Source organism: Bradyrhizobium sediminis (assembly GCF_018736105.1).
Classification (GTDB): Bacteria; Pseudomonadota; Alphaproteobacteria; order Rhizobiales; family Xanthobacteraceae; genus Bradyrhizobium.
Genome location: NZ_CP076135.1, coordinates 3,475,181 through 3,587,136, shown reverse-complemented (window position 1 = coordinate 3,587,136; position 111,956 = coordinate 3,475,181). Strand labels below are relative to the sequence as shown.

General features: G+C 63.9%; 108 protein-coding genes and 5 tRNA genes (1 of these 113 cut by a window edge). 63 read left to right on the top strand and 50 right to left on the bottom strand.

What is annotated here, in order from left to right:
* Positions 1-49: 49 nt before the first annotated feature.
* The 7 genes from KMZ68_RS17280 to KMZ68_RS17250 all read right to left on the bottom strand — a co-directional run bounded on the left by KMZ68_RS17280 (position 50) and on the right by KMZ68_RS17250 (position 9,264).
* The gene (locus KMZ68_RS17280; RefSeq protein WP_215612415.1) at positions 50-1,471 is read right to left on the bottom strand and encodes an amidase; all 1,422 of its coding nucleotides are present in this window, start codon (positions 1,469-1,471) and stop codon (positions 50-52) included.
* A complete protein-coding gene (locus KMZ68_RS17275) occupies positions 1,464-2,636 on the bottom strand; it encodes a M20 aminoacylase family protein (RefSeq protein ID WP_215612414.1) in 1,173 nt (390 codons plus the stop codon). Before KMZ68_RS17275 ends, KMZ68_RS17280 begins: the two co-directional genes overlap by 8 nt.
* Before the next feature lie 6 nt (positions 2,637-2,642).
* Positions 2,643-4,178, bottom strand: coding sequence for a M81 family metallopeptidase (locus KMZ68_RS17270; RefSeq protein WP_215612413.1), 1,536 nt, complete (start codon positions 4,176-4,178; stop codon positions 2,643-2,645).
* Positions 4,179-4,385: 207 nt separating this feature from the next.
* Entirely contained in the window at positions 4,386-6,038 is a 1,653-nt protein-coding gene (locus KMZ68_RS17265; protein WP_215612412.1) for an ABC transporter ATP-binding protein, read from the bottom strand.
* 14 nt (positions 6,039-6,052) lie between these two features.
* A complete protein-coding gene (locus tag KMZ68_RS17260; RefSeq protein WP_215612411.1) occupies positions 6,053-6,943 on the bottom strand; it encodes an ABC transporter permease in 891 nt (296 codons plus the stop codon).
* Positions 6,943-7,884, bottom strand: a complete 942-nt coding sequence (locus tag KMZ68_RS17255) for an ABC transporter permease (protein ID WP_215612410.1) — start codon at positions 7,882-7,884, stop codon at positions 6,943-6,945. Before KMZ68_RS17255 ends, KMZ68_RS17260 begins: the two co-directional genes overlap by 1 nt.
* A 249-nt stretch (positions 7,885-8,133) precedes the next feature.
* Positions 8,134-9,264, bottom strand: a complete 1,131-nt coding sequence (locus KMZ68_RS17250; RefSeq protein WP_215612409.1) for a M20/M25/M40 family metallo-hydrolase — start codon at positions 9,262-9,264, stop codon at positions 8,134-8,136.
* Positions 9,265-9,554: 290 nt separating this feature from the next.
* Between KMZ68_RS17250 and KMZ68_RS17245 the strand changes: the two genes are divergently transcribed.
* On the top strand, positions 9,555-11,162 hold the full coding sequence (locus tag KMZ68_RS17245; RefSeq protein WP_215612408.1) for an ABC transporter substrate-binding protein: 1,608 nt from the start codon (positions 9,555-9,557) through the stop codon (positions 11,160-11,162).
* A 198-nt stretch (positions 11,163-11,360) separates the two neighbouring features.
* Here the strand turns inward: KMZ68_RS17245 and KMZ68_RS17240 are convergent, their stop codons facing one another.
* The 3 genes from KMZ68_RS17240 to KMZ68_RS17230 form a co-directional block, all read right to left on the bottom strand.
* Entirely contained in the window at positions 11,361-11,654 is a 294-nt protein-coding gene (locus KMZ68_RS17240; protein ID WP_215612407.1) for a hypothetical protein, read from the bottom strand.
* 38 nt (positions 11,655-11,692) lie between these two features.
* Positions 11,693-11,917, bottom strand: a complete 225-nt coding sequence (locus KMZ68_RS17235; RefSeq protein ID WP_215612406.1) for a hypothetical protein — start codon at positions 11,915-11,917, stop codon at positions 11,693-11,695.
* 166 nt (positions 11,918-12,083) lie between these two features.
* Entirely contained in the window at positions 12,084-12,602 is a 519-nt protein-coding gene (locus KMZ68_RS17230; RefSeq protein ID WP_215612405.1) for an Hsp20/alpha crystallin family protein, read from the bottom strand.
* Between the two features lie 399 nt (positions 12,603-13,001).
* Here KMZ68_RS17230 and KMZ68_RS17225 point away from each other — a divergent pair, with 399 nt between their 5' ends.
* Positions 13,002-13,280 (top strand): DUF1488 domain-containing protein, encoded by a 279-nt coding sequence (locus KMZ68_RS17225; RefSeq protein WP_249779386.1) that lies wholly within the window; start codon positions 13,002-13,004, stop codon positions 13,278-13,280.
* Positions 13,281-13,502: 222 nt separating this feature from the next.
* Here KMZ68_RS17225 and KMZ68_RS17220 read toward each other — a convergent pair.
* Positions 13,503-13,589 (bottom strand) — tRNA-Leu (locus tag KMZ68_RS17220).
* Between the two features lie 172 nt (positions 13,590-13,761).
* On the opposite strand from KMZ68_RS17220, the gene KMZ68_RS17215 reads away from it, so the two are divergent.
* Entirely contained in the window at positions 13,762-14,181 is a 420-nt protein-coding gene (locus KMZ68_RS17215; RefSeq protein WP_215612404.1) for a twin-arginine translocation pathway signal, read from the top strand.
* Positions 14,182-14,249: 68 nt separating this feature from the next.
* On the opposite strand, the gene KMZ68_RS17210 is transcribed toward KMZ68_RS17215, so the two are convergent.
* A complete protein-coding gene (locus tag KMZ68_RS17210; RefSeq protein ID WP_215612403.1) occupies positions 14,250-15,446 on the bottom strand; it encodes an FAD-dependent monooxygenase in 1,197 nt (398 codons plus the stop codon).
* 7 nt (positions 15,447-15,453) lie between these two features.
* Positions 15,454-15,693, bottom strand: a complete 240-nt coding sequence (locus KMZ68_RS17205) for a zinc-finger domain-containing protein (RefSeq protein WP_215606113.1) — start codon at positions 15,691-15,693, stop codon at positions 15,454-15,456.
* Between the two features lie 256 nt (positions 15,694-15,949).
* Here KMZ68_RS17205 and KMZ68_RS17200 point away from each other — a divergent pair, with 256 nt between their 5' ends.
* On the top strand, positions 15,950-17,098 hold the full coding sequence (locus KMZ68_RS17200) for a hypothetical protein (RefSeq protein WP_215612402.1): 1,149 nt from the start codon (positions 15,950-15,952) through the stop codon (positions 17,096-17,098).
* Between the two features lie 49 nt (positions 17,099-17,147).
* Positions 17,148-17,900, top strand: coding sequence for an alpha/beta fold hydrolase (locus tag KMZ68_RS17195; protein ID WP_215612401.1), 753 nt, complete (start codon positions 17,148-17,150; stop codon positions 17,898-17,900).
* Here KMZ68_RS17195 and KMZ68_RS17190 read toward each other — a convergent pair.
* Entirely contained in the window at positions 17,886-19,178 is a 1,293-nt protein-coding gene (locus KMZ68_RS17190; RefSeq protein ID WP_249779385.1) for a hypothetical protein, read from the bottom strand. The genes KMZ68_RS17195 and KMZ68_RS17190 overlap by 15 nt on opposite strands.
* 355 nt (positions 19,179-19,533) lie before the next feature.
* On the opposite strand from KMZ68_RS17190, the gene cysE reads away from it, so the two are divergent.
* Together cysE and KMZ68_RS17180 are read left to right on the top strand one after the other, a co-directional pair.
* A complete protein-coding gene (gene cysE, locus KMZ68_RS17185; protein WP_215612400.1) occupies positions 19,534-20,361 on the top strand; it encodes a serine O-acetyltransferase in 828 nt (275 codons plus the stop codon).
* A gap of 142 nt (positions 20,362-20,503) precedes the next feature.
* Positions 20,504-20,722 carry a DUF3126 family protein gene (locus KMZ68_RS17180; RefSeq protein ID WP_079543740.1) on the top strand — a complete coding sequence of 73 codons (219 nt, stop codon included), beginning with the start codon at positions 20,504-20,506 and terminating at the stop codon, positions 20,720-20,722.
* Between the two features lie 19 nt (positions 20,723-20,741).
* Here the strand turns inward: KMZ68_RS17180 and KMZ68_RS17175 are convergent, their stop codons facing one another.
* The gene (locus KMZ68_RS17175) at positions 20,742-21,452 is read right to left on the bottom strand and encodes a hypothetical protein (protein WP_215612399.1); all 711 of its coding nucleotides are present in this window, start codon (positions 21,450-21,452) and stop codon (positions 20,742-20,744) included.
* Positions 21,453-21,671: 219 nt separating this feature from the next.
* Here KMZ68_RS17175 and KMZ68_RS17170 point away from each other — a divergent pair, with 219 nt between their 5' ends.
* Both KMZ68_RS17170 and KMZ68_RS17165 read left to right on the top strand, forming a co-directional pair.
* Positions 21,672-22,001, top strand: coding sequence for a DUF6949 family protein (locus KMZ68_RS17170; RefSeq protein WP_215612398.1), 330 nt, complete (start codon positions 21,672-21,674; stop codon positions 21,999-22,001).
* Between the two features lie 47 nt (positions 22,002-22,048).
* Complete coding sequence (locus tag KMZ68_RS17165; protein ID WP_215612397.1) at positions 22,049-22,579, top strand: gamma carbonic anhydrase family protein; 531 nt, start codon at positions 22,049-22,051, stop codon at positions 22,577-22,579.
* 27 nt (positions 22,580-22,606) lie between these two features.
* On the opposite strand, the gene KMZ68_RS17160 is transcribed toward KMZ68_RS17165, so the two are convergent.
* Complete coding sequence (locus tag KMZ68_RS17160) at positions 22,607-22,828, bottom strand: hypothetical protein (RefSeq protein WP_371741348.1); 222 nt, start codon at positions 22,826-22,828, stop codon at positions 22,607-22,609.
* Between the two features lie 203 nt (positions 22,829-23,031).
* Here KMZ68_RS17160 and KMZ68_RS17155 point away from each other — a divergent pair, with 203 nt between their 5' ends.
* Positions 23,032-23,199, top strand: a complete 168-nt coding sequence (locus KMZ68_RS17155; protein ID WP_215616486.1) for a hypothetical protein — start codon at positions 23,032-23,034, stop codon at positions 23,197-23,199.
* A 281-nt stretch (positions 23,200-23,480) separates the two neighbouring features.
* Here KMZ68_RS17155 and KMZ68_RS17150 read toward each other — a convergent pair whose 3' ends face one another.
* From KMZ68_RS17150 to KMZ68_RS17130, 5 genes are all read right to left on the bottom strand, one after another.
* Complete coding sequence (locus tag KMZ68_RS17150) at positions 23,481-23,987, bottom strand: hypothetical protein (protein WP_215612395.1); 507 nt, start codon at positions 23,985-23,987, stop codon at positions 23,481-23,483.
* Positions 23,988-24,083: 96 nt separating this feature from the next.
* A complete protein-coding gene (locus KMZ68_RS17145; RefSeq protein ID WP_215612394.1) occupies positions 24,084-24,389 on the bottom strand; it encodes a hypothetical protein in 306 nt (101 codons plus the stop codon).
* A 280-nt stretch (positions 24,390-24,669) separates the two neighbouring features.
* Complete coding sequence (locus KMZ68_RS17140; protein ID WP_215612393.1) at positions 24,670-25,290, bottom strand: transglutaminase-like cysteine peptidase; 621 nt, start codon at positions 25,288-25,290, stop codon at positions 24,670-24,672.
* 330 nt (positions 25,291-25,620) lie between these two features.
* Positions 25,621-26,232 (bottom strand): PilZ domain-containing protein, encoded by a 612-nt coding sequence (locus KMZ68_RS17135; RefSeq protein WP_215606123.1) that lies wholly within the window; start codon positions 26,230-26,232, stop codon positions 25,621-25,623.
* A 184-nt stretch (positions 26,233-26,416) separates the two neighbouring features.
* Positions 26,417-26,974 carry a PAS domain-containing protein gene (locus KMZ68_RS17130; RefSeq protein ID WP_215612392.1) on the bottom strand — a complete coding sequence of 186 codons (558 nt, stop codon included), beginning with the start codon at positions 26,972-26,974 and terminating at the stop codon, positions 26,417-26,419.
* Between the two features lie 625 nt (positions 26,975-27,599).
* Between KMZ68_RS17130 and KMZ68_RS17125 the strand changes: the two genes are divergently transcribed.
* The 4 genes from KMZ68_RS17125 (at position 27,600) to KMZ68_RS17110 (ending at position 32,195) form a co-directional block, all read left to right on the top strand.
* Positions 27,600-29,321 carry a hypothetical protein gene (locus KMZ68_RS17125; RefSeq protein ID WP_215612391.1) on the top strand — a complete coding sequence of 574 codons (1,722 nt, stop codon included), beginning with the start codon at positions 27,600-27,602 and terminating at the stop codon, positions 29,319-29,321.
* An 8-nt stretch (positions 29,322-29,329) separates the two neighbouring features.
* Positions 29,330-30,619 (top strand): hypothetical protein, encoded by a 1,290-nt coding sequence (locus KMZ68_RS17120; protein WP_215612390.1) that lies wholly within the window; start codon positions 29,330-29,332, stop codon positions 30,617-30,619.
* A 159-nt stretch (positions 30,620-30,778) separates the two neighbouring features.
* Positions 30,779-31,564, top strand: a complete 786-nt coding sequence (locus KMZ68_RS17115) for a rhomboid family intramembrane serine protease (RefSeq protein ID WP_215612389.1) — start codon at positions 30,779-30,781, stop codon at positions 31,562-31,564.
* A gap of 202 nt (positions 31,565-31,766) precedes the next feature.
* Entirely contained in the window at positions 31,767-32,195 is a 429-nt protein-coding gene (locus KMZ68_RS17110) for a CBS domain-containing protein (RefSeq protein ID WP_215612388.1), read from the top strand.
* Between the two features lie 30 nt (positions 32,196-32,225).
* On the opposite strand, the gene KMZ68_RS17105 is transcribed toward KMZ68_RS17110, so the two are convergent.
* Positions 32,226-33,260, bottom strand: a complete 1,035-nt coding sequence (locus KMZ68_RS17105; RefSeq protein ID WP_215612387.1) for a patatin-like phospholipase family protein — start codon at positions 33,258-33,260, stop codon at positions 32,226-32,228.
* 252 nt (positions 33,261-33,512) lie between these two features.
* Here KMZ68_RS17105 and KMZ68_RS17100 point away from each other — a divergent pair, with 252 nt between their 5' ends.
* On the top strand, positions 33,513-34,577 hold the full coding sequence (locus KMZ68_RS17100; protein WP_215612386.1) for a hypothetical protein: 1,065 nt from the start codon (positions 33,513-33,515) through the stop codon (positions 34,575-34,577).
* Between the two features lie 195 nt (positions 34,578-34,772).
* The gene (locus tag KMZ68_RS17095) at positions 34,773-37,244 is read left to right on the top strand and encodes a putative bifunctional diguanylate cyclase/phosphodiesterase (protein ID WP_215616371.1); all 2,472 of its coding nucleotides are present in this window, start codon (positions 34,773-34,775) and stop codon (positions 37,242-37,244) included.
* 14 nt (positions 37,245-37,258) lie between these two features.
* Here the strand turns inward: KMZ68_RS17095 and KMZ68_RS17090 are convergent, their stop codons facing one another.
* Positions 37,259-37,822, bottom strand: coding sequence for a nitroreductase family protein (locus KMZ68_RS17090; protein WP_215612385.1), 564 nt, complete (start codon positions 37,820-37,822; stop codon positions 37,259-37,261).
* Between the two features lie 199 nt (positions 37,823-38,021).
* Between KMZ68_RS17090 and KMZ68_RS17085 the strand changes: the two genes are divergently transcribed.
* Positions 38,022-38,381 (top strand): hypothetical protein, encoded by a 360-nt coding sequence (locus tag KMZ68_RS17085; RefSeq protein ID WP_215612384.1) that lies wholly within the window; start codon positions 38,022-38,024, stop codon positions 38,379-38,381.
* Between the two features lie 40 nt (positions 38,382-38,421).
* On the opposite strand, the gene KMZ68_RS17080 is transcribed toward KMZ68_RS17085, so the two are convergent.
* Positions 38,422-38,739: a hypothetical protein gene (locus KMZ68_RS17080; protein WP_215612383.1), complete on the bottom strand. Its 318-nt coding sequence runs from the start codon at positions 38,737-38,739 to the stop codon at positions 38,422-38,424.
* A gap of 73 nt (positions 38,740-38,812) precedes the next feature.
* On the bottom strand, positions 38,813-41,017 hold the full coding sequence (locus KMZ68_RS17075; protein ID WP_215612382.1) for a YadA family autotransporter adhesin: 2,205 nt from the start codon (positions 41,015-41,017) through the stop codon (positions 38,813-38,815).
* 182 nt (positions 41,018-41,199) lie between these two features.
* Here KMZ68_RS17075 and KMZ68_RS17070 point away from each other — a divergent pair, with 182 nt between their 5' ends.
* Entirely contained in the window at positions 41,200-42,123 is a 924-nt protein-coding gene (locus KMZ68_RS17070) for a hypothetical protein (RefSeq protein ID WP_215612381.1), read from the top strand.
* 110 nt (positions 42,124-42,233) lie between these two features.
* On the opposite strand, the gene KMZ68_RS17065 is transcribed toward KMZ68_RS17070, so the two are convergent.
* The 3 genes from KMZ68_RS17065 to thrS form a co-directional block, all read right to left on the bottom strand.
* Complete coding sequence (locus KMZ68_RS17065; RefSeq protein ID WP_215612380.1) at positions 42,234-43,868, bottom strand: YadA family autotransporter adhesin; 1,635 nt, start codon at positions 43,866-43,868, stop codon at positions 42,234-42,236.
* 76 nt (positions 43,869-43,944) lie between these two features.
* Positions 43,945-44,172, bottom strand: a complete 228-nt coding sequence (locus KMZ68_RS17060) for a hypothetical protein (RefSeq protein WP_215612379.1) — start codon at positions 44,170-44,172, stop codon at positions 43,945-43,947.
* Positions 44,172-46,196: a threonine--tRNA ligase gene (thrS, locus tag KMZ68_RS17055; protein WP_215612378.1), complete on the bottom strand. Its 2,025-nt coding sequence runs from the start codon at positions 46,194-46,196 to the stop codon at positions 44,172-44,174. Before thrS ends, KMZ68_RS17060 begins: the two co-directional genes overlap by 1 nt.
* Before the next feature lie 189 nt (positions 46,197-46,385).
* Between thrS and KMZ68_RS17050 the strand changes: the two genes are divergently transcribed.
* Both KMZ68_RS17050 and KMZ68_RS17045 read left to right on the top strand, forming a co-directional pair.
* A complete protein-coding gene (locus KMZ68_RS17050; RefSeq protein WP_215612377.1) occupies positions 46,386-47,570 on the top strand; it encodes an MFS transporter in 1,185 nt (394 codons plus the stop codon).
* Between the two features lie 174 nt (positions 47,571-47,744).
* Complete coding sequence (locus KMZ68_RS17045; protein WP_215612376.1) at positions 47,745-48,092, top strand: hypothetical protein; 348 nt, start codon at positions 47,745-47,747, stop codon at positions 48,090-48,092.
* Between the two features lie 16 nt (positions 48,093-48,108).
* Here the strand turns inward: KMZ68_RS17045 and KMZ68_RS17040 are convergent, their stop codons facing one another.
* Positions 48,109-48,435 (bottom strand): GrlR family regulatory protein, encoded by a 327-nt coding sequence (locus KMZ68_RS17040; RefSeq protein ID WP_215612375.1) that lies wholly within the window; start codon positions 48,433-48,435, stop codon positions 48,109-48,111.
* A gap of 150 nt (positions 48,436-48,585) precedes the next feature.
* On the bottom strand, positions 48,586-49,707 hold the full coding sequence (locus tag KMZ68_RS17035) for an alpha/beta hydrolase (RefSeq protein ID WP_249779384.1): 1,122 nt from the start codon (positions 49,705-49,707) through the stop codon (positions 48,586-48,588).
* A gap of 501 nt (positions 49,708-50,208) precedes the next feature.
* On the opposite strand from KMZ68_RS17035, the gene KMZ68_RS17030 reads away from it, so the two are divergent.
* Together KMZ68_RS17030 and KMZ68_RS17025 are read left to right on the top strand one after the other, a co-directional pair.
* Positions 50,209-51,576 carry an APC family permease gene (locus KMZ68_RS17030; RefSeq protein WP_215616370.1) on the top strand — a complete coding sequence of 456 codons (1,368 nt, stop codon included), beginning with the start codon at positions 50,209-50,211 and terminating at the stop codon, positions 51,574-51,576.
* A 2-nt stretch (positions 51,577-51,578) separates the two neighbouring features.
* Positions 51,579-52,799: a hypothetical protein gene (locus tag KMZ68_RS17025; RefSeq protein WP_215612373.1), complete on the top strand. Its 1,221-nt coding sequence runs from the start codon at positions 51,579-51,581 to the stop codon at positions 52,797-52,799.
* A 23-nt stretch (positions 52,800-52,822) separates the two neighbouring features.
* Here the strand turns inward: KMZ68_RS17025 and yidD are convergent, their stop codons facing one another.
* Positions 52,823-53,155, bottom strand: a complete 333-nt coding sequence (gene yidD, locus KMZ68_RS17020; protein ID WP_215612372.1) for a membrane protein insertion efficiency factor YidD — start codon at positions 53,153-53,155, stop codon at positions 52,823-52,825.
* 253 nt (positions 53,156-53,408) lie between these two features.
* On the opposite strand from yidD, the gene KMZ68_RS17015 reads away from it, so the two are divergent.
* Entirely contained in the window at positions 53,409-54,326 is a 918-nt protein-coding gene (locus KMZ68_RS17015; protein WP_215612371.1) for a hypothetical protein, read from the top strand.
* A gap of 6 nt (positions 54,327-54,332) precedes the next feature.
* On the opposite strand, the gene KMZ68_RS17010 is transcribed toward KMZ68_RS17015, so the two are convergent.
* Positions 54,333-54,788: an iron-sulfur cluster assembly scaffold protein gene (locus KMZ68_RS17010; RefSeq protein ID WP_215612370.1), complete on the bottom strand. Its 456-nt coding sequence runs from the start codon at positions 54,786-54,788 to the stop codon at positions 54,333-54,335.
* 237 nt (positions 54,789-55,025) lie between these two features.
* Between KMZ68_RS17010 and folE the strand changes: the two genes are divergently transcribed.
* From folE to KMZ68_RS16990, 4 genes are all read left to right on the top strand, one after another.
* Complete coding sequence (folE, locus tag KMZ68_RS17005; RefSeq protein WP_215612369.1) at positions 55,026-55,736, top strand: GTP cyclohydrolase I FolE; 711 nt, start codon at positions 55,026-55,028, stop codon at positions 55,734-55,736.
* A 31-nt stretch (positions 55,737-55,767) separates the two neighbouring features.
* Positions 55,768-56,196, top strand: a complete 429-nt coding sequence (gene hisI / locus KMZ68_RS17000) for a phosphoribosyl-AMP cyclohydrolase (RefSeq protein WP_249779383.1) — start codon at positions 55,768-55,770, stop codon at positions 56,194-56,196.
* A 155-nt stretch (positions 56,197-56,351) separates the two neighbouring features.
* A complete protein-coding gene (locus KMZ68_RS16995; protein ID WP_215612368.1) occupies positions 56,352-57,401 on the top strand; it encodes a transglycosylase SLT domain-containing protein in 1,050 nt (349 codons plus the stop codon).
* Between the two features lie 217 nt (positions 57,402-57,618).
* Positions 57,619-58,794, top strand: coding sequence for a DUF2336 domain-containing protein (locus KMZ68_RS16990; RefSeq protein ID WP_215612367.1), 1,176 nt, complete (start codon positions 57,619-57,621; stop codon positions 58,792-58,794).
* A 148-nt stretch (positions 58,795-58,942) separates the two neighbouring features.
* Here KMZ68_RS16990 and KMZ68_RS16985 read toward each other — a convergent pair whose 3' ends face one another.
* The 5 genes from KMZ68_RS16985 to KMZ68_RS16965 form a co-directional block, all read right to left on the bottom strand.
* On the bottom strand, positions 58,943-59,518 hold the full coding sequence (locus tag KMZ68_RS16985) for an Hpt domain-containing protein (RefSeq protein WP_215612366.1): 576 nt from the start codon (positions 59,516-59,518) through the stop codon (positions 58,943-58,945).
* A 23-nt stretch (positions 59,519-59,541) separates the two neighbouring features.
* Positions 59,542-60,087 carry a response regulator gene (locus KMZ68_RS16980; RefSeq protein WP_215606152.1) on the bottom strand — a complete coding sequence of 182 codons (546 nt, stop codon included), beginning with the start codon at positions 60,085-60,087 and terminating at the stop codon, positions 59,542-59,544.
* Between the two features lie 117 nt (positions 60,088-60,204).
* On the bottom strand, positions 60,205-60,984 hold the full coding sequence (locus KMZ68_RS16975; protein ID WP_215612365.1) for an NAD kinase: 780 nt from the start codon (positions 60,982-60,984) through the stop codon (positions 60,205-60,207).
* A 108-nt stretch (positions 60,985-61,092) separates the two neighbouring features.
* A complete protein-coding gene (locus KMZ68_RS16970; protein ID WP_215612364.1) occupies positions 61,093-63,252 on the bottom strand; it encodes an adenylate/guanylate cyclase domain-containing protein in 2,160 nt (719 codons plus the stop codon).
* Positions 63,253-63,272: 20 nt separating this feature from the next.
* The gene (locus KMZ68_RS16965) at positions 63,273-63,935 is read right to left on the bottom strand and encodes a hypothetical protein (protein WP_215612363.1); all 663 of its coding nucleotides are present in this window, start codon (positions 63,933-63,935) and stop codon (positions 63,273-63,275) included.
* 351 nt (positions 63,936-64,286) lie between these two features.
* Here KMZ68_RS16965 and KMZ68_RS26150 point away from each other — a divergent pair, with 351 nt between their 5' ends.
* Both KMZ68_RS26150 and KMZ68_RS16960 read left to right on the top strand, forming a co-directional pair.
* Positions 64,287-64,418: a hypothetical protein gene (locus tag KMZ68_RS26150; protein ID WP_256441550.1), complete on the top strand. Its 132-nt coding sequence runs from the start codon at positions 64,287-64,289 to the stop codon at positions 64,416-64,418.
* Positions 64,419-64,590: 172 nt separating this feature from the next.
* Positions 64,591-66,153, top strand: a complete 1,563-nt coding sequence (locus KMZ68_RS16960; protein WP_215612362.1) for a S10 family peptidase — start codon at positions 64,591-64,593, stop codon at positions 66,151-66,153.
* 67 nt (positions 66,154-66,220) lie between these two features.
* Here KMZ68_RS16960 and KMZ68_RS16955 read toward each other — a convergent pair whose 3' ends face one another.
* Positions 66,221-66,760 (bottom strand): tetratricopeptide repeat protein, encoded by a 540-nt coding sequence (locus KMZ68_RS16955; RefSeq protein WP_215612361.1) that lies wholly within the window; start codon positions 66,758-66,760, stop codon positions 66,221-66,223.
* A gap of 259 nt (positions 66,761-67,019) precedes the next feature.
* Between KMZ68_RS16955 and KMZ68_RS16950 the strand changes: the two genes are divergently transcribed.
* The 6 genes from KMZ68_RS16950 (at position 67,020) to KMZ68_RS16925 (ending at position 73,282) form a co-directional block, all read left to right on the top strand.
* Positions 67,020-67,247 (top strand): His-rich protein BRANT, encoded by a 228-nt coding sequence (locus KMZ68_RS16950; protein ID WP_215612360.1) that lies wholly within the window; start codon positions 67,020-67,022, stop codon positions 67,245-67,247.
* A 310-nt stretch (positions 67,248-67,557) separates the two neighbouring features.
* Positions 67,558-67,974 (top strand): hypothetical protein, encoded by a 417-nt coding sequence (locus KMZ68_RS16945; RefSeq protein WP_249779645.1) that lies wholly within the window; start codon positions 67,558-67,560, stop codon positions 67,972-67,974.
* A gap of 290 nt (positions 67,975-68,264) precedes the next feature.
* Positions 68,265-68,981, top strand: coding sequence for an outer membrane protein (locus tag KMZ68_RS16940; RefSeq protein ID WP_215612358.1), 717 nt, complete (start codon positions 68,265-68,267; stop codon positions 68,979-68,981).
* A gap of 220 nt (positions 68,982-69,201) precedes the next feature.
* On the top strand, positions 69,202-69,441 hold the full coding sequence (locus KMZ68_RS16935) for a DUF6719 family protein (protein WP_215612357.1): 240 nt from the start codon (positions 69,202-69,204) through the stop codon (positions 69,439-69,441).
* Positions 69,442-70,440: 999 nt separating this feature from the next.
* The gene (locus KMZ68_RS16930) at positions 70,441-72,051 is read left to right on the top strand and encodes a caspase family protein (RefSeq protein WP_215612356.1); all 1,611 of its coding nucleotides are present in this window, start codon (positions 70,441-70,443) and stop codon (positions 72,049-72,051) included.
* A 658-nt stretch (positions 72,052-72,709) separates the two neighbouring features.
* Positions 72,710-73,282 carry a septal ring lytic transglycosylase RlpA family protein gene (locus KMZ68_RS16925; protein WP_249779382.1) on the top strand — a complete coding sequence of 191 codons (573 nt, stop codon included), beginning with the start codon at positions 72,710-72,712 and terminating at the stop codon, positions 73,280-73,282.
* Between the two features lie 352 nt (positions 73,283-73,634).
* On the opposite strand, the gene KMZ68_RS16920 is transcribed toward KMZ68_RS16925, so the two are convergent.
* Both KMZ68_RS16920 and KMZ68_RS16915 read right to left on the bottom strand, forming a co-directional pair.
* Positions 73,635-73,709 (bottom strand) — tRNA-Thr (locus KMZ68_RS16920).
* A 167-nt stretch (positions 73,710-73,876) separates the two neighbouring features.
* Positions 73,877-74,878 (bottom strand): SGNH/GDSL hydrolase family protein, encoded by a 1,002-nt coding sequence (locus KMZ68_RS16915; RefSeq protein ID WP_215612354.1) that lies wholly within the window; start codon positions 74,876-74,878, stop codon positions 73,877-73,879.
* A gap of 192 nt (positions 74,879-75,070) precedes the next feature.
* Between KMZ68_RS16915 and KMZ68_RS16910 the strand changes: the two genes are divergently transcribed.
* The 4 genes from KMZ68_RS16910 to KMZ68_RS16895 all read left to right on the top strand — a co-directional run bounded on the left by KMZ68_RS16910 (position 75,071) and on the right by KMZ68_RS16895 (position 77,934).
* Positions 75,071-75,787, top strand: a complete 717-nt coding sequence (locus KMZ68_RS16910; protein WP_249779644.1) for a dienelactone hydrolase family protein — start codon at positions 75,071-75,073, stop codon at positions 75,785-75,787.
* A gap of 269 nt (positions 75,788-76,056) precedes the next feature.
* Positions 76,057-76,752 carry an urease accessory protein gene (locus KMZ68_RS16905; protein ID WP_215612352.1) on the top strand — a complete coding sequence of 232 codons (696 nt, stop codon included), beginning with the start codon at positions 76,057-76,059 and terminating at the stop codon, positions 76,750-76,752.
* A 161-nt stretch (positions 76,753-76,913) separates the two neighbouring features.
* The gene (locus KMZ68_RS16900) at positions 76,914-77,357 is read left to right on the top strand and encodes a hypothetical protein (RefSeq protein ID WP_215612351.1); all 444 of its coding nucleotides are present in this window, start codon (positions 76,914-76,916) and stop codon (positions 77,355-77,357) included.
* Positions 77,358-77,424: 67 nt separating this feature from the next.
* A complete protein-coding gene (locus KMZ68_RS16895; RefSeq protein WP_249779381.1) occupies positions 77,425-77,934 on the top strand; it encodes a hypothetical protein in 510 nt (169 codons plus the stop codon).
* A 68-nt stretch (positions 77,935-78,002) separates the two neighbouring features.
* Here the strand turns inward: KMZ68_RS16895 and rlmB are convergent, their stop codons facing one another.
* Complete coding sequence (gene rlmB / locus KMZ68_RS16890) at positions 78,003-78,830, bottom strand: 23S rRNA (guanosine(2251)-2'-O)-methyltransferase RlmB (protein WP_215612350.1); 828 nt, start codon at positions 78,828-78,830, stop codon at positions 78,003-78,005.
* Positions 78,831-79,034: 204 nt separating this feature from the next.
* On the opposite strand from rlmB, the gene KMZ68_RS16885 reads away from it, so the two are divergent.
* A tRNA-Tyr gene (locus KMZ68_RS16885) sits at positions 79,035-79,120 on the top strand.
* 137 nt (positions 79,121-79,257) lie between these two features.
* Positions 79,258-79,992 (top strand): FkbM family methyltransferase, encoded by a 735-nt coding sequence (locus KMZ68_RS16880; protein WP_215612349.1) that lies wholly within the window; start codon positions 79,258-79,260, stop codon positions 79,990-79,992.
* An 18-nt stretch (positions 79,993-80,010) separates the two neighbouring features.
* Here the strand turns inward: KMZ68_RS16880 and KMZ68_RS16875 are convergent, their stop codons facing one another.
* The gene (locus KMZ68_RS16875; RefSeq protein WP_215612348.1) at positions 80,011-80,403 is read right to left on the bottom strand and encodes a YciI family protein; all 393 of its coding nucleotides are present in this window, start codon (positions 80,401-80,403) and stop codon (positions 80,011-80,013) included.
* A gap of 243 nt (positions 80,404-80,646) precedes the next feature.
* Here KMZ68_RS16875 and KMZ68_RS16870 point away from each other — a divergent pair, with 243 nt between their 5' ends.
* The 4 genes from KMZ68_RS16870 (at position 80,647) to KMZ68_RS16855 (ending at position 83,314) form a co-directional block, all read left to right on the top strand.
* The gene (locus KMZ68_RS16870) at positions 80,647-80,832 is read left to right on the top strand and encodes a hypothetical protein (RefSeq protein WP_215612347.1); all 186 of its coding nucleotides are present in this window, start codon (positions 80,647-80,649) and stop codon (positions 80,830-80,832) included.
* Positions 80,833-80,887: 55 nt separating this feature from the next.
* Positions 80,888-81,127 (top strand): hypothetical protein, encoded by a 240-nt coding sequence (locus tag KMZ68_RS16865; protein WP_215612346.1) that lies wholly within the window; start codon positions 80,888-80,890, stop codon positions 81,125-81,127.
* Positions 81,128-81,450: 323 nt separating this feature from the next.
* A tRNA-Gly gene (locus KMZ68_RS16860) sits at positions 81,451-81,524 on the top strand.
* 563 nt (positions 81,525-82,087) lie between these two features.
* On the top strand, positions 82,088-83,314 hold the full coding sequence (locus tag KMZ68_RS16855; protein ID WP_215612345.1) for a CaiB/BaiF CoA transferase family protein: 1,227 nt from the start codon (positions 82,088-82,090) through the stop codon (positions 83,312-83,314).
* A 16-nt stretch (positions 83,315-83,330) separates the two neighbouring features.
* Here the strand turns inward: KMZ68_RS16855 and KMZ68_RS16850 are convergent, their stop codons facing one another.
* The 3 genes from KMZ68_RS16850 to KMZ68_RS16840 are packed head-to-tail and all read right to left on the bottom strand — an operon-like array spanning position 83,331 to position 85,132.
* Positions 83,331-83,834 (bottom strand): MaoC family dehydratase, encoded by a 504-nt coding sequence (locus KMZ68_RS16850; RefSeq protein ID WP_249779380.1) that lies wholly within the window; start codon positions 83,832-83,834, stop codon positions 83,331-83,333.
* A 2-nt stretch (positions 83,835-83,836) separates the two neighbouring features.
* Complete coding sequence (locus KMZ68_RS16845; RefSeq protein ID WP_215612344.1) at positions 83,837-84,904, bottom strand: zinc-dependent alcohol dehydrogenase; 1,068 nt, start codon at positions 84,902-84,904, stop codon at positions 83,837-83,839.
* Between the two features lie 3 nt (positions 84,905-84,907).
* Positions 84,908-85,132 (bottom strand): tautomerase family protein, encoded by a 225-nt coding sequence (locus KMZ68_RS16840; protein WP_215612343.1) that lies wholly within the window; start codon positions 85,130-85,132, stop codon positions 84,908-84,910.
* Positions 85,133-85,224: 92 nt separating this feature from the next.
* Between KMZ68_RS16840 and KMZ68_RS16835 the strand changes: the two genes are divergently transcribed.
* Positions 85,225-85,788: a TetR/AcrR family transcriptional regulator gene (locus tag KMZ68_RS16835; RefSeq protein WP_215612342.1), complete on the top strand. Its 564-nt coding sequence runs from the start codon at positions 85,225-85,227 to the stop codon at positions 85,786-85,788.
* Between the two features lie 422 nt (positions 85,789-86,210).
* Positions 86,211-87,218 carry a biotin synthase BioB gene (bioB, locus tag KMZ68_RS16830; RefSeq protein WP_215612341.1) on the top strand — a complete coding sequence of 336 codons (1,008 nt, stop codon included), beginning with the start codon at positions 86,211-86,213 and terminating at the stop codon, positions 87,216-87,218.
* A 72-nt stretch (positions 87,219-87,290) separates the two neighbouring features.
* Here bioB and KMZ68_RS16825 read toward each other — a convergent pair whose 3' ends face one another.
* A complete protein-coding gene (locus tag KMZ68_RS16825) occupies positions 87,291-87,962 on the bottom strand; it encodes a TetR/AcrR family transcriptional regulator (protein WP_215612340.1) in 672 nt (223 codons plus the stop codon).
* 220 nt (positions 87,963-88,182) lie between these two features.
* On the opposite strand from KMZ68_RS16825, the gene KMZ68_RS16820 reads away from it, so the two are divergent.
* The 3 genes from KMZ68_RS16820 (at position 88,183) to KMZ68_RS16810 (ending at position 91,553) form a co-directional block, all read left to right on the top strand.
* A complete protein-coding gene (locus KMZ68_RS16820) occupies positions 88,183-89,415 on the top strand; it encodes an acyl-CoA dehydrogenase family protein (protein ID WP_215612339.1) in 1,233 nt (410 codons plus the stop codon).
* Positions 89,416-89,464: 49 nt separating this feature from the next.
* Positions 89,465-90,523, top strand: coding sequence for a phosphotransferase family protein (locus KMZ68_RS16815; RefSeq protein WP_215612338.1), 1,059 nt, complete (start codon positions 89,465-89,467; stop codon positions 90,521-90,523).
* Positions 90,524-90,641: 118 nt separating this feature from the next.
* Positions 90,642-91,553, top strand: coding sequence for a DMT family transporter (locus KMZ68_RS16810; protein WP_215612337.1), 912 nt, complete (start codon positions 90,642-90,644; stop codon positions 91,551-91,553).
* Between the two features lie 210 nt (positions 91,554-91,763).
* Here the strand turns inward: KMZ68_RS16810 and KMZ68_RS16805 are convergent, their stop codons facing one another.
* Positions 91,764-92,549 (bottom strand): SDR family NAD(P)-dependent oxidoreductase, encoded by a 786-nt coding sequence (locus KMZ68_RS16805; protein WP_215612336.1) that lies wholly within the window; start codon positions 92,547-92,549, stop codon positions 91,764-91,766.
* A 149-nt stretch (positions 92,550-92,698) separates the two neighbouring features.
* On the opposite strand from KMZ68_RS16805, the gene KMZ68_RS16800 reads away from it, so the two are divergent.
* The 3 genes from KMZ68_RS16800 (at position 92,699) to KMZ68_RS16790 (ending at position 94,790) form a co-directional block, all read left to right on the top strand.
* Entirely contained in the window at positions 92,699-93,406 is a 708-nt protein-coding gene (locus KMZ68_RS16800; protein WP_215612335.1) for a histidine phosphatase family protein, read from the top strand.
* 90 nt (positions 93,407-93,496) lie between these two features.
* A complete protein-coding gene (locus KMZ68_RS16795) occupies positions 93,497-94,264 on the top strand; it encodes an SDR family NAD(P)-dependent oxidoreductase (protein ID WP_215612334.1) in 768 nt (255 codons plus the stop codon).
* A gap of 112 nt (positions 94,265-94,376) precedes the next feature.
* Positions 94,377-94,790: a hypothetical protein gene (locus KMZ68_RS16790; protein ID WP_215612333.1), complete on the top strand. Its 414-nt coding sequence runs from the start codon at positions 94,377-94,379 to the stop codon at positions 94,788-94,790.
* 23 nt (positions 94,791-94,813) lie between these two features.
* Here the strand turns inward: KMZ68_RS16790 and KMZ68_RS16785 are convergent, their stop codons facing one another.
* Positions 94,814-96,037, bottom strand: a complete 1,224-nt coding sequence (locus KMZ68_RS16785; protein WP_215612332.1) for a serine hydrolase domain-containing protein — start codon at positions 96,035-96,037, stop codon at positions 94,814-94,816.
* 169 nt (positions 96,038-96,206) lie between these two features.
* Here KMZ68_RS16785 and KMZ68_RS16780 point away from each other — a divergent pair.
* Positions 96,207-96,282 (top strand) — tRNA-Trp (locus KMZ68_RS16780).
* A gap of 112 nt (positions 96,283-96,394) precedes the next feature.
* Here KMZ68_RS16780 and KMZ68_RS16775 read toward each other — a convergent pair.
* On the bottom strand, positions 96,395-97,609 hold the full coding sequence (locus KMZ68_RS16775; protein WP_249779378.1) for an OpgC domain-containing protein: 1,215 nt from the start codon (positions 97,607-97,609) through the stop codon (positions 96,395-96,397).
* A 430-nt stretch (positions 97,610-98,039) separates the two neighbouring features.
* On the opposite strand from KMZ68_RS16775, the gene secE reads away from it, so the two are divergent.
* From secE to KMZ68_RS16750, 5 genes are all read left to right on the top strand, one after another.
* Positions 98,040-98,231 (top strand): preprotein translocase subunit SecE, encoded by a 192-nt coding sequence (gene secE / locus KMZ68_RS16770; RefSeq protein ID WP_024509066.1) that lies wholly within the window; start codon positions 98,040-98,042, stop codon positions 98,229-98,231.
* Between the two features lie 23 nt (positions 98,232-98,254).
* Entirely contained in the window at positions 98,255-98,785 is a 531-nt protein-coding gene (gene nusG / locus KMZ68_RS16765; protein WP_215606194.1) for a transcription termination/antitermination protein NusG, read from the top strand.
* Positions 98,786-98,917: 132 nt separating this feature from the next.
* On the top strand, positions 98,918-99,346 hold the full coding sequence (rplK, locus tag KMZ68_RS16760; RefSeq protein WP_006611824.1) for a 50S ribosomal protein L11: 429 nt from the start codon (positions 98,918-98,920) through the stop codon (positions 99,344-99,346).
* A gap of 6 nt (positions 99,347-99,352) precedes the next feature.
* Positions 99,353-100,045 carry a 50S ribosomal protein L1 gene (rplA, locus tag KMZ68_RS16755; RefSeq protein ID WP_215606195.1) on the top strand — a complete coding sequence of 231 codons (693 nt, stop codon included), beginning with the start codon at positions 99,353-99,355 and terminating at the stop codon, positions 100,043-100,045.
* A gap of 138 nt (positions 100,046-100,183) precedes the next feature.
* Positions 100,184-101,137, top strand: a complete 954-nt coding sequence (locus tag KMZ68_RS16750; protein ID WP_215612330.1) for a 2-hydroxyacid dehydrogenase — start codon at positions 100,184-100,186, stop codon at positions 101,135-101,137.
* Positions 101,138-101,172: 35 nt separating this feature from the next.
* Here the strand turns inward: KMZ68_RS16750 and KMZ68_RS16745 are convergent, their stop codons facing one another.
* Positions 101,173-101,778: a hypothetical protein gene (locus KMZ68_RS16745; protein ID WP_215612329.1), complete on the bottom strand. Its 606-nt coding sequence runs from the start codon at positions 101,776-101,778 to the stop codon at positions 101,173-101,175.
* Between the two features lie 637 nt (positions 101,779-102,415).
* Here KMZ68_RS16745 and rplJ point away from each other — a divergent pair.
* The 4 genes from rplJ to rpoC all read left to right on the top strand — a co-directional run.
* Positions 102,416-102,934: a 50S ribosomal protein L10 gene (gene rplJ / locus KMZ68_RS16740; RefSeq protein WP_079571039.1), complete on the top strand. Its 519-nt coding sequence runs from the start codon at positions 102,416-102,418 to the stop codon at positions 102,932-102,934.
* A gap of 56 nt (positions 102,935-102,990) precedes the next feature.
* The gene (gene rplL / locus KMZ68_RS16735) at positions 102,991-103,362 is read left to right on the top strand and encodes a 50S ribosomal protein L7/L12 (protein ID WP_215612328.1); all 372 of its coding nucleotides are present in this window, start codon (positions 102,991-102,993) and stop codon (positions 103,360-103,362) included.
* Between the two features lie 448 nt (positions 103,363-103,810).
* Positions 103,811-107,935, top strand: coding sequence for a DNA-directed RNA polymerase subunit beta (gene rpoB / locus KMZ68_RS16730; protein WP_215612327.1), 4,125 nt, complete (start codon positions 103,811-103,813; stop codon positions 107,933-107,935).
* Positions 107,936-108,061: 126 nt separating this feature from the next.
* Positions 108,062-111,956, top strand: the 5' portion of a protein-coding gene (rpoC, locus tag KMZ68_RS16725; protein ID WP_215612326.1) for a DNA-directed RNA polymerase subunit beta'. The gene runs 305 nt beyond the window's last position; the window shows 3,895 of its 4,200 coding nt (coding positions 1-3,895); the start codon lies at positions 108,062-108,064; its stop codon lies off the right edge, out of view.

Here is a 111,956-nt window from a genome sequence, read left to right as displayed (position 1 = left end):
GCGCGGGTCGAGCCCGCGCATGACGGGTGTCTATGCCCGCCGCGCCGTTCTACTTCTTCGGCGGGCTGGGCCATGGCCGTTGCGGTCCGCGCAATCCCTCGAACGCCTTGGCCATGCCGAGCACGCCGATGTCGTCGAAGCGGCGGCCGACGATCTGCACGCCGATCGGAAAACCCTCCTTGTCGAAACCGCCATTGATCGAGGCGGCCGGATTTTCCGACATGTTCCAGGGCACGGTATAGGCGATGTGCTCGAACGGCTTGTCGGGATCGTTGATCGGGGCGGCGAGTTCGGCGGCGAAGTTCACCACCGGCGACACCGGCGAGATCACGTAATCGATTTCGCAGAACAGTTTCGCGGCCGCCGATCGAATCGCCATGGTGGCGTTGAAACCCCTGATGACGTCGACGCCCGACAGTTTTGTCGCGGTCTCCGCCCATTGGCGGATATAGGGCAGCGCCTTGGCGCGTTCGGCCGGCGTCAGCCTGGACAGGTCGTCCCACATCCGCGCGCGCCAGAAATTGTCGAGCCCGTCGAGCAACTCGCGCGTCATGATGCCGTCGACTTCGGTGACGACGGCGCCCGCGGACTCGAAGGCTTTCGCGGCCTTCACGGCGACTTCGCGCACGTCCTTCTCCAGCGCCTGGCCGGTGCCGGCATCGAGCATCAATCCGATGCGCAGCTTGCGCGGCGACTTTTCCAGTGCCTTCCAGTTGATGTCATTGGGCGGCAGGCTCATGCCGTCGCGGCGGTCGGGTCGCGACAACACGCTCATCATCAATGCGGCGTCGTCGACGGTGCGGGTCATCGGACCTGCGATGCGGCCGACATAGGGCGGATCGATCGGAACCCGCCCGAGGCTCGGCTTAAGCGCGACCAGGCCGCACCAGCACGCCGGCAGCCGCACCGAACCGCCGATGTCGGTGCCGAGATGCAGAGAGCCGTAACCGGCCGCGCCGGCTGCACCCGCGCCGGCGCTGGAGCCGCCGGGATTCTTGGCCAGGTCCCAGGGATTGCGGGTGAGGGGATGGAAGCTGGAGAGGCCCGATGACAGCATGCCGTAATCCGGCATGGTGGTCTTGGAGAAGATCACGGCACCCGCTTCGCGCAAGCGCGCCGCCGGCGGCGCGTCCGCCGGCGCCGGCACCAGTTTGACGCTGGCCGCCCCCAGCGGCACCGGCACGCCCTTGGTGGCGATGTTCTCCTTGATGGTGACGGGAACGCCGTCGAGCGTGCCCATCGGCTCGCCCTTTTGCCAGCGTTCGGTCGCGGCCCTGGCGGTGGCGCGCGCGCCGTCGGGGTCAAAGGCGTACAGCGCCTTGATATGCGGCTCCCACACCGCGATGTGCGTCAGCACGTCTTCCAGCACTTCCGAGGGCGAAAACTGCTTGGCGCGAAAGCCGGCGATCAGGTCGACGGCGGAAAGGTCGTGCAGCGAGGTGATCGCGTCGTCGGATGCCGGTTTATGCATGGGCGCCTGCCGGAAGCCGGGTTTCGATGATGCGCGCGAACATGCTGGCGCCGATCGGCAGGATCTTGTCGTCCAGCACATAGCCGGGATTGTGCACGGGCACCGAGCCGTCATGGCCGAGCCAGAAATAGGCGCCGGGCACCGCCTGCAGCATGTCGGCGAAATCCTCGCTGCCCATCTTCGGCTGCGACCGGGTGAAGACCTTGGTGGGATCGACCACCGTGCGCGCCACGGCCTCGACCACGCTGGACTGCTCTTCCTCGTTCACCAGCACGCCGAAGGTGTCGCGGATGTCGGCGACGATTTCGACATGGAAGGCCATGGCCATGCCGGCACACAGGGCGCGCATCCGCTCGCGGATCAGCGCCCGCACTTCGTCGGAAAAGGCCCGCACCGTGCCGCACAGTTTGGCTTCGCCCGGGATCACGTTGTAGGCGGAGCCCGAATGGATCTGGGTGATCGACAGCACCGCCGACTGCAGCGGATCGACGTTGCGGCTGACGATGGTCTGCAGCGCCTGGCCGAGCGTCATCGCGATCACGACCGGATCCTTCGAGCGCTCCGGCATCGCGCCATGCGCGCCATAGCCCGAGATGGTGATGTCGAAGAAGTCGGCGCCGGCCATCGCCGGTCCGGGCAGGATCGCGATCTCGCCGTGATTCAGGTCGGGCGCGTTGTGCAGCCCGTAGATCTCGTCGCAGGGGAATTTCTCGAACAGCCCGTCCTTGATCATGGCGCGGGCGCCGCCGAGACCTTCTTCCGCCGGCTGGAAGATGAAATGCACGGTGCCGTCGAAGTTCCGGGTTTCGGCCAGATAGCGCGCGGTGCCGAGCAGCATGGTGGTGTGGCCGTCATGGCCGCAGCCGTGGAAGCGGCCGGGAATGGTCGAGCGCCAGCGCAGATTGGTGTTCTCTTCCATCGGCAGCGCATCCATGTCGGCGCGCAGGCCGATCCGCTTGGTGCCGACGCCCTTGCCCTTGAGCACGCCGACCACGCCGGTGCCGCCGAGCCCGCGATGCACCTCGATGCCCCATTGCGTCAGCTTGTCGGCGACGATTCCGGAGGTGCGGACCTCCTCGAAGCCGATCTCGGGATGCGCGTGCAGATCGCGACGGATGGCGGTGAGTTCGTCGGCGTAGCCGTCGATGCGTTCGATGTTGGGCATGGTCAGTTATCCGGTTGCAGAAGACGTTGAACGTGATTCGGTTTCGGGAGCGAAGGCGGGACCGTTCGGCCTGACGCGCACGCCCGGGCGCAGCCGCGTCCAGGGCAGCGCGGCGGTATCGGCCGGCATCGCGCCGGGCGCGGCGCAGATCAGGAGTTTTTCGGCGATCGGCTCGAAATCGGCGCGGAAATGCACCGAGCTCTTGTTGACGAGGATGGACTGCTCGGTCGGCTCGATGCCGACATAGCGGTACATCGATTGGTCCGCGAGCTGCGCCTTGTAGGAGCCCACGACCACCCTGACATCGCCGATCCGAAGGCAAGCCGACGGTCCCATGTCCATGTCGCGGCCGCCGTAATACGGACCCGGCGCGACGAATTTTCCATCGGATAATTCCTCGACGACGAAGGTTTCTTGATACGGTTCATCGCCCGGGATGCCCGACTTGCCGCCTAGCGCCAGCGTGACGACGGCGCCAACGCCGGCAACATGCGCGGCCAACGCCGACTCCGGATCGTAGATCACGCCGATCGCGGCTTTGGTCGCCTTGTTGCGGACCAGCGCGCGCAGCATGCCCGTGGTGTCGGAATCGCCGCCGGCGCCGGGATTGTCCTGGGTGTCGGCGATGATGACCGGCTTCGTCGCGCGCGTCGCCAGTTCCATGGCGTGCAGCACGCCCTCGTCGGGCGTGAAGATGCGGCCGTCAAAATCGTCTTCGTGGCCCTCGACCAGCGCGGCGAGCTGGTCGGCCGCCGTATCGGCATCTTCCTGCGTCCGGCCATAGGCGAACACGCTCGGCCCGCAATGGGCAAAATCCGCCGCCGGGAAACCCGGCGCAAAGGACAGCGTCGGCACCGCGTCGCTCTGCATCGCCGCCAGCTTCTGGTAGATGCCTTTGGTCGGCTGGTCGTTGGTGCACTGCCAGCTGATCGGAATCAGGAACGGCAGTTGCCGGAACGCCTTTGCGTATTTGTGTCCGCTGTCGAGCAACAGCGCCAGATGCTCGGCGGCGGCGCGGCCGGTGTCGGCCATGTCGACATGGGGATAGGTGCGGTAGGCGATCAGCGCATCGGCATGTTCCACCATTTCTGGCGTCACATTGGCGTGCAGGTCGAGGCTGACCACCAGCGGCAGGTCGTTGCCGATCACCGCGCGCACGCGCCGGAGAATTTCGCCTTCACCGTCGTCGAGATGCTCCGACACCATGGCGCCGTGCAGGTCGAGATAAACCGCATCCAGCTGACCTGCGGCTTTGATGCCGTCGACCAACGCCTTGACGATGCGCTCATAGGCGTCCTCGGTGACATGGGCCGAGGGGCTGGCGGCGCAGGCGATGGTCGGCGCTATCTCCCAGCCGCGGGCTTGCGCTGCGCTGATGAAACCGGCCAGCCCGACATTGATGTTGCGCATGGTCGTCAGAATATCGCCGCCATGCGCCATCGACGGCCAGCCGCCGCCATGCACGAAATCGGCATAGGTCGCCTTGGTCGGCGCAAAGGTATTGGTTTCGTGCAGGAAGCCGCCAACGGCGATACGGGTCATCGATAATCTCGGTCAGTGGTTCGTGCGCGCGACGTTAGACTCGTCATTGCCGCAAGCGCAAGCGACGAAGCAATCCCGTTTTGCATGCCGCGCAAGCACCAGGAACGCTTTACGTTCCTCATGGTGAGGAGGCGCCCTTGCGCCGTCTCGAACCATGAGAGCCCGGGTGCCGCCTCATCCTTCGAGACGCGGCGAAGACGCCGCTCCTCAGGATGAGGCTCCCAGGCCAACGGCCGCCACCGGCCGGAAATTCGCAAAATCCCATCCCCGTCCAGGGGCGGCATCGAGCAGCGCGCGGGTATAGGCCTGTTGCGGATGGGTCAGCACCTCGGCCGCCGGGCCCTGTTCGACGATGCGGCCGTGCTGCATCACGGCGACGTCGTCGCAGATCTGCGCCGCCACCCGCAGATCGTGGGTGATGAACAACAGCGCGATGCCGAGGCGGGTCTGGATTTCGTCGAGCAGTTCCAGGACCTGCGCCTGCACCGAGACGTCGAGCGCCGACACCGCCTCGTCCGCCACCAGCACGTCGGGGTCGAGCGCCAGGGCGCGTGCAATCGCGATGCGCTGGCGCTGGCCGCCGGAGAACTGGTGCGGATAGCGCGAGATCGCGTCCGCCGGCAGGTCGACCAGCTCCAGCAGCTCGCGCGCCTTGGCCAGCGCTTCCGCGCGCGGCATGCCGTAATTGATCGGGCCCTCGGCGATGGTCTCGCCGACGGTGATGCGCGGATTGAGCGAGCGATAGGGGTCCTGGAAAATAATCTGGATGCGTTTCCGGTGCGGTTGCAGCAGCCGCCGCGACAGGTCGGAGATTTCGCGGCCGGCGAGGCGGATGCCGCCGGAGGTCGGATCGATCAGCCGGACGATGCAGCGCGCCACCGTCGATTTGCCGGAACCGCTTTCGCCGACGATGCCGAGCGTGCGGCCCTTGCGCAGCGTGAGCGTGACGTCCTTGGCCGCCGCCACTTCGCGGACGCCGCCGAAGAACGAGCGTTCGCGGTAGACCTTGCCGAGTTCGTTGGCCTCCAGCACCACCGGCTCCGTCGATTCCGGACGCGCCGCGCGCGGAATCAGGCTCGGCACCGCCGACAGCAGGTTGCGGGTGTATTCCATTGTCGGCGTGCGCAGGATGGCGTCGAGCGCGCCGGTCTCGACCAGCCGGCCCTGACGCATGACGGCGACTCGGTCGGCGATCTCGGCGACCACGCCCATGTCGTGGGTGATGAAGAGAACGGCGGTGCCGTGATCCCGTTGCAGGTCGCGGATCAAAGTGAGGATCTGTTTTTGCGTGGTGACGTCGAGTGCGGTGGTCGGCTCGTCCGCGATCAGCAGTTTCGGTTCCAGCACCAAGGCCATCGCGATCATGATGCGCTGGCGCTGGCCGCCGGACAGCCGGTGCGGGTAGGAGGCGAAGATGCGCTCGACCTCGGGCAGCCGGACCTGCTCCATCATGTCGAGGATGCGCTTCCTGCGCGCGCGGGCGTCGAGATCGGTATGGGCGCGCAGCACCTCGTCGATCTGGCGGCCGACCGGCACCACCGGATTGAGCGCGGTCATCGGCTCCTGGAAGATCATCGCCATGGTGGTGGCGCGCAACTGGCGCAGGCGGCGGTCACTGGCGCTCAGCAGTTCCTCGCCGACCAGCTTGATGCTGCCGCCGGATGCCACCAGCGAGCCTTTCTGCAACAGGCCCATCACCGTCAGCGAGGTGACGGACTTGCCGGAGCCACTTTCGCCGACCAGGCACAGCGTCTCGGCTTCGCGGACCTGCAGCGAGACGCCGTCGAGCACCCGCTGATGGCCCGGCTTGTTGCCGAGGCCGACCACGAGATTGTCGATGTCGAGGACGAGGTTTTTCATGTTCGGTGTCGCGCTCACTTGCCGCCCTCCCGCTGCTTCATGCGGGGATCGAGCGCGTCGCGCGCGGCGTCGCCGATCAAATTGACGCTGAGAATCGCGATCGACAGCAACAGGCCCGGCCAGAAGATCAGCGACGGCTTGATCTGAAAATAGGCGCGGCCCTCGGCCATGATATTGCCCCAGGTCGGCGTCTCCGGGCTGATGCCGGCGCCGAGGAACGACAGGATCGCCTCGGTGAGAATGGCGGACGCGCAGACGTAAGTGCCTTGCACGATCAGGGGCGCCACCGTGTTCGGCATCAGGTGCCGCCACATGATCTTGGGCAGGCTGGACCCGACCGAGATCGCGGCTTCGACATAGGGCTCCTCGCGCGCGGACAGCACCACCGAGCGCACCAGCCGTGCCACCCGCGGGATTTCCGGAATGGTGATCGCGATCAGCACTGTGGTCAGGCTGGCACCCGACAGCGACACCACGGCAATCGCCAGCAAAATGCTCGGGATCGCCATCAGGCCGTCCATCACCCGCATCATGACGGCGTCGACCCATTTGAAGAAGCCGGAGACGAGGCCGATCAAGAGTCCAATGCCGATCGAGAACACGGCGGCGCCGAGCCCGATCAACAGCGAAATCCGGCCGCCATAGAGAATGCGCGACAGCACGTCGCGGCCATAGGCGTCGGTGCCGAGCAGGAACTGCGCGCTGGCCGGCTTCAGGCGCTGCGCCGGCGCCAGCAGCAGGGGGTCGTGCGGCGAAAGCAGCGGCGCGAAGATCGCCGACAGGATCACCAGCGACAGGCAGACCGTCGCCGCGGCGATGATCGGGGTTGCCGTCAGAAATCCGAGCCCCGGCCGGAACGGCGTGGTGATCGGGATCGACGGCTCTGGAACGGTTTCGATGGCCATCAGTACCGGATCCTCGGGTCGAGCAGGGTATAGGCGACGTCGATCAGCAGATTGACCGTGACGTAGATCAGCGAGGTCAACAGGATCATCGCCTGAATGACGGGATAGTCGCGCGCCAGCACGGCATCGACGGTGAGCCGACCGATGCCGGGCAGGTTGAACACGCTCTCGGTGACCACCACGCCGGAGATCAGAAGCGCGAATCCGGTGCCGATCACGGTGATGACGGGCACCGCGGCGTTGCGCAGCGCGTGGCGCAGCAGCACCCCGGTCTCATTGATGCCCTTGGCGCGGGCGGTGCGCACATAATCCTCGCCGAGCACGTCGAGCATCGCAGCCCTCGTCATGCGCGCGATCAGCGCGACATAGATGAAGGACAGCGTGCAGGTCGGCAGGATGATGCGTTCGAAGAACGGGCCGAAGCCCGCGGTGATGCTCTTGAATCCCTGCACCGGCAGCCAGCGCAGTTCGATCGCAAAGACCTGGATCAGCACATAGCCGATCACGAACACCGGCACCGAGAAGCCGAGCACCGACAGTCCCATCACGAAGCGGTCGATCCAGGTGCCGTGTTTCCAGGCCGCGATGACGCCGAGCGGCACCGCCACCACGATGGCGAGGATGATGGTCGACAGCGCGATCGAGATCGACGGCTCGACCCGCTGGCTGATCATCTTCAGCACCGGCACGTTGGAGATCAGGGAGACGCCGAGGTCGCCGTGCAGAAGCTTGCCGACCCAGGTGAAGAACTGGGTGTAGAGCGGCTCGTGCAGGCCGAGCGAGATGCGGATGCGCTCGAGCTGCTCGGGGGTTGCATTGTCGCCGGCGAGAATCGCGGCGGGATCGCCCGGCGTCAGCCGCAGCAGGAGAAACACGAACAGCGCCACCACGCCCATCACGGGAACGGCGGCCAGCACGCGGCGAAGCAGATATCCGAGCATCAGGCGCACCCACTCCTTCGTCGTCCCTGCGTAAGCAGGGACCCATACGCCGGGAATTCTCTATTGTTTGCTGGAGAAGACGTTCGGGACGACAACGCAGGCCTGTGGTTATGGGTCCCTGCTTTCGCAGGGACGACGCATTGAGATTTGGGAATGCTGCAGAAATCCATCATGACGTCACTCTCACACTCTGCGGCCCCGATGCAAGATTAGCAAATCCTGTGCCATCGGGAATGCACAAAAGTGCCCTCACTCCAGCGTCGCCAGCAGGCCCGCCATCAGGCGGCCGCGCTCGGCGAGGCTGTCGACCTCGATGTGTTCGTTCAGCGTATGCGCGTCGGCGCCGCGGACGCCGAGGCCGTCGAGCGTCGGGATGCCCATCGCGCCGGTGAAATTGCCGTCGGAGCCGCCGCCGGCGCTGCCATGCGGCAGTTCGACGCCCATCTGGTTGGCGACGCCGCGCGCCTTTTCATACAGCGCCATGGTGCCGGCGTCGGGCTCCCACACCGGCCGGGTCACGCCGCGCGTGACTTTAAAGGTGACGTCGTTGGCGGAACCGGACAGCGCCAGCATCCGCTCCACGCCGTGGTCGAGATCGGCCTGCCGCTTGGCCATGCTCAGCGCCTCGCCGGTGGCGGTGGTGGCGACACAGTTGACCCATTGGCCGCCATGCACGATGCCGACCGAGAAGGTGCAGTCCGCCGTCGTCATGGCGTCGATGGCGAGGATCTGCCGCGCCATTTCGCGAATCGCGGAACGCCCCGAGGACAGCGTGGCGCCGGCATGGCTCGGCTTGCCGATGGCTTCCAGATTGAACCGCGCGATCGCGTAGCGCCCGGTGACGACGCCATTGTCCGGGCGGCCAGGCTCCGGCACCAGCACATATTTGTTACGCGCGGCCTCGGCCTCGATGATGTCGCGGGTCGACGGCGTGCCGACTTCCTCGTCCGGGGTGAACAGCACGGTGATCGGCAGCGGCGTCGTGAAGGATGCGCGCGCCAGCTGCCGGATCGCTTCCAGGGTGAGGTAATTGCCGCCCTTCATGTCGAAGATGCCGGGGCCGTAACATTTGTTGCCCTCGCGCCGCCACTTCAGCTTTTCCAGCGTGCCGATCGGATGCACGGTATCGAGATGGCCCGCGATCAGGATGCCGGGCTCGCCCGCTTTCGGATGCGGAAAGCGCGCGCGAACGCAGCCGCCGAAGCCCTGGCGGCCGGCGATACGCTCGATCGAGGCGCCCATGATCGCCATGTCGCGCGCGGCGATATCGAGCATGCGCTCGACCGCGGGCGCGTCGAAAGTCGGACTTTCGCATTCCACCCAGCCGCGTAGTCCAGCCAGCATGGCCTCGGAATCGAAGGGAAGGTTGGCGGGGTTCATGGGCTTCTCTTTGTTTCTTTGTTTTTGAACGGAATGTTTTCTTGACGCGCCGGCTCTCGGCGCGCGGCTTACGAGAATGACCGGCGGCGAGTTTGTAAAGTGAAACTTGCGCGGCTTTGTGCGGCGCATTCGCCGCGCACGCTTGCGCTAAAACCCGATTGACGCGCAACGCGCTTGATGCAAGGCTCAAATGCTTCGGAGTTACAGCGTGTTAGCGCGCGCCTAAATAACGCGCCGCATGCATAACGAATGATCTGAGTTTGACCAGTTTCACGTCAGGAGACAAACGAATGTTCCACATCCCGCGCTGGAAACCTACCGCGATAGCTTCAAGTGTCGCGCTGTCGGTCCTCGCTCTATCGGCGGTCGCGACATCGCAGGCGATCGCCGCCGGCAAGACCATCACCGCGGTGATGCATTCCGATTTGCGCGTGCTCGATCCCGGGCTCACCACCGCCTACATCACCCGCGATCACGGCTACATGGTCTACGACACGCTGGTGGCGACCGATGCCAACTTCAAGATCCAGCCGCAGATGGCGGATTGGAAAGTCTCCGACGACAAGCTCACCTACACCTTCACGCTGCGCGACGGCCTGAAGTGGCATGACGGCGCGCCGGTCACCGCCGAAGACTGCGTGGCCTCGCTGAAGCGCTGGGGCAAGAACGACGGCATGGGCCAGAAGCTGATGGACTTCACCGCCAGCATCGAGGCGCCGGACGCCAAGACCATCGTGCTGAAGCTGAAGGAGCCCTACGGCCTGGTGCTGGAGTCGCTCGGCAAGCCGTCGTCGCTGGTGCCGTTCATGATGCCGAAGCGGCTGGCGGAAACGCCGGCCGGCAAGGCGATCGCCGAGCAGGTCGGTTCCGGCCCATTCAAGTTCGTGCAGGCCGAATTCCAGCCCGGCGTGAAGGCGATCTATGTCAAGAACGCCGACTACGTGCCGCGCAAGGAGCCGGCGAGCTGGACCGCCGGCGGCAAGGTGGTCAAGGTCGACCGCGTCGAATGGGTGACGATGCCCGACGCGCAGACCGCGGTGAACGCACTGCAGTCCGGCGACATCGATTTCATGGAAAACCCCTCCTTCGACCTGTTGCCGGTGCTGGAGGCCAACAAGGACATCAAGATCGAAATCCTGAACAAGTTCGGCTTCCAGACGCTGGGGCGGATGAACTTCACTCTTCCGCCGTTCGACAACGTCAAGGTACGCCGCGCCGCGTTCCTGGCCATGAGCCAGAAGCCGGTGCTCGACGCGCTGGTCGGCAATCCCAAGTATTACAAGATCTGCGGTGCGATCTTCATCTGCGACACGCCGCTTGCTACCGACGTCGGCTCGGAGTCGCTGGTGAAGGGTAACGGCATGGCGGAAGCCAAGAAGCTGCTCGCCGAGTCCGGCTATGACGGCACGCCGATCGTGGTGATGGCGCCGGGCGACGTCGTCACGCTGAAGGCCCAGCCGATCGTGGCGGCGCAATTGCTGCGCGAGGCCGGCTTCAAGGTCGACGTGCAGGCCACCGACTGGCAGACCGTGGTGACCCGCCGCGCCAGCCAGAAACCGGTCAAGGAGGGGGGCTGGAACATGTTCTTCACCAACTGGGTCGGCGCCGACGTGGCCAACCCCGTCGTCAACGTATCGATCGGCGGCCGCGGCACCAAGGGCGGCTGGTTCGGCTGGGCGGAAGACGCCAAGGTCGAGCAGCTGCGCGATGCCTTTGCTCGTGCGGGCTCGCCCGAAGAACAGAAGAAGATTGCTGCCGACCTGCAGAAGCATGCCTATGAGCAGGCGATCTACATCCCGCTCGGGCAGTATTTCGCCCCCAGCGCCTGGAGCAAATCGCTCTCCGGCGTGCTCGACGGCCCGGCGACGCCGGTGTTCTGGAATATCGAGAAGAAGTAGGGGCGGGGGCGACGTCGTCGCTCAGAGAGTCCAACTTGAAACCATCGTCATGCCCGGCCTTGTGCCGGGCATCCACGTTTTTGCGGCAAGCGACCAGGTATGAAGACGTGGATGGCCGGGACGTAGGTCGGCCATTCGGTATCAGATATGGAGCGGATGCGTAGTTCCTGGATGTGGTCGTGAAGAAATGCGAAGAAGCTATGTCTCAAGACAGGATTCGTCGCTGTCGCTGCTCTCATTGAAGAGCGATCTCAGCAAACGCCAGAGTTCGCGGTGTCCAGCGGTTTGACCACCTTGCGTTAGATAATCGGCGATATCCATTGTCGCTGTCTGGTATTCTACTTTGCCCCCAATGCTTGCCTCTAAATGCACCGCTTCTCGCTCGACATACAGACTTTTGGTGTCCGTATCGAAGACAAGGGAACAACGATCCTCGTGTGTGATCTCGGGGCCTTTTACCTGACGGTACAGTTCTCTTTTCAGGAGGGCCATTTTCCGTTCCAGATGAAGAAGGCGCGATGGCCAGTTTCCTAGCTCAATAAGGTTCGGACCTTTGTAACGGCGTCATAAATTTCGATCTGGAGCATCGGATAAGCCGATTTCAGTTTCCGACCCGATGCTTCAGCAGCTTCGACAGTGTCAAACTCTGACTTGAAGTGCCCGTCGACAATCACCACAAATCCTTCCGTCGGTGGCCTGTCGGCACGTGGTGCCTTCTGCTCAGGCTCGTCAGTTGAGCGAACAGGCTTCTTCATCGGAACTCTCATCATGTCGCAGGCGCGTAGCAGGTGGGCTCTTTGAGACCGAAAGCTCTTGAAATTTCATTCGATCACGGCATCGGAAAAGTGAATGACAAAATCCGGAGACCGGAACTGGCTTACTTGGTTCGGATCTCCGGTTTCTTGCGATGACCGCGCAGGACTATGCGGCCTTGTTCGGTGCAGCGGCCTTGTTCGATACAGGGGTCGTGCTCGGTGGAGCGCCTGTCTTGATATTGATTGTCTTGGTGGATTTCACCGCCTTGGCGGGCTTCTTGATGGTGATATGTAGCACACCCTTGTCGAAATGAGCTTCGACGGCCCCGTCTTCCGGCTCGAAGGGCAGGGACATCGATCGATAGAAGGAGCCGTAACTCCGCTCCTCGATATGCCAATCCTTTTCTTCTTTCGTACTCTCCGCTTTTTTCTCACCGGAGATGACCAGCTGGTTGTCGTCCAGGCTGATATTGATATCTTTCTCGTCCACACCGGGAAGTTCGGCTGTCACTTCGAAGGCGTCATTTGTCTCCGCAACATTGATTGCCGGCGCGCCCGCCCCAATGCTGGGAGAAGGCGAACTCTGATCGAATGCACGCAATGCGTTTTCCATTTCGCGCCGAATGGCCCTGAAAGGGTCGGATGCAAGCTCTTGGCCACTGGTCCACAATCTCGGGAGGCTCATCTGTTCTCTCCATGGGCTAGAGGATATCTAAAAAGCCTGCTCCTGATGATCCTGATGGCCTTGACGTAGCTCAAAATGGCCAAGTTTTTTCGGGCCGGAAAGGCCGGCCGTGATGCCAATCAGCGAATGTACTTGCATCATGGCTCGCAAAAGCAAAATCAGCGACTATCTAGTTATAAGCATGCAAGAGAGCACGTCAGTGAGGTTGACCTAATGACTGGCAAATACCCATCGAGCTTCTATCGCCGCGTTGAACGCAGCTGGGCTGGAGCATCAAGTCGCTAAGACAAATCCGCGGTCAGATTGTCGTGGCAACCGAGCGTACATTGCAACGCATGTTCGACCGTGACGGTTCGTTGATCCCAATCCCGGTAAGAGCGGCCTCGGACCGGCAACGACGTGATCGGGGCCGATCACGTGATTGATTTTCCAAATCATAGTCGTTCATACGACCATACACGGCGCGCCGTGCGATTTTGGGGGCATGACAGCGCCGCAGAGGCGTCATTCTACATTGACGAAGAGGCACTGAGACGAATTGAACCAGACGCTCGTCTCGATGAGTGGGGCTTTCTGGAAGCGTTCGATTCGAACCGCGATTTGATATGCGCCGCCGCGGCCAAGGTTTATGTCCGCGGAAGCAGAGGTTCTTATGATCTGGTTGCCGCTAATTTTTGAAACGATGGCCCGCGGTTTGGCGCCTCATGCCGTTCGCTTGCGTGCGAAAGCCCCTGGCGGCCGCGAACCAGCCAGCGAGTAACAAGATTCCACAAGATTTGTGCCGATGCCGGACGGCTGCAAGGTTTGATGTCCGGGATGGGTCAAGCGCGTCGTTTTCGCGATGTCCGCGCGGAGCCCCTCAATAACAGACGCTGGCCGAACGCGATGGCGCGGCAACCTTGGTGCGGGCGGTGGGACTCGAACCCACACGACGTTGCCATCGAGGGATTTTAAGTCCCTTGCGTCTACCAGTTCCGCCACGTCCGCTTTGGTCACGAGATCAGATACTTAGCGCGTTTCCTTCGGCTTTGGAAATGGGGTAGGCTTGAGGGAAATCGCGGCTTTTCCTTAAGCGAGTGCGCGGGCCAAGGCAAAGCCTCATTCCCGACACCAGCGGCTGCTTTAGGCATTCTCAACCGTGTCGGTTTACGAAAGTCGCATGATCGTTTCGCTCAAGCATTCCCGGCCTCCGCTGCGCCTCGTCGCGGCGATGGCGCTATTCGCCTCCGCCATCGGGCTCGGCGGCTGCGCCGGCATGAGCGACAGCATGAGCACGGCGTTTGCCGATCCCGCCAAATACGATCTCTACGAGTGCAAGCAGCTCGAGGCCGAACGCAAATCGCTCGCCTCGCGCCAGGCCAGCCTCCAGGCCCTGATGGCGAAGGCTGAAACCGGCGCCGGCGGCGCCGTCGTGGCCGAGATCGCCTATCGCAACGACTACATCGCGGTGCGCGGGCAAGCCCAGTTCGCCGAGGAAGCCTGGCAGCGCAACCGCTGCGTCGCCGGCGCGCCGGCCGCCGTGACCGCGCCTGTGCCGCCGGTCGTCGCGCCGGCGCCAAACCGGGCGGCGAAACGCTAAAATGCGCGGGGGATGACGGCCAGTGGTGGAGCAGCGAACGCGAACTCCCACCCGACACAGACCATCCCTCACGCCCGCCAGTCGTAGATCCAGTCCTGCCGCGCCAGCATGCGCTGCGGTCCCATCGCGCGGATGGACCAGTCGCGCGCCAATGCCGCCGGACCGCTCAGATGATAGATCGCGCCGTTGTGCCGGGCGGTACGCTGCACGCGGCTGACGCGGGCGCGGCGCAGCCGGCCGTAACGCTTCAGCGCCGCCGCAATGCCGGCGGCGGCGTCGCTGTCGCCGAGGCACTTGGCCAGCACCGCGGCATCCTCGATCGCCATGCCGGCGCCCTGCGCGGCAAACGGCAGCATGGCGTGGACGGCGTCGCCGAGCAGCGCGATCGGGCCCTTGCTCCATTCGACGCCTTCGGGCACCGCGAACAGCGCCCATTTGCGCCAGTCGTCGACGGCGTTGAGCATCATCCGCGCCGGCCCCGGCCATTTGTACGAGGCGAACGCGTTCTTGATTTCGGCGTTCTCGCCGGCCGTACTCCAGCCCGGCCGGTTCCAGGTGCCGGGCACCACGGCGACGACGTTGATCTGGCGAGCGCCCGAAATCGGATAGACGACGAGATGTGCGTTCGGCCCCATCCAGAGCTGTACCCGGCGCGAAGTGTATTCGCGCGGCAGCTGCGTGGCGTCGAGCGTTCCGCGCCAGGCGATCAGGCCGGAGAATTGCGGCTGCGCGTCCGGAAACAGATGATGCCGCACCGTAGACCAGATGCCGTCGGCGCCGATCAGCGCCGTCGCCAGTTCCTGATGGCGCGTGTTGCCGCTCCGCTGCACCACCGTCAGTCCCTTGGCGTGGGGGGCGGCGTCCTCGAACTGGCAGCCGAGCCTGAGCTCGATATCGGGATTGTCGGCCACCTGCGCCGCCAGCGCGCCCTGCAGGTCGGCGCGATGCACCACCCAATAGGGGGCGCCGGCGCGATAGGTGGCGGCCTCGCCGAGCGGCAGGCGGCTGATTTCGCCGCCGGCGCGCGCGCTCATGATGCTGACGGCATCGGGGATGACCGCGCGCCCGGCAAGCCGCGGCTGCAGTCCGAGTCCGACCAGTACGCGGCTGGCATTCGGGGAGAGCTGCAGGCCGGCTCCGACTTCCTCGAGCCGCTCGGCCTTCTCCAGCACGACGACGCGAAAGCCTCGCGCGGCGAGCGCCAGCGAGGCCGTCAGTCCGCCGATCCCGGCACCAGCGACGACGATGGTGCGAGACGCGGCCACGGAGCGATCAGGCGACCTTCAGCACGCACTCCGGCGGCCGGGCCTCGCCGGCCTCGAGGTCGGTGGCGTAGCGGTACAGGGTCGAGCAATAGGGGCAGATGATTTCGTTGTCGTTGCCGAGATCGAGGAAGACATGCGGGTGATCGAACGGCGGATTGGCGCCGACGCACATGAACTCCTGCGAGCCGATCTCGATGACCGGAACGCCGGCGTCATTGTGGAAGTGCGGGACGACATGGTCGGACATTCTATTTCACCCTGGATGGCGGCGGCGGCGCAGACGAACAACGGGGCGCGGCAGGCTGATACTGCCGCGCAGCATACTGATACTTGCGGGTGGCGTTGATTCCTAGAGCCCCGGAAAGCCATTTGCTCATGCAAATTCGACACAATCTTGTCGTCCCAGAGAAGCCCTTCTTTCGTCGGGCTTCTTTCGTCGGGGCTGTTGTGTCCGAAAAGCGGCACCCCATGTTGAGGGCGGCGGAACCCAAGGGTTTTTCGGCATGAGGCGGTCGCGGATCGGTCCGGCACTGGCGGGTATGGCGGCGTGCGCGGTGGCGTGCGCGCTGCTGTGGCCGCATGCGCGGGATGCCTATGCCCTGCTGGCGGCGCAGGACGATCCGGCCGAGCTTTCCGACCTCCAGCTCGGTTCTGCTCTGCGGAATGACGCTGGGCTGATCGGGCAGAACATCGAGGCGGCGCTGGCCGAAAACGACCCCGATCTGGCGGGCAGCTTCGCCGACCTCGCCCGGGACAGGAACATCCCGCTCGGCGATGAACTTTCGAAGCGCGTCAGCGACGCCGTCGCGGAGCATCATTCGACGCCGCAATTCGCCAAGCGCTTCGCCACCGGGCTCGTGACCGGCAATGCCGACGACGTCGCCAGCCTGTCGGGCACGGTGGCCGGCGATCTCTTCGTGTTCGGCGACATCAGGGACGTGGTGCGCGAAGGCAAGCATCTCGCCATGGGCGAAGACACCGACCATCTGGTGCTCGGGCTTGCCACCGCGGGCCTTGCGGTGACGGCGGCGACCTATGTCTCGGTCGGCGGCGCGCTGCCGGTGCGCGCCGGGCTCACGCTGGTCAAGGACGCCCGCAAGGTCGGACGGCTGGGCGCCGGGCTGACGCATTGGGCCGGGCGCTCCGCGCGCGAGATGGTCGATACGCCCGTCCTGCAGCAGGCGGTCGCCTCCGGCTCGGTGCTGCGGCCGGGCCAGACCATGACCGCGATAAGAGCGGCGTTCCACGCCGAGAAGGCCGGCGCGCTGGTGCGGCTAGCCAAGGACGTCGGGCGCGTCGGCGAGAAGGCGGGCATCCGCGCCGCGCAGGACACGCTCAAAATCGCGGAGTCGCCGAAGGACGTCGCACGCGCCGCGCGGCTCGCCGAGTCCAAAGGTGGCCAGACCCGCGCGATCCTGAAGGTGCTGGGCCGCGGCGCATTGCTGCTGGCGACCGGCGCCTTCAATCTGACGCTGTGGCTGTTCGGCGCGCTCATCACGCTGTTCGGCTTGCTGTCGTCGATCAAGGCCACCACCGAACGGCTGACCCTGGCCTATCTGCGCCGCAAGAAGGCGCGGCGATTGCGAAAAGCGATGGCGGCTACTGCATTGCCACCCAGTGCCTCTCTGGCGGGCGCCGCCGCACAGGCCTAAGGTTTCCCAGCCTTCGATCGCTGATCTCATCAACATACGGAACGACCCGATGCCGAGTTTTTACAACGGCGAAGTTGAAATTGCCTATCTCGACGAAGGCGAGGGCGATCCGATCGTTCTGGTGCACGGCTTTGCCTCGACCAAGAATGTGAACTGGGTCTATCCGACCTGGGTTTCCGAGCTGAAGAAAAACGGCCGCCGCGTCATCGCCTTCGACAACCGCGGCCATGGCGATTCCGGCAAGCTCTACGATGCGGCGGCCTATGACGTCGCCACCATGGCCGGCGACGTCATCGCGCTGATGGATCACCTCGACATCGAACGCGCCGATGTCATGGGCTATTCACTGGGCGCGCGGATGACGGCGGTGCTGGCGCGGCAGCAGCCGCAGCGGTTGCGTTCGGCCGTGTTCGGCGGCATCGGCATCGGCCTGATCGAGGGCGGCGGCCCCGGTGAAAACGTCGCGGCCGCACTGGAGGCGGCCTCGCTCGACGACGTCACCGATCCGGTGGGGCGGACCTTTCGCGCCTTCGCCGACCAGACCCGCTCCGACCGGCTGGCGCTGGCGGCCTGCCTGCGCGGCTCGCGCCGCCTGATGACGCGGGATGAAGCCGCCGGCATCGAGGTGCCGGTGCTGATCGCGGTCGGCACGACGGATGAGATCGCGGGCTCGGCGGACGCGCTCGGCAAGGTCATCCCGGGCGCCGAGGTGCTCCATATTCCGAACCGCGACCATATGCGGGCGGTCGGCGACAAGGTCTACAAGGCGGGCGTGCTGGATTTCCTGTCACGGCGGAGGTGAGCCGTCCGGCTCGTCGCGGCCGGCGAAATGCCTGACGATCGCGATCAGCGCGACCAGGGTGGCGACCCATGCGATACGCGCGCCGTAGCGGTCATGCGGTCCCGATATCACGCCGCAGACGAAGGCGTTGTCGAGCAGCGCCAGCGTGACCGTAGTGGCGAGCAGTGAGAGATCGTCGAGCTTCCGCCGCCAGATCGCGCCGCCGCAGATGGCGACGACCGCCAGCATCGACGCCAGCGCGATGGGGACGTGGAGCCGGTTGATGACGGCAAAGTCGAGGTCCCAATGCTGCTGATGCGCCGCGCGCATCGGCTTGAGTTGCGAGGGGATATAGCGCTCGATGATGCCGTAGGTGTGGGGGATCCAGCCGTTGGTGCCTTCGCCGGTTCCGACCATGACCAGTTGCTGTGCGGTGGCGACGATCGCGGCTTGGGCCTGCCACAGTGGATATTCGGCGAGCGAACGCGTGACGATGAAGCCCATCTCGTCGTTCAGACCAGTGAAGCGGCCGAGCGTGTTGAACATGCTGCTGCCCCAGAGGAACTGATCGGCGGTCGCCGGAAGTTCATTGCGATAGGGGCAGAGCTTCAGTTTCTGCTGCGGGCAGTGATCCCGCAGATATTGTTTGACGATGCCGTCCTGCAGCATCCGCCCGAACGCGACGCCGTACCCGCCGGGCGTCCATGCCAGTTTTCCGGACAGCGCGAAATTCGCGGCCACCAGCATGATGGCGCCGGCGACGAGGGTCAGGCTGCCTTGCAGCAGTCCGGAAATGGCGATCCGTGAGCGCAGGAAGGGGAGCGCGATCCAGCCAGCGCAGCACAGTCCCAGCAGCACCGCCAGCGTGGCGCTGTGGGTTGCCGCGGCGAAGGCGGTGAAGGCGAACAGCAGGCACTTCTCGATCGTGGAAGTCCTGTCGCCGTGTACGACCAGGATGAACAGCGCCAGCACCGACAGGCCGGTGAAGATGTCGGTCAGCAGCATCGAGGTGAGCCAGGGCAGCGCCGTGGTCACGATCAGGGCAACGCTGATGGCTGCCAGCCGCCATGGCCTGACCATGCCGAACACGCGCAAGGTCAGTTGCAGGATCCAGAGCGTCGCCAGCGCCTGAATACCCAGATTGATCCAGAAGCTCGAATCCTCGCCGAAATGGAGGTAGAGGCCGAACACGGTGGACCGGCTGGGGACCAGATAGCCTTCGTACCACCGGGCCAGATAGCCGCCGGTGTCCCACTGCAGGAGCGGGTAGCCGTTCCACAGCGCCGGCGCGATCAGCATGAGGGGTATGGCTACCGCCGATAGCCATACCCAAGCGGAATCCGGCGCGCGTGCGCGTAAAATCTGGCTGTGAATGCTGTCTCCCCCCGAGTTTTGCGATTAGCATGCCTCCATTGGCATGCGGAAATCCACAAATAGTTGGAACCCGGGTGGCTTGATTTCCCGAAATCGCGGGCCACCTTGAACTGGACGCTGTCAGTAGGGTGGTCGCGGCCGGTCAAGGAATGTGTGCCGTATCAATGTTTTGGCGCAGTTTCCTAACCAAGTCCGCCGGACCCTTTGCCGGGAGCGGGACAGCCGTCCGGCCGTCGTGCTATAAATGTCCCTAAGAAACCCGAAATTGCGAGAGCAGCCCATGGCAGTGCATCAGATCAATCCGCAGGGTGGGAAAGTGGCGGCGCTCGATCCGATCTGGGATCGGGTGCGGGCCGAAGCGGAAGACATCGTCCGCCGCGAACCGGAACTCGCCTCCTTCATCTATTCGGTCGTGCTGCATCACGACCGTCTGGAAGACGCGGTGGTGCATCGCATCGCCGAGCGGCTCGACCATACGGCGCTGTCGGGCGACCTGATCCGCCAGACCTTCGACGAGGCGCTGCGCGACGATCCCGATCTCGGCAACGCGTTTCGCGCCGACATGGTGGCGGTCTACGACCGCGATCCCGCGACCTCGCGGTTCATCGATCCCTTGCTCTACTTCAAGGGCTTCCACGCGATCCAGACCCATCGCCTCGCGCACTGGCTCTATCAGAAAGGGCGCAAGGATTTTGCCTATTACCTGCAGAGCCGCGCTTCCGCGGTGTTCCAGACCGACATCAATCCGGCGGCACGAATCGGCCGTGGTATCTTCCTCGATCACGCTACCGGCTTCGTGGTAGGCGAGACCGCCGTCATCGAGGACGACGTCTCGATCCTGCACGGCGTCACCCTCGGCGGTACCGGCAAGGAGAACGAGGATCGCCATCCCAAGATCCGCCGCGGCGTATTGATCGGGGCGGGCGCGAAAATTCTCGGAAATATCGAGGTCGGCCATTGCGCCCGCATCGCGGCGGGCTCCGTGGTGGTGAAGCCGGTGCCGCACAATGTGACCGTGGCAGGCGTTCCCGCCAAGATCGTCGGCGAGGCCGGCTGCGCCGAGCCGTCGCGCACCATGGATCAGATGCTCAACGCGATCGGGATTTGATTGTTGCGCGTATTCCGCGAAGGAATACGCGCGAAGCCAAAAAAGTCGTCTGAATCGCGTGCGCGATTTTTGCAAGTTGGGCTGGCAGTCCGCTTCGTCCCGGCCTAGAACCTCCCGAAACCTAATCCGATTGGAGACTGCCGTGGACGTTCAGGAAGTCAGGAAACTCGACGCCTATCTCAAGCGCCTGTTCGGCAATCCGAAGATTCGCGTGGTGCCGCGGCCGAAGAAGGACGATTCAGCCGAGGTCTATATCGGCGAGGAGTTCATCGGCGTGCTGTTCGTCGACGATGAAGACGACGACCGCTCGTTCCAGTTCCAGATGGCGATCCTCGAGGACGACCTGGTCGAGCAGGGCTGAGCATCCCGCAAGGGGATCGCTACTTCGGGCCGCGCAATTGCGCCGTCAGCCGGTCCATCGCATTGGCGACGTCGCGCCACTGCGCGAGCCAGCTCCGCGGAAAACGAAACGTCAGGTCGGCGCCGTCGATGCGGCGCTCGCTCAGGCACATGCCGGGGGTAGAGGCGTCGCGCGTGCAGCGCGCGTTGAGGGCCGGCGAACTCGCAAGGAACAGATCCTCGTTGCCGTAGGGCGTGCCGTCGCGGAATGCGCGTAGCGTCAGGCCGTCCTGTGCCGGTGAGGGAGCCTGCTCGAGATAGCGCGGATAGATGGTGCGCAGGCGGGTATCGGGCGCCAGCGTGTCGTGATGCGCCGATATCGACAGGAAGATCCGGTCGATCGGCTGCACCGATTCCTCCACGGTATCGGCGCTGACGTGCCTCGGCGCATCGGGCGCTTCGAGCGAGGGAAACATGAAGCTGAGATCGACGCGTTCCTGCGGCCCGGAGTGACGCTGGATCTTCCTGCGGACCGCCATGGTCGGCACGTTGAAGAGGGTCGCGCCGACGCTCACCGGCAACCGGTCCGGATTGCTCGAAGCCTTCGGTCCCCAGGTCGGCCAGAGCAGATAGGCGACGATGGCGATCGCTCCCGCCGTGACCGCGCCCCCCAGCACGATCGGAATCATGTGGCTGCGGTGATGCCGGCGCGGGTTGCGGGTGCTGTGCTGGGCGGTCGAGAACAAGGTCATGAACGGGACATCGTGAGGGTGGCCCTCGGGGGTCGAATCAACTGCAAATATGCCATGCGCCGGCGGACTTCCGCACCACTTCGCGCGGTTGCAGCCGCCGCGAGCCATGTCCTGGCCGCGGTTCCCGCCGGCGGCGTTAACCTTTCCTTAAGGATAGTGTGGCGGCCGGCTGCCGATTTTGCGAAGCAAGGGAGGTCGTTGTGTAGCGGAAGCGTTGCGATGTCGCCTGAAGCGTTGAATTCCCTGTTTTCCATCGGCATCGGCTTCGCGCTTGCTGGCGCGCTTGCCAGCGGATACCAGGCGTTGGCGCAGCGCCCGGCGGGATTCGGACTGCTGCAAGAGGGCGTGGCGCCGAGGGCTTTCGCCGCCGTGCCGTTCCTGGTTTTCGCGGCCCCCTTCATCATCATGCGCAACACCTTGCGCGGCGCGAAGATCGAGCGCCGCCGCGTCGAATTCGTGATGATGGCAACGGTGCTGGCCGGATTCTGGAGCCTGATGTCCGGCACGTTTTTCGTCATGACGCTGCGCGCCGCCGGGGTGCTGGCCTGAGCGATACGCCTATGCCAATGTCTCCGCGAACCGGAGACTGACAAGGCATGGCGATCTACGAACTCGACGGGCAGGCGCCCGATCTTCCTTCCGACGGAAACTATTTTGTCGCCGACACCGCAGTCGTGATCGGCAAGGTCCGGCTGTTGAATTCCGCGAGCGTGTGGTTCGGCGCAGTCTTGCGCGGCGACAATGAATGGATCGAGATCGGCGAGAATTCCAACGTGCAGGATAACTCGACCTGCCACACCGACATGGGCTTTCCGCTGACGATCGGAAGAAATTGCACGGTCGGCCACAACGTCATCCTGCACGGCTGCACGCTGGAGGATGACGCGCTGGTCGGTATGGGTTCGATCGTGATGAACGGCGCCAGGATCGGCCGCGGCAGCGTGGTCGGCGCAGGATCGGTGATCACGGAAGGAAAACAGTTTCCCGAATATTCGCTGATCATCGGATCGCCGGCGCGGGTGATCCGCACGCTCGATCCCGCGCAGGTCGCAAGAATGGGAAGTGCGGCAAAATTCTATGTCCTCAACGGCGCCCGATTCAAAAAAGGCCTGAAGAAAATCGGCTGAAGCGCTGCGAGCGCTTCAGATGCCGCTTCATGACTTGGTTTGTCTCGATGAGCGCGGCCTTGCGCTGTCTTGCGCAGGCGTCTTTGTCAGCGCGGCGCTCTTGCGGAGCGCGTCCTTCAGGTCGACGGGAATGCCGTGCTTCCTGAGCAGGTCGGCGAACGCTTCATCCGCCAATTCCTGAAGGGTCGCCATCCTGTCGCGGCCGAGCTGTCTCAGCTTGTCGAAGGTGTCGTCGTCGAACGCGATCAATTTGCGCAACTCGGGCCTGCCTTTCGCGCCGCAGACGGACGCTGATCCGTGGTTGAGGAAATCGTTCGGGCGAGGAACCCGCGGCATTTCTGCAATTGATCCGCAGTCGCAAATTCGGGGTCAAATAAATACCGCCTGGCCCGGGACAGGTCTGCGACTTTAGTATAAGGTAGCGCCGTTGACCTGATTCATGGATGCTCGCCATGCTCACAGCGCTCACAACTCCGGCATTGACGTTACTGTTTCTGGGCGTTGTCGTTGCTCTGGGCGCTGCCTTTGTCTGGATGTTCTGGGAAATCGAGCAGGTGAAGGCGCGCCATGATCGCTTCGCAGCCGCCGCCAGACGTCCTCGTCATAGCCGCTCCGGATAGCACGCTCCTCACGGTGACCGGGATCGCGCCGAACAATCCTGCAGAAAAAACAAGGCCGTCGACGCAGTATAACGCCAACGGCCTTGCCAGCCCCGGATATTGAAATCGGCTTGCGCCATCCGGTGAACTACATACTGCCCCGGAACATTAAGGGCATATGTGATCCAGTTCACAATCGGACGGAAAAAGTTCCGGCAGCGCCTATGGGGTTTCCGGCTGCGCCCATGGGGCTGGAGACTCCGCGCGACGACCGGCGCGCCGCCTTCTGGCAAGACGCCAGTCTAGCCTCGCGATTTGCCGCGCTTGCGATGCGACACCGCGCTGCGTTTGGTCCGGATCGGCTTCTTTCGGATGGTGGGCGTATTGGATACGTCAGAGGGTTGGGCGCTCGCGAACGACTGTCGCAGACCGTCGATCGCGCCGGTCAGGCCGCCGACCTGTTCGGCCAGCTTCTTGGTCTCGGTCTGCTGCGCGGCGAGCAGGCGTCTGACGGTCTGCAGCTGATCCTGAACGACTTGTAGCTGGTCGATCGACTCCTGCTGGGTCGCCTCCAGGCCCTTGGTCTTCTCCACGAGTTGCTCGGAGGCCTGTGCCGTCCGGGCCTGCAACTGTCTGGTGGCAACGACGCGGTCCGGTTCGGGCGAGACGCCGGTATAGCCACGCCACAGCGCGATGGAGGCGCCTCCGGCCACCACGGCGACCAATACCGCGGCAGCGAGCGCAATCGGTTGCGAGCCGATGCGGGTGAGGCTGTTGCTCATGCTATGATTAGGTGCGAGTTCGATCATGGGACTCCAAAGCCTGGCAGCCAAAGTTCCAGCACGCTCGACGCCTGCCCACGGCATGGCGCTACTATAGATATCTATGACCGGCGGCCGGCCCGTTCAACTGCACGGGTGGCGTCGGCCGTCCTGGCCCCGATAGCTCGCCGTCGATTGCCCGCAATGGCGATCGAAGCCGTCATAGATGCCGTAGGGCCGTTCATTCAGCGGCACCACGACCCGGTCCGGCGGCGCTGTCGTTCCCGGGTAAAAGTCGGCGGGGCCGTAATTGTGCGAATAGTCGATGATCAACGGGGCGTCAAAAGACTGCTGCGCACGCTGGCGGTGACCGCGAACATCGGCGTCGGCTGCAAACGCGGGCAGGGAAAGCACGACCAGGGCCGCAGCAGCCAGCAGTCTCGATTTCATCTCGCCCTCGTTATCCGACCGACGCGCAAATCCTAGCGGTATCGGTCAGGGCGGTAAAGGGAAGTGGGCGGAAGACCGCGTGCCACCGCCGCAAGGCGCGCCGGCGTCGCCGGCCTCATTCAGGTCGCAACCCCGCGGCAAGTCTTTGGAAAGTCATGAGTTTAAGTGCCCCGAAAAAGTTGCGGCCAGCTCTTGGGGGAGAGCTGGCCGCGCGCGATCCGGTCTGGGACGGGGAGGGGTGGGGATGTGACCGGGTCGCGTGTCCTCTGATTCCTTTGTGTCAGCGGTCTCTGGCGCTGGCGGTGGCAACGGCCGGGCGGCTGTCGCCCAGCGAGACCCACACGTTCGGGTCGCCCTGCGACTGGCGCTTGACGAAGCGGTATCCGGTCTCGGTCCAGGCCAGGACATTTTCGTTCTGGTTGTCGAGCACGAATTCGCCCTTGTCGCTTTTCACGGTCAGTACCGCGTGGCCTTCGCCCTTCTTGTCGCGCACCACCGTGATCAGCAGCGCTTCGCGCGGCCAGCCGGCGTCGATCAGCATCTTGCGCTTCAACAGGACGTAGTCCTCGCAGTCGCCGTAGCCGTCTGTCGGCAACGACCATTTTTCGATCACGCCCCAATGATCCATGTCGGTGATCGGCTTGACGGTTTCATTGACCCAGCGGTTGACCCGCAACAGATCCCGCCATGCCGTCTGCGACATCACGATGTCGCGTGGCTGTGACGCGCCGCCGCGGCAGTCGCCGGGATTTTCGGCGCAGAATTCGACCCAGCCGATCGGCGAACGCGTGGTGTCGCCGAGGCTGGCATAAAGTACCTCGCCGGCACGCGCCGGTGCATTCAATCCGATCAGGATGGCGACGACCGCCAATCCTTTCCCCTGTCCCCCGAAACCAAACATTGTGGCCCCCGTTTCTTGTTGGGACCACGTTTCGCACAAAGGTTTTGCGCCGCCGCTAAGTAGGGCAAGTACATTTGACGCGAATACAAGTAAAAGCCTCGGATAATTCGATCTATACTTGAATCAAGTTCGACTAAAATTTTAGACAACTGCAATTGATTCAAATTTTATGCATTAACGCGGCAAAGCCCGCCGATGCGGAACTTGCGGCGGCAAAACGGCGGCCGGTTAACCCCGTTCTGACCGGCTCCGGATACGAAAAGGCGGTATCCGCGACACGGATACCGCCCTCAAGCCTTGGAAAAATGGGAAATTGCGGGCGCTCGCGCTTTACCGCGCGGTAACGCTGTCTTCGAGCGTCTCGGCAATTTGCTCGTGAACGAACTCCAGGGCAAAGCCTTCCTCGAGGTTTCGCACCACCCGGGCCTGGACCTTGCCGAGCATGACCAGCGATTTCAGCGGCGGGCGGTTTTCCGCGGCGATGGCGGCGCCCGACAGCGACATGTCGATGATGCGGCAGGTCATCTTGGTGCCGTCCTCGAGCGTGAGCAGCGCGATCGGGTTGCGCGGCACGATACGGTCGTGGCGGCGGTCTTCCGGCAGGTTGAGAATGTCGCGGTTGGCGAGCCAGGTCAGCTGCGCCGCCAGCTTGTCGCGCTTGCGGGCGGTAGCGCCGATGCTCATCGCGAAACCATTGTCGATGATGCGGGTAATCTTGCCCTCGACCCGGCCGATATGGTCGAGATAGGCGATCACGCGGTCGCCGACATTGCCGATGCCGGGCGCCAGCAGGGCCAATCCCCCCGGCGACATGTTGATGATCTGGCACGGAAATTCGCGGCGGTCCGGCAGCATGTAGCGGCCGAGCAGGTGGACTTTCACCCGCTGGAAACGCCGTCGCTCTTCGGCGGCCGGAAGAATCGATCTTTTCGCAAACGCCATCTTCGCCACCCGACAACCGGCATCTCGGTGTCGCCTGACCCTACGGCCGACAGGGTTAACGAGGAGTTAGCGGCGGTTGCATCAAGTATGTGCAGGGCTCTCGCTTCAACCCGGACGAGCATTTCGTCGTCCGGTCCCTCGAAGTGAATACCGGTTAGCGTGAAGACGACGCGTCGAGCCAGCTTCAGCGCAACCCCTCATAGACCATGAAGCCGCGTGCGACGGCGAGTTTGCGCAATGCGCGCGGAACCAGTTTCTGCGGCTGATGGCCGATATAGCGCCACGATGTCAGTTTGAAATCCCCGAGCTGCCGGTGATCGCTTTCGAACGGCGCCAATAGCCCGGTCAGGCTGAGCGGTGAATGCGCGCGGGCGTTGAACGGCAGCAGCAGCAGTTCGAGATGCGCCGGCCTGCCGTCTTCCGAGATGGCCGTGATGCCGGCGACCGCCGCCAGTTGTTCTTCGGCCACGACGGCGACGATCTCCTCGATCTCGCGGCGGCTCCCGGCTGCAAACAACGTGGAGAAACTGCGGTCCTTCAAATCGCAGCCGAGCAGGGCGCAAACGCGCGTTCCGGCGACGCGGAACGGATAGCCGGCGGCGCTGTCGTAGGACAGTACGAAGATGTCGCCGAGTAGCTCGCGCACGGCGCCTGGCTCGATCTCGCTGCGATCGGGGGCGCGGGCGTCGCCACGCTTCTCATCCCAGTATGCGTAGAACTCGCGGCTTGACGGATGCTTCATGATAATTCTGCCTTGCCCCCCGCGCCCGGCTCGGCGGGACATATCTGTCCCGCTTTCGCCCACGCGCCTTCCCCGGTTTGTTTTGCAAGACAGGCTTTGCAGCGTCCATGCCGCCGCCGTGTTTTCGCGAGCCTGGCGGCGTCTTTGCGCCGTTAACGTTAAGTTAACTATGACCTTGGGGATCGGCGCAGAGCTGGCTAGGGTCCGCCCGCTCTGGTTCGCCGGTTTTCTCAGCGCGTGTTCAAAACGCGCGCTGATTATCGGTCGAGGGCATTTTCCTTCGGAGAATGCGCTCGGGCCGGCGGGTTGGTACACAGGCGGCGTCAAACAGTTTGGTCGTCGCGCGGGGAGGGGTGGGGATGTCGCCCGGGCCCCGGCGCGAAAAGATCAGCACGGACGAGGGAGGGTGTTCTCAGCACCCTCCCTTCTTCTTTTCGCCCCGCGTCCGGCGCCGGCCTGCGTCTGCACCGCCGGCCCCCTTTGCTTCGAGCGCGATAAATAATCTCAACGACAGGCTTGTCTGAGATAGGTATGGATGTAAGATACCACCATAAGTTGCTCCATTTGATTGTCATTCCATTCAGCCGCTTTTTCTTGCTTCGACAATTTTGCGGGCGGTGCAACCATGAAAAATCGTCGTGGATCGCAACACAGCCTTCCGACTACGCAGCGGCTCACGATCATCGCGCAGGACCCGTCGGTGCGTCTGAACGGCAGGATCCTGACGACGGAGATCGAGATTCCGGCGGAAGAAATCCTGGCAGGTCCGTGCGGCTATCGCGTTCACGTCGTCGACTACGACTCCACCTCCAACGTGCTCTATCAGCCCGCCAGCTACCAGCTGTTGGATAGCGGCAGCTACAAGGACCCCTTCAAGCGGAGCCGACCTGCAAAGACCGCGGCGCAGCACAACGACGCGCTGGTGGGCGACCCCCGGTTTCACAGCCAGAACGCCTATGCGATCGCGATGCGCATCCTGGCCCGCTTCGAGTTTGCGCTTGGACGCAGGACCCCCTGGGGTTCCCAGGGACACCAGCTCTACGTGGCGCCTCATGCCTTTGCCGACGCCAACGCGTTCTATTCCAAGCAGGATCGCGGACTATTCTTTGGATACTTCGCCGGCGACAACGGAAAGCCGGTATATGCGTGCTTGTCCCATGACGTGGTGGCGCATGAGACGACGCACGCGCTGCTCGACGGCCTGCGCGGCCGCTTCATGGAGCCGTCTTCGCCGGATCAGGCGGCCTTTCATGAAGGGTTCGCCGACGTCGTCGCGCTGTTGTCGGTGTTCTCCCTGAAGGACCTGGTCGAAAAGCTGATTGACGGCAGTACCGGCGCCGCCCGGTTGATTGATCAGAAGTTCCTCGAACCCGAGGCGCTCAAGGAATCCGTGCTTTTCGGGCTTGCGGACCAGATGGGAGCGGAACTGTCGAACATTCGCGGCAAAGCGCTGCGGCGGTCGGTCGAGCTTGCGCCGGGCCGGAATTATGCGGCGATGCCGGAATTTCAGGAACCGCACCGTCGCGGCGAACTGCTGGTCGCCGCGATCATGAACGCGTTCCTGACGATCTGGCTCAAGCGGCTGGACCGGGTCGGGTTCATCGAGGCCAGGAAACGGGACCGCAGTCTCGTCATCGACGAGGGCGCCGCGGTTGCCGAGCACCTGCTGACAATGACGATCCGGGCGCTGGATTATTGTCCCCCGACCGACCTTGCCTTCTCCGACTATCTCTCGGCGCTGCTGACCATCGACCGCGAGGTCGTCCCCGACGACAGCCGCTTCAACTACCGCGAAGTTCTCGTGAAGAGTTTCGGCGCCTACGGCATCGTTCCGGACAAGGACGCGGACAAGGACGGGACCTGGCGCCGGTGCGACCTCGATCTCGTCTACAGCCGCACGCATTTCGATTCCATGCTCCGCGACAAGGAGGAGGTGTTTCGTTTCCTGTGGGAAAACCGCAAGGAACTCGACATCGTCCGGGAAGGTTACGTCGAGGTCGAAAACGTGCGCCCGAGCTTCAGGGTCGGGCCCGACGGATTTATCCTTCGCGAGACGGTGGCGGAATACGTGCAGATCATGACGCTGCAGGTCGGTGAGTTGAAGGAGGCCCTGGATATCGATCCGCCGAAGGACATGCCGCATTGGAGGCGGGTGCAGATTTTCGGAGGCGGAGCGCTGATCTTCAACGAGTACGGTCAGCTCAAATACCAGATCAGGAACAGGATCGAGGATGCGAAGGGCCAGAGCGCGCGGCTGAAATATCTCTGGGAGAGCGGGTATTTCGATCGGGATCCGGACAGCAGGTCTCACTTCGCGGCGTTGCATCTGGCGAGAGCAATGGACTGAGGGTCACCATGGCAGGCACGGCGCCCAAGAGTTTGAAGATACGAACCTATCATGTCGGGTTCGGCGATTGCTTTCTGCTGAGCTTCGCATACGCCAGCGGACCGGAGCGGCACGTCCTGATCGATTACGGTTCGACCGGCCTGCCGCCGAAGACGCCGAAGACGCGCATGATGGATATCGCCGAGGACATCAGGAAGCGGACCGGCGGCAAGCTGCATGCGGTGGTGGCGACGCATCGGCACAAGGACCATATCTCCGGATTCGAAACCAAGAAGAACGGCAAGGGAACCGGCGACGTCATCAGAGCCCTCAAGCCCGATCTCGTGGTCCAGCCCTGGACGGAAGATCCGGATCTCGGCCCGAACGCGACGGGCCCGGCGGCTGCCGCGGGCGGCCACAAGCACGTCGCGAATTTGTCTTCGATGCAGTCGGTGGCGGCGCTCACCATGCTGCAGACCCGGTCGACGCGTTACTTCGACAAGGAGTTGCGGGACCAGTTCTACTTTCTCGGCGAGAGCAACATCAACAATCCGGGCGCCGTGAAGAACCTGATGAGCATGGGCAAGAAGTCGGAATACGTCTTTGCCGGAAAGAAGACGTCGCTTGAGACCGTGCTTCCCGGCGTCCAGGTCGATGTGCTGGGTCCGCCGACGGTCAAGCAGACGGCGACCATCAAGAAGCAGCGAGCCCGTGATCCCAACGAGTTCTGGCAACTTCAGGCACGCGCGATGAACGCCGCCGGCGGGACGCAGGCGGGCGGCAAAGTGCTGTTCCCGAAACATGTTCGTACCCGCGGACCGAGGTTTCCGGTCGAGGCCAGATGGCTGATCTACCATGCGCGGACCATCCGCGGCGACAACCTGCTGCAAATCGTGCGCATGCTGGACAAGGCGATGAACAATACCAGCGTTATCCTGCTGCTGCGGGTCGGAAAGGTCAGCCTGCTGTTTCCCGGCGACGCCCAGATCGAGAATTGGCAATTCGCTCTCGACAACAAGGATAACCGCAAGCTGCTTGCCGGGGTGGACGTCTACAAGGTCGGCCATCATGGCAGCCTGAACGCCACTCCGAAGACGCTGTGGGCGGGGTTCAAGAAGAAGTCGAAGGATACCGGCGACAAGTCGAGACTGCGAACGCTGATGTCCACGATGGAGCACAAGCACGGTAGCGAGGAAAGCCACACCGAGGTGCCCCGCACCACGCTGGTGAGCGCCTTGAAGACTCAGTCCGACCTGTTCTCAACCCAGCAATTGACCGGAGGCAGCTTCTTCCACGAGACACTTGTGACGTTCAGCTAGCCGACGACGACGGCAAAATCCCGAAACCTTGGCCGGCATTCCCGCGCAGCGGGTACTTATTGCCTGCCCCCGCGGCGATCCCGTACTTGCGCAGGGGGGCCAAGCCGCCTATTGGGGCGCAACCGCTCCCGTCAGCCGCTCGTTTCAGGTCTTGAGCCCTTGGAATCCCCGCCAGAATTGCCGCAAGCCACCCCGCGCGAACCGATCCTGACGCTGCCCGGCGCGCTGACCGCCTATGTCCTGCTGCTTGCGGTCATCCACCTGCGGGTGCTGCTGCCGCCCGATCTCGAATACTGGACCATCGAAGTATTCGGCTTCATTCCGAAACGCTACGATTCGACGCTGCTGGCGATCGCTTTTCCGGGCGGCGCCGGCGCCAAGGTCTGGACCTTCGTCAGCTATTCGCTGCTGCACGCCAATCTCAGCCATATCGCCTTCAATGTGCTGTGGCTGCTGCCGTTCGGCAGCGCGCTGGCGCGCCGCTTCGGCGCGGTCAGGTTTTTCGTCTTCATGGCGGTGACGGCCGCGGCCGGGGCGCTGGCGCATCTCGTCACCCATGAGCATGCGATCGCGCCGATGATCGGCGCTTCGGCGTCGGTGTCCGGCGCGATGGCGGCCGCGATCCGCTTTGCCTTCGTGCAGGGCAGCTTCCTGTCATTCAGCCGCGGCGACGCCGATGCGGCGGCGCGCGTACCGGCGCTCTCGCTGATGCGCTCGTTCCGCAATCCGCGCGTGCTCGGCTTCCTCGCTGTCTGGTTCGGCGTCAACATCATCTTCGGCATCGGATCGATCGCGATCGGCGCCGATGGCGCCAGCGTCGCCTGGCAGGCGCATATCGGCGGCTTCTTCGCTGGGCTGGTGCTGTTTTCGCTGTTCGATCCTGTTCCTCGCTCCGCTGGCCATGCTGCGGATGCGTCATCCCGGGACGCATCGGACCGCGGCTGATCGTCGCTTGCGGCGCAGCGCGATTTCATCCATCATTGCCTCGTTGCGAAGCAGGGCTTTAAGCCCGCGAACGTGCTTAAAAAAATTGCCGTGCTTGCCGAACGCGCCTGCAACGAAATCGGCGCAGAACTGTTGATTGAAGACTCAAGGGAACGAAGGTCGCGCTCACTCCAGGGGCGCGATCGGCTTCAGGGAGACGACAATGACGGTACGTGCAATTCTCGATTCCAAGGGCCATCACATCCAGAGCGTCGAGCCGGACGTAAAGCTATCGGCTGCGATCAAGACGCTGGCGGAGCGGAAGATCGGCGCCGTGCTGGTGATGAACAAGGGCCGGATCGAGGGCATCCTGTCGGAGCGCGACATCGTGCGGGTGCTCGGCGAGCGCGGCGCGCGGGTACTCGACGAGCCGGTCAACGCCGTCATGACGCGGAAGGTCGTCAGTTGCCGGCAGGCCGACACGGTTGCCGCGATCATGGAAATGATGACGCTCGGCAAATTCCGGCATCTGCCTGTCGTCGAGGAAGGCATGGTGGTCGGCCTGATTTCGATCGGCGACGTCGTCAAGTGGCGCGTGCACGAATTCGAAGTCGAGCAGGAAGCGCTGCGCGACTACATCAAGACCGCCTGACATCCGACTCTTTGAGGCAAGCCGGCGCGGTCAGGGTCGCTTGTCGACCGCAGCATCCGGTTCGCCCGGCACCGGCGCCAGAATGTGGATCGCTTCCTGGATGGAGTCGATGGCGCGCTCGGCGGCTCGGGTGCCGAATGCGATCAGGTCGTCGGCGCGATGGAAATCGAACCAGCCGATCTGGCCGACCCGGGGCGTGATCAGCATGTCCGGCGGATCGCCGGCGAGCCGCGCGCGGGTGATGCGGTCTTGCATGATGTTGAAGGCGTCGACCATGACCGAGGAGATGCCGGGCCGGCCGCCGCCGCCGAAGAACTCGCGCTTCATGGTACGCTCGGCGGAAAACAGTCTTCCGAAACCGCGCTTCGGCGGCACGGGCTCGATCGCGGCTCCCGGCGCGTCGGCGGTCTGGCCGTGGGCGTAGATCGTCGTTGAGTGGGTAAAGACGTCGCTGGAGAGATTGGCGGCGATCACGATTTCCGCGCCCAATGCGCGCGCGGCCGACACCGGCACCGGATTGACCAGCGCGCCGTCGACCAGCCAGCGGTTGCCGACCAGCACAGGGGAGAATATTCCGGGCAGGGCATAGGAGGCGCGCATTGCATCGACCATGCGGCCGTGGGTCAACCAGATTTCGTGGCCGGTGCGGACTTCGGTTGCCACGGTGGCGAATTTCAGCGGCAGGTCCTCGATCAGGGTCGGACCGATCGCGGCCTCCAGCTGGGATGCGAGCTTTTCGCCGCCGATCAGGCCGGAGCCGTTGAGGCGGATATCGAGATAGCCGAGGATGTTTCGGGGCTGAAGGCTGCGCGCCCATTCCTCCAGCGCATCGAGCTGGCCGGCCGCATAGGCGCCCCCGATCACCGCGCCGATCGAGGTGCCGACCACGACATTGGGAACGATGCCGTGGGCCAGCAATGTCCTGAGAATCCCGATATGGGCAAATCCGCGCGCGGCGCCGCCGCCCAGCGCCAGCCCGATCACCGGCCGCCGGATACTGCCGAGCCCCACCTTGTCCTGGTCCTCGGTGCTACCCTGGCCGCGTCCGATCAAACTCTTCAGCACCTGTATCTCCTTGCCGGACAAGCGCTTGGCAGTGGCCTCAGCCCGCCGGTATGCACTGACATCTAATCATATGTCCGCATAAGCATAGATCGTGCCGTCAACCGGCCTAGGCAGGGATTGTGACTGGACCGCGACCTCGCGACGACACTGGGCTCAACTCCCGGGCACTTTCCTGGTTCCGTAGCGGGAACATCCTGCGAACGGATCGCCACAGGCTTGAATTTGCCGCGTTTTCAGTGAAAAGCATGCGCCATGACTTCAGGAGGTAAAGCAATCGGCAAGTCCGGCAAGTCCGGGTGGGGCGGGAGCCTGCGGCCGGCGCTGGCGCTCGCGGCAATGCTTGCCGCCTCGGCTGCAAACCCTGCCTGGGCCCAGATGTTTTCCGACCGGCCGCCGCCGGTGCCGCCGGCGTCCGTCCCGGAAGCGCTCACGGGACCGGCGATGAATCTGGCTCCGCCGTCCGGTCCGGCGTCGACGCCCAATCTGCCCGTGCCGTTGACGCAGCCGCCGATCGCGGCGGTGCCGCCGGTGGTTCCGCCGCCGGGCGCCTCGACCGCCGGCCAGGCCGTGCTGTCGCTGACCGCGCGCTACGGCAAGGACCTGCCGGTGATCAACAGCGGGCTGGTGTGGCGGGTGTTCGCCGACAGGCCGGATGAGACCGGCATTTTCAAACTGATCCGCGAGGAGCGTGGCGCTACGCCCAACATCGTGCTGCCGCCGGGCGGCTATGTCGTCCATGTCACGATGGGCCTGGTCAGCGCGGTCAAGCCGGTGACGCTGAAGGCCGAGACCGACCGCCAATCCTTCGTGCTGCCGGCGGGCGGCCTGCGCATCGAAGGCCGCGTCGGCACCAGCCGGATTCCGCCGAACCAGATTTCGTTTGCGATCTACAAGGGCAGCCAGTTCGAAGGCGGCGACCGCGCATCGCTGGTGCCGAACGTCGCCGCCGGCGACGTCGCGCTGCTGCCGGAGGGCACCTACTACATCATCTCGAACTACGGCGACGCCAATTCCGTGGTGCGCTCGGACATCCGCGTGCAGGCCGGCAAGCTCACCGACGTGGTCATCACCCATCGCGCCGCGGTGATCACCTTGAAGCTCGTCGGCGACAAGGGCGGCGAGGCCCTGGCGAACACCGCCTGGTCGGTGATCACGCCGGGCGGCGACGTCATCAAGGAATCGATCGGCGCCTTCCCGCGCGTCGTGCTGTCCGAAGGCGAATATCGCGCCATCGCCAAGAATGAAGGCAAGGTGTTCGAGCGGCCCTTCAACGTCGTCAACGGCGTCGACGGTGAAGTCGAAGTCGTCGCGCGGTAGTTCGCGGCGCAGGCGTGCCGCTTGGATCTCGTCAGGCGACCGTCATAGTCGCTAATGCGCACTAACCATCGGATGACTTAGAACTGTCATAATCGCCGGATCGGCGTGCCGCCTCTGCATTTTTTACAAGGCGTTAAGCCCGGCTGCATTGGATGCGGCCGGGCCAAAACGGCTGTTTGCGTTGCAGGGAATGTCATGATTGCCGCCAAAAAAGTACCCGGAAAATTCAACGTCGAAATGTTCGATGACGTCCCCGTCCTGCAGCGCAAGTGGCACGCGGGCCTGAGGCCCGGCGAAAGACTGCCGCGCTATGAAGATGTGATGCTGGGCAGCCTCGGCCGGCTGGCGGATCATATCGTCCTGCTCAAGGACAACAATGAAACGCTCGAAGTATCGCGGACCGGCCGCTTCATCCAGAAATGGCTGGAAGACGATCGCTGGGACATTCCCTTGAGCGCGCTGTCGCCTGATTGCGCCACCGCGCTCGGCGAGGCCGCCGCCAGCGCGCTGCGGAACAGCCGCCCGTATCCCACCGTCGCGCATCGCGTGCGCGACGGTCTGGTCCAGACCTACGATATCCTGGCGCTGCCGACATTTTCCCGATGGGGCGGCACGCTGATCGGCGTCTATGTCAACGAGCGGGCTCCGCAGTACAATTTGCTGGACGCGATTTTCTCCACCACCGACGAGGGTGTGCTGTCGCTCGCGACGATACGCGACGCCGCCGGCCAGCCGTTCGACTTTCAGATCGTCCATCATAATCAGGGTGCGTCGCGGCTCCTCAAACTGCCGTCAATCGAATTGCAGTGGCGACGGCTCAGTGCCGGAGGCAATCTGCTGTGCCTGCCCGAGGTGACCGAGCGATTGCTCGGCGTGATCAACAGCGGCAGCCGCGATCAGTTCGAAGTCGACAGCGACGACCGTAACCTGAGATTGGGCGTGACGGCGTTCGGCGACATTCTTTCGCTGACGGTTTCGGACGTCACGGCCCTGAAGCGGCGCGAAGCTTCGTTTCGCCTGCTGTTCGACAACAATCCGATGCCGATGTGGGTGTTCGATGCCGAAACGACCGGCTTTCTCAGCGTCAACGACGCGGCGGTGCAGCACTATGGATACAGCCGCGCGACGTTTCTGCGCATGAAGCTTCGGGAGATCTGGCCGGAGGACGAATGGGTGCCCCATAATCAGGCCCTCCAGCAGGTCGGCGACGTCTATCATTCCGGCCGCAACTGGCGCCATCTCAGGGCCGACGGCAGCGAGATCGAGGTGCTGACGTTCGGGCGGCGCGTTGCCTTTGACGGCCGCGACGGCTTTCTCGTCGCCGTCGCCGACATCACCGAACGGCGCAAGGCCGAGGCCCGGATCGCCCACATGGCCCACCATGACGGCCTGACGAATTTGCCGAACCGGGAGCGTTATCAAGACCGCCTCAAGCAGGCGCTCGAGCAGAGCCTGCCCGGCAACAAGCGGGTGGCGGTGCTGTGCGTCGATCTCGACCTGTTCAAGAACGTCAACGACTCGTTCGGTCATCCGATGGGCGATCGGCTGTTGAAGGCGGTGGCTGACCGGCTGAGATCGGAAGTTCGCGGCAACAATCTCGTTGCCCGGCTCGGTGGCGACGAGTTTGCGGTCGTGATGGCCTCCGATGTCTCGCCGAACGAGGCGAGCGACTATGCGGCCCGTCTGATCAAGACCCTGAGCGCCAGCTACGACCTCGACGGCATCGAGATCGTGGTCGGCGCCAGCATCGGCATTGCGCTGTCGCCGGGTGACGGCGACACGAGCGAGGAGTTGATGCGCAACGCCGACATGGCGCTGTACCGGGCGAAGTCGGACGGCGGCGGCGTGCATCGGTTCTTCGAGCGGGAGATGGACCGGCAGGCGCAGAAGCGCCGCGACATGGAACTCGACCTGCGCCGCGCGTTCGCGAATGGCGAATTCGAACTGCACTATCAGCCGCTGGTAGACCTCGCCGCCGACCGGATCAGCGGCTTTGAATCGCTGCTGCGCTGGCGGCATCCCGAAAAGGGCATGATCTCGCCGGCGGACTTCATCCCGGTCGCCGAGGACATCGGGCTGATCGTCTCGCTGGGCGAGTGGGTGTTGCGGGAGGCCTGCACCGAGGCCGCGAAATGGCCCGCGGACGTCAAGGTCGCCGTCAACCTGTCGCCGGTGCAGTTTCGCAGCCGCAACCTCGTTCAGGTGGTGGTCTCGGCATTGGCGCATTCCGGACTGTCGCCGCTGCGGCTCGAACTCGAGATCACCGAATCGCTGTTCCTGGCCGAGACCGAGGCCAATCTGGCGATCCTGCATCAATTGCGCGAACTCGGCGTCAGCATCTCGATGGACGACTTCGGCACCGGATATTCAAGCCTCAGCTATCTCCGAAGCTTTCCGTTCGACAAGATCAAGATCGATCGCTCGTTTGTGAAAGACCTTGCGGAGCGCTCCGATTGCGTTGCGATCGTGCGGGCGATTTCCGGCCTCGGGCGCAGCCTGAACATCACCACGACCGCCGAAGGCGTGGAAACCGTCGACCAACTCGACTGGTTGCGGGCCGAAGGCTGCAACGAGGTGCAGGGCTTCCTGTTCAGCGCGGCGAGGCCCGCCGCCGAGGTCGAGGCGCTGCTGTCCAGGTTCGGCCGCCGCGCATCGAAGGCGGCTTGACCGTATCGATATCGCTAGAACCGCGTCACGATGTCGCCGAGCGCGGGCCGCGGGCGGTCTTCGCTCGGCTTGGTCGGTGTGCCGATGTGGATGAGGCCGGCGAGCTTTTCGTCCGCCTTCAATCCGAGGCCGTCGAGCACGTCGCGATCGAAGGCGAACCAGCCTGTCAGCCAGCAGGCGCCGTAGCCGAGCGCGGTCGCCGCCGTGACGATGTTCATGGCGCTGGCGCCGGCCGACAATTCCTGCTCCCAGGGCGGCACCTTGGGATGCGGTTTGGTGAAGCTGACCACGCCGATCACCAGGGGAGCATCGGTGAGCCGGCGCTTCTCGACCTCGATCTCGGCTGCCGTCGCAGCCGGATTCTTCCGCGCGAATACCTGCGCGATCACTTCGCCGGCGCGCGCCCGCGCATCGCCTTCGAACACGATGAAGCGCCACGGCGTCAGCTTGCCGTGGTCGGGCACCCGCGCGCCGATGGTGAGAATGGTGTCGAGTTCGGCAGGCGAGGGGCCGGGACCGCTCATTTCGCGCGGCTTCACCGAGCGGCGGATTTTCAGGAGTTCAATGGCATCAAGCATCGGGATTTCCGCTGTTTCGCAGGTTTGCAGCAGATATCTGCATCCGCGGGGCGATAGCAAGCCGAAGCTGTCTATCAGGACTCCAGACTGGCGTTCCCGGCCGGACCGCCGGGAGTTCAGGGATCATTGATCCCGGTCAAGGACTCCCTCGGAAATGCCCCTATCGTAATTTTTTGGGACTTCTTGGGAAACCCTGTCGATGTCGGAATCGAAAGAGATCGATGAGAATGCAACCGCAGGTCATCCTGTCAGCGCGGTCAAGCTGCCGGCGGTTCTCACCGCCAGCATCGATGCCTGGGCCAGCGCGCATGCCGTCAATCGTTCCGAGGCCATTCGGCAGCTGGTCGAGTTGGGCCTGAAGGCGGAAGCGACGGCAACGGCGTCATGGCGCGAGACAAGCCTGGCGCTTGCCGTTGAAGAACTGGCCACAAGCCAGCTCGATCAATTCATCGATCCGGCCACGCCGCAGGAAGAACGCGACCGTCGCATTCACCGGCTGACGGAAGGGCCGCCGGAATTCGTCGGTCTGCGCATCGATCTGCCGAAACGCGGAAACTGAAGGGCGAGGCCGCTCGGGGATCGACCGATCGCGGTCCGGTCTATTGCCTGCGCGCCGCCGGGGCCGCGGGCGGCGTCGGCACACAATTGATGCTGCCGATGGTATTGGGGCCGTACTGGACGAACCCGGTCGCCGTGGTCGGCGAATGCGGCGCCGAGATGGGCAGATAGAGATAGCAGATCGTGCCGTCGACGGGATCGCGCAGCCGCTGGATCACGGTGTCCTGCAAGGGACCTGCGAACTGGCGCTCCAGGATCATCTTCGGCAGCTTTCCCCATTCGGCCGATTGCTGGAACTGCTGCTGAGGCGCCGGCGGTTGCTGCGCCAACGCGGCTTCGGGCCATGCGGCTGAGATCAATGCCGCAAGCCGGAGGTATCGGATCATCATCGGGAGGCGAGGGGTTCGAAGCATTTCCAAGCTTCTAGCCCAGTCAGAATTCGACCGCCATACCCGCGCGTCCGATATGTTCGGCGCCGCCGCCGTTGGAATAACTGCCATAGAGCACGGTCGGCACCGCGAAATTGAGGCGGTGCGAAATGCCGATGCCGACGCCGGTCTCGCCGCGATAATAGCCGGTGTTGACCGCTACGGTGGTCTTGCCCGCCGCCGAAGGCATCAGCACCGGCGCCACCGCGACCGCGGCGACGATGCCGCGCCGCGCCTCGCGCTGGTTGTCGGTGATCTGGTTCTGCAATCCGCCGATCTGCGACTGGAAGCCCGAAGCGATCGACTGCAATTGCCCGACATTGACGGCGTCGGTCTGGTTGATGCCGGCGGCGACGTTGGTGAGCCGTCGCTCGTTTCCGGCGGAGCCGAACGACACCGTGTTGGCGACGGTGTTGGTGGAGCCCGAGCCGATCGCGACCGAATTCGCGGCTGTGGCCGAGGCGTTGGTCCCGAGTGCTGCGGAATTCGTGCCGGTCGCGGTCGTGCCATCGCCAAAGGCGGCGCCGCCGTTCGATGCGGTCGCGGCCGCGCCGACCGCGACCGAGCCGGTGGCGAGAGCGCCGGTGCCGATCGCGATCGCATTGGTGCCGGTCGAGGCCGAATTAAGCCCCATCGCGATGGCGCCCGACTGCGTCGCCTGCGCATTGGTGCCGAATGCCAGCGCATCGGCGCCGCTGGCGTTCGATCTCGAGCCGATCGCCGCGGCGTTGGCTCCGGTCGCGGATGCGGCCGGTCCGGTGCCGTTGGCGCGAATGTAGTTCGATCCGGTTCCGCTGCCGCCGAGCCCCGCCACGACGGTGGAGAGATTTGCGATGTCGGACGTATTGGCGGCGACCTGCTGGTTGGTGGCATAGAGCTGGCTGCCGTTGACGGCGTCGGTGCTGGTCGACGTCACAGCGCCGTTCGCGACGCCGGTGACGGTGCGGTTGCCCGAAGTGCCGGAGACATCGACGACAGTGCCGTCGGTGGCGGCGCCCACCGTGATGATGCGCGTCGTCGCGTCCTGCTGCACCAGTCCGCTCGACCCGCTGACCTGGGTCTGCAGGCTGGTCAGGCTGGTGCTCGTGGCGGTCATCCAGCTATCCACCGCGCCGAAGGCGCTGCCGACATTGTTGTAGGCCGTTCCCTGGATCGTGTAGCTCGGGGCAACGAGCTGGCCGCTGCCGTCGAGCGTGGTGCCGAAGGCGGCGGCGACGCGCTGGTTGGCGGTATAGAGCTGGCCGGCGGTGGCGGCGTCGCTCGAGCCCGACGCGATGGTGCCGTCGGCCACATTGACGATCCGGCGTTCGCTGCCGAGCGCGCCGACCGACACGGTGTTGGCGACATCGGCGAGCGAGCCCATGCCGAGCGCGACGGCATTGGCCGCCGTTGCGCTGGCGCTCGCCCCGAGCGCGAGGGCGTTGTTGGCCTGGGCGCTGGCGCTGTTGCCCAGAGCAGTGGCGTTGGTGATGCCGCTCGCGCTGCTGCCCGCCAAGGCGCGCTGGCCGATCGCGGTGTTGCCGGCGTTGTTGAAGCCGTTGGCGTCGGTGCCGCCGGCCGCGGCGCGGTTGCCGATGGCGATGCTGCCGCTGCCGGCCGAATAAGCCGCCTGAGTCGCGTTCAGTCCTGCGCCGATCGCGATCGACTCCTGTCCGGTCGCGCGGCTGAAAAAGCCCATCGCCGTGCTGCGCAATCCCGATGAAGTTGCCTGTGAACCCAGCGCCACCGACGACCCCCCGGCGGCCGAACTCTGAAAACCGTATGCGCTGGCGCCAAGTCCGCTTGCAACAGCGGAGGCGCCGTAGGCCACGTTGCCGTATCCGGAAGCGAGGGCTTGATAGCCGGTCGCGACGGCAAGCGTCCCCAATGCTCCGGCCGTCCCCGTACCCGTGCCAATGGCGATGCTGTTGTTGCCCTGCGCAGAGCTTCCGAAGCCGACGGCCAAACTTTGCAGGCCGGTCGCTGACGCCGACGCCCCGACAGCCGTTGCGTAGTCGCTGGTCGCCGAGGCGCCTGAACCGACGGCGACGTCTTGAATGCCGGTTGCCGCCGCATTCACGCCGCAGACCAGGTCCTGGACATCGTTGGCATCCGTCGTTCCTGACGCCGCGCCGAGCGTTCCAGTGCAAGTGAATGCGCGCGCAGGTTGCAGTTCCAGAAGGAACAGGGTTCCGGCTGTTATCGCGATGGCCGCCGAGAAACGTCGCACCCGGCTTGACGATCGGGCAGCAAATACCCTTCCTTCGCGTCGGCAGAATGTCGTACACGTCGTCAATTCAGGTCCCCTTGTTCGGGCCGAACCTAGACGCCCTCGGTGCGCGGGCAACTGCAGAAATTTGGTCGTATCTCGCGAAATGTTGCAGCGCGCGATCGCAGACGTGGAATAATAATGTGACGGCGTCTGCGGCGATGGATCTCCAGGCGAAGATTGCCGCTCTCCGGGCGCATCCTTCATTCGCGCAGGCTAGCCGCGCTTTGGCGATCGGACTCACCGGCTTCTATCGCGGCGGGCCGTTGCTGAACTGGCTGATGGACGATCGCGCACGCGTCGTGCTCAGCCATGTCGTGCTCCACAGCCACTTCGCGCGCGATCCCGCCGACCCGTCGTCCGGCTTGACACCGACCCGCATGAAGCAACTCTGCAGTGAGTTCGATCTCTGCAGTCCGGGGCGGGCCACCGCGATGCTGTCGCTGATGCGTTTCGCGGGCTATCTCGCGCCCGATCCGGACGCAGACGATCGGCGCCGGCGGCCGTTGGTGGCGACGCCCAAGCTGCTCGACCTGCTGCGCCCGCGCTGGCGCTCGCATTTCAGGAGCGGCGTTCCGGTGTTCCCCGATGGCGCTGTTCTGGCGGAACGCCTGGACGATCCGGTCTTCGTGCGGGCGTTTCTCGCCGCGATGTTCGGGCGCTACAAGGACGGCTTCCGGCTGATCATGTACACGCCGGGGCTCGGCCTGTTCGGCGACCGCAGCGCCGGCATGATGATCGCATCGACCTTCCTGGCAGCGGGCGCCGAAGACGACACCGTGCCGCCGTCGCGGCCGTTCGCGATCTCGATCTCCGAGCTGTCGCGGCGGTTCGGCGTGTCGCGGGCCCATGTCGCCAAGATGCTGCGCGACGCCGCGCACGACGGACTGATCATGCGCGCCGGCGACAAGGGCGAGGAGATCACGCTGGCGCCGGCCCTGGCGGAGGCGCTGAGCGTGTTCTACGCCAACGCCTTCATCTTCTTCTTCGACAGCGCGCGCGAGGCGGCGGCCACGCTCGATGGGGACGATCGCAACATCGGCGAACGCAGGCAGCGTTCCGTCTGACGCCGCTCGGACGCCGCGCTGGCCCCCGTGCACCGCGTCGCCGTCGCCCCGGCAGGGGTGGACTGAGTTCGAGAACCGGGCCGCGTTCGCCGGAGCCTCTGCATCACGCCTCAGTTCAGGGTAATCGATCCCGAGACGGTGCCGCCGACGCTGCCCTGGCTCGGCACCCCCGATACCGATGCGTTGAAGCGCAGCCTGTCGGTAGCGGCATAGCCCAACCCGAGCGCGAGGCCGGACTCGCCCTTGAAGTTTCCGAATGCGCCGGCCAGCGAGAGCTTGCCGGGGCGGTCGTCGTAGCGAAGGCCGCCGGCGGCCAGCGCCAGCGCGACGCCGCCGCGGGCTTCCCAGCGGGTGTCGTTGATCTGGCTTTGCAGGCCACCGATCTGCGACTGGAAGCCGGCTGCGACCGATTGCAACTGTCCGACATTGACGGCGTCGGTTGGGTTGATGCCGGCGGCGACATTGGTCAGGCGCCGCTCGTTTCCGGCAGATCCGAACGACACCGTGTTGGCGACGGTGTTGGTGGAGCCTGAGCCGATCGCGACGGCATTCGCAGCGGTCGCGGATGCGTTCGGGCCGACTGCGGTCGAGAGCGAGCCGGTGGCTACCGCGCCGTCGCCGTAAGCGGCGCCGCCGTTGGCCGCCGAAGCCCCCGCGCCGACCGCAACCGAGCCGGTTGCCGTCGCCCCGGTGCCGATGGCGATCGAATTGGCGCCGGTCGATGAGGAGTTCAGGCCGACGGCGATCGACCCGGATTGCGTTGCCTGTGCATTGCCGCCGAGCGCGATCGCATCGGCACCCGATGCATTGGCAGCCGGTCCGCTGCTGTTGACGCGGACATAGGTGCTGCCTCCGACGATCGAGCTGAGCGCGGTGTCGAGCGCGCCGAACGCGCTGCCTGCATTGTTGTAGACGACGCTCTGGATGGTGTAGCTCGGCGCCGTCAATTGCCCATTGATGTCGAGGCCGGCGCCGCCGCCGAAGGCGGCCGCCACGCGCTGGTTCGCGGTGAACAATTGTCCGCCATTGACCGCGTCGGTGCTGCCGGGCGCGATCGTCGCCGAAGCGACATTGACGATCCGCCGTTCGTTGCCGACCGACCCCACCGAAACCGTGTTGGTGACGTTGGCTACCGAGCCGAAGCCGATCGCGACCGAATTCGAGGCGTTGGCCTGCGCGCCCTGGCCAAACGCCGAGGCGTTTGCGGCGTTGGCGAGCGCGCCGTTGCCCACCGCCGTGGCGTTGTCCTGCCCCGCCGCCGTGGCGCCTGCGCGCGCGCCCTGTCCAACGGCGGTCGTGTTCGCGTTCGAGTAGGCGCTGTTTGGCGTTTGGCCATCGATGCCGTTGCTCGCTCCCGGGCTCCCGCTGAACGGATCGCCGCCCGAGAAGGCATGATCTCCGATCGCGACGCTGCCGGTGCCGTTGGCAAAGGCGTTGGCGCCGTATGCCGTCGATTGCGTTCCCGGTTGGGTCGAATAGGTGCCGAAGGCGGTGTTGTAGACGTAGGGCAGGTTTGTCGCATAGCCGCACCTGTCGGTGCCCGGAATAAAGAAAAAGCCGGTACCCGGAGCGCTGCACACTTTTACATATTCAACCGGCTGCGCAAAACTCGTTCCGGCGCTGACGCACGCCGCGACAGCGATGGACGCAAGCAGTACGAGTTGCTTCAAGAACCGGCCGTGTCTTGCGATCTGGATGCCGTAGCCGGCGCGAAGTGTCCCGACGGCTTTCAAAAGGTTTGGCATCTCTGTCCCCGCTGCACTCACTGAACGATCCACGGGGCGAGCTTATTTAACGGATCGCCAAAACGCTACGCCGCTTTCATCGCCTGGTTGCTGTTTGTTTTGGCGGCATCTTCGCCGCCCGCTCCAGAAGATCTTTGCCGAGGTCCTCCAGAATCTCCCGCGTCGCCAGAAACAGGCGGTGGCCCTGTTCGGTTTCGATCGCCAGCGCCACCACATCAGGCCTGTTGGGATCCGGGATCAGCTGGTAAGCCCGGATCGGAAATGCGGGAAGCTCTTGCTCGTCGGTTTTAGGTTCTTGGGCCATCAGGTCCCGAGCCTGGCCCGCTTGACGTCCGGCGGAGTTGCTTCATCGACCAGCGCCGCCAGCGCCTCGTCGGTCGGCATCACCTTCTGCCCGTCACTGCCGAGTCGGCGGATCGAAACCGAATGCGTCTCGGCTTCCTTCTTGCCGACCACCAGCAGCGCCGGAATTTTCGCCAGCGAGTGTTCGCGGACCTTGTAGTTGATCTTCTCGTTGCGCAGGTCGATCTCGACGCGCAGGCCGGCGCGCCGCGCGGCGGCTGCGACCACCTTAGCGTATTCGTCGCCCTCCGACGTGATCGTGGTGACGAGAACCTGCACCGGCGCCAGCCAGAGCGGGAAGTTGCCGGCAAAATGTTCGATCAGGATGCCGATGAAGCGCTCGATCGAACCGCAGATCGCCCGATGCACCATGACAGGCGCTTTCTTCGAGCCGTCGGCGTCGATGTAGAACGCGCCAAAACGCTCCGGCAGGTTGAAGTCGACCTGCGTGGTGCCGCATTGCCAGTCGCGGCCGATGGCGTCGCGCAGCACATATTCGAATTTGGGGCCGTAGAACGCGCCTTCGCCGGGATTGATCGCGGTCTTGATGCGGCCGCCGGACTGCGCCTCGATCTCCGACAGCACGGTGGCCATCACGCGCTCGGCATGATCCCACATCTCGTCGGTGCCGACGCGTTTCTCCGGGCGGGTCGAGAGTTTAACCGTGAGATCGCCCTCGAAGCCGAAATCGGCATAGGTCGACAGGATCAGATCGTTGATCTTGAGGCACTCGTCGGCGAGCTGTTGTTCGGTGCAGAACACATGGGCGTCGTCCTGCGTGAACCCGCGCACGCGCATCAGGCCGTGCATCGCGCCCGATGGCTCGTAGCGATGCACCACGCCGAATTCGGCCAGCCGCAGCGGCAGGTCGCGGTAGCTCTTCAGGCCGTGCTTGAAGAGTTGCACGTGGCCCGGACAGTTCATCGGCTTCAACGCGAACCAGCGCTTGTCCTCGGCCTCGTCGCCGGCCGATTGAGCCGCGAACATGTTCTCGCGGTACCAGTCCCAATGGCCCGAGGTTTCCCACAATACCTTGTCGAGGATCTGCGGCGCGTTGACCTCGCTGTAGTCGCCGGTCAGGCGCCGGCGCATATAGGCGATCAAGGCTTGGAAGATGGTCCAGCCGTTGGCGTGCCAGAACACCACGCCGGGGCCTTCTTCCTGGAAGTGGAACAGGTCGAGTTCGCGACCGAGCTTGCGGTGGTCGCGCTTCTCGGCTTCCTCGATCTGCTTCAGATAGGCGTCGAGGTCTTCCTGCTTCGCAAACGCCGTGCCGTAGATCCGCGTCAGCATCGGATTGTTGGAGTCGCCGCGCCAATAGGCGCCCGCCACTTTCATCAGCTTGAAGGCGTTGCCGATCTTGCCGGTCGACGTCATGTGCGGGCCGCGGCAAAGGTCGAACCAGTCGCCCTGCTTGTAGATCTTGATGGTCTGGTCGGCCGGGATCGCGTCGACCAGCTCGACCTTGAACATCTCGCCGTTGTCGCTGAACACCTGCTTGGTCTGTTCGCGCGTCCAGATTTCCTTGGTGAAGGGTTTGTCGCGCGCGATAATCTCGCGCATCCTCTTTTCAATCGCGGCAAAGTCTTCCGGCGTGAACGGCTCGTTGCGGAAGAAATCGTAATAGAAGCCGTTCTCGATCACCGGGCCGATCGTAACCTGGGTGCCCGGCCACAGCGACTGCACCGCTTCGGCCAGCACGTGGGCGGCGTCGTGCCGGATCAGTTCCAGCGCGCGGGTGTCGTCGCGGGCGACGAATTCGATTTTGGCGTCATGATCGATCGGGTCGGCGAGATCGGTCAACACGCCGTCGAGCGCCATTGCAACCGTGCGCTTGGCCAGCGACGGCGAGATGCCCTTGGCGATGTCGAGGCCGGTGATGCTCTTGGGAAACTCACGCCGGGCGCCGTCGGGGAAGGTGAGGGCGACTTTCGCTTGCGGCTCGGCGGGCTTCAGATTCGTGAGGCTGTATTTGAAGTCGGTCATGGCGGTCTCCTGATGCTCACTCCTGCGAACGAGCGCAGGTAAGCGGGAAGCAGCGGTATAGCAGGCGATTCGGGCGGCGCAATCGGGGTTTGCCAAGAAAATGGCGCTGCGCCACGGCCGCTGGCGCGCTCGCAAAATAATTTGATCGCGTCCTTTCATTCCGCGCGCACGCGGCCTACATGCATTTGCATGAAAATCCCGCCCGCCGACGGCCACGTCCACCGCCGCTTCGCACCCACCGCCCTGATGCTCGGCAACATCGTCATCGGCTGTTCGGTGCTGGCGCCGGCGGGCATGCTGCCCGAGCTCTCGTCGGATCTCGGCGTCAGCATCCGCGACGCCGGGCTCCTGATCACGTTCGGCGCGGTGGTGCTGTGCATCGGCTCACCGCTGACGGCGTGGCTGACCAGCCGGATCGAGCGCCGCACGCTGCTGGCCGCGACCCTGGCGATCCTCGCGCTCGCCAATGCGGCTTCCGCGTTCGCGCCAGACTATGCGAGCCTGCTGGTCATCCGCCTCGTGATGCTGGCGGTCGGCGCGCTCTATACCCCGCAGGCCGCGGGCACCGCCGCGCTGATCGTGCCGACGGAGAAGCGCGGCAGCACCATCGCCTATATCTTTCTCGGCTGGTCGCTGGCCGCGGCGATCGGGTTGCCGCTGATCGCCTTGATCGGCAGCCGTTACGGCTGGCGCGCGGTCTATGGCGGCATCGGCGCGATCGGCTGTATCAGTTTTCTGCTGCTGGCGTGGCGCTTGCCGGGCGGACTGGTCGGCGCGCCCGTGGATCTCAAGACCTGGGCCGACGTCGGGCGTAACCGGATGATCGCGTTGCTGCTGCTGGTCACGACGCTTCAGATGTCCGGCCAGTTCGTGGTGTTCACCTTCATGGGGCCGCTATTGAACAAGCTGACGCAGGCAGGGCCTGACGCGATCGGGCTGGTGTTCGCGCTCTACGGTGTATTCGGCTTCGTCGGAATTGCGATCGCCACCCGCATCGTCGACGCCTGGGGAGCCTACAAGACCTCGCTGTTGTTCACCCTCGTATTGCTGGCCGGCATTGCCGGCTGGGCGCTCAGCGCCGGCATCTACCCCTTGATGGCCTGTTCGGTCGCGATCTGGGGACTGGGCTTCGCCTCGACCAACTCGATGCAGCAGGTCCGGCTGGTGACCGCCGCGCCGGCGCTGGCGCCGGCCTCGGTATCGCTCAATACCTCGGTGCTGTATGTCGGGCAGGCGATCGGCTCGGCGGTCGGCGGACTGCTGTTTGCGCAGGATTGGCTCTACGCCGCCGGCTACGTCGCGGCGGGCTTTGTCATGCTGGCGCTGTTCGGCGTCATCCTGACCCGGCCTCGACCTGCGGCGCCGTCGGTCTAGGCTTCTCCAATAAGCCTTAATCCAAAGGATATTTCGGCAGTATGCAACCGCGATGGCTTGGCAAAACAGGGGGCAGCGGGCAAAGTCCCGTCTGGGCTGGACCAGACCGCCCACCCGGCTCGAAATTGCCTTGCCTCAACGCCTTGCCTCAACGCAAAACCGAAGTGAAGTGACATGAGAAAATTGCTCGCGCTCGTCCTGGTGCTTTGTTCAGGCGCCGCCATCGCGCAAGACAAGCCGCCGCCGACCGTCGGCGGCAAGCCGCTGGTCCAGATCAAGTCGAAGGACGCGGCGCCAAAGCCGAAACCCCAATCGGTTGCCGTGAGGATGCAAGCCTGCCTTGAAATCGATGATGAAACCAAGGAGCGGCTGAATTGCTACGACGCAATCTTCCCGCCCAAGCCGAAGGCCAGGGTACCCGCCCCGAAGAGCGTCACGGACTGCACTTTCTTCAAGGAAGAAGACGGGCGGCTGAAATGCTTCAACGGGTTCGCCGAGAAACTCCCGAAGCCCCCGAAGTAAACCGGACCCGGCGGCTTCAGTCGCCGATCCGGGTCAGGATCGCCTTGAAGGCGACGCCGGGCACCTGCAGGGCAAAGCCTTCGAAATCGACCATGTCGCCGTGTTCGGCTCCCTTCAGCGTCAGCGTGATCATGTCGGTTCCGAACAGCGGCTTGAAGCCGGGGTCGGGATTGTGGCGCAGGGTCGAGATCTTGACGTGGATTTCCTCGCCCTTGCGGGTGTAATTCCCGGTGAAAGCAAAGCCGGAATTGCCGCCGCGGAGTTTGCCGCTGGTGGCGTAAAGCACGCCGTTGCCGGTGCCATGAACGGTATGAAATTCAACCTTGTAAAGGCCTTCCTGCAATTGTTTTCCCCTGCAGTTGTGCATTCTTATTCCTGCACCCTAGGCCCGGGGCATGGGCCGAACAATGCCGCAGGCAGCAAATGGCGCGGCCATCAACATTACATTTGGGATTGGCGGTAGGATGACCAGGAGGCCGGGCGGCCGCCGGGATCAGCGGTCCGCGTGTGAGGGCGAGTTTGTCGCCACCCGCGTCAGTGCGGGCGTTGCCGCCATCTTGACCAGCACGTCCTTCACCGGATTCTCCGTCCAGGCGCGCGTGACGTAATCGCGATGAGTCACGCCTTCGGGCGTCTCGAGGAAAACCACGCTGCCGGGCCGCAACGGCCCGTCCATATCGTCCGATATGGCGATGCCCTTCTCCTTCAGCATGGCCATCAGCTCATGCTCGTGCCGCCGGGTGGAGCGGGTATAGGCGCTGACGAAGAAGCCGGACCGGTTGCTCACGATCCAGGACGCAAACTTGTCCAGTTCGCCATAGACCGCATCGAGCAGGAACACGCCGCGCACGCGGTTGCCGAGACCGCCGACCTCGAGGCTCCAGGCCGCCGGCATGAAGCCGCCGCTGTAGCCGACGATGATGACCGGCATGTCGGCGAAAGCCCTGGCCGCGCGCGGATCGCCGTAGAGACGGGCCAGATGATCGGCCGACTCGTTGACGAAGCGCTTCAGTCCGCCGGGTTGCCAGAACTTGCCGGCGCTGGAATCGGCGGCGTCGACCGCCAGCTGCGGCGCCAGCAGCACCGCGTTGACGCCGGACTCGGAAATCTGCTGCGGCACCAGTTGGCGGTCGCGCACGTCGCGTTCCAGCGTCGCGCCGTTGCCGTGGAAGAACACCACGATGACGCCGGGCTTGCGGACATCGAAGTTTTCGGGGACGTGCATCAGCACGCGGTTGTCGTTGTAGGTCTGGTCCTGCCAGTAGACCCGGCCGCCGTAACTGCGGTGGCCGCGACGGTCGCCCTTGGAAATGTTCAGGAACGGCTCGTCGGTGCGCGGGTTGGTGCCGAGATAGGGAAACGCCGAGGATTTCAGCCCGACCAACATGGTCTGATCCTCGCGCGGCGGACGCTGGTACGGCACCGTCGGCGCCAGCGACGCCACCCGATAGGGAGCCGGCGCGGACCGCGCGGTGCGCCCGCCCGGTGCTGACGCAGCAGGTTGCCGGGGCACCAAACTCTCGCTCGTGGTCGGGAAGCGCTCCTTGAAGGTCGGCGTCGGAAACCGGTCCTCGAACGTATCGCCCGACGAGGCGTGCGCGTTGGCGGCCAGCATTCCCGCGCTCGGCGCCTTGCCGCATTGAACCAGCACAAATGACAACGGCACAAACGCGCAGAGGAGGGCGATCCAGCGCCATCGATGCGGACCGGTGCGATGCTGCGAAGGGGTCGGCCGCCCCGCATATTGCGGCGCGCCCGGTGAAATCATCCGGCCTGCGCAATCATGCTGCTGGAATTTCGGATCCGCCCCGACCATCCACCCACTTGCCCCAATATCCGCCTGAAATCGGCGTATGCCAGCTCGCGTTGAGGTGACGTTAAGCTTCCGGGAAAAACTCCCCATTCCCGGAACGCCCTAAAGAACACGGAATCGTGTCGCGATTGTGGGGCAGTCACTTGCTTTTCGCGGCACCGCCGGGTCTTCAAAGTCCTACACGGTATTTCAATACCGAATTGATGTCCCGATTTAAATCATTGTTAACACTGCTTGAACTGACGGGGACCAGGCTGCACGATGAACATAAGCAAAGGCGCAGCGCCCGAGGCGTGGACCGACATGGCGGCATCAGAGACGGGAAGCGCGGCATGGCCTGGCCGACTCCCCGGCAGCGGTTCGACCGTATCGGTCCTTGTCGCCACCGCGATTGTGGTGGCCGACATGGTCGGCGTCGGCGTGTTCACCAGCCTCGGCTTTCAGGTCAAGGACATCCCGTCGGGATTTTCGATCCTGCTGCTGTGGGCGATTGGCGGCATCGTCGCGCTGTGCGGGGTGTTTTCCTACAGCGAACTCGGCGCGATGTTTCCGCGCTCCAGCGGTGAATACAACTTCCTGACCCGGGCGTTTCACCCGGCATTCGGATTTCTCGCCGGCTGGGTGTCGGCGACGGTCGGTTTCGCCGCACCGGTGGCGCTCGCCGCGATGGCCTTCGGCGAATACGGCAAGTCGGTGCTCCCCGACGCGCCGCCGCTGGCGCTCGCCGTCGGCGTGGTCTGGCTGGTGTCGCTGGTGCAGCTCGGCGGGGTCAAGCACTCCAGTACCTTTCAGCTGATCGCGACCATCCTGAAGGTGGTGCTCATCATGGCCTTCCTGGTGGCGGGATTTGTCATCGCCACCCCGCAGCCGGTCACGTTTATGCCTTCGGTCTCCGACCTCGGCTATGTCACCAGCGCGCCGTTCGCGATCGGTCTGGTGTTCGTGATGTATTCGTTTTCGGGGTGGAACGCTGCGACCTACATCATCGGCGAGATGCGCGACCCGGAGCAGAACCTGCCGCGCGCGATGCTGGCGGGGACGCTGATCGTGCTGGTGCTGTACGTCGCGCTCAACGCGGTGTTCCTGCATACCGCGCCGATCGACAAACTGGCGGGGCAACTCGACGTCGCCCGCATCTCCGGCAGCCACATCTTCGGCGAGGTCGGCGGCCGCATCGTCGGCGCGATGATCTGCATCGGGCTGATATCCTCGATCAGCGCGATGATGTGGATCGGCCCGCGCGTAATGATGACCATGGGCGAGGACATTCCGGCGTTGCGGATCTTCTCCCGCAAGTCGGGCAGCGGGGCGCCGGTCTACGCCATCCTGTTCCAGCTTGCGGTGGCGAGCCTGATGCTGTTCACCCGCAGCTTCGAGAAGGTGCTCGACTTCATCCAGTTCAGCCTGCTGTTCTGCTCGTTCTTCACCGTGCTCGGCGTCATCAAGCTGCGCATCACGCGGCCCGATTTGCCGCGGCCCTATCGGGCCTGGGGATACCCGGTGACACCATTGGTTTTCCTGCTCGTGACCGGATTCATGATGTACTATCTTGCCACCGAGCGCCCGTTGCAGTCGTTCCTGGGAATCTTGATCATGATCTCCGGCCTGTTGATCTATGCCGTTTTCCGCAAGCGGGCCGATCGGGCCCCCGCATCCCCGGGCCGCGAATAGACATGCTTCAATCCCTGAAAATTGCCGCTGCTGCTGCAGCCATATTCTTCGCGGCGTCGGCGCCGCTGTGCGCCGCCGATACCGTGACAGCCGACGACACCGCGCGTTTCCTCGCCGGCATGCCGCCGTCGGCCGGTTCGCCGCTGACGCCGCTGACCAAAGATCCTTCGTGGCAGCGGCACGCCAAATTCTTCGATACCGCGTTCGGACAGCTCGAGCAGCGCCAGCTTTCGAAGATCCACGGCTGGGCCGAATCCAATCTGGCGGCGCCGCGGCCGACCATGTTCTACATGTTCAGCGGCCCGGACTTCCTCTATGCGAACGCGTTCCATTCGAAGGCCTCGACCTATGTGCTGAGCGCGCTGGAGCCGGTCGGCTCGGTGCCCGATCTCACGCGATTGCCGCATGGCGGTATCGGGTCTGCGCTCTACAGCGTCGAGCGGTCGCTGGGCTCGATCCTGAGTTTCAGCTTCTTCATCACCAAGCAGATGAAGACCGATCTGCACGCCGGGCAGCTCAGTGGCACCTTGCCGATCCTCTACGTCTTCCTGGCGCGCTCGGGAAAGACCATTCGCGACGTCAGTCCGATCGCGCTCGACGACAAGGGGGCGGCGTATTTCGCCAACGAGAATCCGGGCCCGAATGCGACGCGGGGCGTCCGGATCATCTTCGCCGGCAGCGACGGCGCGGAAAAGACGCTGTATTATTTCTCGACCGATCTTTCGAACAGCGGCGTCAGGGCGAGCGGCTTTCTGAAATTCTGCGCCACGCTCGCGCCCGGCAACAGCCTGATCAAGAGCGCGTCCTATCTCCTGCACTCCGGCAACTTCACCACCGTGCGCGACTTCATCCTCGCCAACAGCGCCACCATCATCCAGGACGATTCCGGCGTGCCGCTGGCGTATTACGATCCGAAGAAATGGCGGTTCTTCCCGTTCGGCCGCTATCTCGGTCCGATCGGCGAATTCCCGGGAAGGCACCAGCAGTCCTATGCGGAATTGTTCCGGCGGGCGCAGCCGATCGATTTCGGCATCGGCTATCGCTGGCGCACCCATGAATCGAACCTGCTGCTGGCGGTGAAGGTGCCGTCGGACGGTTCGGCTCCGGTCGAATCGACGTCATCGACGGAACCGCCGCGACCGGGGCCGCGCGCCAGGCGGGTGCCGCGTCCGCCGCGGGACGTCGGCGAGCCGCCGCGCGGTTTCCGCTGGTTCTCGCGCTAGCGCCGCCGCTGCAGCGAGCTTCCCTACGGCGCGTTGACGCCGCGCCAGCGACCGAACCGCCACGGCAGGTACCATCGTGCGCCGGGCGGCGGGGTCTGCGGTACGTTGTCGATCCCCGAAGTGCCCCAGGGCTGGCAGCGCAACAGCCGCGCCAGCGTCATCCAGCCTCCGCCCCATAATCCGAAGCGTTCGATCGCCTCGTCGGCATAGACCGAACAGGTCGGCAGATGGCGGCAGTTGTAACCGACCAGCAGCGACAGCGTGTGCCGGTAGATCCAGATCAGCGCGCGGCCGAGATTGCGCGGCAGGCGCTGAACCATTCCGGCGCAGGCCGAACAATCCGCTGAATGCTTCATGGGCGATTGGCTCATCGTTGAGCGATGGTTTGCTCGGTTCCCTTGCATGGAACCCGCACCGCACATCTACGGATATGCATTTGAGTCACACCCGTCAAAATACCGCATCTGTTCGGTGGCGGTGCGGAAAATGTTAATAGACGCTTCTGTGACGCGAGGTTACTTTTTCATGACGCCGCTGTGACAGAATCCTTCGGCGTTGAACTGGGGCCGTTACCATCGTCCGACAAGGGGTTTTGGGGAAGGAACCAAATTGAGGCTCGTGAAGTCGCTTCGATCCGGCGGCTGGGCGCTCATCGGCGCCGCCGCACTTTGCATCGTATTGCCTGCCATGATGGCCGGCGATGGCGGCCGTGCACATGCCGGCGTCACCCTCGAAGAACGCAAGTTGCCGATGAAGTTCAGCTGGGTCGCCTGCCAGCCGGATTGCCGGGGCTGGGTCAGCGCCGTCGGCATCGTGACTGCCGACAGCCCCAAGGATTTCGACGATTTCGCGCGCGGACGGCAGCTCGGCGGCGCCACCATCGTGCTGGATTCCAGCGGCGGCTCGGTCAATGATTCCATCGCGCTCGGGCGGCGCTGGCGCAGCCTCGGCATGCTGACGACGGTCGGCACCAGCATCCAGACCCGAAGTGCGCAGGGCGAGCGCGCGAGCGTCGCGCCCGAAGCCTATTGCGAGTCGATGTGCGTGTTCCTGCTGCTGTCGGGCAAGACGCGTTATGTGCCGGAAACGGCGCATGTCAGGGTGCATCAGATCTGGATGGGCGACCGCGCCGACGACGCCAGGGCCGCGAGCTACAGCGCGCAGGATCTGATGATCGTGGAACGCGACATCGGACGCCTCGCCAAATACACCTTCGATATGGGAGGTACGGGCGATCTGCTGTCGCTGTCGCTGAGCGTGCCGCCGTGGGAAGACCTGCACGAGTTGTCGCGGGCGGAATTGCGGCTGAGCAACCTCGTCACCACGGATGCGGTCGCCGCGGTGCTGCCTCAGATGGATGGCTCGGCCGTGCCGATGGCCGAGGCGACGGCGAAACCTGTGCAGGATCGTTTCGTGAGCAAGGCGATCGACGGGGAGGCCCATCCGCAACCGGCGAAGTCGACCAAGACCGCGGAAGCCATGGTGCCGACCGGCGGCGTCGCGGCGACGGTTCCGGTTCAGAAGTAGCGGCGATCAGCCCTGCGCCGAGGCCGGCTGTTTCGCCTTCGCCTCGATCTGGCCGATCGCATCGACCACGGCATCGAAGGTAAGCATCGTCGAGGCGTGCCGGGCCTTGTAGTCGCGCACCGGCTCGAGCAGCGCGATATCGGCCCACTTGCCCTCCGGCGGCCTGCCGTTTTCCTTCAGCATCCTGCGAACGGTCTCGCGTAACTCGCGCAATTCATTGGCGGTTGAGCCGACGACGTGACTTGCCATGATGGATGAAGAGGCCTGCCCAAGCGCACAGGCCTTCACGTCATGGGCGAAGTCGGTGACGACGGGTCCTTCCATCTTGAGATCGATCTTGACGGTCGATCCGCACAGCTTGGAATGCGCCGTGGCGCTGGCGTCTGGGTCGGGGAGGCGTCCGAGCCGGGGTATATTGCCGGCCAGTTCGATGATGCGCTTGTTGTAGATGTCGTTCAGCATAGAATCGGGGCCCCGGGCTTCCCGGCCGGCCGCCCTTGGCGGCAGCGAGCCGTGGTCCTATATATGGCTGGATACGGCGGAAATACAGTCCGGCCGTTTCCCAAGGCGGAACCGAAATAGAAACCAATTCGGCCGCAGGGGTGTTAGAATTGTGAGGTTCAGGCGTCCGGCGGCAAGCCCGCCCCGTCTGCCGGTGACACTCCGGTCTCACTCAAGGACCGGTCGAACGGAGTTGACATGGACGCACTGATCAAATCGCTCCGCCCAGGCAAGGGTTCTGACCCGAAACTTGCGGACTCGAAGCTTCTGGAAGCCCGCCCGGCCGAACTCGACCCATCCGAGTTTCTGGCCGCGGCCGTCCGCGCCGACCAGCCGCGCCCGTCGCGCGCCGAGGCGGAAGCGGCGGTGCAGACCCTGCTCGGCTATATCGGCGAGAATCCCGACCGCGAGGGCCTGATCGATACGCCGCGCCGGGTGGTCGAAGCCTTCGACGAACTCTATCAGGGCTATCACCAGTGTCCGGCCGAGGTGCTCAACCGCACCTTCGGCGAGACCGCGGGCTATGACGACTTCGTGCTGATCCGCGACATCGAATTCACCTCGCAGTGCGAGCATCACATGATGCCGTTCTACGGCAAGGCGCATATCGCCTACACGCCGGTCGAGCGGGTGGTCGGGCTGTCGAAGCTGGCCCGGCTCACCGATATCTTCGCGCGCCGCCTGCAGACCCAGGAGCATCTGACCGCCCAGATCGCGGCCGCGATCGACGAGGTCCTGAAGCCGCGCGGCGTTGCAGTGGTGATCGAGGCGGAGCATACCTGCATGTCGGTGCGCGGCGTCGCCAAGCATGGTGCGATGACCTTCACCAGCCGCTATACCGGCATGTTCCGCGACAATCCGGCGGAACAGGCGCGTTTCCTGTCCATGGTGCGAGGGGCGCAGCGCTGACCCTCGCTTTTTGAATTCGCGAGGGCTGCCCGTGTCCAAATCTGCAGATATCGATGACCGCGAAGAGGGGCTGGCATTCCAGCCCAAATTCGACGCGTCGGGACTCGTCACCTGCGTCGCCACCGATGCTGCGACCGGCGAGGTGCTGATGGTCGCGCACATGAACGACGAAGCCTTGCGCAGGACCATCGCCAGCGGGGAAGCCTGGTACTTCAGCCGCTCCCGCAAGGCCTTATGGCGAAAAGGTGAGACTTCAGGTCATACCCAGCGGGTGGTGGAGATGCGCGCCGACTGCGACCAGGACGCGATCTGGATCCGGGTCGAGCAATCAGGCGCGGCGTGCCACACCGGACGGTGCTCCTGCTTCTATCGCAAGGTCGACGCGGCCGAGGGCGGGGCGCGGCTGTCGTTCGTGGATGCGGAGAAACAGTTCGATCCGAAGGCGGTTTATCGGAAGTGACCGCCGTTTCCCGCGCTCGTCGGGTCGGCCGCCGATGCCGGCCGCATTCCTTAACTCGCCGTTAACCATAATCGCCCCAGTGTGACGGCGGCATGAGCGCCATTTGGCGCTCGACAGGCCCAGCGGTCGTTTCGCCAGGAGCGGGGCACCTACAGATGTCGGTCGACGCTTCAATCGCCACGGCAACGGCAGGCATCGATCCTTCGCGCGCGCGGATTGCCGGCGCGATCAGGCAGGCCGCCGATACCACCGGCACCAGCTTCGAATACATGCTGGCCACCGCGAAGATGGAATCCAATTTCAATCCGAAGGCCGCCGCCTCGACCTCGTCGGCGCGCGGGCTCTATCAATTCATCGACCAGACCTGGCTCGGCACCGTGAAGGAAGCCGGCAGCCAGCTCGGCTACGGCAAATATGCCGACGCCATCTCCCGCTCGCCGTCCGGCAGTTATTATGTCAGCGACCCCGCCGCGCGGACCGCGATCATGAAGCTGCGCGACGACCCCACGGCGGCCTCCGCGATGGCGGGCGTGCTGACCCAGTCCAACAGTTTCAAGCTCACCGGCAAGATCGGCCGCCGCCCGACCGACGGCGAACTCTATATGGCGCATTTCATGGGCGTCGGCGGCGCCGCCAAGCTGATCTCGAAAGCCGAGGACAATCCGGGCGCCTCGGCGGCACGGCTGTTTCCCAATGCCGCCGCCGCCAACCGGCCGATCTTCTACGACCGGGCAGGGCGGGCGCGCAGCGTCTCCGAAGTCTATTCGGTGCTGAATTCGCGCTACGCCAGCGCCGCCAATTCCCCGGCGACGCGCACCGCGATGGCCGCGGCCGGCGGTGAGATGCCGAGGCGCGTCACGCTCGCCAGCGCAACCCCCGCCACGGTGTCGATCGACAACGCCGCCTATCTCTCGAGCTTTCCGGATTCGCGCGCAGTGACCCCGGTGGCAACGGCGTCGCAGCCGGCGCTGCAGACCGCGTCGCTGCCGCAGACCGAACCGATCTTCCGTTCGTTGTTCCAGGCCGGCGAACGTTCGCAGCCGGTCTCGCCGGCGGTTCAGGAGCTATGGGGTAATTCTTCTTCGCTGACATCGGTTGCTTCAGCAACTTCGGACGCGGGCGCGGCGTTGGCGCAGAAGCCCGAGATCCGCGCGCCGCGGCCGCTCGATCTCTTCAGCGATCGCGCCGGCACGTTCAGCAGCTAAATCATCACGGTGCGGAGGCGCTGTTGCGCCGTCTCCGGACGATGCTTCGCATCGCCGGGAGAACCACAGACCGCGCAGATCCGGCCGCGCACTCTTAACAAAACGTCAATAAAACCAGCCGTTTATGGTGAACCCTTTGTTAAGCGTCATGGTTTATTTTTCCTTGTAGTGGCATCGCGTCACGGTGTCGTTTCGGGTTGCGTAGGCCGGCAGGGTCATGATCGTTCGGCAGTTTATCGGTTGGATACGTACCGCTCCGGCAGGCGAGCGGGCAGAGGCAACGCGGTCGTTGGCGCGGGCCTGGCTGATTTCGGATTTGTCCGAGGACGATCGCGCCGCCGCCGAAGGCGCGCTGCTGATGCTGCTCGACGATCCATCCCCGCTGGTGCGCCAGGCCATGGCCGAGGTGTTTGCGCGCAGCTCGGACGCGCCCGCCGCCATCGTGCAGGCGCTCTCGCTCGACCAGCCGTCAGTCGCCCTTCCGGTGCTCGAACATTCACCGCTTCTGATCGACGCCGATCTCGTCGACATCATCGCGACCGGCAACGGCGAAATGCAATGCGCGATCGCCCGCCGCATCAATCTGCCGGCCTCGGTCTGCGCCGCGATCGCCGAAGTCGGCTCCGCCGCGGCCGCGCTCGAGCTGATCGAGAACGCCTATGCCGAGCTGGCGCCGTTCTCCTGGGACCGTATCGTCGAACGCCACGGCCATCTCGCCGCAATCCGGGAATCGATGCTGGTGCTGGAGGACTTGCCGGCGGCGACGAGGGTCGCTCTGGTCGCCAAACTGTCGGATACGCTGGCGCAGTTCGTCGTCGCCCGCAACTGGCTCTCCGCCGACCGGGCGGGGCGGATCGCCAGCGAGGCGCGCGATCGTTCCACCGTCAATATCGCGGCGCGCTCGCGCGGCGACGACATGCGCGGCCTGGTGCAGCATCTGCGCGCCACCGGCCAGCTGACCGCCGGGCTGATCCTGCGCGCGCTGCTGTCGGGCAATGTCGACCTGTTCGATTCAGCGCTTTCGGAATTGTCCGGGCTGCCGCAGGCGCGCGTCTCCGCGCTGCTGCACGACCGCGGCGGCGCCAGCCTGCAGGCGCTGCTGATCCGCGCCGGCCTGCCGCCATCCACCTTCGCGGCGTTCCGGGTGGCGCTCGAAGTCTGCCAGGAAACCGGCTTCGTCGATAGCGTCGGCGGCGCTGCACGACTGCGGCGGCGCATGGTCGAGCGCGTGCTGACCCATTGCGAGACCGATCCATTGGCCGCCGAGCCGCTGTTGATCCTGCTGCGCCGCTTTGCGACGGAATCGGCGCGGGAAGAAGCCCGCCTGTTCTGCGACGAGCTGGTCGCGGAAGAAGCGATTGCGCCTGTGCATCACGAGCTGATCGCGGCGTAGACGATCCTGCATCGACACACTCGATGTCGTCCCTGCGCACGCAGGGACCCATAGCCACCAGCGCTCGTTGTTGAAGAAGCTACCCGCTCCATCGCTCCACGGACAAGCCGCGGCGTATGGGTCCCTGCGTGCGCAGGGACGACAACACTCACTCCGCCGGAGCGATGCTCGGCGCAAGGATGGCTTCGAGATGCTCGGGGCGGTCGCGATTGGCTTGGGTGAGAAACACGTCGGCGATGCCGCGGAGTTGCTTGCTCAGCTCGCTCGCCATGGCGGCGGTGTCGAGCTTGGTGCGCTCGCGCACGATGGCCTGGATGGCGTTGATGTGATGCGCGATCAGGTTGGACGGCACGTGGTCGAGATCGGGCGCGTGCTCGATGATCCGGCACAGGCTTTCGGCGGCGGCGCCGGCCGACGGGAATCCGAAAGTGGCGGCGTCGCCCTTGATGTCATGGGCGGCGCGAAACAGTTCGTCGCGCGTCTCGTTGGTGAAGCCGTTGCTCAAGATGACGGCGTGGGCGGCCGATAGCCGGTCGGCCTCGATCGCCATCCAGTTCTTGAATTCGCCGGACAGTCCGGCAAGCGCCTTTTCGGCGCGCGCGACCGGATCGTCGAGATCCTTTTCGGCAACGCGCCGCAACACCTTGCGCAAGGGGTTGGGCTGGGTGATGACGTGGTGGTCGGCGAAGCTCGCGACCTGCACGTCGGATTTGCCTTTGGCCATGATGGTTTCCTTGGCGCGATGCGCTAAACGGTGGACCGGGCCTTGTCGAGCAGCGAGGGCTGCTGCATCACTTCGACCTCGCCGCCGATGCGGCGCTCGGGACCGATATAGGCGGTGTTGGTATTGCGGCGGCGGTCGGGGCCGAAATAGGTCTTGGTCTTGATGAACGGCCGCGGATTGGCGACGACGTTCAGAATGCGCTGATAAAGCCCCTTGGCCGAAATCGGCTTGGCGAGAAATTCGGTCACGCCGGCGTCGCGCGCCACGGTGACGCGCCGCTTCTCGGAATGCCCGGTCAGCATGATGATGGGGGCGTAGGGGTTACCCTTCGATTCCGGTTGCCGGATCATCTGGGCGAGTTCGAGACCATCGAATATCGGCATCGACCAGTCGGTGATGACGATGTCGGGGACGTAGTGGCTGTACATCTCGAGCGCGGTGGCGCCGTCCTCGGACTCGTAGACCTCGCGCGCGCCGAACGAATGCAGCAGCGTCCGCAGGATGCGCCGCATATGCGGATTGTCGTCGCAAACGAGAAATCGCAGCTTGTTGAAATCGATGCGAAACATGGCGTGGTCCTGAGGAGATACCTGCCGGAAACGGTATATACCCGGCGTTAACCATATCGCGGGGCCGGTTAACGAATGGTTGCGATCCCGGCGTGGCGTCGCCCCGGGGCAGGGGGCTCAGTAGTTGAACTGCTCGCTCAGAATGCGCTCTTCCAGGCTGTGGCCGGGATCGAACAGCATCCGCATCGAGATGGTCTTGTCGGACCGCACCTCGACCCGGCGGACGTCTCGCGCTTCGTCGTGGTCGGCCACCGCCGCCACCGGGCGCTTGTCGCCCTCGAGCACCTCGATCACGACATAGGCGGTGTTGGGCAGTAGCGCGCCGCGCCAGCGCCGCGGCCGGAACGGGCTGATAGGGGTCAGCGCCAGGAGCGGGGCGTTGATCGGCAGGATCGGGCCCTGCGCCGAAAGGTTGTAGGCGGTGGATCCGGCGGGCGTCGCCACCAAGATGCCGTCGGCGATCAGCTCCGCCATGCGCTCGCGCTCGTCGATCAGGATTCTCAGGCGCGCCGCCTGATGAGTCTGGCGAAACAGCGAGACCTCGTTGATGGCGTGATGCACATGCACCGTCCCATGTACGTCGGTGGCGCGCATCAGGAGCGGATGGATCATGGTGTCGCGCGCCGCGGCGAGACGCGCATGCAGGTCTTTGGTGCTGAACTCGTTCATCAGAAAGCCGACGGTGCCGCGATGCATGCCGTAGATCGGCTTGCCCGAACGCATGTGCCGGTGCAGCGTCTGCAGCATCAATCCGTCGCCGCCGAGCGCCACCACGATGTCGGCTTCGTCGGGATCGTGATTGCCGTACAGCTCGATCAGCTGCGCCAGCGCCGCTTGCGCCTCCGCGCCAGCGCTCGCGACGAAGGCGATCCGGTCATATCGCTTGGGGCTGGTCATGGGATGGCTGGCTCATCTCGGCGCCGGTGGGAGCGGGGGCGTAGGGTCGTCTATACGATCTTGGCCGGAATTGTCGAGACGACAGGGCCGCACTTTGAGGATCCCCGCTCACTTTTCCTGCAGCGTTCGGATCGGGTCCCATTCGCCGCCGGGCGCTTGCTTCGCATAACTGCTCGCCCGCTCGAGAAATATGGCAGACGGCCGGTCGGCGGCGGCCGCGCGCTCGAAACATTCCGCGGCAAGATCGAATTCGCCGGCGCGCCAATGCGCGAGGCCTTGGGCGTAGTCCGCCGCGAGCGCCGCTTGCGCAGGTGTTAGCTCCGCCGCCTGCGCCAGCAATTCGTAGATCGTGAGCTGGTTGGTGCGGCCCTTGACGCGGATGGTGTCGAGTTCGCGCCAGGCAAACGTTCCGCCGGTCATCGCGACCGTGGTTTCGGAGGCGATCACGGTGGTGCCGTAGAACTTGTTGGCGCCCTCGAGCCGCGAGGCGAGATTCACGGCATCGCTCATCACGGAATAATTGAAGCGCCGCCGCGATCCGAAATTGCCGACCAGAGCATCGCCGGTGTTGATTCCGATGCGCTGGACGATCTTGCGGCCCTGAAACGCCGTCGCGCTGCGATTGAGTTCCTCGAGCCGCGCGCAACAGCCGAGCGCGGCGCGGGCGGCATTGCCGGCATGATCGGGATCGTCGGCCGGGGCGCCGAACACCGCGACGATGGAATCGCCGATATACTTGTCGACATAGCCGCCATGGTTTTCGATGATGTCGGTCATTGCGGACAGATATTCGTTCATCAGCGCCATCAGGGCGTCAGGCGACATCCTTTCCGCGATCAGCGAGAAACCCTCTAGATCGGTAAAGAGCACCGTCACGTTGCGGGTTTCGCCGCCGAGCACCGGCAGCTTGTTCGAGGCGAGCATCCGCTCGATCACGTCGGGGGCGAGGTACAGCGCGAAGCTTTTCCGCAGCAATCGGCGGTCCTTGTCGGCAATCATGAAGCGATAGCCGACCATCGCGGCCAGCGCGCCGACCCCGGCAATGAACGGCTCGCTCAGCGGCAGCACCAGCGCGTGGTTGAACGCCGCGGTGGCTGCGGTCGCGTAAACGGCGGTCGCTCCGAGATACGCCAGAACGGCGCCGACCGGCCTGAGCATTCGCGTCACGGCCGCCGCAAACGCCGCCGCGAAGGCCGCGATCAGCGCGATCGGCAGCCGGCCGAGTTCGACGGCCGCGTCTTTGGCGATCAGGTTGTTGACGGCGGTGGCATGAATATAGATGCCGGCGATCTCACGGCGCTCGAAGCGTCCGCTGACCGGCTGCTCCGCAACCGCGCAGCGCGGCGCCCGCGCGCCCTCGATCCCGGTGGTGAACCGCTTCGACGTCAGCCGGCGATCTTCCACTTCCAGAACCGTGCCGACGATGACGACCTTGCCCTCGAACTGGCGCCGAAAGAACTCCTTGTCGTTTTTCCTGGCGCAGGAACTCAGATCGGCGAACGAAAAGGTCGGGATGCGATCCGCGCCGCCCTCGAAATTGAGCGTCATGGTATTGGGCACCGCGCCCGGAATCCGGTAGCCGGCCAGCGCGACCGCGCCGTCCGCCGTCAATTCCGGTTTGGCGCCGAGCGCGCGCGAGGCCAGTTCGAGCGCCATCGAGGGCACCGGTTTGCCATCAACGGAAAATGTCAGCGGCACCCGGCGGACGACATCGTCGCTGTCGGTGTAGACGTTGAGCGGGCGGATATTCTGCTGCTGGCGAACCGCGATGCGCTGTCCCGGCGACGGCCGGATCGGCTGGTCGCCGCGCAGCACTTCACCCAGCACCACCTTGCCGGTCGAGGATCCCGCCGCGAGCGCGCGCAGGAAATCGCGATCGAAACCGCGGACCTTTTCGCCGAACGCGCCTTCGCCGAACGGGATTTCCGACTGTTCGATCGACCTCTGAAAAACCATGTCGAAACCGACGACCCTGGCGCCGCCTTCCACCATCGCACTGAGCACGCGGCCGATCTCGCCGGTCCAGGTGAGGAGCGGCGAACTGTTGAACGGCGGGGTCTGGTAGGTTTCCTCGTCGATCGCCACCACGACCGCGGGCGAGGCGGCCGGCGCCTGCCGGCTGCCGAACAACTCCCAGCGCAGCGCCGTAAGAATGTCGATCGACAGGCCGTGGACCATGTTGAACGCGGGCGACACGGCAGCCCCTGCGCAAATCAACACGATCGCAGCGACTGCGATGCCGTCCCGCGTCGTGCGCCCGATATTCAAAGGCTGAGGCCCGGCAAAGCCTATTCCATGCGCAGCAGGCGGCCGACGATCGGCGTCGGGCCGGGCTTGGCCTGCGGATCGACCAGGAACACGATCCTGCGAGATGCGAAGGTCGCCGCATAAGTCCCGCCGGGAGTGAGCGATTTGCTGGTGCCGGCAAGATCGTAGAACTTGCCCTTCAGCTGGTTTCCGGTGAGCTCGAACTGCAGGCGTTCGCCCTTCTGGTCGAGCCGATCGAACACAAGCGTGCCGCGCCCCTTGGCTTCGACAAGGGGCGAGGTGCCGTAAAGCGTCAGCTGTGGGCTTGCCGAGGCGTCTTTCGCCAGGCTGCGGACGACAGTCGCGGCCACGCCGCTGGTTTCCCGGGCCGTCGCATGCGCCTGCGCCGGGTCGCATTCCGTTTTTGTGCCGTTGACCTCGGCGAGGTGAACCATGCTCTCATCCTGGCCGACGATGACGGTGCCTGTTCCGGCGATGGTTTCGCGGCGGCAGGATTTCATGTAGCCGAGCACGACGGAACCGCCTTGTCCGAGCTTGATGACCTTTCCCTGCGCGACGTAGTCCATGAACTCGGCGCCGGTGACATTGCCCTGAACCTCTTCCACGACTGCAACCGGCGCCTGGGCTGCCGCTGCTCCCGCAAACCCCATGACGCCGATGAGAACAACAATCGCTTTTTTCATCCTAAGACCTCATCCAAAGAGTCGAAGCCAGGCTCAACAAGGAATCGAGCCTGCTCCGTACAGCCAGATATCGAAACTCGCCGGCCTTCATCAATTCGCTTCGGCTGATGATGGAAGTCGAACGAAGTATCGCGCAGCTAGCTTGATCCGCCCTGAGGCGAATGTGACCAATATCACGCAATGGCGCATTCAAGAAACCGGCACCGAACCAGAACTGAGTTTACGACAGGAACCGGCCCAAATCGAGCTTTCCAGCGGCCGGCTCGGTGACCTGAGTTACGGTGACATCGACCGGCCCGGCCTAGTCTCCAACCATCCGCAAGCGACGGATGTCAGGGATAGGGGACAGCGATGAGCAACATCTTTACCGCGGTCAAACCTGCGCTCTCGGCGATCGACCGCGTCATCACGCACTCGATTTCGGTGTTCTGGATATCCACGTTGCAGGCGCAGCTCCGGTACGAGCGCCAACTGCAGCAGTGATTCGTCGCCGAACGCTTCGAGGCCCAGTTGGATCATGATCTAGCGGAATCGTGATTGTCATCGATCCCCGTTTGTTGCGAAAAATATTGGGGGTGCCGCAGCCGGGAACCGTTGCCGGAAGCGCCAGCCCTGTTTGATCGACGGGGCGGCGCAAGCAGGGAGAAAAACCGACATGGCCATTCGCCCTGCCGCGCAGCGTTATGCGCTGGTCGTGCTTGTGTTCCTCGCATTCGCGGCGACGACAGGCGCGCGCGCCGAGGACGCGCATCATCAGCCGCAACCGGCGACGACGCCGTCCGGGCAGAAGGCGGGCGCAACGGGGGCTTCTACCCCAGCGGCCGCCGAGCAGCACCGCCTGCCGCAGGATTCGACGACCAAACACACGCTCGCTCTCCCCGGAAGAACGCTCGACTTCACCGCTACCGCCGGCTCGATTCCCCTGTTCGACGACAAGGGCGAGCCGCAGGCCGACATCGCCTACACCGCCTACCAGCTCAATGGCGCCGATGCGCGAAGCCGGCCGGTGACCTTCCTTTTCAATGGCGGGCCGGGCGCGGCCTCGGCCTGGCTGCAGCTCGGCGCTGCCGGTCCGTGGCGGCTCGCCATCAACGCCGACGCGATGACGTCGTCCGCGTCCCCGGATCTCTTGCCCAACGCCGAGACCTGGCTGGACTTCACCGATCTCGTCTTCATCGATCCCGTCGGCACCGGTTACAGCCGCTTCGTCGCCAGCGGCGAGGAGGTGCGCAAGCGCTTCTATTCGGTCGACGGCGACGTCAACTCGATCGCACTGGTGATCCGCCGCTGGCTGGAGAAATCCGACCGCCTGCTGTCGCCGAAATTCGTCGCCGGCGAAAGCTATGGCGGGATTCGCGGGCCGAAGATCGTCCGCAATCTGCAGGTCGACCAGGGCATCGGGGTGAGGGGGCTGATCCTGGTCTCGCCGCTGCTCGACTTCCGCGAATTCACCGGCTCCAGTCTGCTGCAATATGTCTGGAGCCTTCCTTCGATGGCGGCGGTGGCGCGGGAGGCCAAGGGCGCGGTCAAGGGTGCTGTGACCCGCGCCGACCTCGCCGATGTCGAGCGCTATGCGCAAGGCGAATTCCTGAGCGACCTCATCAGGGGATTGGCCGATACCGAGGCGACCATGCGGCTCGCCGACAGGGTGGCAACCTTGACCGGGATCGATGCTTCAGTGAGCCGCAGGCTCGCCGGGCGCTTCGCCGTCGCCGAGTTTCGCCGCGAGTTCGACCGGCGCAATGGCAGGGTGACCGGCCGCTACGACGCCTCGGTCACGGGCTTCGATCCCTATCCGGATTCGAGTTCTTATCGTTTCGGCGATCCCTCGGGCGAACCGCTGGTGGCTCCGCTGACCAGCGCGGTGGTCGACCTCACCACGCGCAAGCTCAACTGGCGGCCGGTCGGCTCCTACCGGTTGCTCAATGGCGCGGTGGAGGGGGCCTGGGATTTCGGCCGCAGCATCAATCCGCCGGAATCGATTTCCCAGCTGCGGCAGATTCTCGCGCTCGACCCGAAACTGAGGCTGTTGGTGGCGCACGGGCTGTTTGATCTGGCGACGCCGTATTTCGGCTCGAAGATCCTGCTCGATCAATTGCCGGCCTACGCCTCGCCCGAGCGCGTCAAGCTGGTCGTCTATTCGGGCGGCCACATGTTCTATTCGCGCGACGGCGCGCGCCAGGCGTTTCGGTCGGAGGTCGAGGCGCTGATGAAGTGAGGCGTGACGACAAAAAACCGGCGAAACCCTTTCAAGGATTGCGCCGGTTCGTTGAACGTCGCGTCGATCAGTAGACGAGGCCGGTGCCGGGCGGCTGTTCCAGTGCCGCGGCCAGCGAGCGATATTCCTCGCTATTGGTCCCGGTCAGAGCCGCGATCCGGTTCAGGTGATATTGCGCGGAATCGCGGTTGCCCTGTTCGACCTGCCACAGTCCGTAATACTGCCAGGTCTTGACGTGGTTCGGGTCGGCCTTCAGCGCGCGCTCGTACCAGATCTGCGACACCTTGTAGTCGCCGAGCTTGCGATAGGAATAACCGATCAGGTTGGCGACGGCGGCCGAGTCGTCGTGACCGAGCGCCTTCAGCTGCGGAATCGCGGCAGCATAGTCGTTGCGGTCATAGATCGTGGCGTAGGCGGCGCGATAACCCTTGGCGAAGGCGGTGTCCTCGATGCCGGGTTTGACTTCGCTGGTCTTTTTCTTCTTCTTCTCCGACGAGGGAGGTGGCGACTCGTCGGGCGCGGCGTATACCTTGGTGATTACGGGCGCCGTGACCAGCGCCATCGCAAATGTCGCCAGCGTCAAAAACCTGATCGCAAATCTGTTCATGCATCTCTCCCGATTTCCAATAGGGCAAATCCTACACCGCTGCCCGCTGATTTGAACACCTCCTGCGCCGGAACATTCCCGGCTCATCGCCCCAATGTGATCGGCCGCCGGCCGGACATGACGAAGTTGTCATGCAGATGAACGAAGTCCGCGTTTGTGCTTCAGGATGGGTTCAGCGCGCGGCGATTAGGTTCACGGGCATGATCGACGAGCCCGGCCATCCGGCCGGCACCCTCGCGATCCCCCGGAGGACACGACCATGCTGAAGACCATTTCCGCCGCGCTGCTTGCGGTTTCCGTACTTGCGGTGGCGCCCGCGATGGCCCACGGCCCGGACCGGACCGGCCACGTCCCCGACAGCGTGTATGTGAATCCGGACGTGCTGAATGCCAACGCCTGGATGGGCCGCCATCACCACAGGCATTTCCGTCATCACCACAGGCATTTCCGCGATCACTATCGCTTCCACCGGCATCACTGGTACTGATCCGCAGGGCGTTTGATCCACATTGCCCATCGCGCGTCCCGCGGAGATCAGGCCCGGCCCGCACGCCATTGCTTCCCCAGTGGCGGGCGGGCCGGTACGTTTCCCGGCAAGCCGCGCGCCGGCCGCCAACCGGGATGCGAATTCCATTTGCTGCGGGGAAGGGCTATAGCGTTTTCGAGCGAAGTGGGCACCGGTTCGCGTAAAGAAAGCGCGTCAAAAAAATAGAGCCCGGTTCTGATTCCATCAGAACCGATATGGCTCTAGAACGCTTCCGGTCGTCAGAGCCTTAAACCACGGGTTGCACTTGGGGATATCAGCAAAGCGCGCCGCGATCCTGCTGTTGCCGATCGCGCTCGCCGCCTGCGTGAGCAGCGACGACAGCAGGAGCATCACCTATACCGACGATCGCGGCGTCGCCAGCCAGCCGTTTCCCGCCAACTACCGCGCCGAGATACTGGCGTTCATGCGAACCTACCTGAACAACCCCGTTGGGGTGCGCGACGCTGTGATGGCCGAGCCGGTGCAGCGGACCGTCGGCGGGCGGCTGCGCTATGTCAGCTGCCTGCGCTTTGCGGCGCGGGATAGCGACGGCGGCTATCGCGAAGGGCGCGCACGCGCCGTGCTTTATGTCGATGGCCGGCTCGACCGCCTGGTCGAGAACGCAGGCGAAATCTGCGCCGGCGCGACCTATGCGCCGTTTCCGGAACTGGAAAAGCTGCCGCGGTAGTGGGCCGGCGCCGCGGGCCCGTCTCCCGGTCATTTTGCCGCGGCTTCGGGCAGGGCCCATCCGATCACATTTCAGCGAGGCTTGAACCTGACCCTGGCTTCGGGAGACGCAGCCTATAGCTGCGAGGTGAGCTGTTATGGGCGGAAAACCGCGATCCGGCTGCAACCGAAGGGCTTTGTTGCCGCCCCGTCATGGTTACGAACCATCACAGCTCCGGCATTGCCGCGAAGCAACCTAATTGAGGCCACGTTGTTTGATTGATGTCGACGGCGACATACGGGGAACCAATCATGAAGAAACTTCTGCTCGGCGCAGCTGCCCTGATCGCGTTTGCCGCCCCCGCGGCCGCGGCTGACATCCCTGCGCGCACCTATTCCAAGGCTCCCGCCTACACCGCGCCCGCGGTGGTCTACAACTGGACCGGCTTCTACATCGGCGGCCATCTCGGCGGCGCGTTCGCGGGCGACAACAGCCTGCAGAGCAGCGACGCGCGTTTCCTCGGCGGCGTGCAGGCCGGCTTCGACTACCAGTTCGCGCAGAACTGGGTGGTCGGCGCCGAAGCCCAGTACAGCTGGCTGAACGGCGGCAATAACAATGGCGTGCTGTTCCCGGGCGGCACGCTGGTGACCGGCAGCAACAACAACCAGCTCGGTTCGGTCACCGGCCGGGTCGGCTACACCTGGGGTCCGGCGCTGCTCTACGCCAAGGGCGGCTACGCCTGGCGCGACAGCAACAATATCGGAGTGACCGTCGCCGGCGTCCCGGCGGCCTTTACCACCGACGGCAACCACAAGGACGGCTACACCGTCGGCACCGGCCTCGAATACATGTTCGCGCCGAACTGGTCGGCCAAGGCCGAGTACCAGTATTACAACTTCGGCAACACCACCGTGACGGCCGGCCCGCCCGACGTCGTCGGCGCCCGCTTCCGCAACGACGAGCACTCGGTCAAGGTCGGCCTGAACTACCGCTTCGGCTGGGGTGGCCCGGTCGTCGCCAAGTACTGAGCCAGCTACCGGCCAGGTCCCTAACCGGGCACTGGCGGACGGTGCAACGAAACGGGAAGAGGCCGGCCTGGCGCCGGCCTTTTTGTTTACAAATCTCATTTAGAACCCGCCGCGATGCAGGCGGGCGCTTGCGCCGCCAGCCGAAAAATAATTTTTGCCGGCGCCGGAACTTCTGCCCGCAATGCGCTATTATGGCTTTGCCGGTTGGTGGACAACGAACATGCGTGTTTTTGCGTTAGGGTTGGTTTTGTCGGCATTTGCGGTGCCGTGCTCCGCCCAGACCGTCCTGAAATCCGAACCCCTGATCCTTGCACCCTATGAAATCGCCTACGTGCAGGACGCCTCCTGTGCCGCGGGCAAGGTGCTGAAGGTGACCGGAGCGATCCGGGGCCTGCACCGCAAGAGGGTTTGCGTGGCACGGGCCGGCGATCAGGCTTCGCTGGCAGTGGCGACGCCGTAGCGTCGGTCTCCAAGACGGTTTCGCCTTCGCGATTCCGGGTTCGTGCGGCCCGGCAGCCGGCCGCCCCGTCACCTGTTCAATTGCAGATCCAGCCCCGTGAGGGCTGGGGGGCATGCCGGTGACGGGCAACCTGACAGGCCGATTCGCCAGATCCGGCGCCCCCGGGGCCGGGAGTCCCTGAGTCGTAAACGAGTCCTGAATCGTCCAAAAAATATCCTGCGAGACTCCCCGGGTAGAATCGCCGGATGTTTTGCGGGCCATGAGAATGACCCTGCAAACCTCCTGCGAACGCGTGCATGTCACGCTGTCAGTCGCGCTGCTGGCGGCCTGCGCGGCCAACCTGGCGCTGGTCTGCGCCTGGCTGTAGCCGGTTGGCGCGGCGGCCAATCCCCTGATCATGCGAGACAAATGGTAACGGCGCCCGCGGCCGGCGACCTAACACTTACACGGCCACGCGGCGCGAAGGGCTTCCTGCGCCAGTACCGTAAAGTCTTCGTTCAGCCTTGCCGGACGTTTGTCGAACAATCCATCACCACGCGAATGGCTTGCTCGTACCGGCGGAGTTTTTACAGCACCTGCCGGTGCCGGTGAAAATATCGGAATCCCGTCAAGCGTGACGGGCCGCACAGTTCACCCGATGCCTGCGCACTAGGCTTCTGTGGCGGTTTGCCGGTCACTCCTGACGGGCGAGGGGGCTCGTTGAAGGTCTGTCCCAACCCATGGTTCGAAGCCTCACAATCCAGGATGCGAAGGTCGAACCGCGGCGTTAGTTTCATTCCATTGTCCGATCAGGGAAATTGGATCATGCGGATCAGGTATTTTCTTCTGGCTGTGGCCGTTTCGGCTGTTTCTGCCTTTCAGGCGATGGCCGCCAACAACCGGGACCTTCAGGACTGCAATCAGAGAACCGATTACGACCGACAGATATCGGGTTGCAGCCGGGCGCTGTCATGGATGAAACCGCCGAATGAACGGGCCAGGATCCATACGCTGAGAGGCATGGCTCTTACGAACAAGGAACAATTCAACCGCGCGATCGAAGATTACGATCAGGCGATCCGCCTCGATCCGAAATACCTGTGGTCCTGGGTCAATCGCGCCGAGGCGTGGTACAGGAAGGGCGAAACCGCGCGCGCGTTCGCCGATCTCGAGGAGGCGGCTCGCCTCGACCCCAGCAATTCCCGGGTCTACAGCGTCCGCGCCTCGACATGGTGGCAGCTCGGAGAACTGGACAAAGCCATCGCGGACTACAGCGAAGCCATTCGCCTGGAGCCGGCGTTTTCCGTATTCTACAACAACCGGGCTCTCGTCTGGCGGGACAAGGGCGATTACGACAAGGCGATCGCCGACTACGACGAGGCCATTCGGCGAGATCCCAACGACGTCAGAGCCTACGCCAATCGCGGCGAGATCTGGCGGCTGAAGGGAGACCTCGACCGCGCGCTCGCCGATCAGGAAAAGCAAATTCGCATCAGTCCAAGGAATGCGAACAGCTATCTGACGCGAGGAGATACCTTTCGCTACAGGGGCGAGTTCGAGCGCGCCCTGGCGGACTATGACAAGACCCTGATTTTCGAAACCGACAGCATTCCCGCCTATACCGGACGAGGATTGACCTTTGAGAAGCTGGGCGACTTGAATCGTGCGCGCGCCGAGTTCGAGAAGGCCCTGGCATCGCGAAGCCAGAACCGCTCCGACGTCAGCAAATCCAGTCTTGAAACGGCCAAGGCCAGGCTGGCGGCGCTCAATTCCGGCGCGGTCCAGCCCATTATTCACGCCGCGCCCACGAAAGCGGCTTCTCCGAGGTCCGTCCCGACGCCGGCCGCGCGCGTCCCTGCGGCCACGACGCCGCCAGCCGGGAAGCAAGGCCGCCGCGTCGCATTGGTCATCGGCAATTCGGCTTACAAGAGCGTGCCGCCGCTTTCCAATCCGCACAACGATGCCGCCGCGATCGCAAGATCCCTTCGCAACATCGGGTTCGAAACCGTCACGCTTGCCGGCGACGTGACGCGCGAAAAGCTGATCGATGCGCTGCGAACGTTCGCCAACGAGGCCGAGAATTCCGATTGGGCGATGGTCTACTATGCCGGGCACGGCATCGAGGTGGGAGGCGTCAACTATCTTGTTCCGGTCGACGCCCGGCTGGCCGTCGACCGCGACATCGAATACGAAGCCGTCCCGTTGTCACAAGTGCTGCGTGCGACGGACGCGGCGAAAAAAATCAAGCTCGTCATGCTCGACGCCTGCCGCGACAATCCCTTCGCACCGCGCAAGACGGCGGCTCCGGAAGCCGTCGCCAGGGCGTCAACCGCCGGCGCGCCAATCGCTTCGCGATCAACGAATGGGCGCGGACTTGCGGAAGTCAAAGTTACTGGCGCGACACTGGTGGTGTTCGCCGCGAAAGACGGGCAGATTGCGCTTGACGGCGAAGGCGGCAATTCGCCCTTTGCGGTTGCGGTCGTTCAACGCATCGCCACGCCGGGCGTCGAGATAAACAAGGTGTTCCGCCTCGTCCGCGATGACGTGATGGAGGCGACCGCCGGCCGGCAGGAGCCCTACACCTACGGTTCGTTGCCGGGCAAGGAGGATTTCTTCTTCGTCGCGAAGTAATCGGCGAGTGTCTTGCTGGTACTTGGAATCACCAATCGGTATTGCAGCCCATCCTTCGAGACGGCCACTTCGTGGCCTCCTCAGGATGAGGTTCAGCTTGTTGAAGCACAACCACCTCAAGCTGAGGAGCGAGCGGCGCGAGCGTCTCGAAGCATGGGCAGCCAGCGACTCACCGATAGCCAGTGCTAGGCCTTGCGATCGACGATCGCCTCTCGCTCGGCCTGGTTCTTGGCAGCGAAGACGTCCAGTACGGCCTCGTTGATGATCCGCGGCGGAGCGGCCGTGCGCAAATCAAAGTCAATTCTGGCATCGATGTAAGGCGTCGCTCTTTGCGAGGGATAGCGTCGCTGAACCTGACTTCACGTCCGCATCGTGGAAACGACGCGATCGACCCCGAGCGGACATCGGTAAGACGCTTGCTCCCAGACGCCCTAGCCAAAAATCTCTATTCAGTCATGCTGCTGACGCAATTGCTGTCTAGTCGCTGACAACAAGAACGCCTGTGCGAGGACCACCTTGGTTCCCACAACGGTTCTGTGGCCAGGATTGGCACGAATCCGCAAAAATTGGAGCGAGCTCGAACGCGGACGCGTTCGCTTGATCCTGTTTTGCGGCATCGAGAACCGAACGATCCAGAAAATCCAGTCAAGGAGTTATGATGTTGTTTCGCTCGGGCGCCGCAATTTGCGGTGCCGTAGTTGCGCTCGCCATTTCTGTTGCCGTTGCTCGAAGTGAAATCGGTGAGGTTCACTCTAGCGCCGTCGTCAATGCCGCTTCTGGGGATGCGATCGTTGGCGCAGCATCCACGTACAATCCGTTCCGGCCAGGATGGCGAGAGGGCGGCCCGGACACAGCCTCCGGCGAGCGCTATGATCCTTCGGTCTGGGCGGCTGCCATCAGGACGAGTTTGCGCCAGAAATTCGGTGGGGTCCTGTTTGGCGCGAGGCCGACGTATGCCCTCGTTGAGGCTGTGGGCAAGAAAGTCATCGTCAAGATCAATGACGTGGGGCCACTAACGCCTGGCCGCATCATTGACCTCAATGAGCGGGCGATGCGCCATTTCGATCCAAGCCTGCAGCTCGGGGTAATTTATGGCGTAAGCGTCAGGCCGCTTTCCGGCGACTATTGGACCCCCGGACCGGTTGGCGGAACATCGCACGCGAATGAAGTCGAGCACGACCCTCCTGGACAGTGGGAGCGCCTCGATGACGTCGCCGCCACCGATCTTTGAGGTGATGCTGCCTCCGGCGGCAAGGCGCCGTCCGGCGCAATTTGCGTTGCCGTCAGCAGTTCTGAAATGCAGAGAAGCGCCTGGCTGAATGTCCCCTCTTGGGGCACAAAACGGACACGGCGCGATGTCGGACACATGTCCGTAGAGCGATCAGGAGCGGACATCGGGCAACGGCTTTCAACAGCCAAGGCTTGGTATCGAGCAGGGAAGCCGTTGCGCGTAAGGAACATCAACCGGCGGTGCGGGCAGAGCGCTGGTTGATGTTTTTTGACGAGACAGAGAGCTTGTTGCCCCCGCAGTCAAATGCGCGGGTCGCGACTGCCCATTTTAGCAGCTAAGCTGTTGATTTCGCTGGTGCCGGTTGAGAGGATTGAACTCCCGACCTTCGGTTTACAAAACCGCTGCTCTACCGCTGAGCTAAACCGGCGAAATTGTGGGGGACCAGGGCTGGACGAAGTTCCCGCTCATTCCACTGATCTTTCGGCCGGTCGAATACCAGACTTGGCCGGGAAGGGCTAGCAGGCGAGGGGCGTTTCGGCGCCAGCGCGTGCACAAAAAAGGCGGCGCTGCGGCCGCCTTTTGATTGACCACGCCCTAATTGTCTTTCGCGCTGGCGCTATTGGGAGCGATATTGTTTGCGGACAGCAGGCCCAGAACGCGTTCGGCGACATCTTTCTGGCCCTCGGGCGTCCAATGCTCGCCCCACCCACCGCTGGTATAGAACTCGGCTCCCTGGAGTTTTACGAACGGGATCCGGTTCGCCTCCAGATAACGAACCAGCGCTTCGTCATGATGTTGGATCCCGACCAGGAACTTGGCGCCGTTACCTTCGACGAATTCGCGCATCTTCCCCACCAGTTTTTCGGTGGGGTCCGGCGCAAACACCTGCGGATATTTGAGCCGCACATAGACATTCGTCGCCAGCCGCGCCAGCCACAGGTTGCGCACCAACCAGTTGTCCCTGAAGTATAGCAGATGAGATCTGGGGACTGGCTGTCCCGCCAGCGCGATCGACCCGTCCGGTTGGGTCGTGAAGTAGGGTTTGTGATAGTTATCGTAGCGGCGATTGGTGACGTTATCCAACCGGTCGTTTTGTGCGCAAAAGATCAGCACGACGACCGCCGGCTTGACCTTCGGCCACAACCGCTTCAGCAGCAGATACTCCTGATCGGTGCCGTACCCCGAAACCCCCGCCGCCATGATCTTGTAGCCGGGAATCCTTGGCTTCAACAGGTCGCTGAAGCGCTCGCTTGCTTCGGAATCGAGGCCCCAGACAAAGGAGTCTCCCAGGAACATGATGGTCGGCTTGGCGTCCAGGCTGAATTCCTCGTCACGCAGGCCGAGGCTGTTGTGTTTGAAGCTGGTCGTGCGAAACGTCTTGATGAGGGATGAAGAATTCGGCAGCGGGGCCCAGCCCAGTTCGGCGTCATAGTCGTAACTGAGCGCCCGCTCGGTCAAGGTTTCGCGCAGCTCCCGGAAGTCGGCAATGCGAAGGACGATTTCCAGCGCTGCCAACGTCGCGAGCGTGATGCCCAGCGACAGACCCACCGATCGAAATATTTCCCGGGCCCGGCCAGGTTTCGTGAAATGCTTCATCTTTCCTCTGACGTTGAATGGAGCGGCGAAAAACCTATTGTACGATGATGGAGTAGGTATCGGTCGCCTGCCTGCCTATCGCAGGCCAGCTCACGTCAAAAATCGCTTCATTGGAAAATTCCTTGTCGGAAAATCGCCTGAGGCTATCGCAACGGAATTCAAGGGCATGCTTATAGGGGGGCGTTCTTGGCGATGCAAACGCAGGACATTGATTACCGCGCCGGCGCGGTCAATTTGCGCGGCTATCTCGCTTTCGAGAAGACCGATGCGGCGCGGCGGCCGGGCGTGCTGGTGTTTCACGAGGGGCCGGGGCTCGGCGATTTCGCGATGGCGCGGGCGCGCCGGCTGGCGGAGCTCGGTTATGTAGCGCTCGCCGCCGACATGTACGGCGATCGCCGGCAGGGGCGTAACCTGCAGGAAATCGCCAAACTCGTGGGCGAGCTCCGCAACGAGCCGGAGACGCTGCGCGGGCGCGGCCATGCCGCGCTGGCGACGCTGGCGGAGCTGCCGCAGGTCGATGCGGGCAGGCTCGCGGCGATCGGTTTCTGCTTCGGCGGCTCGGTGGTGCTGGAGCTCGCCCGCGACGGCGCCGACCTCAAGGCCGCCGTCAGCTTTCACGGCGTACTCACCACCAGGATGCCGGCGGTTGCGGGCAAGGTGAAGGCCAGCGTGCTGGTCCTGACCGGCGCCGACGATCCGCTGGCGCCGCCCGATCAGGTCGCCGCCTTCGAAAACGAGATGCGCGCGGCCGAGGTCGGGGACTGGCAGGTGATTTGCTACGGCAACACGCTGCACGGCTTCACCAATCCGGCCGCCGACGGCTCGATGATGCGCACCGCGCTCTACAGCGCGCAGGCCGACCGCCGCTCCTGGGCGTCGATGCGGGGGCTTCTGGATGAAGTTTTGTGAGACTGAAAAAGTTGCGCGATGTTGGAAGTGTGCCAGTGATTTGCCCGACGTGTCGAGCTCTTTTCGAGGGGTAAGGCATCCGTGCCGGCGACCCCGTGTTACTTTGCATGGGGTTGTTTTCGATATTTTGGTTTGGAACGAGAACCACGTCGGTCCGGCTCGAACTTTGCTCTGACAAGCGCGGTGGCTGATGGCATAAGGGATGTCAGGCCGCCGTCATTGCGCCCCGTTGGCTCCTCGCAATGACGACTAAGGCGAGCAGGGGACAGATGTTCGGAATTCTGGGTTTGGGCTTTCTCCTGGGCATGCAGCACGCGCTGGAGGCCGATCATATCGCGGCGGTGTCGAGCATCGCGGCGCGCCGCAGCCATGTCGGCGACATCGTCCGGCATGGCCTGACCTGGGGACTCGGTCATACGCTGACGCTGTTCGCCTTTGCCGGCGCCGCGATCCTGCTCGGCAGCGCCATCCCCGGAACATTCGCGCGGCCGATCGAGATCGCCGTCGGAATCATGCTGGTCGGTCTCGGCGCCCATGTGCTGTGGCGGCTGTGGCGCGACCGCGTGCATTTTCACAGGCACGGTCACGGCGACGGCACGGTGCATATCCACGCCCACAGCCATGCCGGCGATACGCTGCCGCATGCCCGCGCCGCTCACGCGCATGCGCATGGCTTCCGCTGGCGCACGCTGCTGGTCGGATTGATGCACGGCATGGCCGGATCGGCGGCGCTCCTGGTGCTCGCGGTGTCGCAAGCCTCCAGCCCCGCGGCCGGGCTCGGTTATGTCGCGCTGTTCGGTGTCGGCTCGATGTTCGGCATGGGCGCGCTGTCGGCGGTCATTGCAGTGCCGCTCGCGGTCTCCGCGCGCGGGCTGACCTTTGCCAATCGCAGCCTGCAGGGCGCGGTCGGCGCCGTCACCATCGCGATCGGCGTCAACACCATCGTCGAAACGGTGTTCGCGTAACGGCATCCCGCGCACGTTAACAATTTCCTGTCGCGATCTCTTGCAGTTGAACGAACGCGAATGCTTACGCGTTAGGCTTACCGGAAGTTAGGCCGGCGGCTTTAACCCTTGGCTTTTCGTGTTCGGTTAGGTTGCACGCCAGCAATTTGGAACCCGAAACCATGCGCGCAGGGATCGCACTGGCCATTTTGATCGGAACGACGTGCACGGCGTTTGCCGGCGGCGGATTCGATATCGTGATTCCCGGCCGCGCCGGCGTGCCCATCATCATTAACGGACTCGACGCATCCTACGCCGCCGTCGAAGGCGAATGGGGTCTCGGCCGCAACGAGCAGGTTCAACCGACGGTCTATGGCGGCCGCTATATCGATCCGGTGCCGCGCGTCGGCCATTACTATCCGAGCGCCGGCCATGTGCCGGGCTACGGGCGTCTCGAGATCGAGCCGCCGGCCAACCGCAAGCTGCCGCAGCCGGCGGAGAGTTACCATCAGTCATGGTCCTCGCAATCCAGGCCGCTGCCGGCGCAGTCCGACGTTCCCCTCTACCCGCCGCCGGTGATCGTTGCGCCGCAAGTCGACGTCGGGCCGCATCATTACCGGCGTTGATATCGAGAAACAGTTTTCAGACCAAAGCCCAGGCCAACAAAACAAAACAGATCCACAGGAGAGAGTAATGCGTCGGAAGATTTCAGGAATGGTAGCGGCAGTCGCCGTGATGATGACCGCAGGCTCCGCGTCCGCGATGGCGTGCGGAGGATTGTTCACGCCATGCGCGCCGTGCGGTTACGCCGCCCCGTGCGCGCCGGCTCCGGTTTACGTGGCTCCGGTCGTGGCCTATTCGGGCTGCTACACCGGCTGCGGCTGGGCCGCCGAGCGGCTGGCCGATCCGGTCCGCCAATATTATTACGTCAACCAGGGGCCGACCTATACCGGTCCGGGCAACTGGGCTCCGGTGCGCACCTATGACGAAGGCTCGGTGACGTATGCTCGCCCGTACTACGGCTATCGCGCGCATCGGCCCTACGGCTACCGCTATGGGGTCCGTCCGGCCTACCGTTATGGCTACGGCGCCCGTCTTGGTTACCATGCTCCGCGCTACGGCGCCTACCATCACGGCGCAGCGCGCTATTCGGTGGGGCCGCGCATGGGTGGTCAGCACATGATGCGTCACCACCAGTACTGATCTGCAGGTCTTATTGAAGAGTCCGGCGCCCGTTCGCATCAAGCGAGCGGGCGTTGCTCGTTTGGGAATTAGCCCATCAGGCCGAGCCGGCTCGCACCGATATAGAGCGCCAGCACCGCGGCGTTCGATACGTTGAGGCTCTTGATTTCGCCGGGCATGTCGAGCCGCGCCACCGCGCTGCAGGTCTCCCGCGTCAGCTGCCGCAGGCCCTTGCCCTCCGCGCCCAGCACCAGCGCCAAAGGCTGCCGCAACGTCATGGCGCCGAGGTCTTCGCTGCCCTGGCTGTCGAGGCCGACGGTCATGAAACCCTGGTCGTTCAGTTCGGTCAGCGCCCGCGCGAGATTCTGCACGGTCACCAGCGGCACCAGTTCCAGCGCGCCGGAGGCGGATTTCGCCAGCACGCCGGTCGCCTCCGGGCTGTGCCGCGCGGTGGTGACAATGGCCTTGACCGCGAACGCCGCCGCCGAGCGCATGATGGCGCCGACATTGTGCGGATCGGTGATCTGGTCGAGCACCAGCACGATGCCCTGCTGCGGCAGGCTGTCGATGTCGGGCGAGTCCAGCGGATCGGCCTCCGCCAGGAGGCCCTGATGCACGGCGTCCGGCCCGAGCCGGGCGTCGATCAGGCTCGGCCGCACGATTTCCGGGGGCACCCTGGTGTCGATCTTGTCGTCGGCCAGCCGCCGGGCGGCGTTTTCGGTGAGCAGCAGCTTGCGGATGCGGCGCTCCGGGTTGGCCAGCGCCGCTGTCACCGTGTGCCAGCCGTACAGAATCACCGGCCCGTCGGAGCTCGCCTCGCGGTCGCGCCAGGCCGGCCGGCGGCCTGATGGCTGGCCCTTGTCCGGTCCTTTTCCGCCCCGGCGCTGGAAGCGCGGTTTTCGATCGCGATCGCTCATGGGCCAGCTTGTGTCACGGGTTCCGAATAATGGCAATTTGGGCCCCTGACGGCCGGTATTTGAGGCTCGCCTTGGTTGACTTTGCCATCGCCCTTCCGTCATAAACGCGCCCGACCGGGAGCCCGCCATCGGCTTTCCGGTTTTAACGCCATTGACGGCCTTCCTGTCGCCATTTCGGCGGGTAAGCTATTGATGTTGTTGAGCGGGGGAGTGTCCCGAGTGGCAAAGGGAGCTGACTGTAAATCAGCCGTCTTATGACTTCGAAGGTTCGAGTCCTTCTTCCCCCACCAGCCTTCGCGCGCGAGCGAGAAGGCTGCTGCGCCGGAGCCCTTTGGGCGAAGGCGGGCGTGTAGCGCGCTACGGCTCGGCAAGCCATTCTTTACCGCCCCGATTAGCGTCCCCCGAATCCTCTAGCTCCCGAACCCGGATGCCCTTCACCGAGATTGTGCGATTTCTGGTGCGGGGGCTGAAAGCCCGGTTCCGCGATCAGCGTTGCGAATTCGAGATCATCCGCCGGCATGTCCGGCCGGGCGACATCGTCTGCGACATTGGCGCCAACAAGGGCAGTTTTGTCTGGTGGCTGTCGCGCTGGGTCCGCAACGGCCGGGTGATCGCGTTCGAGCCGCAGCCGCAATTCGCCGCGCGGCTCGCGGCGGTCTGCCGCGACATGAAGCTCGCCAATGTCACGGTCGAGGCCAAGGCGGTCTATTCGCGCTCCGGCGCGCAGGAGCTGTTCGTGCCCGCGGGCCATTCGCCCGGCGCCTCGCTCACCCACAAGGCGGTGGAGGCGGAAAGCTTCACGACGCTGTCGGTGCCGGTGGTGGCGCTCGACGATTATTTCGAGGCGCGCGACAAGGTCACGCTGCTCAAGATCGACGTCGAGGGTGCCGAGCTCGGGGTCTTGAAGGGCGCCGAGCGGATCCTGCGCCAGCACGCGCCGCTACTGGTGTTCGAATGCGAGAACCGCCATCTCGCGCCCGGCACAGTGCAGGAGGTGTTTTGCTGGCTCGAGGGCCTCGGCTATCGCGGCAGCTTCATCTGCCGCGACCAGCTTCGCCCGCTGTCCGAATTCGATGCCGCCATCCATCAGCGCCAGCACGGCGAATGGTTCTGGAAGAGCCGGGATTACTGCAACAATTTCGTGTTCGCCAAAACGGCTTGATACGGCGGCTTCATCGGCCTAATCGCTGCCCGCCGCCTCCGTGACCGGGAACGGCACACCGGGTAGATACAACGGGATGGGCCGGATCTCGTAGACCGCGCTGGGATTGGCGGTGCGCAGGTCGCGGGCGGCCTCGACCGCCGCTTCGGCGCTGGCGCAATCGACGACGTAGAAGCCCAGCAACTGCTCCTTGGTTTCGGCAAACGGACCGTCGAGCACCACGCCTTTGCCCGGGCCGCGCAAGGTGCGCGCCCGCTGCGTCGGGCCCAGCCGCGCCGCCGGCCCGAGGCTTCCTTGCTGATTGAGGCGGTCGTGGACCACATGCAGATTGGTCATGACAGCCGCGTCCTCCTCCGGCGTCCAGGACATGACCTCGGTTTCCACGTGATAGGCCAGAATGGCATAAAGCATCAGCATCTCCTTCGTTACCGGATGGCGTTCGACCGCAGGACGTTTGGCCGGGGCGAATCCCGACCAACCGGCATCTTGCAGGATCACGAGGCCGGTTGGCAGCCGATTCGGGGATCGCCGGCGTGCTGCCGACGAAACACTCCTGAAACACGATAGTTCGGAACCGGCTTGAACGCAGGGTATGGGCGCCACGACTGATGGTGCAGAACGCAAGCAATTGCGCAGCCTCAAACGGAGACGGTCATGTTACGCAAGCCAGCCACCATCATCAGCGATAGCGCGCGGGCTCCTGCGACGTCTCAGGCTGCAGGCGACTGGCACGACGTCACCGGCCATCACCGCTACTACGGCAGTTCGGCCTGCAATGGCGGCGAGCGCATCGTCGAACGCCGCCGCGGCCCGCGCCCGTTCAACCGGTTCGGCTTCTGATCGCCGCGATCCCGGGTCTCCCGGCGCCAAACCCCTTCAAGTCGGGCGAATGCACATGGCGGCCCTCACCACGGCCAAACTGCTGGTGCTGTTGCTGCCGTCGCTGCTTTCGCTGGCGGGGCAGGGCGGAATGCCGAAGCTGCTCTGCCTGGTGACGAGCATTCTGGCGCTCCTGCTCAGCGTCGAGCCGTTCGGCGCGCTGCTGCCCTGGGTTGTCGGCATGGCGATCGCGGTGCTTTCCGTTCGCGAACGAATTCACCGGCTGCGCGCCGCCGGCGTGCTGCATTTGAAATAAGCGCCGCAAATAAAAAGCGCGACGGGATGGCTCCCGTCGCGCCCCAACTTTTGTGCTCGCTGGTCCAGGGCTGAGAGCGCCCCGATGCCAAGCCTCAAAGAAGCTTAGCGGGCGATCCCAGCGAGGTGACAGCGCTTGGTAAGAGACACTGGATCACCTCCTTTCATTGTTGATTGAAATCTCAGTATAGGCAGCGAATCGCCTGATGTTAAGGGGCGGACCGGCGAGGGCCGCCGGCGGAACCGCCTCCGCTTTACCGGGGTGGACCCGGGCAGGGGGCAGTTGAGACCGGCCCGATGGCGTGTTAGGTGATCGCCTCATACGCGGGTGTAGCTCAATGGTAGAGCAGCAGCCTTCCAAGCTGAATACGAGGGTTCGATTCCCTTCACCCGCTCCAATCTTTTCATGGCACCTTGACCGTCGTGTGCCGCCGCTGCGCAGCTGCTCGCAGTCGCAGTTGGCAGCGCAGATCAGGCACGAACAGGTATGGACGGACTTTATTCAAAGGCATTGATCTATTTTGCGGTCGCCTTTGTCTGCGTCCTTCCCGGGATTTTGGCGGCAGTTTTCGGACGAGGCGGCTATATGGTTGCTGCTGCGGTTTTTTCGGCGTTGGCGCTTTCTTTCACCTTTCCCATTGGATTGTCCTCTTACGCTTGGTTGGAGGCACCCCGGTTGCGCACCCTGATGTTACCTATCGCGCTAGCCACGCTCTGTGCTTGTGTTGCGATCTCTAGGAAGCGTCGCGAGCGCTAACCACCGTTCGCTGGCCCTTTGGCGCGATCTGACGCTACCCCGCCGACGTGAGGTTGCACGCCCGCCGCGCCGGGAGCCGCGGGACGGATAGCCGCATGCCGCCAATGCAGTGCTCGGCGACGAAGAAATGGTGTATCCGCTCACTTCGAACAGCGCTGGGGCCGTGTTCCCCGAGCGACAAGATCAATTTCGGAGGAACGTTTCATGTCGGCTCTGCCACTCCAAGGCATCAAGATCCTTGATCTGACGCGCGTGCTCGCTGGCCCGCTGTCGGCGCAGATGCTGGCCGATCTCGGCGCCGAGGTGATCAAGATCGAGCGGCCGGGCGGCGGCGACGACGCGCGCGCCTTCGGCCCGCCCTATCTGAAGGACCCGGACGGCAAAGAGAACAACAACAACTCGTTCTATCTCTGCGCCAACCGCAACAAGAAATCGGTCACCGTCAATATCGCGACCGAGGAAGGCCAGGATATCGTCCGCGAGCTGGCCAAATCCTGCGATGTCATGATGGAGAATTACAAGGTCGGCGATCTCAAGCGCTACCGGCTGGATTACCAATCGATCAAGGCGATCAACCCCGGCATCATCTATTGCTCGGTGACCGGCTTCGGGCAGACCGGGCCTTACGCGCCGCGCGCCGGTTACGACGCGATCCTGCAGGCGATGGGCGGGCTGATGAGCGTCACCGGCCACCTCGACGGCGAGCCCGGCGCAGGACCCATGAAGGTCGGTCCCTCCATCGTCGACTACATGACCGGCATGAACTCGTCGATCGGCATTCTCTCGGCGCTTTATCATCGCAAGGTCAATGGCGGGGAAGGGCAGCATGTCGACGTCTGCCTGTTCGACACCGTGATCGCGTCGCTGTCGCATTACGCGCAGATCTTTCTCGTCAACGGCCAGACCCCGCCGCGGCGCGGCACCTGGGGCAATGGCGGCATGCCCGCGGGCGTGTTCCGCTGCACCGACGGCGAATTGATGCTGGTGGTCGGCAATGACGGGCAGTTTGCGCGCACCTGCGCCGTGCTCGGCGAGCCGCAGCTTGCGACCGATCCGAAATTCCTCAAGAACAACGACCGCGTCGTACACGGCAAGGAGATCATGGCGATCTTCGCCGGGCTGTTCCTGAAGAAGCCCGTGGCCTACTGGCTGGGCGAACTGGAGAAGGCCGGCGTGCCCTCGGGGCCGATCAACGATTTTTCGCAGGTGTTTGCCGATCCGCACGTCCAATCGCGCGGCATGCAGGTCAAGGTCGAGCATCCCTTGGAGCCATCGCTGTCCTTGATCCGCAACGCCATCACCTTCTCCGGGACGCCTGTGAAGGAATATCGCGCGCCGCCGCTGCTCGGGGCGGACACCAGGGATGTGCTGGCGACGATCGGCTATGACGAGGCGAAGCTGGAAGTGCTGAAGCAGCAGGAGATCGTCTAGCCAAGCGGTGACCAGTCTATTCCGAGACCATCAGCGTCAGCCATTCCGCGACCAGCGCCGGCTTGATGCGGCCCTCGATCTCGACGGTGACGCCGAACGTCAGCGTCACCTGTCCGGGCGCGCGCTGTTCCGCCCCCTTTGCGATGAAGATGGCCCGGATCCGCGAACCTGAAGGAACCGGCGTTACCAGGCGGATGCTGTTGAAGCCGTAATTGTAGCCGATCTTCGTGTCTTCGATCGGCGGAATCACCTTCGGCCCCAACCCGCCGATGATCGCGAGCGTCAGGAAACCGTGCGCGACCGTGCCTCCAAGCGGGCTTTCCCGGGCGCGGACCGGATCGATGTGGATATACTGGTTGTCGCCGGTAAGCGCGGCAAACGCATCGATCATCGGTTGGTCGATCAAGACCCAATCGGACCGGCCGATTTCACGCCCGACGGCTGCGCGGTAATCCGAAAGTGAGAGCGGCGGCCGCGGCATATAGCCGTCGCTCAGGATCGTCTGCTGGGCTTTGTGCATGGCTATCCGATCCGTCCGCCGTGTTGCGTGATGCCATACGCCTTCGGGCCGCAAACGGGCGGCCGGACCAGGACGGGCTTCATGGAGCCCTGCGCCAGGACTTCAGGCGCGGCGTCGAACGGCATAACCTCCGTGGTGACCAGTTCGGTCTTGACGCGTCGGGCCTCGACGAAGGCCATGGCTTTCTCGATGTTCGGACGACCCTGGCCTCGGCCGGTATAGAAGTTGATGCCCCGGACATACATTTCCATCATTGGTATTGCGACTTCGCCGAAGTGGCAGCCGACGCTCGAACACTGTCCTTCCGGTTCGGTGGAGCGGATGGCGCAGCGAAGGGAATCCGCGCTCATGCTGGCGTCGACGGTGATCGGGTAGCTGCCGTGCCGGCGCGGTGGCGGCATTTCGATTGCGTTCGCGCCGAGTTTGGTCGCGATCTCGAGCCGGCTGCGATCGGTATCGATATAGTCGACTGCTCCGGCGCCGGCGGCGCGGGCAAATGCAGCTGCGTAGAGCGCGACCGACCCGCAACCACCCATGATCAACACGTCGGCGCCCGGGTTGCGCAACAGATGAGGGACGGTCAGCTCGTAACCGAACGGGATATTGTCGGACATACTGGCCCAATGCGTCGGATCGACGCCCGGGGGCAGCGGCACCAAGCTCGCCGGTGCGTGTGGCACGCGCACCAGATCGGAGAACAGTCCACCCCAAGGCCCCTGGACCGGTGAGCCGAAGGCTGCGCCGCGTGGAAAGTGCGAACAGGTGTTCGGAAGCTGCCGCGCGGCGCAGCGATGGCAGCGTCCGCAGGAGATGTGCCAGCTCACGATAACAAGCTGTCCTCGATAGAACTGCGTGGCGCCGGGGCCGACTTGGGCAACTTCCGCAACGCATTCATGGCCAATGGCGAACGGGCCCTCGAACGGCGTCGTCCCGCGAATGATCGCCGTATCGAGATCGCAGGTTGTGGCTGCGATCGGGCGAACGATGGCGTCCTCCGGGTGCTCGATCCGCGGATCCGGGGTTTCATGCCATTCAAGCTTGCGCGGTCCCAGAAAGACGAGTTCGCGCATAATTCAGGCCTTGGCGGCCAGCGCGGCCTTCATCTTCTCCAGCGTAACGGCGCGCCCGCCAATGCCCCAACCGCCGTCCGGAATCTCCTCGATCAGGACGAGGGTTGCGGCACGGACGGCCGGAATGCCTTCCGCCTCGACGACCGCATCGGTCACCTTGGCGATCATGGCTGATTTCTTGTCGGCATCGAGCGCGCCTGCGGGCACCTGGATGGTCACAACTGGCATGAGGTCCTCCGAAATTACTATGGCGATTGCCATACTATGGTGATTGCCCTATAACACCGCTCCGGATCGACCGCAAGAGACGCGCTGCAGCAATGACGAGGACGACCGACGCCCGACAGAAAGCGCTGGCAACGGCGGAACTCCTGTTCCGCACGCAAGGCTATGCGGCGACCGGCCTCGCGCAGATTCTGGAGGATAGCGGCGCTCCCAAGGGTTCATTCTATTTTCATTTTCCCGGCGGCAAGGAGCAGCTTGCGCGCGAAGTCCTTGAGGCCTACGGGGCCCGCACCGAAGCAGGGATGCGTCAGCTGGCTGAGCGCTGCGAGGGAGATCCCGATCGCTTCACTCGCGCTCTCTGCAAGGGTGTCGCGAAGGAAATGGAAGCGGCAGATTGGGGGGTCGGCTGCGCGGCGCAGAATCTGGCAAACGAACTGGCGCCCTCAAACCGCGATTTTGCCGATGCGCTGGCTGCGGTCTTCGCAGCCTGGACCGCGGCCATCGCCGAGGTGTTTGCGGCACACAGCTCGTCGGGAACGGCGCAACGGCGGGCGATGGCGTTGATCGCCGCACTCGAGGGTGCGCGCAGTCTCGCGCGCGCCATGCGCTCCGCTGCGCCGTTCGACGCCGTCATCGCGCAGTTCACCCACGTGAAGTAAACGAGCGCTCGGCGCAGGCAACGGTTGTTCCGTCTCCGGCGAAGCCGAGCGGCTACCGCGCGTCCCGCGCCAGCAGTTTCGCGGGCGCCTTGCTCTGCGTCTCGTCCCCCGTCAGCGCCATCATCGACATCGCCTCGACACGGTCGATGATCCCCTGGACGTCGTCGAGATCGCATTTGCCGTCCTACAGCTTGGTCAGCCGCTCTCTTTCCCGGATGGTGTGGTGCGCCGGAATGGACCGGCCCGTCGATATCGAGATCGATTGCGTTGCAGTGATCTAATCTCCACGGGACGGAATTCAGCCTGCTTCAGCTCCGCCGACCCCTTGTCCGGAGACGGTAAGCATTGCGACGGGACCAGCGATCGGGCATAGCCCGCCTTGGTCGGCCGCGTCGCGGCCTTGTGCTCCCTGGGGAGGGGATATGACGTTTGCATCGCGCTTGGACCAGACGCCGTCGGCGACGCCCGCACCGGGCGAGGTCCACGGCAATTGGACGACGGAAGCGGCTCTGGCGCTTTATGAAGCGCCCTTCAACGATCTGCTGTTTCAGGCGCAGAGCGTCCATCGCCGACACTTCGATCCCAACAAGGTACAGCTCAGCCGGCTTCTCAGCATCAAGACCGGGGGCTGTCCCGAAGATTGCGGCTATTGCAGCCAGTCGGCCCATCATGATTCCGGCCTCAAGGCTTCGAGGCTGATGGAGGTGGACCGCGTCGTTGCCGAGGCGCGCAAGGCCCGCGACGCCGGCGCGACCCGCTATTGCATGGGCGCCGCATGGCGCAGCCCGAAGGATCGCGACATGGAAGCCGTCATAGCCATGGTCGAGGGCGTCAAGGCACTTGGCATGGAGACCTGCATGACGCTCGGCATGCTCGACAGCGGGCAGGCCGCGCGCCTGGGGAAGGCCGGTCTGGATTATTACAACCACAACATCGATACGTCCGAACGCCATTACGGCAAGGTCATCTCCACGCACAGTTTTGCCGACCGTCTGGAAACGCTGGCCCATGTGCGGCAATCCGGTATCAAGGTTTGTTGCGGCGGCATCGTCGGCATGGGCGAACAGGCGATTGACCGCGTCGATATGTTGGTGACGCTGGCCAACCTGCCGGAACATCCGGAGAGCGTGCCGATCAATATGCTGATCCCGATCGAAGGCACGCCGCTCGCGAAAGCCGGTTCGATTGACCCGATCGCATTTGTCCGCACCATCGCGCTGGCGCGCATCATGATGCCGAAATCTTATGTTCGCCTTTCAGCGGGCCGCAGCGCCATGACCGAGGAGATGCAGGCTTTGTGTTTCCTTGCCGGCGCCAATTCGATTTTCGTCGGCGACACGTTGCTGACGGCCGGTAATCCCGGAGAAGACCATGATGCGGCGCTGTTCCGTCGCCTTGGCATCGAGGCCTTGGAGATCGGCGCGACGTGAGCGGCGCGGCGACCTTGATCGATACCAACGAACCCTGGCAACAAAGGCCGGTGCTGGCTCGGAGCGCCGCGGTCAGGGCGCGTCCCGCGCCATCAGTTTGGCGGACGGCTTCCGTTCCACCCCGCCCGCCGTCAGCGCCATCACCGACATCGCCACGACACGGTCGATGATCCCCTGGACGTCGTCGAGATCGCATTTGCCGTCCGACAGCTTGGTCAGCCGCTCTCTTTCCCGGATGGTGTGGTGCGCCATCGCCAGCGCGAAGTGCAGTCCCCAATAGAGATCAACCTCGTCGCGGCCGGGCAGCGAACGCCGCATCGCGGCGGCGAATTTTCGCAAGTGATCGACTTCGCGGTTCTTGATGCGGCGGATCGGCGGCACCGATTCGATCGAGGCGCGGATCATGAACCGCGCCGCGGTCGAGCCCTCGCTGGTTGGGCCGAGGCAGCCGCGCAGCGTCGGTCCGACCAGCGCGCGGAAGATGGCTTCGATGCCGGCGCGGCCGCCGCCTTTTTCCTCGGCGGCCTTCAGTTCGTTGAGCCGCTCGCGGTTGGTGGCGAGGCTGCGGGTGACGAACAGCTCGGCGATAAGCTCGTCCTTGGAGCCGAAATGATAGTTCACCGCCGCCAGATTGACGCCGGCCGCGGCGACGATGTCGCGCAGCGTGACGTCGCCGAAGCCGCGATCGGCGTAAAGCCGCTCGGCGGCGTTGAGGATTGCGGTTCTGGTCTGATCCGACGCCATCTCATGGGACCTATGCAGGGCGGGCTGGCCCGTTGCATTTCAAACATTTGTATGAAACTATCGTTTGAAGGGCCGGAAATGTCAATCACTGTTCGTAATGAGTCGCATTTCGGACCCGGCCCAAAGCCGCCGCGCCGGTCGTTGCAGGAAATGATCTTGCGGCGAATAGGCGGCCGGCAGACAGTGCGGCCCAAAGATTTCAGAAGGTGAGGAGCGTCCCATGGACTTCAATATGAGTGATCGCCAGAAAGATTGGCTCAATCGCGTGCAGTCTTTCATGACCAAGCACGTCCGGCCCGCGGTGCCGATCTACAAGCAGCAGGACGAAGCCGGCGAGCGTTGGAAGGTGATCCCGGTCCTGGAAGACCTGAAGAAGAAGGCGAAGGCCGAAGGCCTCTGGAACATGTTCATGCCGCCGTCCTCGCATGAGGACGATGAATTCCGCGGCGCGGGATTGAGCAACCTGGAATACGCGCCGCTGGCCGAAGAGATGGGCCACATCGGCTGGGCTTCCGAAGTGTTCAACTGCTCTGCGCCGGATACCGGCAACATGGAAGTGCTGATGCGCTACGGCACCAAGGAGCACAAGCGGCAGTGGCTGAAGCCGCTGATGAACGGCGAAATCCGCTCCGCCTTCCTGATGACCGAGCCCGCGGTGGCGTCCTCGGACGCGACCAACATCGAAACCAGCATCAAGCGCGACGGCGATCATTACGTCATCAACGGCCGCAAATGGTGGTCGTCGGGCGTCGGCGATCCCCGCTGCAAGATCGCGATCGTGATGGGCAAGACCGATCCGAACCTGCCGCGCCACCAGCAGCAGTCGCAGATCCTGGTGCCGCTCGACACTCCCGGCATCAAGGTCGAGAAGATGCTGCCGGTGTTCGGCTACGACGATGCGCCGCATGGCCACGCCCAGGTGCTGCTGGAGAACGTCCGCGTTCCCGCCAGCAATATCCTGCTCGGCGAGGGCAGGGGCTTTGAGATCGCGCAAGGCCGTCTCGGCCCGGGCCGCATCCATCACTGCATGCGCACCATCGGCAAGGCCGAGGAGGCGCTGGAGAAGATGGTGAGGCGGCTGTCTTCGCGCACCGCGTTCGGCAAGAAGATCATCGAGCATTCGATCTGGGAACAGCGCATCGCCGAAGCCCGCACCGACATCGAGATGAATCGCTTGCTGTGCCTCAAGGCCGCCGACATGATGGACAAGGTCGGCAACAAGACCGCGCAGCTCGAGATCGCCATGATCAAGGTGGCGGCGCCGAACATGGCGCTGAAGATCATCGACAACGCAATCCAGGCGTTCGGTGGCGCCGGCGTGTCCGACGATGCGGGCCTTGCCCGGGACTACGCCTCCATGCGCACCATGCGCCTGGCGGATGGTCCGGACGAGGTGCATAACCGCGCCATTGCCAGACTTGAACTTCGGAAGTATGCAAACAAAGCGCACTAACGGGAGCCCGCGAATGATGGCGCTCCCCAAGAAATAAGGGAGCGTCATCTTGGCCGAGGGCGTCAGAAACGACGAAGAGTTTTCGGGCACCAAGCCCGTCGAAGAGCGGCATCGGATCGATGAGATCAGCCTCGACGGCTGGATGCGCGAGCATGTCGAAGGCTATCAGGGACCGCTGGTCGTCCTGCAGTTCAAGGGCGGCCAGTCCAACCCGACCTACCGGCTCGATACCCCCGGGCGTTCCTATGTGATGCGGCGCCGGCCGTTCGGCAAACTGTTGCCGTCGGCGCATGCGGTCGATCGCGAATTCCGCGTCATCGCCGCATTGAGCAAGCAGGGCTTTCCGGTCGCGAAAGCCTATGCGCTGTGCACCGACGACAACGTCATTGGCGCGGCATTCTACATCATGTCGATGGAAGAGGGCCGGGTGTTCTGGGATCCGACGCTGCCGAGCCAGACGCCGGAAAACCGCCGCAAGATATTCACCAGCAAGATCGAGACGCTCGCCAAGCTGCACAATTTCGATCCGCAGGCCATCGGCCTCGGCGATTTCGGCAAGCCCGGCAACTACTTTGCGCGGCAGGTGGATCGCTGGACCAAGCAATACCGTGCCTCCGAAACCCAGCACATTCCCGAATTCGAGAAACTCGCGGAGTGGCTGCCGAACACCCTTCCGCAGCAGGAACGGGTTTCGATCGTCCACGGCGATTATCGCCTCGACAACATGATTTTCCATGCGACGGAACCGCGGGTGCAGGCGGTGCTGGACTGGGAACTGTCGACGCTTGGCGATCCGATGGCGGACTTCACCTATCTGTTGATGCAATGGACCATGCCGGGTCTGGCCAGCGCCGACCTCAAGGCGCTGAACATCCCGAGCATGGAAGAGGCCGCGAAAATCTACTGCAACGTCACCGGCAGCGCGGTTCCCGACCTCAACTGGTATTTCGCCTACAACCTGTTCCGGCTCGCCGGCATCACCCAAGGGATCGCCGGACGCGTGCGCGACGGCACCGCGGCGAATGCCAAGGCGATGGAGTCGGCCAAGCGCACGGTGCCGCTGTCGAAGGCCGCCTGGGAGTACGCGCAGAAGGCCGGCGCGAAGTAACATCGTAGGGTGGGCAAAGGCGCAGATTCGCGCCGTGCCTACCATCAATCCCGGATCGTTGTCGTTAATGGTGGGCACGCTTTCGCTTTGCCCACCCTACGATCTACCTGGAAGCTCCTTGGCCCTATCCCCGAATATTCGCGGAAGCCTGCTGATGGCCGTGGCCATGGCGGGCTTCACCATGAACGACGCGATCACCAAGGCGGTGTCGTCGGAGATGAACTTCGGCCAGATGATGCTGGTGCGGGGCCTGGTCGCGGTTGCGCTGATCGCAGCGCTTGCCGTGCATCAGGGCGCGGTGCGTCCGCTGCGCACGCTGATGATGAAGCCGGTAGCGCTTCGGGTGGTTGGCGAGGTCGGCGGAACGGTGTCGTTCATGGCGGCGATCGTGCACTTACCGCTTGCCAACACCGCGGCGATCTTTCAGGCGCTGCCGCTGGCAGTGACGCTCGGCGCTGCGCTGATGTTCGGCGAGCCGGTCGGCTGGCGGCGCTGGCTCGCCATCGCGGCCGGCTTTGTCGGCGTCCTCATTGTGGTTCGGCCTGGAGTCGAGGGCTTCAACCAGTTTTCACTGCTGGCGCTGACCTCGGTGGCCTTCTGCGCCTTCCGCGATCTCGCGACCAAGCAAATTCCCGTACAGATTCCGTCGTTGTTCATTACCCTGGTGACGACCGTGACGATCACGATGACCGGCGCTGCGATCATCGTTCCGCTCGGCGGCTGGATGCCGATATCGGTGCGCGCGCTCGGTCTGTTGGCGCTCGCCGCGGTTCTTCTCCTGATCGGCTACCAAAGCATCATCATGGCGCTGCGATCGGGCGATATCTCGGCGGTGGCGCCGTTCCGCTATTCCGCGCTGCTGTGGGCGATGCTGCTCGGCTATCTCGTGTTCGGCGATGTGCCCGACGCCATGATGGCGACGGGCGCTTCGATCATCGTGCTGTCGGGCCTCTACGCCTTTTACCGCGAGCACAAGCGCCACCGCCCGGTGGCGGCCGACGCATCCGGAATACCGCCAGACGGGCTGTGATCGGCGTCTTGCGAGCGTTGCCCGACGGGCTGTCTGCGCGAGATCGCGAAGATATGTCAGATTATCGTCTCAGATTACCGTCATTGCGATCGAACGGGTCGCGCGAATGCGCGCCCGATGACAGGCTCCGCGAAGCAATCCATCTCGCCGCATAAGCGAAGAATGGATTGCTTCGTCGCTTTGCTCCTCGCAATGACACCAATCAATCAACTAAATCGGTTTCCCAGCATACGGCATCGATGCGGTGAGGCCGCCGTCGACCGGGATCGCCTGTCCGTTGACATAGGACGCGTCGTCGCTGGCGAGGAATAGTCCCATCGCCGCGAGTTCGTGCGGCTGGCCGGGGCGCTTCAAGGGATTGAGTTGGCCGATCTTGTGATCGGTGCCGCGCTGCTTGGCATTGTCGAAGATCGGCTTGGTCATGCCGGTCTCGATCAGGCCCGGGCATACCGCATTGATCCGCACCCCGGTGCCGGACAGCGAATAGGCCGTGGTCTGCACCAGGCTGATGACGCCGGCCTTGCTCGCCGCGTAGGGATGGCCGCTGGCGCCGGACTTCAGGCCCGCCACCGACGCGGTACAGACGATCGATCCGGATTTCTGCTTGATCATGTGCGGCATCGCATATTTGATCGCCAGGAACGGGCCGATCAGATTGATGCGCAGGATTTCCTGCCAGTGTTCCACCGTCTGTTCGGGGATCGGCACCAGCCCGCCGCTGACGCCGGCATTGGCCCAGATCGCGTCGAGCCTGCCGTATTTCGACACCGCCTTGTCGATGAAGGCCTTGACGTCGCTTTCCGATCCGGCGTCGGCCATCACGGCTTCGACGGTGCCGCCGGCGTCGCTGACCAGCTTTGCGGTCTCCTTCACGCTCTCGCTGCGGTCGACGATGATCAGCTTGGCGCCTTCTTTGGAAAACAGCAGCGAAGCAGCGCGGCCGATGCCGCTGCCGGCGCCGGTGATGATGACGGATTTGCCTTCGAGGCGGCCCATGAGTGTCTCCCTTGCAGCTGTATTATTATCGGCGCTTGCCGCCTTGCGGAATTTCAAACAAGATTTCAAACGCCCGAGTCACTTCGAACGCACTTGAGGCGATGTGTGCTCTGACGTAGGACACAGGACAATATTGAAGGGTCTTTGCGATGTCCAATCCCGACAAGCCGGCAGTGGTCGTGACGCGGTGGTGGTGGGTGCGCCATGCGCCGGTGCGCAGCGACGGCGGCAACATCTACGGCCAGACGGATATCGCCTGCGATACCGGCGACCGCGAAGTGTTCGAGGCGGTCGCAAAGATATTGCCGCGCCAGGCCGTCTGGTATGCGAGTAGCCTGATGCGGACGCATCAAACGGCGGAAGCCATCTGGGCCACCGGATTTCCCAAGCCTGCAACCATGGCCCGCGAAGCAGCTTTTGCCGAACAGAATCTCGGGCAATGGCAAGGCATGAATCGGACCGCATTCCTGGCCAGCCGTCCGGTCGGCAGTCATTGGTTTGCCGCGATCGACGAGCCGGCGCCTGGCGGCGAGAGTTTCATGGATCTCTATAACCGCACCTGTGACGCGATCGGCCGCATCAATCTCGAACACGCCGGCAAGGACGTGATCGCGGTCGGCCACGGCGGCACCATCAAGGCCGCCGTCGGCCTCGCGCTTGGCGGTCAACCCGAAAAAGGCCTCGCCTTCGACATCGACAATTGTTCGGTGACGCGGCTCGATCATTTCGGCAGCGCCGGCAAGAACATCTGGCGGCTGCCGATGGTCAATCAGCAGCCGTGGATCGCGGATGCCTCGCACGCGGCGATGCATCAGCCTGCGGGCCCGGAGGTCATACCGGAAGCCAAGCTTGCATGAGGCTTCGGTTGTCGAAATTTGCAAAGACTGCTTAGCTGAAAAACGAAAAATGCAGACCGGCGTCGCCGGACCAATATCTGGGAGAAACACATGACCTTGTTCGACATGACCGGAAAAGTCGCCGTCATCACCGGTTCCACCCGCGGCATCGGCCGCGCGATTGCGGAACGGATGGCCGAGCACGGTGCCAAGGTCGTGATCTCCTCGCGCAAGCAGGATGTCTGCGATCAGGTCGCCAGGGAGATCAACGACAAGTTCGGCAAGGGCACGGCGGTCGCCATCGCCGCCAACATTTCCAGCAAGGAAAATCTGCAGAACCTGGTCAACGAATCCAACCGCGCCTTCGGCAAGATCGACGTGCTGGTCTGCAACGCCGCGTCCAATCCCTATTACGGGCCGCTCGCCGGCATTTCGGACGATCAGTTTCGCAAGATCCTCGACAACAACATCGTCGCCAACAACTGGCTGACCAGCATGGTGGTGCCGCAGATGATCGAGCGCAAGGACGGCGCGGTCATCATCGTGTCCTCGATCGGCGGCCTCAAGGGCTCGACTATCCTCGGCGCTTACGCGATCTCGAAGGCCGCCGACATGCAACTCGCGCGCAACCTCGCCTGCGAATACGGCCCGCACAATGTTCGCGTCAATTGCATCGCGCCGGGCCTGATCAAGACCGACTTCGCCAAGGCGCTGTGGGACAATCCCGATAACCTGAAGGCATCGACGTCACGCTCGCCGCTGCTGCGCATCGGCATCCCCGACGAAATCGCGGGTGCAGCGGTGTTCCTCGGGTCTGCAGCCGGCAACTTCATGACCGGCCAGACCATGGTGATCGACGGCGGCGCCACCATCAGCTGACGGCGCGCGACGAACTCGCATATTTGTGATGCGCAAAATCGAAGTCGTGACCGGTACCCGTTGCCCGCTGCTGTAATTTCAAAGCGGGTCTTCCACCGTACCGGAGATGAAGATGCGCAACGCATGGAGGAGCGTCGTCGCTGCGGCGCTGTTGCTCGGCCTGCTTGCTCCCGCGCAGGGGGCGGAGCAGCGGGATTTGTCGGGTGAGTATGTCATGTCGGGCAAGGGCGTCGGCGAGAACGATCTGGCCTATGTCGGCACCTGCACGCTCAAGGCCGTCGAGAGCCTTTACGAGGTCTCGTGCTTCAACTCCGACACCAGACACACTTACGTCGGCAAGGGCATCAGGCTGGGCGACCGGTTATCGACTGTGATCGGCGACCTTCTGAAGGGCGATCACTCGTCGGTCTATGCCGGCGAATATCTCGTCGTCTACCGCGCCGATGCCGACGGCAGCCTGAAGGGCCGCTGGGTGCATGCGCTGTCAGGCGCGCACGGCGAGGAAACGCTTACGCCGAAGAAGTAAGCGTTTCCGCTTCCGCGCGCCGGTCACTCCACCGCGGCGTACACCAGGCTGCGCAGCATCGAGCGGATATATTCGCGCTGGCCGGGGCCCTGCATCATGAACACCGCGAACATGTCCTCGGCCGGATCGATGAAGAAGAACGTTCCGGCCATGCCGCTCCAGAAGTACTGACCGGCCGAGCCCGGGAACGGCGCCATGCCCGCATCGGTGCGGACCGCGAAGCCGAGCCCGAAACCATGACCGGCCGGCATCAGCGGAGAAGAGACCTTGACGTCGGGGCCGAGATGATCGGACGCCATCAGTTCCAGCGTCTTGCGGCCGACGATCCTGTTGCCGTCGAGCGTGCCGCCGTTGAGCAGCATCTGGCTGAAGCGCGCATAGTCCATGGTGGTGGAAACCAGGCCGCCGCCGCCGGATTCCATCACCGGCTTTTCCAGCATGTTGAAGAACTGCACCTTGTCGCCGGTCCAGGGATCGTTCGGGAACGGCTCGGCGAGCCGGCCGGCATTCTGCTCGCCGGCGTGGAACGCGGTTTCCGCCATCTGCAACGGCGCCAGGATGCGCTCGGTCAGGAATGCGCTCAGGCTCTTGCCGGAAACCACCTCGATGACGCGGCCGAGAATGTCGGTGGAGCGGCTGTAATTCCATTCCGAGCCCGGCTGGCACATCAGCGGCATGCCGGCGACCAATGCGGCGTGCTCGGCGTTGGTGATCTTGCGGCTGCGCAGCCGCGACTGCTGGTACATCTGCTGCACGAGGCCATTGCCGGTGTGGTCGTAGGTGATGCCCGAGGTGTGGCGCAACAGGTCCTGTATCGTCATCTGCCGCTTCAGCGGCACGAGGTCGAGCTTGCCGTTGTTTTCGACGCCGACCTTCTGATCGGCAAATTCCGGGATGAATTTCGAAACGGGGTCGCTGAGCAGGAAATGGCCGTCCTCGATCAGCATCATGATTCCGATCGAGACGATCGGCTTGGTCATCGAGAAGATCCGGAAGATCGAGTCATGCGCCATCGGCGCGCTCGCCGAAGGGCCCTGCCTGCCGAGCGCATCGAACCAGCCGATCTGGCCGCGCCGCGCCACCAGCACGGTCGCGCCCGGCAACGTGCCCTTGTCGATCTCGCGCCTGAAGGCGTCCGACATGCGCTGCAGCCGGACCGGGGACAGACCCAGCGATTCCGGCTTGGCCTGGGGCAGCGAGGGCGTCTGCGGGGCGGAGCTGTGCTTTGCGGCGGTTTGCGCGGTCATGGTTTCTCCCGTTTGTTGCTTTTGTTGCTTGTGGTGTCGCTTGGCCCGGGAAGTCTGGCGCAGAACGTTTGACTTGAACAGGCCCGCCCCGTTGCCCGCTTCGCCCTTGCAATCGGGGCGCTGCCTATGCTTGAAACGGCGCGGATCTGCGGCGACGCGGGTTTCCTGTAGGAGTGTAGCTCAATTGGTAGAGCACCGGTCTCCAAAACCGGGGGTCGCAGGTTCGAGCCCTGCCACTCCTGCCAGCTAATTCAAATACTTAAGCTGAATTCCTGCAGCAGCCGGTGATGCGCTTTGGGCGCTGCGCGAACGGGCGCGTGACGTTGCCGTCAGCCGCTTGGCTTGCGTTCGCGGGAATCAGGCGGCGCCCACGGTCATCCGGCTTTTTTGCTGAACCAATTCGGGGACGGGCAGGTGGGGTTCTCCGGCAGGTGGATGGTGCGCGCCGGCATGGACGGACTTTTCGACGCGCTTCGACCACGACCTGTAATAGGCGACCGCCGTCATGATCGCGAGGCCACAGGTTCCGACCAGCAGCTGGGCAAGAACCCCGCCGGAGATCCTTTCCAGAACCAGCGATGCAATGAATGAAAGGTAGATTCCGACGCAAAACACTTCGAGAGACTGCTGGCCGCATTTGACCAGCGGCCGCCAGATGGCGGCCTCCAGTCCCGGCGCGTCGATCGGTATCAGCCGCGCGCCCACGATGATCAGGATCGCCAGGTGCAGGAAGCGGTAGGGCGCCAGATTGGTCTTGTCATTCGGATTGAAGGCCTCGAACAGCGCGCGCGGAAAGATTCCCTGCAGCGCGGGCAGGAGCGCCGCCAGGGTCATGGCGGCCGCAAACGCCAGATAGATCAGGCCGAGCCAGAAGACGGTCCGGGAGCGGACCAGGAAGTGCAGCGTATTGGCGCCGCCGAGCGCCAGCCAGGCGCCCAGCACGAACAGAAGCTGCCAGGCGAGCGGGTTGAAGTACCAGACGCCCGAAGGATAAGAGGGCAGATTCCAGCCGAACTGCCGGGCCGCGAAATAGAGCAACACTGATCCAGCCATGACCCAGTTGCCGTGCCGGAGCATCAGCCAAAGCACCGGTGGAAAGGCGCCCATCAGCACCACGTAAAGCGGCAGCACGTCCAGATTAAGCGGCTTGTATCGCAGCAGCAGCCCCTGCGTCAGCGTCTCGACCGGCGCATTGAGCAGGGGGGCAACATTGAACAGATCGATGAAATCAGGCGTGTGGAATTTGTCCGACAGGAAATGGACGGAAGTCAGATAGGCCACGAACAGCAGGATGTGGGCGACATAGATTTGCCAGACGCGCCGCAGCAGCCGCGTCGTCCCGAACAGGAAGCCGTGCTCTTGCATCCTTCGCGTATAGACCAGCGCCGACGTGTAGCCGGAAATGAACACGAACAGGTCGGCGCCGTCGCTGAAGCCGTAGTTTCGGAATGAAAACCACGCCAGCACGGTGCTTGAAATATGGCCCAGGAACATCGCCCAGTTGGCGAGGCCCCGAAACAGATCGAGGCGCAGATCGCGCTGGGACGGCGGGAGGGCTAGGACGATTTTCATTTGTTCCCAGTTCGCACGTGACAATCCGGAAGATCGGGATTTTCGCCGCGCCCGGCTCGAACCCATGGTTAGAACCTTCGACTGTCGCCAAAAACCAAGAAAATGCTAGGGGTGGCGCGGGCGGTCCTGTTGAGCCATGTCAAGGCAGGCGCGGCGTTCAGACCCGGTCCGCGATGCAGGATGGTGTGGCCGGTCCGCCCCCGGCCGGACCTGCCCGGTGGCTCCCGCTACCTTGACCTTTGGCCGGGTCCGCAGTACATAGCCGGCACCTGCTGCCGGCCCGTTTTGACGGATATCCGGCGCGGCCATGATTTCCCCCGAATATCGAGCCCGCTTGCCGGCTCATCCTTCAAGAGAGGGCTGGGCGCTAGAGGGCTGTTCGGATTCCTTAACAGACAGATCGTCCCGAGGGACGCGGATTACACCAACGATGGCTTTCAGCCCGTTCAAGTTCCTGCAGGAAGTGCGCTCGGAGACCGCCAAGGTCACCTGGCCGACCCGGCGCGAGACCACGATCACCACGATCATGGTGTTTGTGATGGTCGCGCTGGCCTCGATCTTCTTCTTCGCCGCGGATCAGATCATCCGCGTCCTCGTCACCTTTTTGCTCGGTATCCACTGATGGCAAGCGCCGGAACGCAAACGATGGACAAGCGCTGGTATATCGTCCACGCCTATTCGAACTTCGAAAAGAAGGTCGCGGAGTCGATCCGCGAACAGTCGAAGCAGCGCGGGCTCGAAGACCTGTTCGAGCAGGTGCTGGTGCCGACCGAAAAGGTCACCGAGGTACGCCGCGGCCGCAAGATCGACGCCGAGCGCAAGTTTTTCCCCGGCTACGTGCTGGTGAAGATGAAGCTCACCGACGAGGCCTTCCATCTGATCAAGAACACCCCGAAGGTGACGGGCTTCCTCGGCGCGGAAAACAAGCCGATGCCGATCTCGGAAGCCGAAGCCATGCGGATCCTGCACCAGGTGCAGGAAGGCGTCGAACGCCCGAAGGCGTCGGTCTCGTTCGAGATCGGCGAGAATGTGCGCGTGGCCGACGGCCCGTTCGCTTCGTTCTCGGGTGTGGTCGAGGAAATCGACGAGGCGCGCTCGCGCGTGAAGGTCGCCGTGTCGATCTTCGGCCGCGCCACGCCGGTCGAACTGGAATTCGGTCAGGTCGAGAAGGTCTGATCGTTATCCTCGTTCCGCGAGAGCGGGCGGGGAGAAGTGCCGTGGAAGGGGACTGACGGTCGCCAGCCGTCATGCGAACCGGACCACGGAACCTGAAACAGCCGATCCCGGTCGGCACAACAGGAGTGAGATATGGCAAAGAAAGTGACCGGATACCTGAAATTGCAGGTGCCGGCCGGTGCGGCGAACCCTTCGCCCCCGATCGGCCCCGCGCTTGGTCAGCGCGGCCTCAACATCATGGAATTCTGCAAGGCGTTCAACGCGCAGACGCAGAAGGAAGAAAAGAACACCCCGATTCCGGTGGTGATCACGATCTACGCCGATCGTTCGTTCACCTTCGAGATGAAGACCCCGCCGATGTCCTTCTTTCTCAAGCAGGCCGCCAAAATCCAGTCCGGATCGAAAGCCCCGGGCCGCGACAAGGCCGGCAAGGTGACCAAGGCGCAGGTGCGCGAGATCGCCGAGAAGAAGATGAAGGATCTCAATTGCGACTCCATCGAGTCGGCCATGAAGATGGTCGAGGGCTCCGCCCGTTCGATGGGTCTTGAAGTTGCGGGGTAACGGGTCATGGCAATCGGAAAACGCTTGAAGAAGGCCCGCGAGGGCGTTGATCGCGAGAAGCTTTATCCGCTCGCGGACGCCATCAAGATGGTCAAGGAACGCGCCACGTCGAAGTTCGATGAGACGGTCGAGATTGCGATCAATCTCGGCGTCGATCCGCGTCACGCCGACCAGATGGTGCGTGGCGTGGTGACCCTGCCGAACGGCACCGGCCGCACCTTGCGCGTCGGCGTGTTCGCGCGCGGCGCCAAGGCCGACGAGGCCAAGGCCGCGGGTGCCGACGTCGTCGGCGCCGAGGACCTGGTCGAGAAGGTGCAGGGCGGTCAGATCGATTTCGACCGCTGTATCGCCACTCCCGACATGATGCCGCTGGTCGGACGCCTCGGTAAGGTGCTCGGCCCGCGCGGCATGATGCCGAACCCGAAGATCGGCACCGTGACCATGGACGTCACGTCAGCCGTGAAGGGCGCCAAGGGCGGTTCGGTCGAGTTCCGCGTCGAGAAGGCCGGCATCGTGCAGGCCGGTATCGGCAAGGCGTCGTTCTCGGAAGAAAAGCTGGTGCAGAACGTCAAGGCGCTTGCGGACGCGGTCGCCAAGGCGAAGCCGGCCGGCTCCAAGGGCACCTACATCCAGCGCGTGGCGGTTTCCTCCACCATGGGCCCGGGCGTGAAGGTCGAGCCCGGAAGCCTGCACGACTGAGGCCGATCGGCGATTGAACTGAATCAAGGGCGGGACGGGGCAACCTGTTCCGCCCTTTTTCGTTACGCGAACCGCCATCCACCCCCGGATCAAGTCCGAGGGCATGCTTCACTCGAAAACGCTGCAGGAAGTCCGCCGATGTCCCACAGAGTGTTGATCTATTCGCGCTTCCCCAAGGCCATGATGGTGCGCATCGGGCAACGCTTCGAGCTGATGGACGCCGCGGGCAAGCCGCCGCATGAGATGTTCACGGCAGAACAGCTCGCAGGCATCACTGCGATGATCACGGCAGGCGGAACGCCGCTTGGCGGTGACATGATGGACCGGATGCCCAGGTTAGGGGCCATCGTCTGCTACGGTACCGGCTATGACGGCGTCGATCTGGCCGCCGCGGCGCAGCGCAAGATCGCAGTCGGGCATAGCCCTGGCGCGAATGCGTCATCGGTTGCGGATATCGCCATGACGCTGATGCTGGCGGCCACGCGGCGCCTGCTGCCGGCGGACGATTATGTGCGAGGCGGCGGCTGGTCGTCGGCAAAACCGTCGCCGATGATGCGGCCGCAGGCCGGCATGCGCGGCCGCCGCATCGGCGTCTACGGCATGGGCGAAATCGGCCGCAAGATCGCCGCGCGGGCGGCGGCATTCGAGACCGAGGTCGGCTATTTCAGCCGCAGCCGGCATGACGTGCCCTATCAATACCTGCCGAGCCTCGAGGCGCTGGCGGACTGGTGCAGCGTGCTGATGATCGCGGTGCGCGCCAGTGCGGATACCCACCACGCCGTCGACGCCGGGATCCTGAAAAGGCTCGGCGAGGACGGCTGTGTGGTCAACATTTCCAGGGGCTCGGTCATCGACGAGCAGGCGCTGGTCAAGGCGCTGGCCGACAACACCATTGCAGGCGCCGGTCTCGACGTATTCGAGCAGGAGCCGCATGCGCCGGATGCGCTGACCGCGTTGCCGAATGTGGTGCTGACCCCGCATATCGGCGGCCACACCCTGGAATCGCACACCGCGATGCAGGACTGCGTGATGGCCAACCTCGAGGCGTTCTTTGCCGGCCAACCGCTGCCCTATCAGGTGCGGGGCGGCTGAAAGGCCGAAGGGGCGCCAGCCGGGGCAGTATCGGCTCAGTTGGAAGGTGCTTTCTCGGGCATGATGTGGGCCTGGTAACCCAGCCCGCGGGCGAGACCGGCCAATCCATTGAGCAACGGGACCTGCACGCCAAGGGGGATTCCGGCAATGTAGGTGACGGGGAGCAGCCCGTCGGCGAGCACGAGCGCGCCCTGCAGCGGGTTCCGGATGTCACCCTTTCGGTTGGCGCGTCCTTGCTGACTGAGCGCCGTCAGGGTCTCGAAGAACCGCTCGACCCCGGCGAGAATTGCCATATCGGGCGTTGGCGGGGTGATCCGTTGCCGAACCTTCATCACCGTCGCCCCGATGTTCCAGGGATGGACGTGGGAGGTGTTGGTGGGGATGACGAAAGTGTGCGGCGCGTTGGCCGAAAATTCTTCTCGGCCGATCCGGCAGGCCGCGCTGCCTTCAAGCAAGTCGAAATGCTCAATTCCGAAACCTTCAGGGCCGGCATGATAATGTGCGGCAGCCGCCAGCCGTTCGTCCGGGGGCACCAACCATTCCATCGCCAGTTCGCGTCCGCCGGACGAGGCGCTGGTGGCCGTGAACACCAGCTTTGTCCTCGTGACCGGATTGAAGTAGGTATCTCCGGGATTGGCCATGCGTTGCCCCCTGGATTCGTCGCGTTACGGACGGATTGGGATGATATACGGGCCATCGGGCGGGCAGTTTCGCGCTTTTTTCCGGACTGTTCGCAACGGCCCGAACTTTGCGCCTGGCAAGTTTAGGCTTGGCAAGCCGGGAAAGACTCGTTAAACAACCCCTTCCGGGCGTGCTGGCTGTCGCTGGCACGTCCGTGCTCGCATTCCGAAAACCCGATACGCTAGGAGATCATTCCTTTCAGGACATCCGCTTGGATTGCTCGAAAGGAAGGAAAGCCGTCGTTTCGGAGGGGTGTGGGCAGGGGTCTTTCGGTTCGCCGGACGGCCTCGATCCTGTCCAAGACTGCAGGCGCCCGCGGTGAAACCTAGTTTCTTCAACGGCTTAATCTATCGGCCTGCATAGACGGGTGAAGACCGGATTTTCATTTTGCGCCGCAGCCTGCGGCGCGATGCGGATTTGGTTCGAACCTCGACACCCCGTGGCCCGTTCGGCCCGGGAGGGCAGGCGTTTCAAATGTCGTCTTGCCCGGCGTGTCCTGAGACCGAGATGTCTCGAGGTCAGGTTCAGGCGGGACGATGGGTGCAACCCGGCGGTCCTGCCTTAGGGCTAGAGACCGCCAACCGGAGAGAGCTTGCTGTGGAAAGAGCGGCAAAAAAGGACGCGGTTGAGGCGCTGAACGGTCTGTTCAAGACCACCAGCGTTGCAGTCGTCGCCCACTATTCCGGCCTCACCGTGGCCCAGATGCAGAAGCTGCGCATGCAGATGAAGCAGGCGGGTGCGTCGGTGAAGGTCTCGAAAAACCGTCTCGCCAAAATTGCTCTTGAAGGCACGGACGTCGTTGCCATCGGTTCCCTGTTGAAGGGACCGACCGTGATCGCGACTTCAAACGATCCGGTAGCGGCGCCCAAGGTTGCCATCGAATTCGCCAAGACGAACGAGCAGTTCGTCATTCTCGGCGGGTCGATGGGTAAAACCGTCCTGGACGTGAACGGGGTGAAGGCGCTTGCCTCGCTGCCGTCACTCGATGAACTGCGCGGCAAGATCGTCGGCCTCCTGGTGGCGCCGGCGACCAAGATCGCTCAGCTCTCGACTGCGCCCGCGGCCAAGCTCGCGCGCGTCGTTCAGGCCTATGCCTCAAAGAGCGAAGCGGCCTGACGCCCTTCGCAAACATCAAACCTGGTTCGAACCGATACGCTTAAGGAAACAGATCAATGGCTGACTTACAGAAGATTGTTGACGACCTCTCGAGCCTCACCGTGCTCGAGGCTGCCGAGCTCGCGAAGCTGCTCGAAGAGAAGTGGGGCGTGTCCGCCGCTGCCGCCGTCGCGGTGGCCGGTCCGGCTGCTGCCGCCGCTGCTCCCGCGGAAGAAAAGACCGAGTTCTCGGTCATTCTCGCTGCCGCCGGCGAGAAGAAGATCGAAGTCATCAAGGAAGTCCGCGCCATCACCGGCCTGGGCCTCAAGGAAGCCAAGGACCTCGTCGAAGGCGCGCCCAAGCCGGTCAAGGAAGGCGTGAACAAGGACGAAGCCGAGAAGATCAAGGCCCAGCTCGAGAAGGCCGGCGCCAAGGTTGAGCTCAAGTAACCCTGGGTTACTTGAGCGAAATCCCGGGCGAGCAACGCGAGACCCGGGATCTCTGACGACGTGGCTGGGATCCTCCGGGCCACGTTGTACACAAGAATGTGTGGGGATTCGAAGGTTTACCCCTCGAATCTCCACGATTGTCATCCCATATCGGGACGGCAGCACGAAAGCACGGTAGGCGGCGGGAACGGCAGCGTTCCTGCGCAGGCCGTTGGGAGACAGGCAATTTCGGGCTTTTTCGGTCCGTAACTAGGCAAGTTGAGACGGGCGGGTGCGGAAGCGCCCCGCGCGTCGTTTTGCGTTTTGTAGGTCCGGCGCCACGCTTTGGGATTTAAATCCTGAAATCTGGCTTCAGACTTTCGGGATGTATCGGAAATTCAACCCGGGGGCGATGGCAGTCGCGCTTCGGAAGGTTCGCCCCTCACGGGCGACGAAATGAGAGGCCACGATGGCGCAGCAGACATTCACCGGTCGCAAACGCGTTCGCAAGTTCTTCGGACACATCAAGGAAGTCGCCGAGATGCCGAACCTCATCGAGGTTCAGAAGGCGTCCTACGACCAGTTCCTGATGGTGGATGAACCGGTCGGCGGCCGGCTGGACGAGGGCCTGCAGGCGGTGTTCCGCTCGGTGTTTCCGATCTCGGATTTCTCCGGCACCTCGATGCTGGAATTCGTCCGCTACGAGTTCGAACCGCCGAAATACGACGTCGACGAGTGCCGCCAGCGCGGCATGACCTATGCGGCGCCGCTGAAGGTGACGCTGCGCCTGATCGTGTTCGATATCGACGAGGAAACCGGCGCCAAGTCGGTGAAGGACATCAAGGAGCAGGACGTCTACATGGGCGATATCCCGCTCATGACCATGAACGGCACCTTCGTCGTCAACGGCACCGAGCGCGTCATCGTCTCGCAGATGCATCGTTCGCCCGGCGTGTTCTTCGATCACGACAAGGGCAAGACCCATTCGTCAGGCAAGCTGTTGTTTGCCGCGCGCGTGATTCCCTATCGTGGCTCCTGGCTCGATATCGAATTCGACGCCAAGGACATCGTGTTCGCGCGCATCGACCGTCGCCGCAAGATTCCGGTGACCTCGCTGATGTTCGCGCTCGGTCTCGACGGCGAGACCATCCTCTCCACGTTCTACAAGAAGATCAATTACAAGCGGGCCAAGGAAGGCTGGCGCGTGCCGTTCGACGCCACCCGTTTCCGCGGCTACTCGACCATCAACGACCTGATCGACGCCGACACCGGCAAGGTCGTGCTCGAGGCCGGCAAGAAGCTGACCGTGCGCGGAGCGCGCCAGTTGCAGGAAAAGGGCCTCAAGGCGCTGCGGCTGTCGGATGAGGAGCTGGTCGGCAACTACCTCGCCGAGGACCTCGTCAATCCCAAGACCGGCGAAATCTACGCCGAGGCCGGCGAGGAAATCACCGAGAAGTCGCTGAAGGCGCTCAACGAGCAGGGCTACAAGGAACTGCCGCTGCTCGACATCGACCACGTCAATGTCGGCGCCTACATCCGCAACACCCTGCACGCCGACAAGAACATGACGCGTGAAGACGCGCTGTTCGACATCTATCGCGTGATGCGTCCCGGCGAGCCGCCGACCATCGATTCGGCGCAGAGCATGTTCCAGTCGCTGTTCTTCGACTCTGAGCGCTACGACCTGTCCGCGGTCGGCCGCGTCAAGATGAACATGCGCCTCGAACTCGATGCGCCCGACACCCATCGCACGCTGCGCAAGGAAGACATTCTCGCCGTCATCAAGACGCTGGTCGATCTGCGCGACGGCAAGGGCGAGATCGATGACATCGATCACCTCGGCAACCGGCGCGTGCGCTCGGTCGGCGAGCTGATGGAGAACCAGTACCGCATCGGCCTGTTGCGCATGGAGCGCGCAATCAAGGAGCGCATGTCGAGCGTCGATATCGACACCGTGATGCCGCAGGACCTGATCAACGCTAAGCCGGCGGCCGCCGCGGTGCGCGAGTTCTTCGGCTCGTCGCAGCTGTCGCAGTTCATGGACCAGACCAACCCGCTGTCGGAAATCACCCACAAGCGCCGTCTCTCGGCGCTTGGCCCGGGCGGTCTGACCCGCGAGCGCGCCGGCTTCGAGGTGCGCGACGTGCATCCGACGCATTACGGCCGGATCTGCCCGATCGAGACGCCGGAAGGTCCGAACATCGGTCTGATCAACTCGCTGGCGACGTTCGCGCGCGTCAACAAATACGGCTTCGTGGAAACGCCCTACCGCAAGGTGAAGGACGGCCGCGTCACCGACGAAGTGGTCTATCTCTCGGCGATGGAAGAGGGCCGCTACCGTGTGGCGCAGGCCAACGTGCCGCTCGATAACAAGGGGCGCTTCACCGAGGACCTGATCGTCTGCCGGCACGCCGGCGAAGTGCTGCCGATCACGCCGGACAAGGTCGACTACATGGACGTGTCGCCGAAGCAGCTGGTTTCGGTGGCCGCGGCGCTGATCCCGTTCCTCGAGAACGACGACGCCAACCGCGCGCTGATGGGCTCGAACATGCAGCGTCAGGCCGTGCCGCTGGTACGCGCCGAAGCGCCGTTCGTCGGCACCGGCATGGAGGGCGTGGTCGCGCGCGACTCGGGGGCTGCGATCGCAGCCCGCCGCACCGGCGTGATCGACCAGATCGACGCCACACGTATCGTGATCCGCGCCACCGACGATCTCGATCCCACCAAGTCGGGCGTCGATATCTACCGGCTGATGAAGTACCAGCGCTCCAACCAGTCGACCTGCATCAACCAGCGTCCGCTGGTGAAGGTGGGCGATCAGGTGGCGAAGGGCGACATTATCGCCGACGGTCCGTCGACCGATCTCGGCGAACTCGCGCTCGGCCGCAACGTGCTGGTCGCGTTCATGCCGTGGAATGGCTACAACTTCGAAGACTCGATCCTGCTTTCGGAGCGGATCGTGAAGGACGACGTCTTCACCTCGATCCACATCGAGGAATTCGAGGTGATGGCCCGCGACACCAAGCTCGGTCCTGAGGAAATCACCCGCGACATTCCGAACGTCTCGGAAGAAGCGCTGAAAAACCTCGACGAAGCCGGCATCGTCTACATCGGCGCCGAAGTCCGCGCCGGCGACATCCTGGTCGGCAAGATCACGCCGAAGGGCGAAAGCCCGATGACGCCGGAAGAAAAGCTGTTGCGCGCCATCTTCGGCGAAAAGGCCTCCGACGTCCGCGACACCTCGCTGCGCGTGCCGCCGGGCGTGCAAGGCACCATCGTCGAAGTCCGCGTCTTCAACCGGCACGGCGTCGACAAGGACGAGCGCGCCCTGGCGATCGAGCGGGAAGAGATCGAGCGTCTCGCCAAGGACCGTGACGACGAGCAGGCGATTCTGGACCGCAACGTCTACAATCGTCTGGCGGAGCTTCTGGAAAACCGCCAGGGCATCGCCGGTCCGAAGGGCTTCAAGAAGGACACCAAGATCACGCGCGCCGTGCTCGAGGAGTACCCGAAGTCGCAGTGGTGGCTGTTCGCTTCGCCGAACGACAAGCTGATGGCCGAAATCGAGGCGATGCGGAAGCAGTACGACGAATCGAAGAAGGGCCTTGAACAGCGCTTCCTCGACAAGGTCGAGAAACTGCAGCGCGGCGACGAATTGCCGCCCGGCGTGATGAAGATGGTCAAGGTCTTCGTCGCGGTGAAGCGCAAGATCCAGCCCGGCGACAAGATGGCGGGCCGTCACGGCAACAAGGGCGTGGTGTCGAAGATCGTTCCGATCGAAGACATGCCGTTCCTCGAGGACGGGACGCATGCCGACATCGTGCTCAATCCGCTCGGCGTGCCCTCGCGCATGAACGTCGGTCAGATTCTCGAGACCCATCTCGGCTGGGCCTGCGCCGGCCTCGGCAAGCGCATCGGCCAGACGGTCGACGCCTACCTTGCCAGCGCCAAGCAGGACACCAAGCCGCTGAAGGAGACCTTGAAGAAGATCTACGGCGACGACGAGACGATCAAATCGCTCAACGACAACGAACTGATCGAACTCGGGCGTAACCTCAGCCACGGCGTGCCGATCGCGACCCCGGTGTTCGACGGGGCCAAGGAGGCCGACATCGAGGAGATGCTGAAGCTCGCCGGTCTCGACGCTTCGGGCCAGTCGACCGTCTATGACGGCCGCACCGGCGACGCCTTCGACCGCAAGGTGACGGTTGGGTACATCTACATGCTCAAGCTGCACCATCTGGTCGACGACAAGATCCACGCGCGTTCGATCGGACCGTACTCGCTCGTTACCCAGCAGCCGCTGGGCGGCAAGGCGCAGTTCGGCGGCCAGCGTTTCGGCGAAATGGAAGTGTGGGCGCTCGAGGCTTACGGCGCGGCGTACACGCTCCAGGAGATGCTGACCGTGAAGTCGGACGACGTCGCCGGCCGTACCAAGGTGTACGAGGCGATCGTGCGCGGCGACGACACGTTCGAGGCGGGTATCCCGGAATCGTTCAACGTGCTGGTCAAGGAAATGCGTTCGCTCGGCCTCAACGTCGATCTGCACAATTCCAAGATGGGTGCAACGCCGACGTCCGAAGCGGCCGAGTAGTTCAAGCTTCAATGCCCGGCCTCGTGCCGGGCATCCGCGCCTCGCTCGGACGTTGAGCGGGGCGCGCGCGACTTAGAAGAATTTCGAATTTGCTGCCGGTGACGACCGGCACGCGAGGAGAAGACCATGAACCAAGAAATTATGAATCTTTTCAATCCGACGACCCCGGCCCAGGTCTTCGACCAGATCCGGATTTCGATCGCGTCCCCTGAGAAGATTCTGTCGTGGTCCTACGGCGAGATCAAGAAGCCGGAGACCATCAACTACCGCACCTTCAAGCCGGAGCGTGACGGCCTGTTCTGCGCGCGCATCTTCGGGCCGATCAAGGACTACGAGTGCCTGTGCGGCAAGTACAAGCGCATGAAGTACAAGGGCATCATCTGCGAGAAGTGCTCGGTCGAAGTGACGCTGAGCCGGGTCCGGCGCGAGCGCATGGGCCACATCGAGCTGGCCGCCCCCGTCGCGCACATATGGTTCCTGAAGTCGCTGCCGTCGCGCATCGGCCTTCTGCTCGACATGACGCTGAAGGATCTCGAGCGGATCCTGTATTTCGAATATTACGTCGTGCTGGAGCCGGGTCTCACCGCGCTGAAGGACCGTCAGCTCCTGTCGGAAGACGAGTACCTGAAGGCGCAGGACGAATACGGCCAGGACAGCTTCACCGCCATGATCGGCGCCGAAGCGATCCGCGAGCTGCTGAAGGGGCTTGAGCTCGAGAAGCTCGAGGCGTCGTTGCGCGCCGAGATGCAGGAGACCGAGTCCGACATCAAGCACAAGAAGCTCGCCAAGCGCCTGAAGATCGTCGAGGCGTTCCGTTATTCCGGCAACAAGCCGGAATGGATGATCCTGACCGTGGTGCCGGTGATTCCGCCGGACCTGCGTCCGCTGGTGCCGCTCGACGGCGGCCGCTTCGCGACCTCGGATCTCAACGATCTCTACCGCCGCGTCATCAACCGCAACAACCGCTTGAAGCGGCTGATGGAGCTGCGCGCGCCCGACATCATCATCCGCAACGAAAAGCGCATGCTGCAGGAGGCCGTCGACGCCTTGTTCGACAACGGCCGCCGCGGCCGCGTCATCACCGGCGCCAACAAGCGTCCGCTGAAGTCGCTGGCCGACATGCTGAAGGGCAAGCAGGGCCGCTTCCGGCAGAACCTGCTCGGCAAGCGCGTCGACTATTCCGGCCGTTCGGTGATCGTGGTCGGTCCCGAGCTGCGGCTGCATCAGTGCGGCCTGCCGAAGAAGATGGCGCTGGAGCTGTTCAAGCCGTTCATCTATTCGCGGCTCGACGCCAAGGGCCTGTCCACCACGGTGAAGCAGGCCAAGAAGCTGGTCGAAAAGGAGCGGCCGGAGGTTTGGGACATCCTCGACGAGGTGATCCGCGAGCATCCCGTGCTGCTGAACCGCGCGCCGACGCTGCATCGCCTCGGCATCCAGGCGTTCGAGCCGGTGCTGATCGAGGGTAAGGCGATCCAGCTGCATCCTTTGGTCTGCGCGGCGTTCAACGCCGACTTCGACGGCGACCAGATGGCCGTGCACGTTCCGCTGTCGCTGGAAGCGCAGCTCGAAGCGCGCGTGCTGATGATGTCGACCAACAACATCCTGCATCCGGCCAACGGTCAGCCGATCATCGTGCCGTCGCAGGATATCGTGCTCGGCCTGTATTACCTGTCGATCATGCGCGAGGGCCTGTCCGGCGAAGGCAAGATCTTCGGCGAGATGTCGGAACTCGAGCACGCGTTGCATGCGAAGGTCATCCACCTCCACACCAAGATCAAGTATCGCTGGCAGGGCGTCGATGAGACCGGCAAGCCGGTCAAGCGCTGGATCGAGACCACCGCCGGTCGCGTGATGCTCGGCAACGTTCTGCCGAAGTCCCCGAAGATTTCGTACGACATCATCAACAAGCTGATGACCAAGCGCGAAATTTCCGGCGTGATCGACCAGGTCTACCGTCACTGCGGTCAGAAGGAGACGGTGATCTTCTGCGACCGGATCATGGCGCTCGGCTTCTACAACGCGTTCAAGGCCGGCATTTCGTTCGGCAAGGACGACATGGTGGTTCCGCACAGCAAATGGAAGATCGTCGATACCACGCGTACGCTGGCGAAGGATTTCGAGCAGCAGTACAATGACGGTCTGATCACCCACGGCGAGAAGTACAACAAGGTGGTCGATGCCTGGTCGAAGGCGACGGAAGAAATCGCCAAGGAGATGATGAAGGAAATCTCCTCGACCAAGAAGAACGCCAAGGGCGTCGAGGCCGACATCAACTCGATCTACATGATGGCGCATTCCGGTGCGCGCGGTTCGCCGGCGCAGATGCGTCAGCTCGCCGGCATGCGCGGCCTGATGGCCAAGCCGTCGGGCGAAATCATCGAAACGCCGATCATTTCCAACTTCAAGGAAGGTCTGTCGGTGCTCGAATACTTCAACTCGACCCACGGCGCCCGCAAGGGCCTCGCGGACACCGCGTTGAAGACCGCGAACTCCGGCTACCTGACGCGCCGTCTGGTCGACGTGGCGCAGGACTGCATCATCACGGCCGATGACTGCGGCACCAAGCTCGGCATCAAGATGCGCGCCATCATCGATGCCGGCACCGTGGTTGCGTCGCTGGCGTCCCGCATCCTCGGCCGCACCGCGGGCGAGGATCTGCGCGATCCCGCGACCAACAAGGTCGTGGTCAAGCGCGGCACGCTGATGGAAGAGACGCATGTCGACGCCATCCAGCAGGCCGGCATCCAGGAAGTGAAGATCCGCTCGGCGCTGACCTGCGAACTCGTCAACGGCATCTGCGGCAAGTGCTACGGCCGCGATCTGGCCCGCGGCACGCCGGTCAACCACGGCGAAGCGGTCGGCGTCATCGCCGCCCAGTCGATCGGCGAGCCCGGCACCCAGCTGACGATGCGGACGTTCCACATCGGCGGCGCGGCGCAGATCAACGAGCAGTCGTTCATCGAGTCGAACTTCGACGGCAAGGTCACCATCAAGAACAAGGCCATCGCCAAGAACAGCGAAGGCCACCTGGTCGCGATGGTGCGCAACATGGTGGTTGCGATCGCCGACGCCGACGGCACCGAGCGTGCGACCCACCGCATCCAGTACGGCGCGCGCATGCACGTCGATGAAGGCGACATGGTCAAGCGCGGCCAGCGCATCGCGGAATGGGATCCGTACTCACGGCCGGTTCTGACCGAGGTCGAGGGCACCATCGCCTTCGAGGATCTGGTCGAGGGTCAGTCGATCTCGGAAACGCTCGACGAGTCCACCGGTATCGCCAAGCGCGTCGTTATCGACTGGCGCGCGTCGCGCGGCGGGGCCGATTTGCGTCCGGCCATCGTCGTCAAGGGCAAGGATGGCAAGATCCTCAAGCTCGCGCGCGGCGGTGAGGCCCGCTACATGCTGTCGGTCGACGCCATTCTGTCGGTCGACGTCGGAGCCAAGGTCAAGAACGGCGACATCCTCGCGCGTATTTCCACCGAAAGCGCGAAGACCCGTGACATCACCGGCGGTCTGCCGCGTGTTGCGGAACTGTTCGAGGCCCGCAAGCCGAAGGATGCTGCGATCATCGCGGAAATCGCCGGCACCATCCGGTTCGGCCGCGACTACAAGAACAAGCGCCGCATCTCGATCGAGCCGATCGACAAGAACGAGGAGACTCGCGAGTACCTCATTCCGAAGGGCAAGCACATCCATCTGCAGGACGGCGACATCGTCGAAAAGGGCGATTTCATCGTCGAAGGCAATCCGGCGCCGCACGACATTCTGGCGATCAAGGGCATCGAGGAACTCGCTGCCTATCTGGTCAACGAAATCCAGGAGGTCTACCGGCTGCAGGGCGTGCTGATCAACGACAAGCACATCGAGGTGATTGTCCGTCAGATGCTGCAGAAGGTGGAGATCACCGACCAGGGCGAGACCGACATGATCTCGGGCGAACAGATCGACAAGATCGAGTTCGACCAGCTCAACGCCAAGGCCAAGGAAGAGGGCAAGAAGCCCGCCACGGGAACGCCGG

Excerpts from the sequence above, each read along its gene's own strand:
- folE (WP_215612369.1), top strand. The coding sequence starts at position 55,026 with ATGGACGCACTGATCAAATCGCTCCGCCCAGGCAAGGGTTCTGACCCG.
- KMZ68_RS17280 (WP_215612415.1), bottom strand. The coding sequence starts at position 1,471 with ATGCATAAACCGGCATCCGACGACGCGATCACCTCGCTGCACGACCTT.
- KMZ68_RS17010 (WP_215612370.1), bottom strand. The coding sequence starts at position 54,788 with ATGCTGAACGACATCTACAACAAGCGCATCATCGAACTGGCCGGCAAT.
- KMZ68_RS16965 (WP_215612363.1), bottom strand. The coding sequence starts at position 63,935 with ATGAAAAAAGCGATTGTTGTTCTCATCGGCGTCATGGGGTTTGCGGGA.
- KMZ68_RS17125 (WP_215612391.1), top strand. The coding sequence starts at position 27,600 with ATGAAAAATCGTCGTGGATCGCAACACAGCCTTCCGACTACGCAGCGG.
- KMZ68_RS17170 (WP_215612398.1), top strand. The coding sequence starts at position 21,672 with ATGTCGCCTGAAGCGTTGAATTCCCTGTTTTCCATCGGCATCGGCTTC.
- KMZ68_RS16975 (WP_215612365.1), bottom strand. The coding sequence starts at position 60,984 with ATGACCAGCCCCAAGCGATATGACCGGATCGCCTTCGTCGCGAGCGCT.
- KMZ68_RS17240 (WP_215612407.1), bottom strand. The coding sequence starts at position 11,654 with ATGGCCCTCCTGAAAAGAGAACTGTACCGTCAGGTAAAAGGCCCCGAG.
- KMZ68_RS17250 (WP_215612409.1), bottom strand. The coding sequence starts at position 9,264 with ATGAACCCCGCCAACCTTCCCTTCGATTCCGAGGCCATGCTGGCTGGA.
- KMZ68_RS16750 (WP_215612330.1), top strand. The coding sequence starts at position 100,184 with ATGTCCCACAGAGTGTTGATCTATTCGCGCTTCCCCAAGGCCATGATG.
- KMZ68_RS16915 (WP_215612354.1), bottom strand. The coding sequence starts at position 74,878 with ATGAAGCATTTCACGAAACCTGGCCGGGCCCGGGAAATATTTCGATCG.
- KMZ68_RS16910 (WP_249779644.1), top strand. The coding sequence starts at position 75,071 with ATGCAAACGCAGGACATTGATTACCGCGCCGGCGCGGTCAATTTGCGC.
- KMZ68_RS17130 (WP_215612392.1), bottom strand. The coding sequence starts at position 26,974 with ATGAAGCATCCGTCAAGCCGCGAGTTCTACGCATACTGGGATGAGAAG.
- KMZ68_RS17050 (WP_215612377.1), top strand. The coding sequence starts at position 46,386 with ATGAAAATCCCGCCCGCCGACGGCCACGTCCACCGCCGCTTCGCACCC.
- KMZ68_RS17200 (WP_215612402.1), top strand. The coding sequence starts at position 15,950 with ATGAGGCGGTCGCGGATCGGTCCGGCACTGGCGGGTATGGCGGCGTGC.
- yidD (WP_215612372.1), bottom strand. The coding sequence starts at position 53,155 with ATGAAGCATTCAGCGGATTGTTCGGCCTGCGCCGGAATGGTTCAGCGC.
- KMZ68_RS16785 (WP_215612332.1), bottom strand. The coding sequence starts at position 96,037 with ATGACCGCGCAAACCGCCGCAAAGCACAGCTCCGCCCCGCAGACGCCC.
- KMZ68_RS17045 (WP_215612376.1), top strand. The coding sequence starts at position 47,745 with ATGAGAAAATTGCTCGCGCTCGTCCTGGTGCTTTGTTCAGGCGCCGCC.
- KMZ68_RS17195 (WP_215612401.1), top strand. The coding sequence starts at position 17,148 with ATGCCGAGTTTTTACAACGGCGAAGTTGAAATTGCCTATCTCGACGAA.
- KMZ68_RS16905 (WP_215612352.1), top strand. The coding sequence starts at position 76,057 with ATGTTCGGAATTCTGGGTTTGGGCTTTCTCCTGGGCATGCAGCACGCG.
- KMZ68_RS16835 (WP_215612342.1), top strand. The coding sequence starts at position 85,225 with ATGACGAGGACGACCGACGCCCGACAGAAAGCGCTGGCAACGGCGGAA.
- KMZ68_RS17065 (WP_215612380.1), bottom strand. The coding sequence starts at position 43,868 with ATGCCAAACCTTTTGAAAGCCGTCGGGACACTTCGCGCCGGCTACGGC.
- KMZ68_RS17120 (WP_215612390.1), top strand. The coding sequence starts at position 29,330 with ATGGCAGGCACGGCGCCCAAGAGTTTGAAGATACGAACCTATCATGTC.
- KMZ68_RS17205 (WP_215606113.1), bottom strand. The coding sequence starts at position 15,693 with ATGTCCGACCATGTCGTCCCGCACTTCCACAATGACGCCGGCGTTCCG.
- KMZ68_RS17230 (WP_215612405.1), bottom strand. The coding sequence starts at position 12,602 with ATGAGCCTCCCGAGATTGTGGACCAGTGGCCAAGAGCTTGCATCCGAC.
- KMZ68_RS16995 (WP_215612368.1), top strand. The coding sequence starts at position 56,352 with ATGTCGGTCGACGCTTCAATCGCCACGGCAACGGCAGGCATCGATCCT.
- rplK (WP_006611824.1), top strand. The coding sequence starts at position 98,918 with ATGGCAAAGAAAGTGACCGGATACCTGAAATTGCAGGTGCCGGCCGGT.
- KMZ68_RS17085 (WP_215612384.1), top strand. The coding sequence starts at position 38,022 with ATGTCGGAATCGAAAGAGATCGATGAGAATGCAACCGCAGGTCATCCT.
- KMZ68_RS16855 (WP_215612345.1), top strand. The coding sequence starts at position 82,088 with ATGTCGGCTCTGCCACTCCAAGGCATCAAGATCCTTGATCTGACGCGC.
- KMZ68_RS17060 (WP_215612379.1), bottom strand. The coding sequence starts at position 44,172 with ATGGCCCAAGAACCTAAAACCGACGAGCAAGAGCTTCCCGCATTTCCG.
- KMZ68_RS16880 (WP_215612349.1), top strand. The coding sequence starts at position 79,258 with ATGCCCTTCACCGAGATTGTGCGATTTCTGGTGCGGGGGCTGAAAGCC.
- KMZ68_RS17175 (WP_215612399.1), bottom strand. The coding sequence starts at position 21,452 with ATGACCTTGTTCTCGACCGCCCAGCACAGCACCCGCAACCCGCGCCGG.
- KMZ68_RS17145 (WP_215612394.1), bottom strand. The coding sequence starts at position 24,389 with ATGAAATCGAGACTGCTGGCTGCTGCGGCCCTGGTCGTGCTTTCCCTG.
- KMZ68_RS16840 (WP_215612343.1), bottom strand. The coding sequence starts at position 85,132 with ATGCCAGTTGTGACCATCCAGGTGCCCGCAGGCGCGCTCGATGCCGAC.
- rpoB (WP_215612327.1), top strand. The coding sequence starts at position 103,811 with ATGGCGCAGCAGACATTCACCGGTCGCAAACGCGTTCGCAAGTTCTTC.
- KMZ68_RS16825 (WP_215612340.1), bottom strand. The coding sequence starts at position 87,962 with ATGGCGTCGGATCAGACCAGAACCGCAATCCTCAACGCCGCCGAGCGG.
- KMZ68_RS17150 (WP_215612395.1), bottom strand. The coding sequence starts at position 23,987 with ATGATCGAACTCGCACCTAATCATAGCATGAGCAACAGCCTCACCCGC.
- KMZ68_RS17110 (WP_215612388.1), top strand. The coding sequence starts at position 31,767 with ATGACGGTACGTGCAATTCTCGATTCCAAGGGCCATCACATCCAGAGC.
- KMZ68_RS16795 (WP_215612334.1), top strand. The coding sequence starts at position 93,497 with ATGACCTTGTTCGACATGACCGGAAAAGTCGCCGTCATCACCGGTTCC.
- KMZ68_RS17030 (WP_215616370.1), top strand. The coding sequence starts at position 50,209 with ATGGCGGCATCAGAGACGGGAAGCGCGGCATGGCCTGGCCGACTCCCC.
- KMZ68_RS16895 (WP_249779381.1), top strand. The coding sequence starts at position 77,425 with ATGCGTCGGAAGATTTCAGGAATGGTAGCGGCAGTCGCCGTGATGATG.
- KMZ68_RS16875 (WP_215612348.1), bottom strand. The coding sequence starts at position 80,403 with ATGCTTTATGCCATTCTGGCCTATCACGTGGAAACCGAGGTCATGTCC.
- KMZ68_RS17260 (WP_215612411.1), bottom strand. The coding sequence starts at position 6,943 with ATGGCCATCGAAACCGTTCCAGAGCCGTCGATCCCGATCACCACGCCG.
- secE (WP_024509066.1), top strand. The coding sequence starts at position 98,040 with ATGGCTTTCAGCCCGTTCAAGTTCCTGCAGGAAGTGCGCTCGGAGACC.
- KMZ68_RS16790 (WP_215612333.1), top strand. The coding sequence starts at position 94,377 with ATGCGCAACGCATGGAGGAGCGTCGTCGCTGCGGCGCTGTTGCTCGGC.
- KMZ68_RS16800 (WP_215612335.1), top strand. The coding sequence starts at position 92,699 with ATGTCCAATCCCGACAAGCCGGCAGTGGTCGTGACGCGGTGGTGGTGG.
- KMZ68_RS17035 (WP_249779384.1), bottom strand. The coding sequence starts at position 49,707 with ATGCTGGCCGCCAACGCGCACGCCTCGTCGGGCGATACGTTCGAGGAC.
- rplL (WP_215612328.1), top strand. The coding sequence starts at position 102,991 with ATGGCTGACTTACAGAAGATTGTTGACGACCTCTCGAGCCTCACCGTG.
- thrS (WP_215612378.1), bottom strand. The coding sequence starts at position 46,196 with ATGACCGACTTCAAATACAGCCTCACGAATCTGAAGCCCGCCGAGCCG.
- KMZ68_RS17275 (WP_215612414.1), bottom strand. The coding sequence starts at position 2,636 with ATGCCCAACATCGAACGCATCGACGGCTACGCCGACGAACTCACCGCC.
- KMZ68_RS17235 (WP_215612406.1), bottom strand. The coding sequence starts at position 11,917 with ATGAAGAAGCCTGTTCGCTCAACTGACGAGCCTGAGCAGAAGGCACCA.
- KMZ68_RS26150 (WP_256441550.1), top strand. The coding sequence starts at position 64,287 with ATGAGCAACATCTTTACCGCGGTCAAACCTGCGCTCTCGGCGATCGAC.
- bioB (WP_215612341.1), top strand. The coding sequence starts at position 86,211 with ATGACGTTTGCATCGCGCTTGGACCAGACGCCGTCGGCGACGCCCGCA.
- KMZ68_RS16930 (WP_215612356.1), top strand. The coding sequence starts at position 70,441 with ATGGCTCTTACGAACAAGGAACAATTCAACCGCGCGATCGAAGATTAC.
- KMZ68_RS16960 (WP_215612362.1), top strand. The coding sequence starts at position 64,591 with ATGGCCATTCGCCCTGCCGCGCAGCGTTATGCGCTGGTCGTGCTTGTG.
- KMZ68_RS17265 (WP_215612412.1), bottom strand. The coding sequence starts at position 6,038 with ATGAAAAACCTCGTCCTCGACATCGACAATCTCGTGGTCGGCCTCGGC.
- KMZ68_RS17165 (WP_215612397.1), top strand. The coding sequence starts at position 22,049 with ATGGCGATCTACGAACTCGACGGGCAGGCGCCCGATCTTCCTTCCGAC.
- KMZ68_RS16900 (WP_215612351.1), top strand. The coding sequence starts at position 76,914 with ATGCGCGCAGGGATCGCACTGGCCATTTTGATCGGAACGACGTGCACG.
- KMZ68_RS16990 (WP_215612367.1), top strand. The coding sequence starts at position 57,619 with ATGATCGTTCGGCAGTTTATCGGTTGGATACGTACCGCTCCGGCAGGC.
- rplA (WP_215606195.1), top strand. The coding sequence starts at position 99,353 with ATGGCAATCGGAAAACGCTTGAAGAAGGCCCGCGAGGGCGTTGATCGC.
- KMZ68_RS16820 (WP_215612339.1), top strand. The coding sequence starts at position 88,183 with ATGGACTTCAATATGAGTGATCGCCAGAAAGATTGGCTCAATCGCGTG.
- cysE (WP_215612400.1), top strand. The coding sequence starts at position 19,534 with ATGGCAGTGCATCAGATCAATCCGCAGGGTGGGAAAGTGGCGGCGCTC.
- KMZ68_RS17215 (WP_215612404.1), top strand. The coding sequence starts at position 13,762 with ATGATCGTTTCGCTCAAGCATTCCCGGCCTCCGCTGCGCCTCGTCGCG.
- KMZ68_RS16775 (WP_249779378.1), bottom strand. The coding sequence starts at position 97,609 with ATGAAAATCGTCCTAGCCCTCCCGCCGTCCCAGCGCGATCTGCGCCTC.
- nusG (WP_215606194.1), top strand. The coding sequence starts at position 98,255 with ATGGACAAGCGCTGGTATATCGTCCACGCCTATTCGAACTTCGAAAAG.
- KMZ68_RS17135 (WP_215606123.1), bottom strand. The coding sequence starts at position 26,232 with ATGGCGTTTGCGAAAAGATCGATTCTTCCGGCCGCCGAAGAGCGACGG.
- KMZ68_RS17270 (WP_215612413.1), bottom strand. The coding sequence starts at position 4,178 with ATGACCCGTATCGCCGTTGGCGGCTTCCTGCACGAAACCAATACCTTT.
- KMZ68_RS16950 (WP_215612360.1), top strand. The coding sequence starts at position 67,020 with ATGCTGAAGACCATTTCCGCCGCGCTGCTTGCGGTTTCCGTACTTGCG.
- KMZ68_RS17100 (WP_215612386.1), top strand. The coding sequence starts at position 33,513 with ATGACTTCAGGAGGTAAAGCAATCGGCAAGTCCGGCAAGTCCGGGTGG.
- KMZ68_RS16940 (WP_215612358.1), top strand. The coding sequence starts at position 68,265 with ATGAAGAAACTTCTGCTCGGCGCAGCTGCCCTGATCGCGTTTGCCGCC.
- KMZ68_RS16805 (WP_215612336.1), bottom strand. The coding sequence starts at position 92,549 with ATGGGCCGCCTCGAAGGCAAATCCGTCATCATCACCGGCGCCGGCAGC.
- KMZ68_RS16980 (WP_215606152.1), bottom strand. The coding sequence starts at position 60,087 with ATGTTTCGCATCGATTTCAACAAGCTGCGATTTCTCGTTTGCGACGAC.
- KMZ68_RS17025 (WP_215612373.1), top strand. The coding sequence starts at position 51,579 with ATGCTTCAATCCCTGAAAATTGCCGCTGCTGCTGCAGCCATATTCTTC.
- KMZ68_RS17090 (WP_215612385.1), bottom strand. The coding sequence starts at position 37,822 with ATGCTTGATGCCATTGAACTCCTGAAAATCCGCCGCTCGGTGAAGCCG.
- KMZ68_RS17140 (WP_215612393.1), bottom strand. The coding sequence starts at position 25,290 with ATGTTTGGTTTCGGGGGACAGGGGAAAGGATTGGCGGTCGTCGCCATC.
- KMZ68_RS16985 (WP_215612366.1), bottom strand. The coding sequence starts at position 59,518 with ATGGCCAAAGGCAAATCCGACGTGCAGGTCGCGAGCTTCGCCGACCAC.
- KMZ68_RS16865 (WP_215612346.1), top strand. The coding sequence starts at position 80,888 with ATGGCGGCCCTCACCACGGCCAAACTGCTGGTGCTGTTGCTGCCGTCG.
- KMZ68_RS16870 (WP_215612347.1), top strand. The coding sequence starts at position 80,647 with ATGTTACGCAAGCCAGCCACCATCATCAGCGATAGCGCGCGGGCTCCT.
- KMZ68_RS17095 (WP_215616371.1), top strand. The coding sequence starts at position 34,773 with ATGATTGCCGCCAAAAAAGTACCCGGAAAATTCAACGTCGAAATGTTC.
- KMZ68_RS17190 (WP_249779385.1), bottom strand. The coding sequence starts at position 19,178 with ATGCTGATCGCGCCGGCGCTGTGGAACGGCTACCCGCTCCTGCAGTGG.
- KMZ68_RS17255 (WP_215612410.1), bottom strand. The coding sequence starts at position 7,884 with ATGCTCGGATATCTGCTTCGCCGCGTGCTGGCCGCCGTTCCCGTGATG.
- KMZ68_RS16845 (WP_215612344.1), bottom strand. The coding sequence starts at position 84,904 with ATGCGCGAACTCGTCTTTCTGGGACCGCGCAAGCTTGAATGGCATGAA.
- KMZ68_RS16850 (WP_249779380.1), bottom strand. The coding sequence starts at position 83,834 with ATGCACAAAGCCCAGCAGACGATCCTGAGCGACGGCTATATGCCGCGG.
- KMZ68_RS16745 (WP_215612329.1), bottom strand. The coding sequence starts at position 101,778 with ATGGCCAATCCCGGAGATACCTACTTCAATCCGGTCACGAGGACAAAG.
- KMZ68_RS16955 (WP_215612361.1), bottom strand. The coding sequence starts at position 66,760 with ATGAACAGATTTGCGATCAGGTTTTTGACGCTGGCGACATTTGCGATG.
- KMZ68_RS16935 (WP_215612357.1), top strand. The coding sequence starts at position 69,202 with ATGCGTGTTTTTGCGTTAGGGTTGGTTTTGTCGGCATTTGCGGTGCCG.
- KMZ68_RS16925 (WP_249779382.1), top strand. The coding sequence starts at position 72,710 with ATGTTGTTTCGCTCGGGCGCCGCAATTTGCGGTGCCGTAGTTGCGCTC.
- KMZ68_RS17155 (WP_215616486.1), top strand. The coding sequence starts at position 23,032 with ATGCTCACAGCGCTCACAACTCCGGCATTGACGTTACTGTTTCTGGGC.
- rlmB (WP_215612350.1), bottom strand. The coding sequence starts at position 78,830 with ATGAGCGATCGCGATCGAAAACCGCGCTTCCAGCGCCGGGGCGGAAAA.
- KMZ68_RS17245 (WP_215612408.1), top strand. The coding sequence starts at position 9,555 with ATGTTCCACATCCCGCGCTGGAAACCTACCGCGATAGCTTCAAGTGTC.